The organism is Pseudarthrobacter sulfonivorans, from assembly GCF_024391045.1.
GTDB lineage: Bacteria > Actinomycetota > Actinomycetes > Actinomycetales > Micrococcaceae > Arthrobacter > Arthrobacter sulfonivorans_B.
The window spans coordinates 1-114,320 of sequence record NZ_JANFCZ010000007.1 but is presented as its reverse complement, the minus strand read 5'-3'; the positions used below and the strand labels follow the sequence as shown (position 1 = coordinate 114,320).

The following is a 114,320-nucleotide window of genomic DNA, read 5'->3' as shown; positions in this document are numbered from 1 at the left end:
GCAGACATCATCTCCCCGCGTGAACGTGGCAAGTACATGGGCCTGTTCGGTGCTGTCATGGCGCTGGGTACCGTGGGCGGACCGCTGATCGGCGGCTTCATCACCGACTCCCTCAACTGGCGCTGGAACTTCTTCGTGGCGCTCCCTTTTGCCGCGGTTGCCATCATCCTGATCCAGAAGACCCTGCACCTGCCCGTCAAGCCCAAACGCAAGGTTTCCATCGACTACGCCGGGATCGCGCTGCTCTCTGCAGGCGTCGCGCTGTTGCTGATCTGGGTTTCCCTGGCCGGGCACCAGTTCGAGTGGGCCAGCACCACCTCTGCCCTGATGGTGGGCGGCGCCGTTGTTGCCCTGATCGCGTTCGTCTTCGTGGAGTTCAAGGCGTCGGAGCCCATCATCCCGCTCTCCATGTTCAAGAACCGCACGTTCACCCTCTCGGTGATTGCCTCCATCTCCGTGGGTGTATCCATGTTCGGCACCTCGGTCTTCCTGGCCCAGTACATGCAGCTGGCCCGTGGCGCGAATGCAACCCAGTCCGGGCTCATGACCATTCCCATGATGGCGGGGCTGCTGATCATTTCCACCATTGCCGGCGCGCTGATCTCCAAGCACGGCAAGTGGAAGTCCATCATGGTCATCGGCTCGGTCCTCCAACTGGCCGGCCTGTACCTGCTGGGCACCATCCACTACGACACCGACTTCATCCTGGTCTCGCTGTATATGTTCACCCTCGGCGCAGGCCTGGGCATGGTCATGCAGAACCTGGTGCTGATCGTCCAGAATGCCGTCACCCCGGCCGAAATCGGCGTGGCCAGCTCGGGAATCGCGTTCTTCAGGTCCCTCGGCGGAACGATCGGCGTCTCAGTCCTGGGCGCCATCATGGGCACCAAGGTGGTTGACCTGATGGCCGCCAAGGCTGCAGACCTGCAGGCTGCCATCGTTGGGCTCGGCGAGCAGGGCAAGGAAATTGGCGCCGCCCTGGCCAGCGGAAACATCCCCTCGGTGCACAGCCTGCCGGACTCGGTACGCACCATTATCGAGTCCACGTACGGTGACGCCGTGGCCCACATCTTCATGGTGGCCGCCCCCTTGAGCATCCTCACCATCCTGGCGATCGTGTTCATGCCAAACCTGGAACTGAGCACCCAGACCCGGCATCAGCGGGAGAAGAGCGACGCTGCAGCAACCGCGCACCAAGGCCTGGAAGCCGCCGAGCAGAACCTGGCCGAGGTGAGTGAGGCTGCCGTTGCAGTCACTCCGCGGCTGGACGACGAAAACGAAACAGTGTTGAGGTAGGACACCCAGTGATCGACACCGCCCCGTTAGCCGCACCGGACAACGCCGACTTCGATGGCGCGATCGCTGACGTGGAGAAGCAACTTGGTACGTTGCTGATCCGGGCCCGGAACAGTATCCGGACCCACGCTGTGGCCATCCACCCGGCGCTACAGCCCCAGGGATTCATGGTGCTCACCACGCTTTCCCGGACAGGGCCCCGACAACAGGGCTGGCTGGCCCACGAACTGGGCTCGGATAAGGCGATGATGAGCCGGACCATCAAGCAGCTTGAGTCGCTGAACTTCGTCACCAGGACCATCGATCCCAGCGACGGGAGGGCCCAGCTTGTGTCAATGACCCCGGAGGCCCACTCGCGCTACGACGCGAACCTTGCCCAGGTGCGCCAGGTACTCCACGATCGGCTCTCGGAGTGGGACATCGATGAAGTCCACCGCTTCGCCGGACTCCTGGCCAAGATAGCGTCCCTGTCATAAGAGGTGCCCGGCCGCCGGTCCTCCGCGGCCGGATTCCTCCTGGCGAGGACCGCAGGTGATTGGGCAATGACTGAGACGTACGACGGCGGGACCTCCCGCCGTCGTACGTCTCTTTTTTGTGTGGCAAACCTTTGCCGTATCCCCCGGGGCGGTCAGGCCGCCAGCGGCGCGTCGAAAAGCTCCTCGGCGAGCCGGATCAGGTGGCCGGGGGCGTCTGACTCGTGTCCGCGGGCCCCGTGGCCGAGGAATACCGCCGTCCCGTTGAGGGTGTCGTCCAGGGAGATTCCGGCTTCGCGCGCGAGTACTTCGGCCCGCACGTTCTGGGGCAGGCGGCTGCCCTCATCGTTCAAGTAGACGTGCCAGTCCCGGCTCGTGATGGATTCGATGTTTCCTGCAACCAACTTCTGCAGTGCCTCCATGTCCGTGTCCACGGTCTCGATGCGCACAGGTTGCGTGAGGTGGGCAGGGACGATCAGGGCGTTAAAAGTGGTCTTCATGGTCATGTCCTTGTGACTGAAACGTGGATCTCAGTTGCGGCCTCAAGTGGCGGCGAGAAGTGGGTGGCGGGCAGCCGAGTGGGTCTAGGAGTCGCGCAGTCGGCTGCCCGCGGTAAATCAGCGCTGGTTTTTGCGCGGCTTTATAAACTGAATTTCGCTAGTTTCGCTCTTAGCTCGCTTTTCGGCTCGTTTTTCGAGAATTGACTTTCCCGGTTTTTTGGAGCTGCCGCTCTTGGGCGATTTTCCTGACAATGGAATTCCACCTTTCTATCCTGTGTGTCTACCCGATACCATACACACTTATATTTTTAATGCCAGTTCCCGGAAAAACGCGCGGAAGGGCTGCGAAGCCCTGCTACGGCGGCCGGACTGGCCGCGCCGGGCAAAATACCGGCTTTTCTGACGGCACGTGGTGGCCACCATCACGGAATTTGCTGATTCCGTGTCAGCGCCGGGCACCACACCCCTCGCTGAGCTGGCATCTGCCCCCGTTCAGGACCGGACCGAGTGTCCGGGAACGATCCATGAGAAAAAGAATCCTTCATCTGCAGCACACATTAATAGGTCATTCCGCTACGCTACGGTTGGCAGCACCCAACATTTTTCAAGGGGGACCAATGGAGTTTGCAGAAAAGCTTTCAGCGCTGGCAGCAAAGGTGCGCCAGCAGCGAGGTGTGATCCAAACCGAAGAAGCCACAAAAAATGCTTTTGTGATGCCCTTCATTTCCACAATCCTCGGGTATGACGTCTTCAATCCCATGGAAGTCGTTCCTGAGTTCATAGCGGATGTGGGGCTCAAGAAGGGCGAGAAGATCGACTATGCGATCGTCAAGGACGGCGAAGTCCAGATCCTGATTGAGTGCAAGAAGTCCACGGAGCCCGTCAGAATCGAGCATGCGTCCCAACTGTTTCGGTACTTTGCCGTCACGAGCGCCAGAATCGCGATCCTCACCAACGGCGAGGTGTACCAGTTCTTCACTGACCTCGATGCACCGAACCGCATGGATGACAAACCGTTCCTCGTGCTCGATTTGAATGACATCGATGAATCGCTCATTCCAGAACTGCAGAAACTTTCCAAAGACGTCTTCGACCTCGACTCGATCATCAGTGCCGCAGGTGAACTGAAATACATCGGGGAACTCAAAAGGAGCCTCGCCGCGCAATTCAAAGAGCCGGAGGATGAATGGGTCAAGTTCTTGACTGGACGCGTGTATCAGGGTCCCTATACCCAGAAGGTAAGGGAACAGTTCACCTCCCTTGTCAGCAAGGCGTCAAAACAGTTCCTGAATGACCAAGTGAATGAACGGCTGAAGAAGGCTCTCGGCGCCCCGGGTTTTCCGCAGAGTGACGATTCAACAGTGGCGGCCAGCGTCACCAGCGCACCGGTTGCCGAAGCCAATCTGGCCGAAGCGGACGGTCTGGAAACAACGCTGGAGGAAATCGAGGGCTACCAGATAGTCAGGGCCATCGTCTGCAGTGAGGTCAAGCCCGCGCGCGTGGCGCAGAGAGATGCCAAGTCCTATTTCGCAGTGCTTCTGGACGACAACAACCGCAAACCCATCGCACGCCTGCATTTCAACCGCACCCAGAAGTACCTGGGACTGTTCAATGACAACAAGGAAGAAACTCGAGTGCCGATCGGCTCGCTGGAAGAAATCTACGAACACACCGAAGCCCTGCGGGCGAGCGTTAAAAGCTACCTGTGAAGGTCCACACTGCAGTGCCCGACCTCACCTAATGGCCGGCCACGCCGAACACTGAAGGAGATACGACGGCGGGACCTCCCGCCGTCGTCCGCTGCGTTTGGTGCCGCTCCCCCATGTCCGGCGAAGGGCAGCATCACAACGTCGCTGCTTCCTGTTCCGCCAACCTGATCATTCGAAGTTCGTCCTCCACCGCATGGGTTGGCCAATAGTCCTTCGCCAGCTCATCTGCCCGGGTGAGATCTGCGTCCGGGAAGAGTTTGCCGAGCATTCCGGCCGCCTGAAGCAGGGCGATCAGCACAATGGTCCTGGCATTGGCCGCCCTGGAGTCGGTCTTGGCAACCGGGGTGCCGGCGTCAGGTGCACCAGCAACGGATGCATCGACCGGAGTCATCCTTTCAGGCACCTCCAGTTCCGACGGCGCACCGCTGAGTGCTTTATGGATTCTTTCCAGGAGAGCCGCCTCAGGGGCATGGTTCTTCTCGGGGTACCGCACGGCCCGGAACCGGCCCAGATGCTTTTCACCGACGTGTTCAACGATGCCTGCCGACACCATCCCGTCGTAGACATGCTGCACTTCCGCCCGGCCCTCCAACATGGAGACCCAGCTTTTGGGGCTGTGGAGCCGGGATTTGCCGCTGATGACTTCGAGCTCCCGCCTAAGGTCCGTTGTGGGGGTGATGCCGGTGGCCCTGACGCGCCGCCCCTGCAGTTCGATCGCACCGATCAGGTCCAGCTCGGCCAGTATTGCTCCGGCCACCGTGGTCCTGAGAGCGAACACGGGCACTTCAGGTTTTCCGGTGGTGTCGTTCGTGGCCAGCAGGAGGAAGGCCTGGGGAAGGTTTAGTTCCACCGCTTGAGGTGTTTCAGCGTTCATACGATCATGGTGGCCCTGTTGGAGGGCCACCACAACGAGAATTTTTGGGCTGACCACCGCGGGGGTATTACTCACAGTGCGCGCACAGCAGCGTGAAAGTGGTCCCAAAGAGTTCCGATTGAGGATGGAACCAGCTTCGAAACCGGAGTGGAACCAGCAAGGAGAAAACCATGAACAGCATCCGGAAAATTGCGGCAGGCACCACCCTTATCGGCGCACTCATCGGCGGCGGAGCCCTCACAGCCATGGCATTGCCCGCCAACGCCGCCACCACCCCGTCCGCCACGTCAACGGCAACGTCCAGCGGTCCCAATCACGAGAACGAAACCGACCTCACCGGCGACATTGCCGCCAAGGTCAAGGACGCAGTGCTGGCCGCCAACGCCGGCGCAACCGTCGAAAACATGACCACCGAGGACGACGGCAGCGCCGCATACGAAGCCCACATCACCCAAACCGACGGCACCCACGCCACGGTCAAGCTCGACGCAAACTACGCCGTCACTGCCACCGAAACCGGCGGCAAGGGCGGCCGCGGCAATCACGGGAACGAAACCGACCTCACCGGCGACATTGCCGCCAAGGTCAAGGACGCAGTGCTGGCCGCCAATACTGGCGCCACTGTCGAAAACATGACCACCGAAGACGACGGCAGCGCCGCATACGAAGCCCACATCACCCAAACCGACGGCACCCACGCCACTGTCAAGCTTGACGCCAACTTCACCATCACCGCCACCGAGACGGGCGGCCCGGGCGGCCATGGACACTGATCCTGCCGCACTCCTTCGGGCGGACGCAGCACAGCTGGGTCCGCCCGAAGTTCGCACGGCCCCACCGCTCCGACCATCCTCAACCGCCACACCCAACCGCGCGGCTCCGGTCGTGACCGGCTAGAACCGGCCCTGAGCCCCGGACTCTCTGCGGTCAGCCCGCGCCGTGGCCCTCCCGAGCCGTCTCCTCCAGGATCCTGGCCGTAGGCGCTGCCGTCATCAACTGACCTATCACCTCCGGTTTATCCCACACATCGCTGCGGAGCCGTTCCAGAAAGACTTTCGCGGCATCCTTGGTGTTGAAGTCAAGGAGCACGGCAACACTGTTCTGGTCCTCTGTATCCCGGAACAGCCGGACAGACGTGGCGCCCGATGCGGCGCGGCCTGCAGGATCACTGTCGAAGACTTTCTTAAAAGCCTCGTAGTCCCGTACCGGATAGCTGATCTGCAAGGTGAACATCATCGTTCCTTTCCCTTGGGCTGTGGCAGCTAAAGCGTAGGCCTTCCCGCGTCATCCCGGAAGGGCCGAACCACCCCCCGGCGCCGGGCTCCGCGTCAAGAGCCAACCGGGCCAGGCCATCGAAATTGACGGCCGGACAGCGTCGAGTTGACTGTCCTGACCGACGACGTTGACAGGCTCGAGGCTCAGGAGGCAGCTTCCTAGACCCGGGCCCTGAGCACTGAATTCTGAGCGGTCAACCCGCCCGCCGCTACAGTGCCGACCAGCCGCCGTCGGACGCGAGGATGGCGCCGTTGACGTTGGTGCCGTCGTCGCTGAGCAGGAAGGTGATGGACGCGGCGAGCTGCGCTGCGGTGGCGGGCACCGGTACGGTGGCCTGCATCAGCGGGCCGAGCCGTTCGGCGGCCAGCTGGGATCCCCACTCGGCCACGATGTTGGTGATGGTGGCACCCGGAGCCACTGCGTTGAACCGCAGGCCCTTGGGCCCGTACATCACGGCCGAGTTCCTCGTGAGGCCCACCACGGCGTGCTTCGACGCGGTGTACGCGGCCCCGGCGGCCGAACCCCGCAGCCCCGCCTCGGAGGCGATATTGACCACCGAACCCGTCCCGGCCTCGAGCATCAGCGGCAGTACGGCGCGGGTGAGGCGCATGAGAGCGGTGACATTGATCCGGAAGACCCGGTCCCAGGTCTCGTCATCGACGTCGTGGATCGGCGCAAACTTGTCCATGATGCCGGCAACGTTCGCGAGCGCGTCCACGCGACCGCCCGCGGCGGTGACTACGGCCGCAACTGTCTCCTCGGTGGAAATATCGCCGGCCACCGGGACGAGGTCCAGTCCGGCGTTCTCCTCCACGAGGGCGTCCAGGCGCTCCTTGCTGATGTCCGCGGCAATGACACGGCCTCCTTCCTTGGCGACCCTAAGTGCCGTGGCCTGCCCGATCCCCGACCCGGCGCCCGTGACAATAACGGTTTTGCCGGCAAACCGGCCGTTGGTGGTGACTTCCTGCCATGAAGCTTCGTTGCCCATGATGCCCTTCCAGACGTTGGTGACCGTGGTGGAATACAGCTTATGACACTCTGTGTCATTATGTAAGGGTGAGTACTGGTCGGATGCCCCCGGACGATTTGAAGACCACCGTTCCGCGCCCCACCGGGCGCCCCGCGACGATTAATCCCGACGCCGTGGCCGCCGTCGCCCTTCGGATCTTCGGCGAGCGCGGCTACGAACAGACCTCCATGGAGGACATCGCGCGCGAGGCGGGAATCGGGCGCAAGAGCCTCTACCGCTACTTCTCCAGCAAGGCCGATCTTGTCTGGGGCGGGATGGAGCCGGTGGTGGAGGCGTCCACGCAAGTTTTGCATTCAGCCCGCCCCGGTGCGGCGTCCGACGGCGGCGTCCTGGCAGGGCTGCGCGAGGCGGCTGTTGCGGGGGCTGCTGCCATTCCGGATTTGTCCGTGACGCGCGGGCGCCTCCGGCTGATCGGAGAGCACCCCGAACTGGCAAGCAGAAGCTACGAATCCCTGGCGCCGCAGCGCGAACGGGCCCGGGCATACCTTGTGTCGGCCGGCGTGCCCGAGGACGCCGCCGGATACCTCTGTGCCGCTTTCATGGGCGCCACGTTCGAAGCCTGGATGCGGTGGGCCGCGGGGACCGACCCCGATCCCGCGCCATATCTGGAGGCCGCGGTCGGGGTACTGCGGGTGCCGTAGCTGCGGGCCGGCTGCTCACGTCAGCGGGCGACGGCGCCTGGTGGCCTGTTTCTCCAGAGCACATAGCCGTCGTTAGGATTCCCCGCTGCGCCCGGTTTTGGGGCCTGCGAGAATGGCCCAATGGAGATCGCACTGGGACTTCTCGTTCTCGTCGCGGTGGTCTGTGCGGGCAGCGCCCTGGGCCGGAAGCTGAACATTTCCGTTCCGCTGCTGCTGGTGCTGGCCGGCGTCGCAGGTTCTTTCCTCCCGTTCGTCCCGCACATAGAACTGAACCCGGAAGTGGTTCTGGTGGGCCTGTTGCCGCCGCTGCTGTACGCCGCGGCGCTGCGCACTTCCCTTTTCGATTTCGGCTCCAACCGCCGCGCCATCGGGCTGCTCTCCGTGGGCTATGTCATTTTTGGGACCATCACGGTGGGTTTTGTGGTGTGGTGGCTGTTCCCGGAGATCCCGCTGGCGGCCGCGATCGCCCTGGGCGCAGTGGTGGCGCCGCCGGATGCCGTGGCTGCGACCGCCATCGCGCGGAAGGTGCGGATGCCGCGGCGGATTGTCACCATTCTTGAGGGCGAATCCCTGGTCAACGACGCCACTGCCCTGATCTGCCTTCGCGCCGCCATCGCCGCCATCTCGGGGTCAGTGTCAGTGGTGGGGATCGCCGGAGACTTCATGCTTGCGGCCGGCGGCGGAGTGGTGGTGGGCATCGCCGCCGCCTACGTCCTGACCACACTTCGCAAACGGGTCCGTAACGTCGCGATCAACACCTCGACGTCCCTCATTGCCCCCTTGGTTGCCTATTTGCCGGCCGAAGCGATCCACGCCTCAGGTGTCCTCGCCGTCGTCGTGACCGGATTGGTGATGGGCACGAAGGCGCCGTCCATGCCCAACGGCGCCGCCCGGCTCAGCCAGCGCAGCAACTGGAACACGGTGCAGTTCCTGCTGGAAAACTCCGTGTTTCTCCTGATCGGGCTGCAGGTGCGGACCATCATCGACGGCGTCCAGGATGACTCCCTCGGCGCCGGCCGGATCTGGGCCGGCTGCGCCGTCATCCTGCTGGCGGTGCTTGTGCTCAGGCCCGTTTGGGTGTTCCCGGCCACCTACCTGCCCCGGCTGATTCCGGCAGTGCGGCGGAACGATCCGGCCCCGCAGTGGCAGTTCCCGGCGATCGTCTCCTGGGCAGGGATGCGCGGGGTGGTCACCCTGGCCGCCGTCCTGGTGCTGCCCCCTGACCTGGAACACCGTTCGGTACTGATTCTCGCCGCCTTGGTGGTGGTGGCCGGCACGCTGACGCTCCAGGGCTTCACTCTTCCCGCCCTGGTCCGCGTCCTGCGGATTCCTGGCCCGGACCAGCGCGAGGACGCGCTGAACCAGGCTGCCCTGATGCAGCAGGCCACCGCGGCCGGTGTGGCCCGGCTGCAGGAAATGCGCACCGATGACGACCCGCCGGAGGTGGTGGCCATGCTCAAACGGCGCACCCAGGAACGCGGGCTGGCGGCGTGGGAACGGCTGGGGCGGCCGTCGGCGGAAACTGCGACGCCCAGCGAGCGCTATGCCCGGCTGCGGCTTGCCATGCTGGAAGCGGAACGCGCCAAGGTCCTGGAACTGCGCCGGGGCGGCGAGTACGCCCAGGAGGTCCTCAGCGAGGTTTTGGAGCGGCTTGACGTTGAGGAGTCCATGCTGGACGTGTCGCTGGACGAGGTTGATACAACCGGCGAGGGCGGCGGGGAAGGGATCGCAAGGCCGGGCGGCGTATGCAGCCACCTCGAGGACGCCCGCTCCCCCGAGGTGCCCCTCGACCCCTTCTGCGCGGACTGCCGCCGTGAAGGCACGACGTCGGTGCACCTGAGAATGTGCCTGCGGTGCGGCAAGGTGGGGTGCTGTGATTCCTCGCCCGGCACCCACGCGTCGAGGCACTTTGAAGCGTCCGGGCACCCGGTCATGCGGAGCATCGAGCCGGGCGAAGACTGGCGCTGGTGCTACGAGGACGACCTGTTGGGGTGAGTGCCTGCAGCGTTCACGACGGCGGGACGTCCCGCCGTCGTACGCTCACTTCGTCAGCGCAAGCAGTGCGCGGCTAACCGGCCACCGGCGTTTTTTCCGCATACCGGGCCAGGTAGGCAGTCTCAGCGGCGGTAAGTTTCCGGGAACGGTTCGAGTCCGGGTCCAGCGGGACAATTACCGTGGTGCCGATGAACGCGGTGGCGCCACGCTGGCTCCCCGTGTGCCGGACGGAGAAGGACCCGTTACCGATCCTGGTGATGTCGAGCAACAGGGTGAGCTCGTCTTCGTAGTTGACGGGCAATTTGTACTCCACGTTCAGGGACGCCACGACCTTCGGGCCTCGGAAGGAGTCCAGCCCGTCAGCGGCGGCGTCAATGTTCAGCCACCGCACCCGCGCTTCCTCCATCAAGGTCACAATGCGGGCGTTGTTGATGTGCCCGTTGAGGTCCTGGTCGGACCAGCGAAGCGGCACCACCATTTCGAAACGCTTATGCATTGCGGCCGCCGGTACTGCCATTGTCCGTGGCGGATGTGATGAACAACTGGGCCGTTCCTCTCGAAGGGTGAGCGTGTTCGCTCGTACAACCTTCCCAGCGCCGATCAGAAATATCCAATATCCCTTCGGACGGTGGTTTCGTCATCCCGGCGGGGACAGAATGGTGGAATGAGTATGTTCGTCCTTATCCCGGGAGCCGGCGGCGCCGCCTGGTACTGGAGCCACGTCGTGCCGCTGCTCCAGGATGCCGGTCACCAAGCCGTAGCGGTCGATCTGCCCGGCGACGACGCGAGCGCAGGGCTCGCCGAATACACGGGTCTGGTGGTGGAAGCCGTCGGTGAGCAGCCTGGCGTGGTGCTTGTGGCGCAATCGCTGGGCGGCTTCACTGCTCCCCTGGTATGCGAAAAGGCTTCCGTCGCAGAACTGGTCCTGGTGAATGCGATGATCCCCGTTCCGGGCGAGACCCCGGGCGCGTGGTGGGACAACACCGGATGGGCCGCGGCTCAACAAGGCGCGGCGAAGGCCCACGGCTACAGTCCAGAGTTCGATACAGACACGTACTTCCTGCACGACGTTCCCTCGCAAATCGCCGCAGAAGGAGCACCGCATCAGCGCCCCGAAGCAAGCGCAGCTTTCGACTCGGCATGCAACTTCACGGCGTGGCCCGGCATCCCGACGCGCGTGCTGTCCGGTGAAGGGGACCGGTTCTTTCCCCTGGAGTTCCAGCGTCAGGTGGCCCGTGAACGCCTCGGCATCGAACCCGACACCATGCCGGGTGGCCACCTACTCGCCCTCGCAAACCCGGAGGGCGTGGCCGGGTATTTGCTTCGGCGTTGAACTGAAGGGGTTCACCGGGACGCCGGCGTCGTTCACTTCCACCGTGACTTCCGGCATTCCCGCCATTCAGAAGTCCGCCTTCCTGTTGCCCGTGCTCAGCGGTGCTTTCCGGTGAGGTAGCGCTGGATGGTGGGGGCGAGTTCCGCCACCAGATCGTCGTGGGACCGGACCGTAATGGGCGGCATCTTGATGACGAAACGGCCGATGGCGACGCCCGGCAGATGCGCGGCGGCCAGTGCCGCGCGCTGCATCTCCTCCTCGTCGAACGAGGGGCGGTTTCCTTCGTTCCGGGCCCGTGCCCCGAGGATTTGCCGCAGCATGGTGGCTGCCCGCGTGGAGGTGGTTGCCGCCCGGACGCGTGCCGCCGTCGTGCGCTAAAAACCGCGGCGGTGACCATGTCCACCGCGGGCGGCCGTCAGTAAACTGGAACGCATGACCGAGCAGGAACCGGCCCACGCCGGGGTAGCCGAGTCTCCGACGCTGGCCGGTTCCGACGCCATCAGCCCGTCCGTGCGCACGGCGGCGCAGCGGTCCCGCACGTTCGCGGGAATCCTGGTCAACACGGCGCTGGCCAACGTCACCACCAGCTATCTGTGGTTCGCCCTGACGTTCTGGGTGTACCTGGAGACCCGCAACGTGATCGCCACCGGGGTGATCGGCGGCATGTACATGCTCCTGATCGCACTGTCCAGCATCAGCTTCGGCACGTTCGTGGACCGTTACCGCAAGCTGATGGTGATGCGGTTTGCTGCCGGCTTCACCCTGGTGATGTTTGCCCTGTCCGGGACCCTGTTCCTGGTGACCCCGTCCACCGGCATGCTGGACCTGACCCAACCGTGGTTCTGGATCTTCGCCGTGGTCCTGCTGGCGGGTGCCGTGGTGGAAAACCTGCGCAACGTCGCCCTCTCCACCACTGTCACCATCCTCATTGACCCGGACCGGCGGGCCAATGCCAACGGGCTGGTGGGCATGGTGCAGGGCCTGATGTTTATGGTCACGTCGGTGCTGTCGGGCCTGTCGGTGGGACTGCTGGGCATGGGCTGGACCATCCTGGTGGCCCTGGTGCTCACCGCGCTGCCCTTCGCACACCTGCTGACCCTGCGCATGCCCGAGGAGCTGCGCGCGGCCGCCTCCGACGCCCACGGCAGCTTCGACCTGCGGGGTTCCCTGGCCGCGGTGCTGGCCATCGCGGGACTGTTCGCGCTGATTGTTTTCTCCACGTTCAACAACTTCATCGGCGGCGTGTACATGGCGCTGATGGACCCCTACGGCCTGGAGATGTTCCCCGTGGAGGTATGGGGCGGGGTGTTCGCGTTTGGAGCCACCGGATTCATCCTCGGCGGCGCGCTGGTCAACCGATTCGGGCTCGGGTCCAACCCGCTGCGCACCATGCTGATCGCCGTGGTGGTGCTGGGGATCCTGGGTGCAGTGTTCACGCTGCGGGAATGGGCCTGGCTGTATGTGGCCGGCATCTGGCTCTACATGGCGCTGGTGCCCCTCATCGAGGCCGCCGAGCAAACCGTCATCCAGCAGGTAGTGCCGCTCCCCCGCCAGGGCAGGGTGTTCGGATTCGCGATGGCCTTCGAATCCGCGGCCGCGCCCATCACGGCGTTCCTGATCGCGCCCGTTGCCCAGGTGTGGATCATTCCCTGGGCCCGGTCCGCGGAAGGCGCCGCGCAGCTTGACCCGCTGCTGGGTGAAGGCACCTCCCGGGGCATTGCCCTGGTGTTTTTCGTCGCCGGAATCATCCTGATTGTGGCTGCGCTGCTGGCTTTCCTCACGCCTGTCTACCGCCGGGTTTCGGCGTCGTACGCGGAGGCGGCTGCTGCACCCGCCGGTGCTGCAACCGCCGGTGCTGCACCCGCCGCAGTGGCCGAGGAATGAGACTCAGGCACCCGCTCAGCTCAGAGGCAGGAATGGTCGTAGTCGAATCCGCCTGAGATGTACTGCGTGAGCGCGACTTTGCCGCCTCCGGTCAGCGGGGCGTCGGCGCATTTACGTTTCGCCACCGCGAGTGAGTTGGCACCGGCCAGCCAGCTGGGCAGTGGGTAGAGGCTGCTCGTCGACGGCACCGTCCCGGCGATCTGGGTCAACTGCGTCCTGGTGGAGTAGAGGCCGGTTGATGCATCGATGCTCGCGAAGTAGGCCACCATGCCCTCCAGATCGGCACGGTTGGCGAGTGTATCGCTGGACCAGCTGTTGCCGGTCTCCACATCCAGCCACCAGTCGTAAGAGCCGGGGTTGCTCACGCCGCGGATGTTTGCGTCGTCGTAGGCCTTGGCGTACCCGTACATAAACGAGCAGGCCGGACCGTACTTGTTTCCGGTGCCGGTGCAGTCGCCGTAGGGGTTGGCCACGGTGGTCCCGCCGTAGGTGTTGCTGGTGGGCCACCACGAGCCGGCCGCCCCGGGGTTGGCGGTGTTCACGTACAGGGCCACGCCGGGCTGCCCGGCCCCTCCCGGTGACTTCTGCGCCCACTTCAGCTGAGTGTCAAAGCACGGGTTGGTGTTATTGGCGAGGCCGTTGTTCACGCCGACGATGCCGAAAAGCTGGCCCGTCGGCAGGGCCTTCCCGCACTGGGGCCAGGACACGTCATTCCCGGAACCGGAGGCGGGGGCTGCCTGGCCCGGCTGGGCAACGAGCATCAGTATGGCGGCGACGGCTGCGCCAAGGGCCAGCCGGAAGCGAAAGCGGCGGGACGGTTGGTGGTGAGCGGACATCGTTGTCCTTCCGGTGGGGCGGTGCGTGGGTAACCCAGCATGACCGTTTCCCTCGCGGGAGGTCAACCGTGACTTCGCACATTACTGCCGCCGCCTACGAGGCCCGAGTGAAGGTCCCCAGCCCGGTCCTGTCGTAGAAGTCCAGCGTGACTTTTGGTACGGAGCCGCCGCCTGGGCCGGCGAACAGTGCACCGGCCAGGCCGTTGGCGTTCTCTCCGATGGATTCAAAGCTGAAGGTATTGCCGTCGAAGTGGGTGAGGCGGAACGTCGTGGGACTTGCCGGCGGCCCCATCCGCATGGCCAGTTTCCCGTCCTGTTCGAAGACCACCAGCGGGCCATAGTAAGAGTTGCCGAAGGTCCCGACGTAGGCGCTGTTCGGCCCGGCCGGAGCGGGCTTGGCGGGAACCTTGGTGTAGTCGACCTCCGGCTTGTCAGACTCATCGATTTGCCTGAACACGCCGGCGGTGAAGGCCAGCCAGTCGACAGTGGGCGAGCCGTGCTGGGCCGTATCCATGAAGCCTGCCGTGATTGCTTCGGGAATCCCCTGCGGGCGTCCGTTGGTCAAAGCCACAATGCCGAGCTGTTCGCCGGGAAGCATCGCGACGGCGGTGGCTGCGCCCAGGTTGAACGCGCCGGAATGCCCCAGCTGGACCCGGGCCTGATCGTCGTAGGACACGTTCCAGCCCAGTCCATAGAAACGGGAACGGGCTGCCGGGGCCGCCGCCGGCCCGGAGACGACGTGCGGCACATGGGTCACCTGGAGCGCGGCCGGATCGATAATTGGCTGGCCGGCGTACGTGCCGTTGCCGAGCTGCAGCCGCAGCCATTGCGCCAGGTCCCGCACCGACGAACTCGCGCCCCCGGCCGGCGCCTCGGAGTCGGCGTCGCGCTGGTATTTCGCTGCCCATTCCTTGTTTCCCAGCGGCACGTGGAGGATGGCCCGGTCCGGCGCTTTTTCGTAGTCCGAGTGCCGGTAGCTGGACGCGGACATGCCCAGCTTGCGGAACAGGACCTCATCGGCCAGGTCCTCCCAGCTCATGTTCAGCGCATCGGCTGCCGCCTGTCCGGCTTCCGTGTAGCCGAAATTGCTGTAGTTGTAGCTGGACCGGAACGTATCAAGGGGCTCCTGGTTCAGATGGGCCAGGATGTAGGCCCGATCAAATCCGAGGTCCTCCAGCAAATCACCGGACGCCGTTTTCAGGCCGCTGCGGTGGGACATCAGGTCGGCGAAGGTCGCGTTCCGGGTGACATAGTCGTCGTGGAGCGCGAAGCCCTTGTTGTGGCTGATGACGGGATCCGTCCAGCTGATTTTCTTCTGGCCCACCAGCGCGGCCACCACCGTCGACGCGAGCGGCTTGGACACGGAGGCCACCTGGAACACCGTGTCCGGTCCGATCTCCGCAGGCTTGCCGACCTCCCGGACCCCAAACCCCTTGGCATACACCACCTCGTCCCGGTACACCACGGCCACCGCCATGCCGGGAAGTCCGGTTCCTTCCATGGCATCGCGGACCTGCCCATCGAGCTTGGCCAGGGCATTGGTTACCTTTTGCTGGTCCAGCAGCGGTTCGATCTGTCCCGGCGGGGCAGGCAGCAGGGAGGCCGTCCCCGTGGTGGACACCTGCTCCGCGGTGGCGCCGGTGCAGGATGTCAGCAGGGGCATGCTGGCAACACCCGCCGCTCCAATCCCGGCCACCCGCAGCAGCGCACGCCGGCTGGGGGAATGTGAAGCGGTGCTGCGGTCCATGGATGCCACCTAGATTCGTCAGGCGGTGGGCGCTCCGGTATGCGGAGGCCACCGGTTGTCACTACATAGTGAACCGCGCGCACCGCGGCGAGGGCAACGGATTCTCCGGAAGTCCGGCAAAGTGGGGTGCAGCTGAGGGTGAGCGGACGACGGCGGGACGCGCCGCCGTCGTCCGCTTGCGTTTTCGCCGCGGCAGTCAGCGGCAAGCGGTCAGCGATGACGCAGCGGTGTAGGGGTGGTGATCCGGGCGGCGGGCGGTACGTTCAACGCGCGGACGGTGCGGTGTGCTCCAGGAACAACGATGTTTTGTGAAACTGGACTGCTATCGCGACGGTCAGACAAGCCATTACGCCGGAGAGGAGCAGCCGTATGCCCCAGCTGATGCCACCCCCGCACAGACGCATGACCTGAACCCCATAGAAGAGCAGAAAGCCTGGTGAGATATGGAGCTGCATCGCCAGGCCCTGCCGGAGCTGCACCGCGGCGGCACGGACAACTGACAAAAGCCCAGGGGAAACCGGAGACCGGCCGGAGATCTGCCGTCTGATGTCCTTATTTTCTGAATCCGTGAGGTAGAAAATCACCGACATATTCTGACGACGGACCAGTGGGCGGACTCTCTTTCCGTAATAGATGAGGCCCCCGACCATGGCCCCAAAACCGGCCAGCATGGCACCAATGGACAGCGCATCCGGCCAGTCGGCGTCGAAATCCCCCAGCAGTGGGGCCGATGCTCCAAACCCGATGCCGGTAATGAGAATAACGCCGACCGGCAGATACACAAGGAAGTAGGACCGGAGCGCCCCGCTTATCGCGCAGTCGGCAACGCCTTCGGATTTCGCGGCGGCTTTTTCCCAGCGAGTCTCTTCATTGTCCCGAAAGTCGCTCCAACCCATGTAGTCCCTCTTCGCAGGATCTATTGGTGATGCGGCCGAGTCTACCCGCGGGGGTCCGGCCGCGGACAACGACGGGACCTGCGGATTTGTGGCCCCGGGTCTAGTTGTCCAGCCGGACGCCGCGAAGCAGCAGGAGCGTCCCGCCCACCACAACGGCTGATGCCAGGAAGACTCCCCCTGCGCCAAGCCCCGCCGCCACCACGCCGATGGCACTGGGCAGGACAACCTGGCCCACCCTGTTGCCGGCGAGCCGAAGTGCCAGCGCCCGGCCCCGCTGCCCCGCGGGAGCCTGCGCCGACAGCCAGGACATGGTCAGGGGCTGGCCGATGCCGAGTCCCAAACCCAAGACCGCCATGACCGCAAACAGCAGCCACTCCGGCATCGGAACCGCGGCCGCGCACAGGGCGGCAGTGGAGAGCGCCAGGCTAAACACCATGAGCCGCATGCGTCCCAGCGTCCGCGACATCCGCCCCAGCCCGAGCCGGGACACCATGGAGAACACGGCGCGGGTGGTGAGCATCAGCCCCACCGTTGCCGCTGTGAGCCCGCGCTCGGCGCCGAGGGCCGGGAGGTAAACCATGGTCAGGTCCACTACGGCCAGGACTGTGGCGCTGGCGGCCAGGGCCCTGGCCACGCCCGGGGTCTTCAGCAGCGAAACGACGCTGCCGCCGGCGCCGTCGCCCGTGATGGCTTTCCTTTTGCCGCCGCTGACTTTGGCTGAGACGCCGAAGGTGGTCACGAACAGCACCAGGCTCATGCAGGCGGACAGGAGGAAGATGGCCTGGGTGTCGGGGCGGACGGAAGCGCCTCCCACCAAGGAAATTGCCAGCGGTCCCAGGGCCTGCCCCAGCGAAGCGGCGAATGTCAGGTACCCGAAGGCGGAGTCCATCCGGGATGAAGCAGCATTGTTGGCCACCACGGCCTGCTGCCCCACCACGCAGGCAAGTTGCCCGGCGCCGAGGAGTGCGGTTCCGATGACCAAAGTGACGATCGACGTTCCCCACAGCAGCAGGAAGGCGGAGCAGGCAAGCACGACGGCGGATCCGATCGCCATCAGCCGGCGCTCACCCAGGCGGTCCACCAGTCCGCCCGTGGGGACGGCGAGCAGCAGGGGAAAGACGGCGTAGCTGGCGGCGAGGAGACCCAGGGCGAACCCGGGAACGTCAAGCTCGAGCGCCCGGTAACTGGTAGCCGGACGGACCAGGAACGTCACAGCCTGGATCAGGGCGGAATGAGCGAGAAGGGCAGCGGCCGAGCGGCGTCCGAGTTCACCGATCATGTGATGACGAGGCTGCGGCCGGTGATGGCCCGCAGCGCCGCGTCCCGGGCACCCATGACATGGTCGAAGGCAAGCTTGGCGGCCTCCTCAGGGTTTCCGCCGGCCACCGTCTCCACCAGGATCCGGTGCTGTGCCAGCGCCTGATCCCGCCGCGCCTGGGTGCTGTTAGTGAAGTGGCGGTAGCGCTCCATCTGGCTGGAGATCTGGTCATGGAACCGCCGGGCCCACGAATTCCCCGCAATCTCGGCGATCTTTGCGTGCAGCGCCATTCCCTGCAGCATGGCTTCGTCGGCAAACTGCACCATGGCGGCATTGCGATCCAGAATGCCGTTGAGCGCTTCGATGTCCGCCGCCGTCGCCTTCACACACGCCTGCCGCGCCATGAGCGATTCCATCGCCGCGCGCACCTCGTAGAGCTCCGAAATTACTGCCTCGTCTAGGGCTGGAACGAGTACGCCCCCGGTGGGCTGCTGTTCCAGGAGGTTCTCCGAAATCAGCCGCCGGATGGCCTCCCGCAGCGGAGTGCGGCTCACTTTCAGCGTCTCAGCCATCGCCGGCTCGTAGATGCGGGTTCCGGGCTCCAGTTCCAGGCTTAGGATCTGCCGCTTCAGCTCGGCATAGACAATATGTGCCCCGGTGTTCCGGGACGGTGATTCTGCCATGTGATGACCTCCACGCCCGGCATACTTGTATACAACTATACAAGTACGTCCGGTACTTTGGCCGCGATGAACTGACGGATCCAGCGGACGGTTTCCGGCCGGTCCAGATGCAGACCGTGGCCCGCACCGGGAACCCTGACCAGGGTGGAGCGCCGGATGTGCCGGTGCAGCTCGATAGCGTGCGGCAGGGGCGTCAGCACATCGTGGGTTCCGTGGAGGATGAGCGCGGGCGACTCGATGGCACCCAGATGGCGCCATGCATCATGTTCCCGGCTGGCGCGGAAGTGGCGGGATTTGGCCCACGCTGTGGCCCTGGAATTGAAGAAGGTGTTGACGGCATCCGGGTTGACTGCCGCCCATTCGGGTTCAAAGAACAGGGGCGCCAGGCGTGAGGCGTCACCGCTCACCAGCGCTTCCATGGCCTCCGGGGTGGGTCCCTCACCTTGCAGCTTCCCGCCGCTGGTCGCGGCCAGAATCAGGCCGCGGACATTCTGCGGATGATCGATGGCGAGCCATTGGGCGATCCTGCCGCCCATGGAGTGGCCGTAGACGTGCGCGGTCTGGGCGCCGGCAGCCGTGAGGACTGCAACCGCGTCGGCGGCCAGGAGCCTGGTGGTGTAGCGGTTGGCTTCGCCGTTGCTGCTCCGGCCGATCCCCCGGTGGTCAAAGCGGATCACGCGGAAGTGTTCTGCCAGGGGCTCCGCTGCCGGCCCCCAGCCGTCGAGGGCTGTTGCCTGGCCGGCGATCAGCAGCATCGGCTCCCCGCGCCCCTGTTCGGTCCAGGCCAGCTGCGCACCGTCGGCAGCAAGGGCGATATTCACGGTGACACTTTACCGCTCCGGGTTGCGCCAAAGGCTCGCATCCGGCGGCCGCCCTGCCGGGACAATCAGCCCCACAACTCGGCGAGTGGCCCGGCCAGCGCGCGGCCTTGGTCGAAGCCGGCCTGGGCGGCAGCCGGCCGCAGCGAAAAGTCCATCGCGTTGGCGCCGAACATATGCTCTGCGCTGCTGTCCGGGAAGACCGTCTCGACTTCACTGCCGCCCGCGCGCAGCCCCTCGACCTGCGAAGCAAGGTCCAGGCCCCACTCCACCGGCGTCCGTGTCCTGCCGCCGAACGGCGCCAGCACCAGCACCCGCCCGTAGCCGGCAGCCAGGTCGGCGTTTTCGGCGTTCGTCCGGTAGCCGCCGTCGATATAGCGACCGTCCCCGATCCGGTAGGCGAAGCCGCTGGCGCAACTTGCGGCGACGGCGTCAGCCAGGTCCACTCCGCTGTGCCGGTCGAACACGGCAGATTCACCCGTGCGGGCATCCACCGCCGTGATGAGGGTCCGCCGTTCCGGCCAGAACTGGCTGGGCAGCCGCGCGGCGACCGTGGCGCGCCACCGTTCGGAAGCGTCCGACGCCGCGGCCAAGTCGAGTGCCGCCGCGCCCATCCTGCGCCGCATGTCCGCCGCATCCGCGGAGGCGGCGATGATCCTGTCGATCCGCTCCAAGTGGTCCGTCACCGGCCGTGCTGCTGCACTCCCGGCGACGGGCCCGGCAACTGGCCCGGCGGGGCCGCGCCGTTGTGGAGGCGCGGCGGAAAGGACCGCGGCAAACAGCTTTGCCGGGGATTCGCCGGCTATCTGGGCCGCGGCTGTGGATCCGGCTGAGGTGCCGATGACCAGATCGGCTTCGGTGACATCCAGGCCGGCGTCGCACAGGCCGGCCATCACGCCGATCAGCCAGGCGTTGCCTGTGGATCCGCCACCGCCGAGGACCAAAGCCCGTTCAGGGGCCGCGGCAGGGTTGATGGCAGGGCTGATGGAAGAGTTTGAAGAAGGTGTGGTGTTCAAGGGGAGTCGCCTTTCGCGAATTGCGTCCTGGCGCTCCCGGCGGCGACTACTTCAGCCGCGTGATCGTGGTCTTCAGGGGAGCACCCACTGTGGATACTGCGTTCATGGGTCTCACCTCCTGCTGACGGGTCACGATAACCGGAATCCTCGCACAGTCGTGCTGTGCTGCGCAATAACCAGCGTTGTTGAGCACCGGTAGCGCCCCGGCGCAGGGCACCCCGAACAATCAGGTGAGCCGGGCGGCCCGGGGAGTTTCCACAATGTTGATGGGGCCGGTCGTGTCACAGACGCCGGGGAACTGCACCTGCGGGGCATCAGCAGCAGCAGCAGGCAACACCTTCGCAGAGCGCATTCGAATCAGCGCGACAGCGGAAATAAGGAACCATGCGACGTTCGTGGTCACGGACGGCCACGCTTCATGGAATGCCCCGTTGACGATGAAAGCACAGGCACCCACGAGGTTCGCGGCCTGGAAGCCTTTGCCTGCCTTCAGCCAGCCCATGGATACAGCAAGGTACGCACTGAGAATCGCAACAGCCCCGGCCCAGCCGGACATTTCCCACAGCAGTTCCATGATTTCCTTTCGGGGTTGCGCCGGTCGCGGTTTGCGGCTTTAACAGCAATTATGTGGATGACACATCTTTAGATCAATTGCATTCCGCTGAAGATATGGTTTAGAAATACTGAATATGAATATCGACCCGCGGCGGCTGCGCGTTCTCCTCGCCATTGCGCGAACCGGCGGGGTACTCGCCGCCGCTGATGAACTGGGCCTTACACCGTCGGCTGTGTCCCAGCAGCTCACCAAACTGGAGGACGAGACAGGGCATGCCCTGGTACTTCGCACGCCCAAAGGCTCAGTGCTGACACCCGCGGGCCTGGCGGTGGCAGAAGCCGGCGAGGAGATAGAACGCGCCCTCAGCGTCGCCCGGGCCCGCATCGAAAGTGGCGCCCACATTGCCGGAGTGGTCCGGGTGGGGGGATTCACCAGCTTCGTCCGCACCGTGGTGATCCCGCGCCTGCCCGAGTGGCGGACACAATACCCGCAACTTCAGATCAGGATTGTGGAGGACGACTTCCCGGGCCTGATGCGGCTGCTCCGTCAGCGACAGCTCGATGCCGTGGTCGTGGAGATCGACTCGACCACGCCCGGGCAGCGTTCACTTCCCGCAGGAATGATCGAAGAGCCCCTGCTGGATGAGCCCTGGAAGCTGGTGGTTCCCGCGGGTGCCCTGCTCACCACGGAGAACATCGACCTCGCAGGATTGCCGCTTCCGTGGCTGGGCGTTGAGGCCTCCGCCGCCAACGCCGCTGTGCTGGGCCGGCTTCGCCAGTCAACAGGCGCCCAGGTGGAAACGGTGCATCAGTACCAGGACACGCTCACCGCACTTGCGCTCGTCGCCGCCGGCGAGGGCATCGCGATCGTGCCCACTCTGGCCCTCAGCGGCGTTGTGCAGGATGGAGTGGAAGTCCTAGATGTGCCCGGACTGGGCACGCGCCGTATCGCCCTGCGGCGGTTCGACCGGCGCCGATCAACCAACCTGCCTGCGGACACCGTCGCCCGCCTTTTGCGCGAATCGGCGGCGGCGTTCAACACGCGTTCGGCGCCCTGACCTGCCCCGATGCGTACGAACCAGGATGCAAACATGCCTGACGCCGGCACAGCTGACGGCGGCTGACGGCAGCTTTTAGGCGTTCCGGCCAAAGCCCCCGAGGCCTGCTTGTAGACAAGCAACAACATTCCCCTGCCGCCGGGTAACTAGCGTCTGCTGTGAGGGATATCCACAGAAACCCACAGACGTAAAGGAAGATCAATGACGACCCAGGCACCTCCCCCAACAGTCAGCTATGAAATTCTCGAAACCGCCCGCCGGCAGGTCTTTGAAGAAGGGCTCGGGCTGACGCAGGACCAGCTCGTGGAGATTCTGCGCCTCCCGGATGAGGCCCTGCCTGCAGCCCTGCAGCTGGCCCATGAAGTGCGGCTCAAGCACTGCGGCGAAGACGTCGAGGTGGAAGGCATCATCTCCATCAAGACCGGCGGCTGCCCCGAGGACTGCCACTTCTGCAGCCAGTCCGGCCTGTTCGACTCCCCCGTCCGCGGCGTCTGGCTGGACATCCCCGAACTGGTCAAAGCAGCCAAGGAAACCGCCGCCACCGGGGCCACCGAGTTCTGCATCGTCGCCGCCGTCCGCGGACCGGACATCAAACTGATGAACCAGATCAAGTTCGCGATCGACCGCATCAACGAGGCCGTGGACATCAACATCGCCTGCTCCCTCGGCATGCTCACCCAGCGCCAGGTCGATCAGCTCAAGGAATGGGGCGTGCACCGCTACAACCACAACCTCGAAACAGCCCGCAGCTACTTCCCCGAGGTCGTCACCACCCACAGCTACGAGGAACGCCTGGAAACCTGCAACATGGTCAAGGCCGCCGGCATGGAACTCTGCTGCGGCGCCCTGATCGGCATGGGCGAAACCCTAGAGCAGCGCGCCGAACTCGCCGCCCAGCTCGCAGCCCTCGAACCGCACGAAGTTCCCCTCAACTTCCTCAACCCCCGCCCCGGCACGCCCCTGGAGAACCAGGGAATCATGGACGGGAAGGACGCCCTCCGTGCCATCGCCGCGTTCCGCCTGGCCATGCCCCGCACCGTGCTCCGCTACGCCGGCGGCCGCGAACTCACCCTCGGTGACCTCGGCACCCGCGAAGGCCTGATGGGCGGCATCAACGCCGTCATCGTGGGCAATTACCTCACCACCCTGGGCCGCCCCGCCAACTCCGACCTCAACCTCCTGGTGGAACTCAACATGCCCATCAGGGAACTCCAGAAAACACTGTGAACCAGGTCCCGGCAGACACCACCGCCAAGTTTTGCGGGCACTGCGGCGAGGCGTACGACGGCGGCGCGAACCCGCCGTCGTACGCCCACCGGCAGTGCGAGGTGCTGCTGCAGCTGGAACCACCGCGCTACTGTGCGGACTGCAAACGCCGCATGAAAGTGCAGGTCACGCCCACGGGCTGGTCCGCGGAATGCTCCCGCCACGGCGTCCTTGCACCGGAAAGGTCAAGCGACACGGGTGTGTGAAAGCCGGTGAGCGGGGCGCCATTGACTCGTCCGACGTGGCTCGGGATCATCAGAGCCTGGGCCCGAACGTAGCGGTTCGGTCAGTCACGTAGAGGGAGTCACAATGGCAAAACCGGAAAATGAATTTACGCCCAGCTCGTCTGTGGCTTTCACACCCTGTACGCCACACGTCGAGGGTCTCTCGGAAGCCGTCCTGGCCCGCGACGATACAAACGGCACAGTGACGCGCATCCTCAAATTCGAACCCGGCACGGACACCTCCCCCATTGGTGTGCTGAAACACGATTTCTGGGAAGAAGTCTTCATCTGGCAAGGTTCACTCGTCGATCGCCGGCTGAACCAGACCTTCACTGCCGGCGACTGGGCAGTGAGGCCGCCGGGGATGGAACATGGCCCGTGGATCTCCGAGGACGGCGCCAAACTGTTCGAAGTCCGGTACTACCAGCCCCGGGGATAGCCCTTGCTGCGCAACGAAGCCTACGACGGCGGGGGGCGCCGCCGTCGTACGCGTTCGGGTGGGACTACTCGCTGAAGGGGACCTTTTCCCAGGTCAGGACGTCGGCGCCCTTGGCGCTGTTGCCGGCCACCGTGAAGCGGACGTAGTCCACGGCGTTGTTGGCGCCGTCCACCGTGATGCGCTGCAGGTTGTCCGCGGCGGGCGAGCCGTAGATGGCCGGCCAGGGAGAGCCCTCGGCGAGGGGCTGGTTTTCGGCAAAGACGTGGCTGTCACCGTTGACCAGGTAGACCGGGGCGTCGAAGTTGTTGGTCTCCTCGACGATGGTCCGGACGATCTCACGGAAGCCGGAGACGGTGGCCGGGTTGGTGGTGGCGTCGGCCAGGAGCGCCGGATCGAACATGTCCGCCTGCTGCATGAGCACTACGGCGCGGTCGTTGCTGCGCCGGGCGTCGGCGAACGTCTGGTGGACCTGGGCGATGACGGCGTCCGTGCGGTGTTCCACCTCGGCCAGCTGCTCGGGTGTGGCTTCTGTTTTACCCAGTCCGCTCCACGGCAGGAGGGAGTTGTTGCTGCCCTGGACGTTCAGCACGGAGAAAGCCACCCGGTTCTTCTCGAAGCGGACGTCCTCAGGAAGCCCCAGGCTCTGCTGCGACTTCACCGGCATGGTGGCGCCGAGGGTCGTGCCGGGCTGGTTGAAGAAGACTTCCCGGATCTTGTCCAGGCGTTCCAGCGGGTTGTAGGCGCCGTTGTTGGCGCGGTGGCAGTCCACCCATTCGTTGTCGCCGGGTGTGTAGACCAGCGGATGGGCGAACGTGTCGAACTGGGTGCGGATGTAGGAGAAGTACTCGTCGGAGCAGACCGTGGAGCCGTTCTTGATATCGCCCACGTGTGCTACAAACTTCAGCTCCTTGTCCGCGTTGAGGTCCTGGATGCGGGACGGGAACTTGGCGATCTCGGCGGCGCCGTAGGGGATGTCGCCGATGGCGGCGAAGGTGAAGGCCTGCTGGCCGTCCTTGGTGCCGTCCGCTGCGAAGGCGGGCTGGGACCCGAGGAGGGCGAGCGCAATGGCGGCTGCCGCCGTCGTGATTTTCATGGTCTTTGAAGGCATGGGGAGGTCCTGACTCTGCTGGCTGGGGAGTTCTGCCGGGGCACAAAGGTGCGATCAAAGACTGCTCGGCGCGGGCGAACGGCTCGGGGCCTCCCGGTTGCGGGCGGGTGAACATCGGTTGGAAAACCCAGTGGACCCGGTTACCGGCATGGGCAGTTTCAGCGCGTCCGTGCGCCGGGGACGTTCGGCCCTACGTCGGCGGGCCGGGGCTTGGCACAGTGGTGTCCAAGAGGGCAAGTCAAGGAGGCCAGCGATGGGCAAGATCTACATTCCCTACGGCACCACCGAGGGGCAGACGGCGAAGATCGCCGAGTTCATCGCGGACGTGGTCCGGGCGCACGGCCACGACGCCACAGCGGCAGATATAAAGGACGCCGGGGATGCCATCCCGGACGGCTTTGACGCGGTCCTGGTGGGCGGGTCCGTCCATGTGGGCAAACACGAGAAATACGTCGGGGACTTCGTTCGGAAGAACCGGGAAACGCTGGAACGGCTTCCGTCCGCGCTGTTTTCGGTCAGCATGGCCGCGCACGGCGACACGGAAACTGCCGAGGGTTTCGTGGAGAAATTCGAACAGGAAACGGGCTGGCGGCCCATCCAGGTGGGGCTTTTCAGCGGCGCCATCCCGTACACCCAATACGGGTTCATCAAGCGCCTCATCATGAAGCGGATCGCCAGCAGCCAGGGCTCCACGGACACCGACACATCCCGCGACTATGTGTACACCGAATGGGACGGCGTGAAGCATTTCGCGGAGGATTTCCTGGCGCGCCTCCAGCCGGGCGCCTCATGATTTGCGGTCGACGGCGGAACCTCCCGCCGTCCACCCTTTCGGTTTGACCGAAGCCATGCGCGCGAGCGTCAAGGGCTACCTGTGACTGCGCCCGTCTCCGACCTCGGCCTGATTCTCGGCGGTCAGCCCGCGCCCTGACCCTCACGGGCCGTCTCCTCCAGGAGCCTGGCCGTGGGCGCTGCCGTCATGAGATGCCCTATCACCTCGGGCTTGTCCCACACATCGCTGCGGAGCCGTGCCAGAGAGACGTTGGCCCAACTTCACGGCGTGGCCCAGGCTCCCGACGCGCGTGCTGTCCGGTGAAGGGGACCGTTTCTTTCCCCTGGACTTCCAGCGCCGGGTGGCCCGTGAACGCCTCGGCATCGAGCCCGACGGCGGGACCTCCCGCCGTCGGCCGCTTTCCGTTTGTCAGGCGTCGTCGTGGGCGAGGTGGCTGGAGAGCTCTCTGTGGGCATCAGCCTGATCCAGGAGGGCCTTGGCCCGCGCTTCGAAGGTGCCGACGGCGTCTGCGCCGGCCGCGAAGCGCAGCGGCGGCTCGTCAAGCTCCGCCAGCTGGATCAGGGCGCTGGCGAGCTTGGCCGGGTCCCCGCCCTGCTGGCCGTCCATGCTTTGCCAGGCCTTGACCGTCTGCTCGGTGCGCTCGGCGTAGTCCTCGATGGTGGATTCGGCATAGCGGGTGGACTCCGGGGTGAGCAGTTCGGTGCGGAAGAATCCCGGTTCCACAATCATGCTGCGGATGCCGAACGGGGCTACCTCGGGGGCCAGCGACTCTGCCCAGCCCTCCACGCCGAACTTCGACGCGGCGTACGCAGTGAGGAACTCCCCGCCCGCGAGACCGGCGGTCGACGAAATGGTGACCAGCAGGCCGGAGCGCTGGGCTCGCAGGGCCGGCAGGACTGCGCGGGCGACGTTCATGGGGCCAAACATGGTGGTCTCGATCTGTGCCTGGAAGTCCTTCGGGGAGATTTCCTCGAAGAACCCGGCGTAGAAGTTCCCGGCGTTGTTCACCAGGACGTCGATCCGGCCGAACCGGTCCAGGGCTGTCTGGGTGGCTGATGCGGCGTCGTCAGGATCGGTGACGTCGAGCTTCACTGCCAGCAGATCCTCACTTTCACCGACAGCCTGGGTGACTCTTTCGGGGTTGCGGCCGGTGGCGACTACGGCGTGGCCGGCGGCGAGGGCTGCCCTGGCGATGTCGGTCCCGAGGCCGCGGCCGGCGCCGGTGATGAACCAGACTTTCTTGTTGGCTGTGTTCTCGTTCTGCGATGTGTTGGTGTTCTGCTCAGTCATGTGTTGGTCCTGTCTTTCCTGGGTTGCGCCCCGGCTGTTGCGTGTGGGAGCGCGCGGGGGCGGTGGATCCGCTGGCAGGCTCGCCGGCGGTGGTTGGGTCGGGAGGCGATGCCGCCCAGCTGGCGAGGAAGGCCAGCGCGTTTTCCGAGGCGGAACCGGGCTCCGCGGTGAAGGTGAACAGCGTCTGGCCTTCGTCGCCGGGGAGGTCCAAGGTCTCGAACTGCAGGGCCAGCTCCCCCGCCACCGGGTGGTGGAATCGCTTGGTTCCAGTGGTGTGGATGCGCACGTCGTGTCCGGCCCACAGCGCGGCGAAGAGCCCGCTGCCGGTGGTCAACTCGCCGACCAGCTCGTTCAGGGCCCGGTCGTTGGGGTTCCGGCCGGACTCCAAGCGCAGCATCGCCACCGTGGTGGCCGCGACCGCGCTCCAATCGGGGTAGAGGTCGGCTGCCCGCGCGTCGAGGAAGAGGTGGCGTGCCTGATTCGGCAGCCGGCCAGGGTTGCCCGGGGCCGACAGCACGGCTGAGCTAATTACCTCGGCATACAGTGCCCGGCCCAGCAGGTTGGCAGCGAGCAGGTCGCCACGGCCGTTCTGCACGATGGCAGCCACGCCGGTCATCCCGTCCAACAGGCGCAGCACGCCGGGACGGACCCGCTGCTGTGCCGGCCGGCGGGGTCTACGGCTCGACGGCGGGCTGGCCGTCCGCGCCAGGTCCATCAGGTGAGCGCGCTCGGCCTCGTCCATCTGGAGGGCCGAGGCCACGGCCTCGAGCACAGAATCTGAAACGCCGCGGATGCTGCCGCGTTCCAGCCGCGTGTAGTAGTCGGTGCTCACCCCGGCGAGCTGCGCCACTTCCTCCCGGCGCAGCCCGGGAACTCGCCGCAGTTCCCCGTAGCTGGGGATGCCGGCCTGCGCCGGGCTGACCTTCGCACGGCGCGAGATCAGGAACTCACGGATCTCTTCTTTTCTGTCCACAACCACCACGCTACGCAGCACGCTGGACTGGCGGCAGTGTCTGTCAGACACCCCCAGCCCCGCAAACTCAGCCTTCCAAGACCTGCCTGATCCCGAACTCCCCCACGGCGAACATCCGCGGATTACCGTCGGAGTTGCTCAGCATGGCGGTGGCCAGGACGAGAGCCCAGCCCCCGGCCCCCACCCAGGTGGCGCCATCCGCTGCGCGGCCAAAGGTGCCCATGAAGCGGTGCCGGGCGCGGACCATCCCAAGCGTTGGCAGCAAGGGCCTGTGCCCAAATTACCCTCAGCTCTGCTGCCTGCGGATAGCGTTCGCGGTCCCCGAGCCGTTCCACCACGCCGAGTCGCGGGCCGTCAGCGGCACGCCGCTGTTCCGGGTACCCACCGCACGATGCTCCACGGCCACGGAAAGTTCGGCGTCGGCCGGCCCGCGTGGACCGGGACAGGCACCGCCACTGGGGACTGGTGCGCTATGTCGGGAAGGTAGCGCTGCTCATGCAGGCAACGCGCACCAAAGGACGGTCCGCAAGGTCGGGCCGCTGGTCCCGGAGGAGGCACCGGACGACGGCGTCATTGACTTCCACCGTGGCTGCCGGCATTTCCGCCATCCGGAGCCCCCGCCTTCCTTTTGCTTCTCTGCTGAGAGAAGAGTCAGGAGACGCCGGCGAGGACGCCGTCGATCCGCGTCAGCAGACCAGGCCAGCCGCTGCCCATACCCTCAAGGGCCTGCTTCCCCATGGGGGTGTCGAGGCGGAAACCGGCGTGCTCGTGGTGGAGGACCGTCCCGCCGTCCACGGCTTCGAGCCGCCACGTGATGGTGGTGTCCAGCATGCCCTCGGAGAACAGGAAGCTGATCGAGTTCCCGGGGTCAACGGGGAGCACCTCGCACTGCTGCTGGCCCCAGGAGCCCATGTCCATGGTGAAGCGGTGGCCGACAACGGGGGCGATGTCGCCCGGCGCCCACCAGCGGGCCAGCAGTTCGGGTGTGGTCAGCGCATCCCAGACGGCTGCACTCGGGTGCGGGAACCGGCGCTCAAGCCGGATGGCGTTCTCGGTCATGACGGTTTCTCCTCGTCCAGAAATTCTCCCAGCGCGTCCAGGCGCCGGTTCCAGTACTGCTCGATGTGCTTGACCCAGTATCCCCTCCCGACCCGGGCGTAGGATCCTGGGTATGTTCCAAACACCGGATCCGGCCGGCGGTTCGATGGGGATCTTTGCCACGCGCGAGGACGCCGAGCGCTTCATCTACGCGGAGGCGTGCTGGATATCCGCTGCTCCCCCTTGCCCTGTCATTGTTTCGGGTGCTGCAGCTCCATCGTCCTCGTACTGTGTGGCGCCGGCGAGGTCACGGCCGGCAATGTACCCGAAGGTCAGCGCCGGCCCCAGATTGATTCCCCCGGCGGGGTAATGCCCGCCCATGACAGAAGCCTGGTCATTGCCCGCGACGTACAGGCCGCTGATGGGCCGGCCGAGGTTATCCAGAACCCGGGCCCGGGAATCGGCAGCGAGCCCGGCGAAGGTACCGAAGGATCCCGGGACAATCCTGACGGCGTAGAACGGCCCCTTTTCCAGCGGCCGCAGCGAGGGGTTCGGGGTATTCGTGGGGTCCCCGCCGTAGCGGTTGAATTCGCTGGCCCCGCGGTCGAAGTCGGGGTCAACGCCTTTGCGGGCGTTGTCATTGAATTCTGCGACGGTCGCGGCAAGCCCTTGCGGATCGATGCCGCAGGCTGCGGCCAGTTCCTCGAGCGTGTTGCCCTTCTTGAGGTACCCGGACCGCAGGTAGGGAAACAGCGGCACCGGAAGCGGCTTGGCCATGCCTAGGGGGAACTTGCGCACGAACGCCGCATCAGCGATCTGCCAGGCCTCCACCGGTTCACCCTCAGGGGTGGCGTTGAGCAGGCCTTCGACGTAGTCGTAGTAGCCGTTGGCCTCGTTGACGAAGCGCTTGCCGTCCCGGCGGACGCCGATGCTGCCCGGCTTGGCCCGGTCCATGATGTGCGGGAACGTTCCGGTGCGTCCGTTGCGGTATGGGACCAGCGAGACCGGGCACCAGGCGGCCGGGGACTCCACATCGGTCTCGAAGCGTGCGCCCACGGCCTGGGCCATGGTGATGCCGTCACCGGTGGTTTCCTTCGGCGCCAGCGTCCAGTGCTCCCGGCCGGTGGGCGTCTTGGGGAACAGCTCCTTGCGGCGGGTGATGTCGTTGGGGAACCCGCCGGCGGCCAGGACGACGCCGCGGGAGGCGTTGATCTGCAGCTCGCCTTCCGGGGAACTCACGACGGCGCCCGTCACCTTCCCGGCCGCATCGGTCAGCAGGTGCCTGGCTGGCGTGGAGACGCGGATCTCCACCCCGAGGTCATCGGCGGACTTCAGGAGCCGGCCGGTCAGGGCGGTCCCGTTGACCAGCTGCATGTTCCGCCGGTGGGTGACGAGGTCCAGGGCATGGAATGCGACCCGCCAGCCTGCGTGGAAGATGCCCTTGATGTTGCCTTGGGAGGCGGAAAGGAATTTGGTCAGGTCCGGGCCTGCCATGATGCCCATGCCCAGGAACGAGGTCTCGTAGAGCTGGTGGCGCATCTTGGCGCGGAGTTCGGGCTTGATTTTACGTGCGTTCATCGGTTTCGGCCCCACGGAGCGGTGCCCGGTACCCGCCCCGGGAGTGCTGCCGTAGATGTCTTTGATCTTGGTTCCCGGGACAAACTGGAGGCTGGTCTTGTCCTGGAAGAAGCCCACCATATGAGGGACCGCCTCCAGGAATGCCTCCACCCTGTCTTCCTGGTAGTTCCTGCCGAGCCGGTGGCGAAGGTAAGCGCGGAACAGTTCGCGGTCCTCGTTGACGCCATCAGCTTTGGCCAGCGGGTTGCCGGGGGTCCAGGCCCACCCGCCGGACCAGGACGTCGCACCGCCGCAGACTTCGGCCTTTTCAACAACCACTACCTTCAGTCCGTGGTAAGCGGCGGTCACGGCGGCAGACAGGCCGCCCGCGCCGGAGCCGACTACCAGAACATCGCAGTCCAGGCTCGGCCGTACAACAGAGGATTTCAGAGGTGCAGACATGTTCAGTGCTTTCTCAGTGGAAGTAGGTGTCGGAGTCGAGGCGCGGCGGTGCACCGGTTTCGAGTGCATCAATCGCAGCCATTTGCTGCTGGGTCAGGGCGAAACCGAAGAGGTCCAGGTTTTCCCGCTGGCGTTGGTTGTCCGCGGACTTCGGCACCGCCACGCGGCCGTGCTGGACGTGCCAGCGCAGGACGATCTGGGCGGGGGTCTTGTCGAAGTCTTCGGCTGGTCCGGTGACGGCGGGGTGGCTGAGGAAACTCCCATTACGACCCAGCGGGCTGTAGGCGGCAGTGACTATCCCGTGCTCGCGGTGGTACGCCAGTTGGGTCGGTTGGCCATGCTCGGGATCAACCTGGACCTGGTTCAGCGGGACGGCCAGGCCGGCGTCCTTGACGAGCCGCAGGTGGGCAGGTTTGAAGTTCGAGACACCCCAGGCCCTGATGGAGCCGTTATCAACCAGGTCCTGCAGCCCTTCACAGGCTTCAACGAATCTCCCCTGGGCTGGGTTGGGCCAGTGAACCAGGAACAGGTCCAGATAGTCGGTGCCTAGCCGCTGCACCGCCTGGCCGAAGGCATCGCGAACGCCGCTCCGGCTGTGCCACCGGGTGTTGAACTTGGTGGTGAGGAACAGGTCCCCGCGGTCGATACCGCTGCGGCGGATGCCCTCCCCCACGGCGGCCTCGTTGACGTAGTTCTCGGCGGTGTCGATGTGCCGGTAGCCGTTGCCGATGGCCTGGGCCACTGCGGCAGAAGCAGCCTCACCCGTCAGCGGCCAGGTTCCCAAGCCGATTAGCGGGATGTGCACACCCGGCGTAAGTTCCGCCGTCGTGATCTCTGCAGTGGTGCCGCTCATTTTGCGGCCGCCGCGTCAAGAGTGCCGGTCAGCTGCAAGCTGTCTGCCCGGGCCAGCACGGCGTCCACCCCTGATTTAAGCAGGCGCGCCCAGCCGAGCTCGCCCAGTTCCGCCACACGCCGGTCCGAGGGCGCCTCCGCACTGACCGGAAGGCTGACCGGAAGCGCAGCAACCGCTGCCGCGAGGCCGAACTCTCCCTCGCCCGGAACATCCCGCTCAGAGCGGGATTCGGTGACCAGTTCCTCGCGGCTGCCGGGCCGTGCTTCGGGCCCGTCGCACAGCTGCAGAAGCGGCACCAGGTCCGCGTTAGCATGCAGTTCTGCCCACTGGCGGGCGGCACCCGGACCGTGGTATCGGTTGAAATGCAGTGTATCCACCACGATCCGGCAGCCGGCCCGGCCGGCAATCTCCGCAGCCTGGGCGATCGAGGCGACGGGCTGGTACGAAATGGCTTCGAGGGTGGGGGTAATCCCGAAACCGCGGCCGTCCTCGGTCATCCGGGCCAACGTGTTAACCAGCCGCGCAGAGTCCGGATCGGCACCGGCCACGGTGAGGGTGCTTGCACCGAGTGCATGGCCGGCTTCCATCATGCGCAGCCATGCGTCGCGCTGGTCGCTGCCGTCCAGCAGCAGGAACTCGATGTCCCGCACCGTGACGCCGGTGTCCCGCATCCGGGACAGGGTTTCGCGGAGCATTGGAGACCCTGGCTGGAGGTTGTAGGGCCGTTCCCCTGGCGTCACCGGGCGCACCCGGACACCGATGAAATCAAAGCCCGCCTGGGCAGCAATGCCCACCAGTTCAGGCGGGGCGGTGTTCAACAAGGACAGCTGGGCCAGGCCGACTAACCTCTGCGCGTTTCCGGTCATGACTGTGCTCCGTTCAGGCTCAGTTCGTTGTGTGCGGCGGTGCTGGCAACCTGTGCGAGGGGCCGTGTGCTTTCAGGCACCGGGGCGAAAGGGACCGGGAGACCTGTACGGGATGATTCGTAGACCGCCAGCAGTATCCGCAGGGCCTTCGTCGCGTCCTGGCCGGTGATGGCCGGTTCCCCGCTGTTCCTGAGGGAGTGGACAAAGTCGCGGACCTGGGCGGTGTGGTGCGGGATGAGCTGGCCGTTTATTGTCGTGAGGCTGACGTTCGGGTCAACTCCCGCGGGGTAAACAGGCTCGGTGCTGATCGAACCGGCCACGGCCCACAGGTCCACTCGCCCGTCGCTGCCTTCCGGGAATTCAGTCAGGGAAGCGGAGGCCCCGGTCTCCCCTGTGATCCGGATCTGCACGCCCAGGCTGGGGGACACCGCCGTCGATGCTTCCAGGGTGGCCAGGGCGCCGGAGGTGAACGTGATGACGGCGGTCGCGGAGTCTTCCACTTCGATGTGCTCGCCGTGCTTGAAGGTGTTGATTTTCCCGTAAACCTCGGCCACGTCTCCCATGAACCACTGCAGCAGGTCGATGTAGTGGATGGCCTGGGTCATCAGCACCCCGCCGCCGTCGCTGGCCCAGGTCCCGCGCCAGGCGTCGCGGGAGTAGTACTCGGGTTCGCGGTGCAGCATCACCGAGCACTGGCCCATGATGGGCCGGCCCAGGGTGCCGTCGTCGATCGCTGCGCGGATGCGCTGGGCGGCCGGCCAGAACCGCCGCTGGAAGAGGACACCCAGTTTCACGCCGGCGTCATCGCAGGCATTCACCATGCGCTCTGCGGACGCCAAGTCAGTGGCGATGGGCTTTTCGCAGAGCACGTGGACCCCTGCGGCGGCGGCCTGCAGCACCACATCCTCATGGGTGGGGTGCGGGGTGCAGACCGAGACGATGTCCAGGTCGAGGCCCAGGAGCTCCTGAACGGTATTGACGGCTGCAGGGATTTCCCATGCTTCCGCGGTGTCCTGGGCCCGCTGGAGGTCGATGTCGCAGACGCCCACAATGACGGCGTCGTCAAGGGCGCGGAACGCCTCCAGGTGGTTGCGGGAGATCGCCCCGCACCCTGCGATTCCGATGCGAAGGGGGCGGGCGGTGACAGGTGATGGGGTGATCATCAACAGGTGCCATCTTTCTGGTGCTGGTAGGAAATTGTGGTGCGGTCCGGCAGGGGCTGGTGCAGGGGCTAGTAGGTGGCCCGGCCGCCGGACAGATCGAAGACGGAGCCGGTGGTGTAGGAGGCCGCCGGTGAAACGATGAATTCGATGAGGGCGGCCGCCTCAGCGGGCGTCCCGAACCTGCCCATCGGGATCTTGGCGGCCTGGGCCGCCTGCTGTTCTTTCGGCACTTCAGCGAAAAGCGGGGTCACCACATTGCCCGGGGCGAGGGCATTGACGGTGACGCCGGACAAGGCGAACTCCTTGGCGAGTGACTTCACCAGGCCCAGAATCCCGGCCTTGCTGGCCGAGTAGGCGGGCATATTGACCACGCCTTCCTTGCCCGCCGTCGAGGAGATATGGAGCAGCCGCCCGTACCCTGCCGCGGCCATCCCCGGCAGGACGGCCTGGGAGACAATGAACGCCCCTGTCAGGTTGATCTGCATGATGCGTTCGAAGTCTTGGACCGAGGTGGCGGCTGCCGGGGCCACGGGGCCCAGGATGCCCGCGCAGTTCACCACCGCGTCGAGCCCGCCCATCTCCTGATCCGCCGCGGCGACGGCCGCCGCAACCGACGCCGGGTCGGTGACGTCCATGGCGAGTGAGGTGCCTGGTCCGCCCGGCCAGGTGGCCGAGGGCAAGTCCGCACCCGTCACCGCGGCGCCGGACGCCCTCAGGCGCGTCGCCGTCGCACGCCCGATGCCGCTGGCTGCCCCGATCACCAGGCAGCGGGACTCGGCCATGGTGCTCGGCGCCTGGGAATCCATATCTAGCTGACCGCCCGTCGAAACGCGGCCAGCATGCGCTCGGCATCGGCGGGGATGCCGGTGAAGAGCTCGAAGGCGGCCGCTGCCTGCCCCACCACCATGCGTCCGCCGTCGAGGACGGCGCAGCCCTTGCCGCGGGCTGCCTTGATCAGTTCGGTTTCGAGCGGCCGGTAGATCACGTCCGCCACCCACAGCCCGGAATGGAGCAGGCTGGGATCCACGGGCATACCGGGGTGGCCTGTCATGCCGATGGGCGTGGAGTTCACCAACCCGTCGGCCTCGCCAAGGCTTCCGGCGACGGCATCGGTCCTGGTCACCGACAGCCGGCTGTCCGGAAAATGCGGCGCCAGCCGGGCGGCGAGGGCCTCGGCCCGGGCCGGCTCGATGTCGGCGATGACCAGGTGCCGGGTTCCGGTACTGAGCAGCCCGAAGGCCACCGCCGCGCCGGCTCCCCCGGCCCCGATCTGCACCACCGAGTCGGTTGCGGCCGACGGGAGGCCGGCCCGGAGGCCGCCGATAAAGCCGGTGTGGTCCGTGTTGTGGCCCACGGCCCTGCCGTCGTGAAAGGTGATGGTGTTGACGGCACCGAGGATCCGGGCTTCGCGGGAAAGCTCGTCCAGGCCGTCCTGCACCAGCTGCTTGCTCGGGTGCGTGACGTTCAGGCCGTCGAACCCGAGATCGGCTGCATGCCGGACCAGCGCCGCGGAGCTTTCCGCGGGTTGTCCGATGGCGTCCAGGTCAATGACGCGGTACGTGTAGGAAAGGCCCAGCCTGTCTGCTTCCGCTTCATGCAGGCCCGGGGTGAGGGACCCGCCGATGCCGGAACCGAGCAAGCCCACCACGAACCGGTGGCTGATATCGGCTTCCCTCGGCCGGAACGCCCAGGTGCCCGGCAGGGTCTGCTGGCTCATGCCCGTGCCTTATCGGCAACTGCGCGGGAAGCCTCGCCGGCCGTGCCGGATTGGCGCGGTGCGGGTTCTTGGGTGGCGGACGACGCCGCGTGGCGCCGCGGGTCGGATTTCTTCAGGCCCAGCAGGGCCGTCGGAGTCTTGAACGTCTCGGGTGCCAGCAGCGCCGCGACTGCGGAGATGGCGCAGGCGACGCCGGCGAACGTTGCCACAGGAACCCAGTTGGCTTTGTCGCCACCGATCAGCAGCTCGGAAATGACCGGTGCGAATCCTGCCAGGAGCAGGCCGAACATGAGGCTGATTGCCATGCCGGAGTAACGGACCTTCACCGGGAACTGCTCCGGGAAGTAAGCGGGGTAGATGGAATTGGACCCGGTGTACGCAACGCCGATCAGAAGGATGCCGGTCACGAAGATCAGCGGAACATTCGCCGCCGTCAGTGCCGAGAAGAATACGAAGATCATTGCTATCTGCAGCACCAGACCGGTGACGAAGACGGGTTTGCGGCCGATCCGGTCCGAAAGGATGCCGGCCAGCGGGCCCATGGCTACGGCGGCGAGGTTGGCCACGGCGATCACTGTCAGCATCAGCCCTCTTTCAAGGCCAACGACGGACGTGGCGTAGGACAGCGCGAAGACGTTGATGATGGTGTTGATGATGGTAAACAGCGACATGGCGGTGACGCGGATGACAGTGACCCAGTGGTGCCGGAACAGGGTGACGAGAGGAACCTTGACCACTTCGTCCTGGGCTTTTACCTCCTCGAACACGGGCGGCTCTTCCAGGAGGCGCCGGAGGATGAAGGCGATGACGGTTACCAGTGCGCTGGCGAGGAACGGGATGCGCCAGCCCCAGGCAAGCAGCTGGTCCTCGGGCATGGACGCCACGGGAATGAACACGAGGGTGGAGAGCACAATGCCGAACATGATGCCGCTCATCGTCCAGCTGGTGTAGAAGGCGCGCTTCCTGTCAGGTGCGTGCTCGAGGGTGAGGGAGCTGGAGCCCGGCGATTCGCCGCCGGCGGAAAGTCCCTGCAGCAGCCGGAGAGCCACGATGAGGATCGGCGCTGCCATTCCAATGTCGTTGTAGGTGGGCAGGCAGCCGATGAGGAACGTCGAGGAGCCCATCAGCAGCAGGGTGAGCAGCAGGACCTTCTTGCGGCCGAATTTGTCACCGAGGTGTCCGCAGATCACGGCTCCCAGCGGACGGGCGACATACGCAACGCCAACGGTGGCGAAGGACAGCAGCATGGCCGAAGGACCGGGGGCGAAGAACAGCTTGCCGAAGATCAGCGCTGCGGCCGAGCCGAAGATAAAAAAGTCGTAGTACTCAAGTGCGCTGCCGACGAACCCCGAAACAGCTGCGATCTTCGCATTGTTCCTGGGTCGTGCTGGCGCCGATGTCGACACTGACATGGTGTTCCCTTCAGGTAACGGGACCGTCTCGGGGGCCTTGGAGGGCGGGCTGGCCGCGAAACGGTTTGCCGCGCTGTGCGGCTTCTCCATCCAGTGTGGCTGCGATCACTTAGTGTGTCCACGACTAAAATGATCTATCACTATGCTGCAATTCGTCTATATGAGGCAGCGGTCAGTGGGCGATTTCGGGAAAGATCTCCTCGACGACGGCGAGCACGGCCGCGAGCACGGCGGAGTCATTTTCCGCGGACCACGCAATGGCGTGGTTCATGAAGTGCTGAGGGGGATCCAGGGCCACGTAGGTTGCGCCGGAGGGGATGATCCCGGTGATCCCGCTGCTCATGAGGGTGACTCCCACGCCGGCAGCCACGAAGGTGAGCACCATGTAGGGGTCCGATAGCTCCTGGACAATGCGCGGGCGGAAGCCGGCGGCCATGCATGATGCGAGCATCACCTCGGTCATGGCGGACGAGCCGTCCAGTGGCGGGGAGATGAAGTCGTCGCCCGCCAGAGCCTGCAGGGGGATGGATTTTTCCTGTGCCAGCGGATGGTCCAACGGCAGCACCGCGCCGATTTCCTCGCTGGCGACCAGCCGCGTCAGAACCGAGGGGACCGGGGATTCGGGAAGGCCGACGAAGGCAAGGTCAAGGGTGCCGTTCGCGACGCTGGCCAGTCCGTCCGCCGTGCGCACACGGCTGGTCAGGACCATCTTGATGTCGGGGTGACGCCGGCGCACTGCACGGGTCAGCGGCGGGAGGGTCAGGTGGTTCACGGCTCCGGAGAATCCGATTCTGATGCTGCCCCGGACGCCCTCGATCTCGGCCTGGGCGGCCTCGCGCGCCAGGCGCATCTCCTGAAGCACACGGTACGCCCGCGGCAGGAGGGCATACCCGGCCGGCGTGAGGGCCACGCTTCGGGTGTTCCGCTCAAAGAGCCGCGTCCCCAGGTCCGCCTCAAGCTTCCGGATGGTCTGGCTCAGCGGCGACTGCGAAGTATGCAGGCGCTGCGCAGCACGGCCAAAGTGCAGTTCTTCGGCCACCGCAACGAACGCTTCCAGCCAGCGGATCTCAGTCATGCTTCAGAATGTACCCTCTGCCTAAGTATCGGACAGAACGGTGCTTGGAGCTTCCAGTGATTAGGCACAGGGACCAGTGAATGGAAGTGCAGTCGAATCCCACTTTTAGTGCCGTTCAACATTTCGGGCAAGCGCATCAAACTCTGACTATTCTTCTTTCGCACATAATCAATAACCTAATTAGTCATGGACGCTACATTGTATGGCGCCCATAATGGGGAGGACATACAGCACAAGACGCACACAGACGTGCGCGAAGGAGAAACATGAAAACGCCCCCGGCGGACAATTGGGATCAGGAAGTGGACCTTTTGGTGCTCGGCACTGGAGCGGCGGGGCTTTCAGCGACGCTGACCGCCGCCGCCCAGGGCTCGGAAGTCCTGGTCTTGGAAAAAACCGAATTCCTCGGGGGAACCACCGCGTACTCGGCCGGGACTTGCTGGGTGCCCAACAACCGATTCCAGCGTGCAGACGGAATCCTGGACGATTACGACCGCACCGCACGCTATCTGGATGCCGTGGTGGGCGGCAAGGCCCCGCGTGAAGGCTGGCTCGCCTACCTGGACGCCGCGCCGAAGATGCTGGACGCGATGCACGACCTCGGCGTCACCTTCCGTCGCTCCCCTGCCGTGGTCGACTACCACTCCGAACTGCCCGAGACCGGCAAGACCGGACGCGCATTGGAACCGGACCCCTTCGACGGACGCCTGCTGGACAAGGCCGACTTCCGCCGTGTCCGTCCGCCGGTACCCGAGTTCGCTCTTCTCGGCGGGACCCTGATGTTGCGCCGCGCGGACGTGTCCGCCTTGCTCAAGCTCTACAACGGCTCGCTGGCTGAGCGTGGCAAGGCCGTGGCTCTGGCTGCACGACTCGGCCTGCGGTGGGCACTTGACCGGCTCACTCGTCCACGCGGCACGCGTTTGGTCATGGGCAACGGACTGGTGGCCCGCATGTTCCACGAATCGCGCAAGCGCGGGGCGGAATTTCTTTTCGGTGCGCAAACCACAGAACTGCTCAAGGAAGGGGACCGCGTTATAGGTGCCGTGGTCTTGCACAACGGCACGCGCCTGCGCATCCGTTCCCGCCAGGGCGTGGTGCTCGCCGCCGGCGGCTTCGCCCAAAGCCCTGAAATGCGCGAAAAGCTGCTGCCTTCCCCCACGCCGCTCTACTCGCGGGCCGGGGAAGGGTCCACCGGAGACACACTGTCATTGGCCGCGGCGGCCGGTGCCACGCTAGGCAGGGATAACGGGGAAAACGCACTGTGGTTCCCCAGCTCCATCGGACGCCGAAGGGACGGTTCCCGCATGGTCTTCCCGCACATCTGGGACCGTGCCCGTCCCGGCGTGATCGCCGTGGACTCGAACGGCTTGCGCTTCGTGGACGAATCCTGTTCCTACCACCGTTTCGTCCGGGCCATGTTCGCCTCCCCGGGCGCCGCCGCGGTGCCGGCCTGGCTGATCGTGGACTCCCGGACCTTGGCAAAGTACGGACTGGGCATGATCACGATGCCCCACCTGCCGCGTGCGGCACTGCGGCGCTACATCAAGGACGGTTATCTCTACGAGGCAGAGACCCTCACCGGATTGGCGGCGCAGATCGGCGTGGACGCCGCGGGCTTGGAGTCTACCGTGCAGCGCTACAACGGCTTTGCCGCCACCGGCGTGGATGAGGACTTCCACAAGGGCGAGCTGCTCTTCGGTCAGGTGGCCGGGGACCCCGACCATGGGCCGAACCCGAACATCGGGCCGCTGCTGAAGGCCCCGTTTTATGCCATGGCCGTGGTGCCCACACCCCTGGCCACCGCCTACGGGGTGCTCACCGACGGAAACGGGCAGGCACTTGATACCCAGGGCAACCCGGTGCCCGGACTCTATGCCGCTGGAAACGACGCCGCCTCGGTCATGGGTTCGGAATACCCCGGCGCAGGCGTGCAGGTCGGCTCCGGCATGACCTTCGGCTGGCAGGCGGCCCGCCACGCGACCGCCACTGCCAAGGCAGCCACTAGCCTGGAGGAATTAAAGGCAATCTAGTGCTCGGGGAGCGGGAGTAACGCGAAACTGGTTGACGAAGGCCGTTGTTGCGGCGCCAGGGATGGCTTCGGCGCGAAGTAGCCTTGGGACAACGGCGCTAACCGGCGGATGAGGAGGCACATGGAACTGCGGCAAATCGAGGCCTTCTTGGCAGTTGCCGAGGAGCTTCACTTCGGCCGGGCCGCCGGCCGCCTGCATATGGCACAGTCACCCTTGAGTCAGACCATCAAGAAGCTGGAAAAGGATTTGGGTGCGGAGCTGTTTGAACGCAACACACGAGCTGTAGCACTAACCACTGCGGGATTTTCACTCCTGCCCCACGCACGGAAGATTCTCGAGGAACTGGACCTCGCCCGCCGGGCCGCCACCGCTGAAACCGGAACGGTTTACGGGCGTCTGGCCATCGGGTTCTCGGGGGCGCTCAATCACAAAACGCTGCCGCCACTGACCAGGGCCCTGCGGTACCGATATCCGGGCTTGGACTTAACCCTCCATGGCGGACTCCTGACCCAGGATGCCCTGGGCCACCTGCGAAACGGCTCCCTTGATTTGTCCTTCATCGGCCTGCCGGTGGACGCGCCATCTCTGGCCACCAGGCGTATCGCTATGGAACCGCTCGGAGCCACCGTCCCGGTGGATCACCCGCTCGCTGGCCGGCAGACCATCGCCCTGAACGAATTGTCAGAGGACGGCTTCGTCACCATGCGCGAGGCCCAGGGTTCCACGCTGCGGGAGGCCATCTTTTCCGCCTGCACCGTTGCAGGGTTCCGCACGCGCGTGGCCCAGGAAGTATCGGATCCCTACACCGCGCTCTCACTCGTCGCCGGCGGGGTGGGTGTCAGCCTGATGCCTGACTCCATGGCCTGGATCATGCCGGCCGGAACAGCGTTCATTCCACTTTCAGGCCACGCACCGCAACTGGAATCCGGCATTGCCTGGAATCCAGCGCTCACTTCTCCTGCCCTGACGCTTGCTTTACAGGTGGCCGAGGAAGTGCTCCCCACACCTGCATAAAGCTGAGCCCGGAGCCCTCCGTGATTATGTAAAATCAGCACATTGTCATTGACTCAGCAGGTATTGGACAAGTCTCAATGGACTCCCCACCATTGAAGAACACGGTGTGACTGGCCTCATAAAAAGTGAGGCCTCCACCTGACCTCCAGAGTCAATGCAAAGGAATTCCCATGCCTACGTTCGCCGTCACCTATTCATACACCGATGGAACCGCTGCAGCCCGCGACCAGCACCGCCCCCGCCACGTCGAGTTCCTGCAGTCGCAGTTCGACGGCGGCCGGCTGGTCAAGAGCGGCCCGTTCGGCCCCGACGAAGCACCGGGTGCCCTGCTGCTCATCAACGGTGAGTCCAAAGCCGATGTAGAAGCCCTCATGAACCAGGACCCGTTCTTCCAGAACAACCTGGTGGAGGAACGAAGCATCCGGCAGTGGAACATCTTTTTCGGCGCCAACGAGAACTAGGGACCGGGACGCCATGCTGACAGCACGCACCATCGCCAAAGAAACCATCAGCTATGAAGAGGTGGCCGAACCGTCCCTGGAACCCGGACACGCCCTGGTCCGCATGCACCATGTGGCTCTTTGCGGAACCGACCTGCACATCTTCGAAGACGACTACCCCACCGAGCTGCCGATCATCCAGGGCCACGAATGTTCAGGCGTGGTGGAGGCCGTTGGCGAGGATGGGGGTGCCTTTCGCGCCGGCGACAGGGTGGCCATCATCCCCATGATCTACTGCGGCCAGTGCGAGCCCTGCCTGCTGGGCCGGCCCAACGTCTGCCGCAGCATCGGCTGCATCGGCTGCTACTCCGATGGCGCCATGGTGGAACTGCTCAGCGTCCCCGTGGACAAGCTCTGCCTTGTGCCCGAGGAACTTTCCCTGGAAATCGCTGCCATGGGCGAACCCGCCTCAATCGCCATGCAGGCTGTAAACCGCGGCCGGCCGGTCGCCGGCGAAACCGCTTTAGTGCTGGGCAGCGGTCCAATCGGGCTGCTTGCCACCCTGTACCTGACCGACCTCGGAGTCACAGTGATTTGCGCGGACACCGAAGCCGACCGGCTCGAGCTCGCCACGGCCTTCGGCGCCGCTGAGACTCTCCTGGTTGATCCCCGGGCCGCCTTCCCCGACGCCGAGCAGGCCGCCCGGGTTGAGGCCTTGACGGACGGCAACGGCCCCATCCTGGTCATAGAGGCCACCGGCGTGCCCTCCTCGTTTGAAAATGCCGTCCGGCTGGTGGCCAGCGCCGGCCGCATAGTCCAGGTAGGCATCTCGCCGCGCAGCGCCACCATTTCCATGAAAGACCTACCCTTCAAGGAACTCGACATCATGGGCAGCCGCAACAGCCTGAACCTGATTCCTGACGGCCTGGCGCTGCTAGCCCGTCACCCGGACCAGGCCCGGGCGCTCATGACCCACCGCTTCGATTTCAGTGAGCTGCCGCAGGCGTACGCCCTGATGGGGAACCGCACCGAGAAAGTGGGCAAGATCGTCATCGACATGCCCGCCGCGCAGGCTGCCGGATCGGCCGCATCGTCCCGGCAGGAAGTTTCGGCATGAACGCCGTGACCATTCCGATGGATGAGCTGAGCGACTCCTATGACGTTGTGGTGGCGGGCAGCGGCGCCTCCGGGCTGGTGGCAGCGGTCCGCGCCGCCGACGCCGGACTCAGCGTCCTGGTGCTCGAGAAAGCTGCACAGCTGGGCGGCACCACCGCGGCCGGCGGCGGCGTGATGTGGGCACCGAACAACCACCTGGCCCGGGGCGCCGGATTCACAGACAGCCACGCAGATGCCGTCACCTACCTCACCGCGGCTGCCGGCAACGTACTGACGCCCGAGGAAATCGAGTGGTACATCAGCACCGCCCCGCGCGCCGTCGAATACCTGACCAACAACACCCAGGTGTCCATGACAGCCATTGCCCGTCCGGACTACCACATGGAGTGGGCCGGCGCGGCGAGCGGCGGCAGGGGCTTGGACAACGACGCCTTCGACCCGGCAGGTTATCCCGGCTTGGCGGAACTGATCCGCCCGTCGTCGTATTTTCCGCTGCTGACCATGACCGAACGCGATGAACTCAACGGCCGGGCGGCCGATCCGGCACTGCTCGCCCGCAGGGCCGCCACCGGTGTGCGGACAATGGGCGGCGCTTTGGTGGGCAGGCTGCTCGCCAGTGCATTGGACCGTGGCGTGCACATTGTCGTTGAGGCGCCTCTGCAGGATCTGGTCCCCGTTGGGGACGGGTCCACCGACGGCTGGCAGGTGACCATCGGCGCAGGCCAGGGCAGCAAGCGAATCGCGGCAGCCGCCGTCGTCCTTGCCTCCGGCGGGTTTGAGTGGAATCCGCGCCTCAGGAAGGCATTCCTGCCGTTCCCCGTGACGCCCATCAGCGCGCCGTCCAACGAGGGCGACGGCCTGGAACTGGGCCTGAAAGCAGGCGCCGGTGTGGCGGACATGACCGCGGTCTGGGGCGTCCCGGTCATCAGTACGCCGGCGCACCAGTACGACGGCGTGCAGTCCGGTCGGATGGGCAACGTGGAAATGACCCTGCCCGGATCCATCACGGTGAACGCGGCCGGAAATCGCTTCGTCAACGAGGCACTCAATTACCACGACGCCTCCCGGCTGTTCGCCTCCATCGACCCCTACACCCTGGGGCAGCAAAACAATCCCGCCTGGCCCGTCTTCGACTCCACCTACATGTCGAAGTACCCGGTGGCAGGCTCCACCCCGGGAACTCCCGCGGAGTGGATGACGCAGGCGGAGACTCTCGAGGAACTCGCCGGGAAGATCGGGATCGATCCGGCGGGACTGGAGCAGACCGTCACCCGGTTCAACGCGGACGCGGCACACGGCGTGGACACCGAATTCCACCGCGGCTCCACCCCGCAGGACCGCTTCCTGGGCGACGCCGGTGTGGCACCCAACCCGTGCCTGGCCCCGCTGGTCACCGGCCCGTTTTATGCGGTGCCGATTTCGGCCGGGACTCTGGGCACCTCCGGTGGCCTGGATACGGACTTCAACGGCCAGGTCCTGGACCGCCACCGCCAGCGAATCCCCGGGCTCTACGCCGCGGGCAATGTATCCGCCGGTGTCTTCCGCAACAACTACCCAGGCGGCGGAGCGACACTCGGCTCAGCCATCACCAGGGCCTTCGCCGTGGGCGAGCACCTCTCACAAACCCTGGCACCGCAGGCGGCGGCCACACCGTCCTTCGCCTGAGCGACTAACTAACTATTCCGGGCACCGAAGCCCTGTCTTTTCAACGAAGAAGGACACTAGAATGACCAACCTAACCACCGGTACCGTGGTCTCCACGGACGAACGCCAGCTCAAACGCGCCAAAAAGGCGGCCCTTGCCGCCTTCCTGGGCGGCGCCCTCGAGTACTACGACTTCTTTATCTATGCCACCGCCGCGTCACTGGTCTTCTCCAAGATCTTCTTTCCCGCCGGTGATCCCACGATTGCCCTGCTGGCCTCATTCGCCACGTTCGGTGTCGCCTACGTCGCCCGTCCATTCGGTGCAGTGGTGTTCGGGCACCTGGGCGACAAGATCGGCAGGAAGAACACCCTGGTCATGACCCTGGTGCTGATGGGATCGGCCACCTTCCTCATCGGTGTCCTGCCCGACTTCAACACCGCCGGCTACTGGGCGCCGGGGCTGCTGGTTCTCCTCCGCCTCATGCAGGGACTCTCCGCAGGTGCTGAAACCGCCGGCGCGTCCGCCCTGACCACGGAAGAATCCCCCGTCGGCCGCCGCGGCTTCTTCGCCAGCTTCGCCATGAGCGGCGTTTCGGCCGGCATCGTCCTGGCCTCCCTGGCGTTCCTGCCCGTAGCCGCCATGAGTGAAGCGGACCGCCTGGCCTGGGGCTGGCGCATCCCCTTCTGGCTCTCCATCCTGGTGCTCATCGTCGCGTTCCTCGTCCGCCGCTCCCTCGACGAGCCGGAAGTCTTCGAGGAAAAACAGGAGCACGGTGAACTGGTCAAGCTCCCCTTCACAAGGATGTTCAAGACCCACCCGGCCCAGTTCTTCCAGGTCGCCCTCATGTCATTCGAAACCGTCACCAACACCTTTATGCAGTCCTTCGGCCTGGCCTACGCCGTCTCGGTCGGAGTGCCAGCGTCCACCATGTTGTGGGTCAGCATTGTGGGCAACCTCCTGGCGGTGGCCACCCAACCTCTGATGGCCGGCCTTTCGGACAGGTTCGGCAGGCGCCCGGTCTTCATTACGGGCGTCCTTGGTTCAGGCGCCATGATCTTCGTGTACTTCTCCGTCATCTCCACCGGTAACGTCCCCATGATCTTCCTGGCGAGCACCCTGATCACTGCAGGAACATATGCGATGTCCAACGCCATCTACCCTGCTTGGTTCTCGGAATTGTTCAACGTCAAGGTCCGCTACTCGGGCATGGCCATCGGGCTGCAGATCGGCATCGTCTGCGCCGGCTTCACCCCGCTGCTCGGAACCGCCCTGGTCGGGGCCGAGAAAGCCAACTGGGCACCAGCCGCTTGGATCGTAGCGGCTTCTTCAATCCTGGCGCTAGTGGGCGCGCTGTGGGCAAGGGAAACATCCAAAACCCCACTACGCGAGCTAGGCAACCCGGTTCCATAAGAACAGCAAGGACGCAGGTCATGACATTCAATGCTGACGCCACAAGCACATTCTGGAAAGACAAGGCCGCGGTGATCACGGGGGCGGCCGGCGGAATGGGCGCACTAGAGACAACCCGGATCCTGAAGGGCGGCGGAACGGTCTTCGCTGTCGACGTACTGCCCGACGGCCATGAAGGCTGGCAGCGGCTCAAAGCCGCCGCCGGCGACCACGGCCCGCGTCTGGTTCCCCACACGGCCGACATCAGCCGGCCAGAGGCGTGGGACGCCCTGACAGAAGAGATCTCTGCCAGCAAAGTCCCGCTCCACGGGCTGGTCAACAACGCCGGCATCACCCTGCGAAAAACCGTTACCCAGACTGAGCCGGAAGAATGGGACCGGCTCATCGGCATCAACCTCACCGGGTCCTTCCTGGCCATACGCGCCCTGGCTCCGGTCATGAGCGACGGCGGCTCGATTGTGAACATCTCATCCTCGGCAGGGCTGGTGGGCTACTTCGGCGCCGCATACAGCGCCAGCAAGTGGGCCCTTCGTGGACTCACAAAGGCTGCGTCAATCGAACTCGCCTCACGCCGGATCCGGGTCAACGCCGTCTGTCCTGGCCTTGTGGATACCGATATGACCCGTAAGCCCAACGCTGTCTACGGGGAGGAACAGGCGGCGGCCTTCTACGAGGAATGCCGGCAGTCAACCCCGTTCGGCCGCGGTGCAGAGCCAGAAGAAGTCGCTGACCTGGTCATGTTCCTACTCGGCCCGCAATCCGGCTACATCACCGGCATCGACATTCCGGTCGACGGGGGCATGGTGGCCGGCGGAATCTACTCAAGGGTTGGCAGGAGCGTCGGCAGCCTCCCGGCACTCTGAAACGGAGTGCCCAGGCCGTCTTTGTCCAAAGGAAGAGCACGACGGCGGGCCTCCCCCGCCGTCGTGCCTTCGGGTAGGGTGCGTGGGAAACATATAATTTGGGAATTGTGAAGCTGCTTCAATCTGCGCTGGTCATGGCCATTCCTGCGGCTGGCCTCGCCGGTTGCACTTGCTCGGACGCAACACCTGATCAGGCAAGCCCCACCTCCAGTGCGACCCCTGCACACAGTCCGTCACCGTTGCGGACGCGGTGCCTGCCTCCATCCACGGCGCCCTGGCGCGAGGCTATGCGGCCCCCTAAAGTGCACTCGTCACGGGTTAGGCCATAGTCTGGCCAGATGGGGACCAAGGCCGTGAACTCCGGCGAACAGATGGACAGGCAGTCGCGTATTCTCGAGGCGGCACTGGATCTGCTGTCCCGCCACGGGATTTCGGGGGTGAGTATGCGGTCCGTGGCCCGCGAAGCCGGTGTCGCGCTCGGCCTGGTGAATTACTACTACGACGACAAGACCACCCTGATACGGGCAGCCCTGCGCCGGGTCGACGAGCACGACCTCCTGCTGGTGTCACCCGACCCGTCGGTAGCCCCGGAAGAACAGCTGCGCAAGGCCCTGCACCGAGTGGCAGCCGCTGAACTCCTGACCACCCGCTACCTATCCCTGCGCCTGCACCTTTGGGCCCTCGCCCAAGCGGACGAAGGCTATGCGCAGATCAACGCCGAGGCCTTCGACCGCTATCTCGACGGCCTCGCTGCACTGGTTAAAAACGCCCAACCCGACCTCCCCTGGCAGGCATGCCGGGAGCGGGCGGCTGACATTGTCGTCATCCAAAACGGGATGTGGCTGACGGCGCTCCTCGGCGTTGATGAGGCCTCCATCCAGCGAAGCATCGCCCGCACGGAGGAGATCGCGTTCGCTCCGGTTCAGGACCGCACCGTCAAGGACCGCGAGCTGCACGGGTCCTAACAAGCGGCAATCGGGCACGCTAGGCTCCATAGATAGCATTGAACGATCGTTCAATGCAAGTATTGAACACTCGTTCAATCTGCATTACTGTCCCTCGTATGACTTACGCCACACCCCTTCGGGACGTCACCCAAACCGCAACAACCGGGGCAGCATCCACCCTGTTCATCAACGGGGCCTGGGAACCGGCCGCTTCCGGCGCCGTCCGCGAAATCCGCAACCCCGCCGACGGCGAACCGGTGGCCACGGTGTCGGAGGGCGGCCGGGAAGACGCGGAACGCGCCATCGCGGCGGCCCGCGCCGCCTTCGATTCCGGCGCCTGGTCCAGCGTCCCAGCACCTGCGCGCGGCACCTTCCTCCTGAAGGTAGCCGCCGGCCTGCGGGAACACAGGGAAAAGTTCGCCCGCGCCGAGTCGCTGGACACCGGCAAGCGCATGGTCGAGAGCCGCATCGACATGGACGACATTGCCGCTTGCTTCGAGTACTTCGGCAGGCTCGCCGGGCAGCAGGCGGGCCGCATGGTCGACGCCGGGAACCCCTACGTCGTCAGCAAAATCGTCTACGAACCCGTGGGTGTCTGCGGCCTGATCACCCCGTGGAACTACCCCCTGCTCCAGGCGGCGTGGAAGATCGCCCCCGCGCTAGCCGCCGGCTGCACCTTTGTCCTCAAGCCGTCCGAGCTGACCCCGTCCACCGCCATCCTGGCCATGCAGCTGCTGCAGGACCTCGGCCTGCCGGACGGCGTGGCCAACCTCGTGACCGGAGCCGGCGCGGAGGCGGGCGCCCCGCTCTCGGAACACCCCGCCGTCGACCTCGTCTCCTTCACCGGCGGCCTGGAAACCGGCAAGCGGATCGCGGCGGCCGCCGCGGCCACCGTCAAGAAGGTAGCCCTGGAGCTCGGCGGGAAGAACCCCAACGTGGTTTTTGCCGACGCGGACTTCGACGCCGCTGTGGACAATGCCCTCAACGGCGCCTTCGTCCACTCCGGGCAGGTCTGCTCTGCCGGGGCACGGCTGGTGGTGGAGGAATCGATCGCCGAACGCTTCGTGGACGAGCTGGCCCGCCGCGCCCGCGACATCCGGCTGGGCGGCCCCTTTGACGACGACGCCGAAACCGGGCCGCTGATTTCCGCGGCCCACCGCGACAAAGTCGACGCCTATGTCCAGCGGGGCATCCAGGAGGGCGCGCGGCTGCGCACCGGCGGCGCGGCGCCGCAAGGAGAAAAGTACGACGGCGGGTTCTACTACCAGCCCACCATCCTGGACCAGGTGCGGCGCGGCATGTCCGTGGTCACCGACGAGGCGTTCGGCCCGGTGGTGACGGTGGAAACCTTCCGCACCGAGGACGAGGCCGTGGCCACCGCCAACGACACCATCTACGGCCTGGCCGGCGCCGTGTGGACCCAGGACGCCGGCAAGGCGCAGCGCGTGGCGTCCCGGCTGCGCCACGGCACCATCTGGATCAACGACTACCACCCCTACCTTCCCCAGGCCGAGTGGGGCGGCTTCGGCCAGTCCGGCGTCGGCCGTGAACTCGGCCCCACGGGCCTCGCCGAATACCAGGAAGCCAAACACATCTACCAGAACACCAGCCCGCAGGTCACCGGCTGGTTTGCTGACCACGGCAAGGAGAACTAGATGCATCTCGACAACATTGAGCAGCTCAGCGAGCGCTCCTTCGATTACCTCGTCATCGGCGGCGGATCCGCCGGCGCGGCAGTCGCGGCCCGGCTGAGCGAGGACCCGGACGTCACCGTGGCCCTGGTGGAGGCCGGCCCGGACGACCGGAACCTGCCCGAGATCCTGCAGCTGGACCGCTGGATGGAGCTGCTCGAATCCGGCTACGACTGGGACTACCCGGTGGAGCCGCAGGAGAACGGCAACTCCTTCATGCGGCACGCCCGCGCCAGGGTGATGGGCGGCTGCTCCAGCCACAACTCCTGCATCGCGTTCTGGGCACCCCGCGAGGACCTGGACGAGTGGGAGTCCAAATACGGCGCCATCGGCTGGAACGCCGGCGCTGCCTGGCCGCTCTACCAGCGGCTGGAAACCAATGAGGACGCCGGGCCGGACGCGCCGCACCACGGGGACTCCGGACCCGTGCACCTGATGAACGTGCCCCCGGTGGATCCCGCCGGCGTCGCGCTCCTGGACGCCTGCGAACAGACGGGCATCCCCCGCGCGACGTTCAACACCGGCACCACCGTGGTCAACGGCGCCAACTTCTTCCAGATCAACCGGCGCGCGGACGGCACCCGCGCCTCCAGCTCCGTCTCCTACATCCACCCCATCATCGAGCGCCCCAACTTCACCCTGCTCACAGGCCTCCGCGCCCGCCAGCTGGTGTTCGACGCGGACAAACGCTGCACCGGCGTGGACGTGGTGGACTCGGCCTTCGGCCGGACGCACCGCCTCTCCGCGCACCGCGAGGTCATCCTGTCCACCGGCGCCATCGACTCCCCTAAGCTGCTCATGCTCTCCGGCATCGGCCCGGCCGCGCACCTGGCCCGGCACGGCCTCGAGGTCCTGGTGGACTCCCCCGGCGTGGGCGAGCACCTGCAGGACCATCCCGAAGGCGTGGTCCAGTTCGAGGCCAAGCAGCCCATGGTGCAGACCTCCACCCAGTGGTGGGAAATCGGCATCTTCACTCCCACCGAGGACGGCCTGGACCGCCCCGACCTGATGATGCACTACGGGTCCGTCCCGTTCGACATGAACACCCTGCGGCACGGCTACCCCACCACGGAGAACGGCTTCAGCCTCACCCCGAACGTCACGCACGCCCGTTCCCGGGGCACTGTCAGGCTCCGCAGCCGCGACTTCCGCGACAAGCCGATGGTGGATCCGCGCTACTTCACGGATCCGGAAGGCCACGACATGCGGGTCATGGTGGCCGGCATCCGCAAAGCCCGCGAAATCGCCGCCCAGCCCGCCATGGCGGAATGGACCGGGCGCGAACTCTCGCCGGGCGTCGAAGCACAGACGGACGAGGAACTGCAGGACTACATCCGCGAGACCCACAACACCGTCTACCACCCGGTGGGCACCGTCCGTATGGGCCCGGCCGACGACGACATGTCGCCGCTGGATCCCGAGCTGCGGGTCAAGGGCGTCACAGGCCTCCGCGTGGCGGATGCATCGGTGATGCCGGAACACGTCACCGTCAACCCCAACATCACCGTCATGATGATCGGCGAGCGCTGTGCTGATTTGATCCGGGCCGATCTCATCCGCGCCGGCCACACCGGCGGCGCAGTGACGGAAGAGGTGGAGCTCAGCCCGACCTTCGCCTGAGCGGCACGTTCCGGAGGCTATTGATCCCGCGTCCAACGGCGGCCGCGGGTTACATCGAGCGTACTTTTCTGACCTAGGAGTTCACATTTTGGAACCCAGCAAGAGTATTGATTCAAGCGGCATGGACGAATTTGGCTACACCCAGACCCTGGACCGGAGCATCGGCAAGTTTGCCAGCTTCGCCGCAGGCGTCAGCTACATCTCCATCCTCACCGGTGTTTTTCAACTGTTCTACTTCGGTTTTTCCATGGCCGGCCCGGCGTACGCCTGGTCCTGGCCCATCGTGTTCATCGGCCAGCTGATGGTGGCGCTGTGCTTTGCAGAGCTGGCCGGCCGCTACCCCGTGGCGGGCTCGGTCTACAACTGGGCCAAGCGGCTGTCCTCCGGGACCTCGTCCTGGCTGGCCGGCTGGCTGCTGCTGCTGTCCTCCATCATGGCGCTGGGCTCGGTGGCATTGGCCCTGCAGCTCACCCTCCCCCAGCTGTGGTCCGGCTTCCAGTTCGTTGGTGACGGTACCGGCCCTTACGACTTCGCCATGAACGGCGTGGTGCTGGCCACCATCATGATCACCATCTCCACCCTTATCAACGCGTTCGGCGTGAAGCTGATGACCCGGATCAACAGCGTCGGCGTCTTCGTGGAGCTCATCGCCGCCGTCCTGCTGATCCTGGCTCTGGCCTGGCACGTGGTCCGCGGGCCCGAGGTCTTCTTCCAGACCAACGGCTTCGGCGAAGGCAAGGACCTGGGCTTCTTCGGCGTTTTCCTGATCGGCGCCATGGCCTCCGGCTACGTGATGTACGGTTTCGACACCGCCAGCTCGCTCGGAGAGGAAACCAAGGACCCCAAGAAGACCGCTCCCAAGGCCATCCTGCGGGCTGTTACGGCGTCGTTCCTGCTGGGCGGCGGAATCCTGCTGTTCGGCATCCTGGCAGCACCGGACCTCACCGACCCCCAGGTGGGTTCCCCCGACGGCGGCCTGCAGCACATCGTCCTCTCCGTCCTGGGCGGCCCGTTCGGCAAGGCTTTCCTGGCCTGCATCGTGGTGGCCGTGGTGGTCTGCACCCTGGCTGTCCACGCCGCCGCCATCCGGATGATGTTCGCCATGGCCCGGGACAACAACCTGCCCTTCAGCCGGCAGCTCAGCAAGGTGGACCCGGTCCGCCGGACGCCCACGGTGGCGGCGATCGTCATCGGCGTCATGGCCGTTATCCCGCTGCTGGTCAATGTCATGCAGCCGGCCATCTTCACCATCCTGTCCAGCATCAGCATCGTCCTGATCTACCTGTCCTACCTCCTGGTCACGGTTCCGCTGCTGCGCAACCGGCTGCTGAAGAAGTGGCCCCTGGCCGACGACGGTTCCGAGCCCGGGTTCTGCATGGGCAAGTGGGGGGTTCCCGTGAACATCCTGGCGGTCCTGTGGGGCGGTGCCATGACGGTGAACCTGGTGTGGCCCCGCCCGGAGATCTACAACTCGGTGCCGCCGTTCGAGTGGTACCTGCAGTGGGGCGGCGTGATGTTCGTGGCCGCCGTGGTCACTGGCGGGGCGCTGCTCTACCTGCTGAAGATCCGCCACCAGACCGGGGTGCTGGCCGAGCACGCCGCGGCAGTCGCAGCACATCCGTCGTCGGGCGCCGCACAGTACGCAGCCCCGGAGGATGCGCTGGTGGCTGCGTCGGAAGCGCAGTAACGCTCAGCGGAAAGCCCGACGGCGGCACTCACCTGAGCGCCGCCGTCGGGGCACCCCTGCTCCGCAGGCACTCCCGCCAGTGGCGTGGTGACATAGCGGTTAGAGGTAGTCGCCTGACCGTTCACGGGCAATCTCGAGCAGCGTGGAGTGAAAAGCCACCTCTGCCGGCGCGTAAACCTTGTCCTGGCGCTGGGCGAGCAGGACCCGGCGCAACGGGGCAGCGTCCCCAAGGCTGAGCACCCGGACATCCGGGTGCTGAAGGGCGACGGCGGTTTTGGGCACCATGGCCACTCCCATGCCGACACTGACCATGGCTTGGGCTTCCTGATAGTCGTTGGCCAGGAATCCGATGGTCGGCTCGAAGCCGGCGTCGTGCGCGGAGCGCTGCAGCACTTCCACCACCGGGTGGGCCTCCGCACGGACAATCCAGGACTCGTTGCGCAGGTCCTCCATGCTCACCTGCTCCTGGTCGGCGAGCGGGTGGCTGGCGGCCACCAGAATCACGGTGCTCTCGCGGAACACCTCGGTAATCCGAATGGAGTCGTCGTGGAACTTGTTCCACGGGTAGTCCCACAGCAGGCAGAGGCCGGTGACCCCGGACTGCAGGTCCGCCACCAGCTCATCGAAGCGGGCACTGCGCAGCGAGAGGCTGATGGCCGGGTACCGCTTCTTGAAAGCCCGGATGACGATCGGCAGGAATGATCCTGCGAGGGTGGGAAAGGTACCCACGGTCAGGGCTCCCCGCTTGAGGCCGGCGATCTGGTCCAGGTCGGACTGCGCGGCCTTCATCTGACGAACGATCTGGCGCGCATGCCCGGCCAGCACCTGGCCGGCCTCGGTGGGCACCACCCCGCGGGAACGGCGGGTCAGCAGCGGCTGACCGACTTCCTGTTCCAGCTTGCGCAGCTGCTGGGACACGGCGGACGGCGAATACATCATGAGGTCGGCCGCAGCGGTGATGGACCCCTGCTCCACCACCTCCAGCAGCACCGCCAGGCGGCGGACATCAAAAAGTTTCGCCTCGTCGTCCTGAAGCATTGCTTTACCCCTTGGCAGAAGTTGTTCAATCGGTTCAAGTGTGGCTGAATCCCAGGGGATTCGGGGGTTTGTCGGCATCCGAAATCTGGAAGCCTATCCGCATTTTGCCCCGCATGTGTTTGAAGCAATGCTACATCCCCCTTCAATTATTGGACATTGTCTTAATTTGTGATCCGGATCAATCTCATAACAGGGCCCCTCGCAATAACCGAGGCAATGAGGAGATGTGAAAGACCAATGAAGATCGAAGCAGAGTGGATGCGCGGAGGCACCAGCAAATGCTGGGTGTTTGAAGCCGGCCATCTGGGCGAGGACACCAGCCTGGATTCGCTGCTGCCGCGGGTGTTCGGCAGCCCCGACTCACGGCAGATCGACGGCGTCGGCGGAGCAACATCCACCACCAGCAAGGCCATGATCCTGCACCGCCCGGACGAGGACGATATCGACGTCGACTTCACGTTCGCCCAGGTGGGTATTGAAGAGGCGGCAGTGGACTGGGGCAGCAACTGCGGCAACTGCTCGGCTGTCGTCGGCCTCTACGCCATCGAAAAAGGCTGGGTGGTCCCCAACGGCGACGTCACCAAAATCGTCACCCGCAATACCAACACCGGCCAGGTCATTGTCCAGCGGGTCGCCACCCCTGCGGGCGCCCTGCCCATAGTCCCGGAGGCGCAGATGCCGGGCGTCCCGTTCCCCGGCTACCGCGTGGGGCTCGGCTTCCAGGACCCGGCCGGCAAAACCACCGGCGCCCTGCTGCCCACCGGCTCGGCAACGGATACCATCACTGCCGGCGGAACCCGGTGGACAGTTTCGATGGTGGACGCCGGCGCCCCCGTGGTGATCGTCCGCGCTGAGGACCTCGGCCTGGACCCCGCGCGCTACGAAAGCTGGCAGGCCGGCGTCGAACTGCAGCTTGAGACGTTGGAACAGATCCGGCGGCAGGCGGCAGTGCGCATGCGGCTGGCGGCCACCACCGCGACGGCGGCCCGCGCCATTCCCAAGCTCGCCATTGCCTCCGCCCCGGTCCCTGCGGAGACAGGCAGCGACCTCAACGTCATGATGCTCTCGATGGGCCGCCCCCACCCGGCGCTCGCCATCACCGGCAGCATCGCCCTGACCCTGGCGGCCCGCACCCCGGGGACCGTCCTGCACGGCATCACCGGGGGCACCCACGGAGCCGCGCTGAAGCTGAGGACCCCCGCTGGGGTCCTCGAAACCTGGACCGAAGAGAACGACGGCGGCCTGCTGGTCGGCGTCGACCGCACCGCCCGGACCATCGCCACCACCGTTATCCACCTCCCCGAGGCCCTCGGCAGTGCTGCCGAGGAATCCCTCGCGGGAGCCACTCGATGAGGAATACTTGCCATGACTAACACTGTGCAACAACCCAACGACACCAAAGAGACAACCCGGGACAAGCAGTCACCGGACCAGCGGTCACCGCGCCCCAACCGCCGCCGTATCCTGCTCATGGCGGTGGTCGGCATCACCCTCCTCGGGTTGCTTGCCCTTGTTCTGGCGGGAGGCGTCTTCAACCAGGCGCCCACCGCGGAATCGGAGCCGAGCATGACCGCTGTCCAGATCATCCCGCTCATCATCCTCGTGGTGATGTTCGTCGTCGCCACCAAATGGCCGCTGAACATCGGCGTCATGGGGCTGGTGGCGTCCTTCGGCGTCGGCTATTTCATGCTCGGCATGGACGATAAGGAGATCCTGGCGGATTTCCCGGCCAACATCGTCATCACCATCATCGGTGTCACCTACTTCTTCAGCATGGCGCAGCGCAACGGAACCATCGACATCATCGTCCAGACCTGCGTCCGCCTGGTCAGGGGCAAAACGCTCCTGCTGCCGTGGGTGTTCTTCCTGATGGCCGCAGCCCTCACGTCGCTGGGCACCTTCTCCCCCGCCGCTGTCGCCCTGCTGGCGCCGGCCGCCATCGGACTCGCGTACGAGTCCCGCATCCACCCCGTCCTGATGGGCGCTTTCCTCATCAACGGCGCCCACGCCGGCGGCTTCTCCCCGCTCTCCGTGGCCGGCGTCCTGGTGCACAACATCGCCGTCAAAAACGGCTTCCCCATCTCCCAGGGCGCGCTGTTCACCGCCAGCTTTGCCCTCAACCTCATCCTCTCGATCCTGACTGTGGTGCTGTTCGCCCTGCTGGGCAAGATGCGCGACGGCGACGGCCGGCACGCCGACCTTGAAACGACCAGCACCGGCCGCCCCCACGGCCAGCAGATCCTGACCCTGGCTCTAATTGCCGCCATGCTGGTCTGCGCGCTGGGCTTCCACATGCCGATCGGTCTCGTGGCCCTCTCCGCGGGACTCCTCCTGGCCTTCGTCAACATCAAGGAACACCGCACTTTCATCGGCGGGATCTCCTGGTCGACGGTCCTGCTGGTGGCCGGCATGATCACGTACGTCTCACTCCTCCAGCATGTGGGCGTCATCGACACCCTCGCCGAGCAGGCACTGGCACTGGGCGCACCGCTGCTGGTGGCGCTGGTCCTCTGCTACGTGATCGGCGTCGGTTCGGCGTTCGCGTCGTCGACGGCGCTGCTCACCGCGTTCATCCCGCTGGCCGGACCGCTGCTGGCCAGCAGCTCGCTGAGCGCCTCCGGCACGGTGGCGGCACTCGCCATCGCAGCCACCGTGGTGGACGTTTCCCCGTTCTCCACCGACGGCGCCCTGGTGGTGGCCAACGCCCGCGAGGACGACCGGCAGCGCGTCTACAAGCAGCTCATGATGTACGCCGGCGGCGTGGTCCTGGCGGGCCCGGCACTCGCCTGGGCGCTGCTGGTACCCACCGGCATCATGTAAGCCCGGATGCCGCTCCCGCACTCCCACCGCAACAGGAAGCCCGAAAGTCGGGCGCGCGGGCGTGCATCCGTCAGTCAAAAGGCAGGACCCCGGCGGGTCCTGCCTTTTGACGTTCGACGACGGGTGGGTGGACGGCGCGTGGGTGCGGACCACAAATACCGCCCGGGATGTCAGGCAGCAACGTGCGCCAGGAGTGCCTGTTCGAAGGGACTTGCGGTCTCGGGCGAAAACGTTGGCGGCCCGGATGAAAACGTTGGCGGCCCGGTGGAAAATGTTGCCAGCCCGGTTGAGAATTTCGGCGGCCCGGGCAAACATTCTTGAGGAATGACAGGCGGCACCCAGTCCGCCTGCTCGGCTGGATAGTACCGGCCGGTGGGCGACCGCCAGCCCGGGGGCTCATTCTTCGCTGCCTCCGTTGGTGTCCAGGCCGACCGATGTTTAAGGCGGTGGTGTCTCGGGCACGCCTGGCCGAGGTTGCTGATCCCTGTAGTCCCGCCTTGCTGCCAGGCGGTGAGATGGTCCACCTCATTGTCCAAGGTGTGATTACTGCAGCCCGGGAACGTACATTTGCCGTCCCGCATCCTCAGCCACCGCTTCATACTTTCCGGGAGCCGGTAGTTCTCCCGGCCGATCTCCAGCGGGGCCCCGTCCCTCGGGTCCACCAAAACGCGGTAGAACGAACCTGCCCCGTCGGCAACGAGCCGGCGCGCCATCGACGCCGGAATGGGGCCATAACCGTCGAGCTCTGCGGGTTCCTCGGTGAGCCCCAGGAGCGAGAAAACAGGAACTGTTACCAGCACGTCGGCCTTCGGAACCGGAAGCTTTTGGAGGTGCTGTCCTGTATGGCCCAGCAGGAGTCCCGCTGCCATGTCCGCACGGATCTGGCTGAGCGTGCGCGGCTCTTCAGGGCCCTGCAGCCCGCGGGCCATGGCGGTGGCTTTGTTCCAGACCGCGCAGGCCGCATCACCCGGCAGGTACAGGGAGATCCAGGCCATGCCGTCAGCATCGGGACGGTACTCCATCCGCCGGTCCGCCACGCTCACCGCGTGGCGCTTTTCGAGCGTGTCCGGATAATTGCGTTCGCGCCAGGACCGGACCTTGCGCCGAAACCGGGACGGCACCAGCTCACCCGGCGCGGCACCGCGGGCCGGATTCGGCGCGTGCGGATCGAAGAAGTGCGCTTCCAGAGCCGAGGCATCGGTGGGGCTGAGGCCTGTGATTTCTTCGGCCAGGACGCGGGCGTGCTGCCACGAGATGCTGCCGGTTTGCAGTGCATCCAGTACGGCCGGCAAAGACGTGGTCAGGGCGTGGGCTTCTCCCAGCAGGGCGGATGCGGCGCGTTCCCCGATGGTGAGCACGCACGCGACTTCCGCCACCACGGTCATCTCCCGCGCCGAGGCCTCGTGGGCGCTGACCGCAGGGCCCTCGATAATGGTTGCCGCCTCAGCATAGGTTGCCACCAGCCGGACTTTCGCCGCCGCCGTCGCGGCTTCAACCCTGGCCAGCGCTGCCAACCCCTCGAGGCACGACTCGGATAGCTGTTCCAAAGGATCGGCATCAGCAACATGGTCCGTGGGGCTTGGGGCAGCCGGAGTCCGGGAAACAACACCGGCAAGCACACCGACCAGCCGGGCCACCGACGCGACGGCATCCGCAACGGCAGTACTGCCTCCCGCCCCCGCAACCAGCCTGGTATCCATGACTAAAGCATGGCAGGGGGGTGTGACATTCTGGACGGTCAGATAGCCCACCCGTTCCGGACCCTAAACAGCACCATCTTCGGCTGCCCGCGTCACACAACGTGACGGCCTCCGCATCCGGAACAGCAACGCCCTACCCTTGACAGGTGACTTTGACTACGATTCGCACCGCCGCCGCGAGCTCCCTCGCCGCCGCCGGTCTCCTGCTTGCCCTCGCTGCCTGTTCGGCGCCGGCCACCACCCAGGCCAGCCCCGCTGCCTCCGGCTCTGCCTCCTCAGCATCAGCTTCGGCCAGCGCCTCCTCCACCGCCGCCGGCCCGTGCGCCGGCGTGAAGGTCATTGTTGATTCGGGCGCCCTGAAGCAGTCCGCCGCTGACACCTCCACCTGCGTGTCCGTGGACGGACCCACCGTGGCATCGGCCGTCCTGAGCAAAGCTGACGTGAAGATCGAGGGCACCGCCAAGTACCCCACGAGCTTCGCCTGCCGCGTCAACGGCGTCCCCGCCGCGGACTTCGACATCAAGCGCAAGGGTGGCACCGCCCGTGAAGCGTGCGATGACAAAAACACTGTCTCGTATTGGGCGCTCTGGGTGAAGCCCGCCGCAGGCACGTGGGCTTACGCGCAGGAAGGTCTGGACAGCCTGAACCTCAACCCCGGCGAGAGCCTTGAACTGCTCTACACGGTGGATAACGAACCGGCAGCACCCGCGGCATGACCTTCCGGCCCGCGCCGTTGCGCGCAGCGGCAGTCCTCGCCGCTGTGTTCGTTGCGGCGCGGGTCATCTACCGCGTCCTCTTTAACGGCGCGGGCACCGGCAGCCCCCTCCTGCTTGACCTTCCGCCGCTGCGGCTGCCTGCCCCGTACGCGCACGTGGTTTTCCTTGGTCCGGTCACGGGACAGGGCCTGTGGGCGGCGGTCCTCTCTGCCCTGCCGATTGCCGGGATGTTCCTCGCTTTCGGCCTGCTCAACGCCTGGGTGGATGTGGCCCGCGGCTTTGTGCATCTCGCCCGCCGCGGCCCTTTGCAGGGTGTGGCCCGGACTCTGGTGGTGGCGTGGGCGGCGCTTCCGGCGCTTTCCGACGCCGTGACTTCCGTACGCCTGGCGTTCCGGTTGCGGGGTGAACGCTTCGGACCCCGTGCCTTAGTGCCCGTGCTGGAGCGCACCTTGGAACACGCGGGCCGGGTTGCAGCGGCCCTGGAGTTGCGCGGCTTCGGGAGCCGGGCGGTGGAGCAGAAGGAGAACGACGGCGGCCTGCCGCTTCAGATCCGCGACGCCCGGTTCCGGATTGGTGACACCTGCATCAAGGTGGACAAGTTTGCGCCGTCCTGCGGCTCCATCACGGTCATCACCGGGCCCACGGGCTCCGGCAAGTCCACCATCCTCCGCGGCCTTGCCGGCCTCCTCTCCCACGTTGACGGCGGCGACATCTCCGGCACCGTAAGCGTCGCCGGAACTGACCGTGCCGCCACGCCGCCGCGCGATACCGCCCGCCTCGTCGGCGTCGTCCTGCAGAATCCCCGGGCCGCGTTCGCCAGCACCCGGGTCCGGGACGAGATCTCCCTGGCCCTTGAGCTGCGCGGCATGACATCACCTAGCGTCAGGGCCCGGGTGCTGGAGGTTGCCGAGAGGATCGGCGTCACGGCGCTGCTGGACCGGAATGTCAGCGCCCTCTCGGCGGGCGAGGCGACGCTCGTAGCCATTGCCGCCGCGGTGGTGGATCATCCGGACTTACTCCTGGTTGACGAGCCGCTGGCGGACCTGGACACCGCGGCCCGCGCACGCGTCATCGCCGTGCTCAGCGCCCTCGCCCGGGATGACGGCGTCTGCGTCATCGTCGCGGAACACCGGGCGGAAGCACTGGTACCGGTGGCGGATTCCTGGTGGACCATCGACGACGGCGCCCTGGTACAGGGTGCCGCGCCGTCCGTACCTACCCGCCCCGGCGTTGCCCATTCAACGCCAGTGCCGACGGCGGAGCAGGCGCCCGTGCTGACTGCCACAAATCTCGCGGTACACCTCAAGGGCAGGGCGCTCGTGCGCGAAGCGTCCCTGACCCTGCACCGCGGTGAAGTGGTGGCCCTGGTGGGGCCGAACGGGGCGGGGAAGTCTTCCCTCCTGGTAGCGCTCGCCCTGGGTGAAGGAACGCTGGGTGAAGTAACACTCGGTGAAGGAACGGTCGACGGCGGTATGGTCGAAGGCGGTCGTGTCGCCCTTGTCCCGGACGCCTCGGATGACCTCTTCACCAGGGACACGGTGGCGGCAGAGCTCCGAGCTGCCGAGCGGCGCCTGGCGCGCCGTAAGAACATCAGCCAGCCTGCGCCTGGCTACGCAGCGTCTCGCCTGGCCCGTTTGCGGGGAGACGTGACGATTCCGATCGGACACGAGCATCCCCGGGACCTCTCGGCCGGCGAGCGCCGGCTCCTCGCCATCGCGCTGCAGACCATGGACGATCCCCACGTCCTCCTGATCGATGAGCCCACCCGCGGACTCGACCCGGCGGCGCGCGCAGCAGTCGCGTCCGCGCTGCGGGCGGCCGCGGACTCAGGCGCGGCGGTCCTGATCGCCACGCATGACCACGACTTTGCCCACGGTCTCGGCGCCCGGATCCTCCCGATGCGTAACGGCGTCGCGCCCGCCTCTCCAGCGACCGAAGCGCCCGAACCGCCCCCCGCGGCTTCCCGGGCATCGGGTGCCGGGCCATCGGGTGCCCGGCCATCGGGTGCCCGGCCATCGGGTGCCGGGCCAAGGCCACGAGTCATCCGCGAAGAAGCGGACTCCAAAGCAGCAGCAAAACCCCGCCGCATCCGCATGCCCCGCGGCGTCGAACTTGCAGTCCTCTCCGCGGCAAACGTCCTCGCCCTCGCAGCTTTCTGCTGGCCGCTGCTCGCCGCGGCACTCCCGCAGGACGCCGCCGCAGCCCTCCCGTACGCGGCGCTGGCCATCGCGCCGCTGGCGGCCGTCGCCGTCGTCGTGTCCCTCGACGGTTCGGTCCGCTCGGCACACACGGTGGCCCTGCTCGGCGTCCTGGCTGCAGTAGGTTCCGCGGTGCGGGTGGCGAGCACCGGCGTCGGCGGCGTGGAGGCAGTGTTTATCCTGCTGATCCTGGCCGGCCGGGCCTTCGGTGCCCGTTTTGGCATGCTCCTCGGCGCCGCCACGATCGCCCTCTCCAGCGCGCTGTGGGGTGGCATCGGGCCGTGGACACCGTTCCAGATATTCGCGTGCGCGTGGGTGGGTGCGGGTGCCGGCCTGCTCCCCCGCCAGATGCGGGGCAAAGCGGAGCTGTGGATGCTCTGCGGCTACGGCATCGGGGCGTCTTACCTGTTCGGCCTGCTGACCAACCTGTGGTTCTGGCCCTTCGCGGTTGGCGCCGGCACCGGCATCTCCTACGTGCCGGGCGCGCCGCTGGGCACCAACGTGAGCAGCTTCCTGCTCTACTCGCTGGTGACGTCGACGGCGGGCTGGGACACCCTGCGCGCCATCACCACGATCATCGGAATCGCTCTGGTGGGGCGGGCCATTCTCGCCGCACTCCGGCGGGTGAAACCGGTCTCCGGCCACGCTTCTGGTGCCGTCGGGCACGCTCCTGGTCCCAGCGGGCAGGCCGCGCAGGCCCAACCCTCCCTGCCCCACCCCGACCAGACCCAACCTTCCCAAGCCAAGGACCGGCTTCACCTGGGAGCCTAGGACACCGCCGGGAAACCCGGCCAGAGCGGTAGCCCGCCGCATCTCCGGGTCTGCGCCCGAGCACGGCATATGATGGCCACCAGAGCGGCGGCATGGCCACGCTGGATCGCTTGCTCCCGCAGGTTTCCTATTGGATGTCCTTGCCATTTCGACAAACCGCCGCCGCCCGCGGGTAGCCTTGAGCCATGGCTTCATCCACACCCACCCTCGCGACGCGCTGGGAACCCCTGCCCCTGCGAGTCGTGGCGGAGCTGCTCGGGCCGTCATCGGCGCGTTGGTGGTTGTCCGGCGGGGTGGCGCTGGACCACTGGCTCGGCACTAACACTCGCGAGCACCACAATATCGATGTCAGCACGACGACCGCCGACCTGCCCCGACTGGTGCAGGAGCTACCGGCGCCGTTTAGCGCGTGGGCTCCATCAGGCGACGGCGTTCTCCCGTGGGCAGAGGCGGACCTGGATGCCGATCTGCAACCGATCCGTATTCACAATGACGCAACAGGCGCATGGGCCCTGCAGGTCAACGTCGAGGACGGCACGGATAGCGCCTGGGTTTATCGACGGGATCCCCGACTGCAACTGCCGTGGGATCGTGCAGTGATCGACGTCGACGGCATTCCGACCGGGGCGCCCGAGGTGCAGCTGGTCTGGAAGGCGCTGCGTCCCCGTCCGGAGGACGACGCCGACAAGGATGCGGTTCTACCGAAGCTCTCCGACGAAGCCCGCGCCTGGTGGGAGCACGCGATTCTGACGATCCACCCGCACTCGTCATGGTCCATCCACGTTCGTAGCCCGTTCGCTCCGGGTAAAGCCAGCTGGAACAGGACGAAACGCTAGCGCTCCGACTTGTACTCATCCGCCGCAACCGCATCCAGCACTAGCGAGCGGAACCATCGCTGCGCCTGCGAGAGGCTGGCCTCTCGCCGCGTGTACAACTCCACTGGTGTGCTCTGCGCGGGCCAGGGCAACTCGGCGATGCGAAGGCGGGGGAACCAACCGCAGAACACCCCCGCGACATGGCGAGGTAGCAGGACGACCAGGTCCGTCGCCTCGAGCACGGCAGGCACGGTGCCGTACTCCTCCATGGTCAGCACGACCTGGGACATCAAGTCGTGTTCGGTCAGCGCCTGCACAGGATAGACGTGCCCGCCCCGGGCGGAGACTCGCACAAAGCGCCTCCCCTCGAACATGCCAGGCCCGGTCGCAGGGAGTGGATGCGACCCGGACGACAGAGCCACGTATTCGACCGAACGCACGTGCGTCCTCCACAGCCGAGGTGTGGCGATCCGCGACACGGTAAGTGCCAGATCGATGGTTCCGCGGATCAGCGCGCTCTCGACCTCGTCCGAATCGAGCCGTTCTACCTGTATTCGCGGATCGGCGCCCACCCGCCCGAGGGCGGTCATGATCGGCGGGAGGAACGTCTGCTCGCCGATCGAGGTAAGTCCGAGGACGAGTTCGCCGCTGAATCCGGTCGGTTCGAACACGTCCGATCCCATGACGGTCGCGTCTATTTGTGCCAGGGCGTTGTGTAGGGGCCCGAACAGCTGCGTCGCCTTCGCGGTCGGCACCATGTCGTTCCCTTCGCGACGGAACAGTTCGTCGCCGAACCGCTCCCTGAGCCGCTTCAGGGAATGGCTGACCGTGGGCTGTGTAACGTGTAGGCGCCTGGCGGCGCCCGTGACGCTGCGCAGCTCATAGAGCGTAACGAATGTCCGGAGCTGGTTGAGGTCGGTGAACGTCATGCCATAGATCCTATCTATGGCTTTTTCTTTGCATATCTATTGGACCACAGTGACAAACACCCCTAAAGTCAGTTTGGGGCAGCACTGATCCAACGAGTGCAGCTACTCGCACCGCTTCCACTTAGTGACAAGGACGACACTCGCGTGATTATCGACATCCACGGCCACTACACCACAGCTCCAACACAGCTCGGAGCCTGGCGTGATCTGCAGATCGCATTCACTGAAGGACGCGCGGACGCTCCTGACCCTGCCACCCTGCGCATCAGCGATGACGACATCCGTGAGACCATCGAGGCCAACCAGCTCAAGCTCATGAACGAGCGCGGCAGCGACGTCACCGTGTTCAGCCCTCGTGCCTCGTTCATGGCGCACCACATCGGAGACCTCGCCGTGAGCGAGACCTGGGCCCGGATCTGCAACGACCTGTGCGCCCGCGTCAGCGAGCTCTACCCCGACCGCTTCCTAACGGGGGCGATGCTCCCCCAGTCCCCCGGTGCGGACCCGGCCACGAGCGTTGCCGAGCTTACTCGTGCCGTCGAGGAACTCGGCGCCGTCACCGTGAACCTCAACCCCGACCCGTCCGGCGGCAAGTGGACGTCCCCGCCGCTGACTGATCGCTCGTGGTACCCGATCTACGAGAAACTGGTCGAATACCAGATCCCGGCGATGGTGCATGTCAGCACGTCATGCAACCCGGCCTTCCACACCACCGGAGCGCACTACCTCAACGCCGACACCACCGCGTTCATGCAACTACTCCAGGGCGACCTGTTCCGCGACTTCCCCGAGTTGAAGCTCGTAATCCCGCACGGCGGCGGCGCCGTTCCCTACCACTGGGGGCGCTTCCGTGGGCTCGCAATGGCGCTGGGCAAGCCCGAAATCGAGGAGCACCTGCTGAACAACGTGTTCTTCGACACCTGCGTGTACCACCAGCCGGGCATCGACCTTCTCACCAAGGTCGTCCCGACCGAGAACATCCTTTTCGCGAGCGAGATGATCGGCGCCGTACGCGACGTCGACCCGCGCAGCGGACACTACTTCGACGACACCAAGCGCTACGTCGACGCCACTACGAACCTGAACGACGCGCAGCGCGCGCAGGTGTTCGAAGCCAACGCCCGCCGTGTCTACCCACGGCTTGACCGCGCCCTTACTGCGCGCGGACTCTGAGAGGACCATCAAATGCGACTGAACAACCTCGGCATCGTCCGCACCAACATCGAACGTCCGGATCCCGCGGACGTCAAACGGCTTTCGCAGTTCGGCGTCGCCACCATCCACGAGGCGATGGGGCGAGTCGGGCTCCTGCGCCCCTACATCAGGCCGGCCTACACCGGCGCTAAGCTCTGTGGCCCGGCCGTGACGGTGCTGCTGCAGCCTGGTGACAACTGGATGTTCCACGTGGCCGCCGAGCAGGTGCAGGAAGGCGATGTGATCGTCGCCGGCTGCACCACCGAGAGTGAAGACGGCTTCTTCGGTGAGTTGCTCGCGACCTCGCTCACCGCGCGCGGCTGCAAGGGCCTCGTCATCGACGGCGGCGTGCGCGACGTCGCCGACCTCGAGAAGCTGGGCTTCCCGGTCTTCTCTCGCGCGATCAACTCGAAGGGCACCGTCAAGGCGACCCTCGGATCGGTGAACATCCCCGTAGTGGTCGCGAACGCCGTGGTGAACCCCGGCGACGTGGTCGTGGCCGATGTCGACGGCGTCGTGGTTGTCCCGCGCGAACTTGTCGGAGCGGTGGCAGACGCCAGCCAGAAGCGAGAGGATAACGAAGAGGCCAAGCGTCAGCAGTTCCGCGAGGGCGTGCTGGGGCTCGACATCTACAACATGCGCGAGCCGCTGGCCAAGGCCGGCCTCGAGTACGTGGAGGCATGAGCACCATGACGCACGGCGACACCACGGGAGGCTTCGAAAAGTCCGCGGGCTGGCTCGACTGGTACGACGGCCCCACCAAGCCCACGTTCCGCCTGCCGGCAGGCGCGGTCGACGCGCACTGCCACGTGTTCGGGCCCGGGGAGCAGTTCCCGTACGCCCCCGAGCGGAAGTACACGCCCTGCGATGCCTCGGCGGAGCAGCTGTTCGCGTTGCGCGACGAGCTGGGATTCGACCGCAACGTGATCGTCCAGGCGACCTGCCACGGCGCCGACAACCGGGCACTGGTCGATGCGCTGCAGCGCAGCGGCGGCCGCGCCCGCGGCGTCGCCACGGTCCGCCGCGACGTGACCGAGGAGCAGCTGGCCGAGCTGCACGCGGCCGGCGTCCGCGGGGTCCGGTTCAACTTCGTCAAGCGCCTCGTCGACCGGGTGCCCACCGACTCGCTCGAGGAGATCGTCGCGAAGATCGCGCCGCTCGGCTGGCACGTGGTCATCTACTTCGAGGCCGAGGACCTGCCGGAGCTCTACGACTTCTTCTCCGCGATTCCGACCGACGTCGTCGTCGACCATATGGGGCGGCCCGACGTGACCAAGGAACCGGACGGCCCTGAGTTCGCACTGTTCCTGCGCTTCATGCGCGAGAACACCAATGTGTGGACCAAGGTGTCCTGCCCAGAGCGCCTGTCCGTCACGGGCCCGCGCGCTCTCGACGGCGAACAGCACGCCTACACCGACGTAGTGCCGTTCGCCCGACGCGTGGTCGAGGAGTTCCCCGACCGCGTACTGTGGGGAACCGATTGGCCCCACCCAAACCTCAAGGACCACATGCCCGACGACGGGCTGCTGGTCGACTACATCCCCCAGATCGCGACGACGCCCGAGCTCCAGCAGAAGCTCCTCGTGGACAACCCCCGCCGCCTCTACTGGCCCGAAGGAGCATGACATGACACTCGACAAGCCATACAAGGACGTTCCCGGCACGATCATCTTCGACGCGGAGATGGCCCGCAAGGGATACCACCTCAACCAGTTCTCGATGTCGCTGATGAAGCCAGAGAACCGCGAGCGCTACCTCGCCGACCGCGAGGCGTACCTCGATGAGTGGCCCCTTTCGCCCCAGCAGCGCCAGGCGGTGCTCGACATGGACCTGAACGCCATGATGGCCGAGGGCGGCAACATCTACTTCCTCAGCAAGATCGGCGCCACGCACGGCCTGAGCTTCCAGCAGATGGCCGGCTCCATGACCGGCATGTCCGAGGCCGCCTACCGCGACATGATGATCGGCGGCGGACGCCGCCCCGAGGGCAACCGCCTCAAGGACCTCGACGGCTGGGTCCCGCCAGCGCCGCGCGAGAAGTCCGAAACCATGCGCGAGAACGCCCCGGCGAAGTTCACGTCGGCGCTGTTCACCTCGCATGTCCCGGCGATCGGTGCCGCGATGGACCTCGGCAAGACCGAGGAGCCCTACTGGAAGAAGGTCTTCGACGGCTACCAGTGGACCCGCAAGTGGGCCAAGGAGAATACGCCCGACGTCGTCATCCTCGTCTACAACGACCACGCCACGGCCTTCGACTCGTCGATCATCCCCACCTTCGTGCTCGGCACCGGCGCGGAGTACCCGGTCGCGGACGAGGGCTATGGCCCCCGCCCCGTGCCGGATGTCAAAGGCTATCCCGAGCTGGCCGCACACATCGCACAGTCGGTCATCCAGGACGACTTCGACCTCACCCTCGTCAACGAGATGGTCGTGGACCACGGGCTCACCGTGCCGCTCTCGCTCGTCTTCGGCGACGTTGCGGAGTGGCCATGCAAGGTCATCCCGCTGGCCGTCAATGTGGTGCAGTACCCGGTGCCTTCCGGCCGCCGCTGCTATGAGCTCGGGAAGGCCCTTCGCCGCGCCCTCGACAAGTGGGACGGCCCGGAGCTCAACGTCCAGATCTGGGGCACCGGCGGCATGAGCCACCAGCTTCAGGGCCCGCGCGCCGGCCTCATCAACGAGGAGTGGGACAACGCATTCCTCGACCACCTCATCGCCGACCCGCTGGGCCTGACCGAATGGGATCACATGGAGTATGTCGATGAGGCCGGTTCCGAGGGCATCGAACTCGTCGACTGGCTCATCGCGCGCGGTGCGATGGATGATCAGTTCCGGGGCGAGAGCCCCGAGGTGAACCACCGCTTCTACCACGTTCCGGCATCGAACACTGCTGTCGGCCACCTCGTCATCTCGAACCCGGTCGCACCGCGCTTCGACTCCGCCGACGACGCGGTCGTGGCTGACCCCGCGGATCAGGTGCTGGCACCCGAGCCCGCGGAGACCGCGGCCGTTCCGAACGCCTAACACTCTGATCCGTCACCTACCTGAGGAGAAACGAATGACCGACCAGATCCGCGTCGCGGTCGTCGGCGCCAACGGCGCCTTCGGCATGAAACATCTTGACGCCCTGAAGAACATTGAGGACGCCGAGGTGACCGTGGTCTCCGCCACCTCGCAGGAAAAGGCGGACGGTGTCGCCTCGAAGTACGGCGTCGCCAACGCCGTCGTCGGGCTGGACGCCGTGCTCGAGCGCGACGACGTTGATGCCGTCATCCTCGCCACGCCCACGGGTCTGCACGCCTCGCAGACACAGGCGGTCCTCAAGGCCGGCAAGCACGTGCAGGTCGAGATCCCGCTCGCCGATTCGCTCGCCGACGCCGAGGCGACGCTCGCCGCGGCCGAGGCGTCCGACCGCGTCGCCATGGTGGGCCACACGAGGCGGTTCAACCCCTCGCACCAGCTCGTGCACAACCGGATCGCCGAGGGCTCGTTCAACGTGCAGCAAATGGACGTGCAGACGTACTTTTTCCGCCGCACCAACACGAACGCGAAGGGCGAGGCCCGGTCCTGGACCGACCACCTGCTGTGGCATCATGCCGCGCATACTGTCGACTTGTTCGCCTACCAGGCCGGCAAGATCGTACAGGCGAACGCGATCCAGGGCCCGATCAACCCCGAACTCGGCATCGCGATGGACATGTCAATCCAGCTCAAGAGCGAGTCGGGCGCGATCTGTACCCTGTCCCTCTCGTTCAACAACAACGGGCCGTTCGGCACGTTCTTCCGCTACATCGGCGACACCGAGACCTACATCGCGCGCTACGACGACCTCTTCAACGGCCGCGACGAGCAGATCGACGTCTCGAAGGTGGCCGTGAGCATGAACGGTATTGAGCTGCAGGATCGTGAATTCATCTCGGCTATCCGCGATGGACGCGAGCCGAACTCGTCGCTCCGCCAGGTCATCGACTGCTACCGCGTGCTCGGCGCGCTGGAGGAGCAGCTCGCGTGAACCTCCCCCAGATCGGCCTCGGCTGCATGTCCCTGAGCCACGCCTATGGCGTGCCCCCCAACGCCGAGGACGGTCTGGCGTTCCTGCGCGCGGCGCTCGACGACGGCGTGCAGCTGCTCGACACGGCGACCCTGTACGGCGGCGGCCGCAACGAGGAGCTGGTCGGCCGGGCGATCGCGGGGCGCCGCGACGAGGTCTTCCTGGCGAGCAAGTGCGGGATGGCGTCCGTCGACGGCGTGAAAGTCATCGACGGGCGCCCCGATACGCTGCGCGCACAGGTCGATGCTTCGCTGAGCCGCCTTGGCGTCGATTACATCGATCTGTACTACCTTCACCGGTGGGACAAGAAGGTGCCGATCGGCGATAGCGTCGGCGCACTGGCCGAGATGGTCGCCGCGGGCAAGATCGGCGCAATCGGCCTGTCCGAGGTGTCGGTCGCGCGGCTGCGCGAGGCGCAGTCAGTCACCCCTATCGCGGCCGTGCAGAACGAGTACTCGCTGTGGAGCCGCAATGCCGAGCTTGGCATGCTCGACGCCACCCGCGAGGACGGCGTGACTCTGGTTGCGTTTTCGCCGGTCGCAAGGGGTTTCCTCGCCGATGCGATCGAGGACCCAGGTAAGTTGGCCCCAAACGACATCCGCCGCAGCATGCCGCGCTTCCAGCCCGAGCACTGGGGTGCGAATGCGACGCTGCTGGCCTCGTGGCGTGAGCTGGCTGCGGAGGCCGGTTGCACCCCAGCACAGCTCGCGCTGGCCTGGCTGCTCTCCCGCGGAGATCATGTTCTGCCGATCCCTGGAACAACGAGCGTCGCGCACCTGCGTGAGAACATGGCGGCGGCCAGCATCACTGTCGACGGCGCGCTGCTGACGCGGGCCGGCGAGCTGATTGGCACGGACACCATCTCTGGCGCGCGTTATGCGCCAGCATCTGCTGCCGAGGTAGACGCCGAGACTTTCGAGGATGCCGCATGAGGGCGATCTCGTCGATGGCCACCCGCCACGTTCTCGCCGACCTCGCTGAAGCTGCCGCCGGGGCGGGGCTACCGCTTCTGCAGCTCGAATCCGTAGGCGGAGTGGACGCCGCCCAGCGGGTGACCGCCGGCGAGCCGTTCGACCTTGTGTTCCTCGCCGAGGACGCTCTGCAACGCCTTGCTGCCGAGGGGCACGTCGATCCGGCATCCATCGCCCCGATCGTACTGTCGGAGGTCGCCGTAGGGGTGCCCGCAAGCAGCGCCGATGCCGCCATCTATTCCGAAGGCACGGCCTTTGCGAATGCGGACGAGCTTCGCGGCGCCCTGCGCGCGGCATCCCGCATCGGATATTCCACCGGACCGAGCGGCACCGAGCTCTTGCGAATGATCGACCACTGGGGCATGACCGATGAGGTCGGCGACCGGCTTGTGCAAGCCCGTCCAGGCGTGCCCGTGGCCCGCCTGCTCGCCGAGGGAGAGGTCGATCTCGGCCTGCAGCAGCTCAGCGAACTGGTCGGGCAACCCGGCGTGCGCATCCTCGGCGTTCTCCCGGAAGACTGCACGATTAGCACGGTCTTCGCCGGTGCTGTTGCGACATCCTCCAGCAACGCAGCCCGCGCTGCGGAGGTGTTGGCCTTCTTCCACTCGGACCTCGCGGCATCGATCAAGTCGTCCCACAGTTTTCGCGCGCCCTGAGGCCCTACCGTGCATCTCAGAAGAGCGGCCGACGGCGGGAGGTTCCCGCCGTCGGCCGCTTTTCTTAACTCGCGTGGAAAACGAAGGCCACGGTGGACTACTCGGGGCGCAGCATCAGCTCGTCGCTGAGGACCACGCACTGCCTCACAGCACGGTGGCAAGCTGTTCAAGGGGATCCACTCATATGACTCAGCAACGGCGCTACAGCTCGATGTCCCGTGGTGAGGGCGTTTCCTCTTGCCACCAGCCTTCCCAAGCGCTGGATGTTAGGTCGCCGGTGGGAAAATGCTGGCAGGACAATGCTGGTGACGGGACCTGGACCGGCAACTGTCCGGGGTTAAGGAGGAACAGGGTTTTCCAGAGATGCATTGTGCGGCCTTCCATGCTTCGGTTGAACGTCGTTGTTCGATGAGCGAACGGCTTCAGGGAGTATCTGCGGTTGGGGCCGGCCGGGACAATGTCCGGGCCGGCCCTCCTGGTGCCGCGTGATGCAGCTTCATGCTGTCAGGCGCGTGATGCAGCTTCATGCTGTCAGGCCCTAGAAGACGAACTTCTTCTGGAGCGAAGCCGCTGTCCGGTCCGGGTTCAGGAACAGCACGCAGATGATGCCGACCACGACAAGGTAGATCCCGATGAGGCCAAAGGAGCTGTTCATCCCGTCCGCCAGCCGAGCGGCCATTTCGACGCTCTCGGGGATACCTTTGGGGGCCGGGACATAGCCGGATTTGTCCATGAGCATGCCGACCATTGCCGGGGCTATCACGCCGCCGATTGACGCCAACCCGGTAAGGGTTGCCATGACGGCGGCGCGTTGCTTTGAACTGATGCAGAAGGCTACGGCAGTTGGGGCCAGCGGGTAGATCATGGCCAGGCCCGCGCCGAGGGTCATGACGGTCACTGCCGTCTCGCCCGAGACGTTTGGGAGGATAAGGAAGCAGACGCCTGACAGCAGGAGAGCGCCTCCGAACAAGGCACCCAGTGCCCACCGGACGGTGACACCCCTGCGCATCAGAAACCGCGAGGAATAGCCAAGAACCAACAGAGCCAGGGCACCGATGATCCACGGAAACGTCGAGACCAGCCCGATCGTTGCCGGCGGCAGTGCAACGACTGCCGCAAGATATTTCGGAGACCATGTGGTCAGGAACCCCTGAGTCCAGAAACAGCCCGCGCCGGCCAGGACGGCGACGATGAACATCTTTGAGCCAAGGACGGCCCGAATGGGAACAAGCTTGAGAATGTCGGCACGCTCGGTGATGCTGGCAGTCTCCGCGGCAGGCTGGTTTGTGCTGTCCGTCCCGTCCGGCGCCGGCTCAGGCGTGGCAGCTGGATCGGCGTGTGCTTTGGTCGCGGTATGGCTGTGGGGCCCGTCCCTTCCCATAAGGAACCACAACGCGGACCACAGAAGCCCAGCAATTCCTAGGAATCCGAAAGCCCAGCGCCAACCCAGATCGGGGTGGGCGATGATGGCGGCAAGAATGGGGGCAGCGATGATGGGGCCCAGGGTGGATCCGATTGCCACGATGGAGCTGGGGAGTCCGCGTTCTTTCGCCGGGAACCAGCCGTGGACGTGTTGGAGTGTGATGGGCGTTGCTGGTCCCTCCGCGCCGCCCAGCAGGATGCGGGTGACCAGCAGGATCGCCGCGCCGCCGCCGAAGAGCATCGGGAACTGGAGCACCGCCCATGAAATGCCCATGGTGAGAAGGATCCAGCGGGTGGGTACTTTCCCGGCCAGGAAACCGACCAGAACCGCCGCGATCGCGAAGAGGAAGAAGAAGGCGCTGCCGATGAAGCCGAACTCGCCGGCCGAAAGCTGGAGGTCGCGCATGGCCGAATCGGCGACCAGGCCCAGTACGGCTTTGTCAGCGAAATTGATGATCTGGAAGAGGACAAGGAGGCCCGTGACCAGCCATGCCCGGCGGTTCATGCGGCGGTTGCTGACCGCTGCCCGCAAGGTGTAGGGAGCGAATGTTTTGTCAGCGCTCATGCCCTGACCTCGGCCTTCATTATGGCAGGGACAGCGGACCATCCGGTGGCGTCGGTTGTGCTTCCCGGAGGGGCTGGCACCGTGAAGATGTCATTGTCTTCCGCGACGGTGACCGGCCCGGAGAAGTCCTCTCGCGCGAAACTTTCCATTTTGGCAGTATCGGCGGCCCCCGGAACGTTAGGGACGATGTGGTGCAGTACGAGGCGGCCCACGCCGGCTGCTTGCGCGACCTTACCGACCTCGTCAAAGGGTGTGTGGGATTCCCGAAGGTGGACGGCGATTCCTTCGCGTGTCTCGCTGTCAGGGAAAGTGTTCAGGATGGCGTCCAAATCAATCACTTCGTGGAGCAGGATGTCTGCGCCCTTGGCCAGCCGGATGCAGTTTTCCGAGTATGCGGTGTCACCGGAGATCACCACCGAGCCATAGGCTGTGTCGAAGCGGAAGCCGAAGGCCGGGTAGCAGAGCCGGTGGTCCACCAGGATGGCAGTTACGCGAACCAGTTCGTCTTTGTAGATTTCAAACGGTTCCATGACCGGGTGCCGGGCCGATACGGGGTCGGCCTGGGCTTCGGCTGGAATTTCGATGTCGTGGCCTATGACCCATTCCGACGGATCCGAGCGCCCTTCATCCGCCATCCGGATGACGACGTCGGAGGCGAACACGGTGTTCAGCAATGAATCCACGATGTCCTTGGTGCCTGCCATCGAACGCCCGAGGGTGCGGGCGTCCACCAGCATGGCATGTTCGTCATCCACTGCCGGTGTCCGAGGGGGTTGCCCGGGACCATAAACCTGTACCGGGCGGGAGAACGCTTCGCCAGGGACCTGCCATCCGGTGAGCAGGTAGGAGCCGAGGTCGTAGATGTGGTCCGAATGGTGGTGGGTAAGGAAAATGCCGCGGAGCTCACCCCAGGACGCGTGCCTGCGGTAGTTTCTGATGCTGCCCATCCCGGCATCGATCACATAGGTGGCGTCGTCGACGCGGATAGCGGTACTGGTCCCTGCCCGGCTGCTGGACACGATCGGCCCGCCGCCCGTGCCGAGGGTATGAACGGAGAGGCCCTTCATTGCTTTCTGGGTCATCAAACTACCTCACTGTAGTTGCGAAAAGTGCTGGGGGTTTCGGGGATATACCGGCAAGAGCCGGTAGGCGACACGACGTCGGCCAAGAGCTCCCTGCTGTCTGCCATCCAAGCTGAATGTGGTACGCCTCACATAATATGCACTAAACTTGACGATCGCAATAGAGTCTATACATCTGCGAGCGAATCTGTCAGGCTGACGCTGTCAGTATTAGAGCCAAGTAAGGAGTCACTATGGAACCGCAGCAGGATCAGGAAATTGTTCTCGGCCGCTTGGAAAAAGGAATCACCCTTGCCAGCGAGGCTATGGGCAACAAGACCTGGAACGTACTCGGCCATACGTACCTGTCGAAGGTAGAGAGCGAAACGAGTTTTGCGTGGCTGTCGCTCGACCCAACCGGAACCGGCGTTCCGCCTCACGTTCACCCCACCCAGGACGAGCACATCCATGTCCTTGAGGGCGTTTACACGCTGTACCTCGATGGCGAGTGGATGAGCGCCGGTCCTGGAGACACCGTCCGGATGCCTATGGGGCTGGCGCATGCCTACTTCAACAAGGCGGACGCTGCAGCGAAGGCCCTCTTCTGGGTGAGCCCGTCTGGTCAGCTCGCACAGCTGTTCGACGAACTGCACAACCTGTCCGACCCGGACGAGGTTGTCCGCCGGTCCGCATTACGCGGTGTGGACTTCCTGCCGCAGGGTTCAGTTCCGGGCGCCTGACAACCGACCGAGCCGCGCGCTGTGACCGGGCAAGGAGGCCATCATGACATCGACGTCCTTAGAGTCGTCACAAACAGGACGCCAGCGAATTGCGTATGGAGATGCGGAACCGCAGTTTGTGGATTTCCACCTGCCCACCGGCACAGGACGGCCTCCCGCCGTGGCCGTCCTGATCCACGGCGGCTACTGGCGTGACCGTTTCGACCTCACGTTGATGGATACGCTGGTGGCCGATACGCTGCGTCGTGGAATGGCCGTGGCCAACGTCGAGTACCGCAGAATGGGCAATGGCGGGGGGTGGCCTGACACAGGACAGGATGTGGCGCAGGCCATGGCTCTGGTCCGGAAACACTGGAGGAACTGGAACGGCGCGGTTCCCTTTGTCGCCGTCGGACACTCCGTCGGCGGCCAGTTGGCCCTATTGAACGCTGCGGCAGCCGACGCCGTCGTCGCTCTGGCCCCGGTGACCGACGTGTCCAGGGTCGATGACGAAAGGCTCGGCGAGGACGCCGCTGTCGCTTTCATGGGTGCCCGCGCTGCTGATCTGTCATCCGAGTACGCCGCAGCATCACCACTGCGGCAGCTGCCTTTCGGCCGTCCAGTTCTGGTGCTCCACGGCGATGTCGACGCACGGGTGCCCGTCGGTCACAGCCGTGATTTCGTCAGGGCAGCCCGCGCCGCCGGCGACCAGGTCGATTACCGGGAAGTCGAAGGCATGGACCACCTGGCGGCGATCGATCCGTCCGCATCGCACTGGGCGGCCGCAGCCGCATGGATGGTGGCGCAGGGAACGCGCTAGCGAAAATCGGGTCCCCGCAGCAAGGGTGCGGGGACCCGCTACCGCCGGGCTCACCGCCGAGCCCGGCGGCGCCCGCCCTATGATGAAGATGAAAGCCGCCTCACCCCGGGCGCAGAAACGAGGCTTAACCCATGTTGGCTGTCCCCGCACCACCGGTGCGCCACCAGCAACTCATTGTCACCATCTACGGCCTCTACGGCCGCGGCTCCGGAGACGCCCTGCCGGTGTCGGTATTGATCTCCATGCTGGGAACGCTCGGCTATGACGCTCCCGGCGTCCGGTCCTCCGTCTCCCGGTTGAAAGCCAAAGGCGTCCTCAAGAGCGTCCGCAGGGACGGTGTGGCAAAATACGAACTCTCCGATTCCGTCATGGACGTCTTCCGCGAAGGGGACCGAAGGATTTTCGCGCCGGAACGGGCCACCCCGCTGGACGCCTGGGTGATGGCAGTCTTCTCCGTCCCGGAATCCCTGCGGAACCGGCGCCACCAACTGCGCACGGAATTGTCCGCCCTCGGTTTTGGATGCGTAGCCTCGGGCGTATGGATCGCCCCACACCAGATCCTGGACCAGGCCCGGGAGCGGCTCGCCTCGCGCGGACTCATGCAGTACGTGGATTTGTTCAAGAGCGATTACCTCTTTGATGGACCCATGCGGCCTAAGATCGCAGAATGGTGGGACCTGCAAGCCATTGATGAGCAGTTCGGCGAATTCCTGGCACTTTACGAGGGCGCAGGAGAACTCTGGTCGGGTCTGGTGGGCGACAATCCGGAAGCCGCGCTGGCCGAATCCTCGGCCGAACTCCGACGGTACGCGTTCCAGTTCTACGTACCGATGCTGACCGTATGGCGCCGCTTTCCTTATCGGGACCCCAACCTGCCGCTGGAGTACCTGCCGGAAAACTGGCGCGGCCCCTTAGTCCGACAGACGTTCCAAGCCATCCACCGGCTTGCCGCTCCCCTGGCGGCCGCCTACGCCGAGGAACTCATCCACGGCCGCGACCGGCTCGTAACTCATTAGTACCGCCTACGACCGGCCGATGACGGAGTGCGCATAGCGTTCGGCCTGTTGTCCGAGCAACTCGCGCAGTTTGGTGAAGAGTGCCTCAGCTGCGAGACCTGACCAATCCTTCGGAAGATATTCCTCAGCCAGCCCTGGATCCATGTATGGCAGTCGACGCCACTGTGTCACCAGGGGAACATAGTCGACGAACGCCTGCCTGCGGTTTTCTTGGCAGCCATCAGAGGTGTTAGGGCATTGCTCCCAACGATCCAGCACTGGCCTGTTGAGTTCAATGAAGTCCGCGTACAGGGCGTCAAGGGCAGGGAGATCCCACCACTGGCCAACTTTGTGGCGGATCCCGCCGGCCATCAGGTGCGCACCTTGAAAGAGATCCACGTAGCCGGCCAGGCCAGCGCGTTCCAATTGCGGGCTGATTTCGGATGCCAGATTTCCGGGCGCGATCCATAGTCCGGGCGCCACCTGGCCGCAGCCGATCCTCGTCAGGATCGTACGCAGCCTGTGGCGAAGATGTCGCTGCGACTCCGGAACCGAGAATGATGTCAGGATCCATTCGTCATCCACTGTCGCTCTACGTCGGGCGAAGATACGCTCGTCACCTGCACGGAAAACGTCCTCCAGGCCGGCCGCCAGCCTGTATGACGCGGAGCGGTCTTGCCTCAGACTTTCCAGAACACCGCGTTTCTTGAGCCGGGAGACGGAGGAACGTACCCCTCCTGATTCAACTCCGAGGTCGCTCAAGAGCGTGATCAGATCCGAAACGGCGAACGCTCCCCGGTCGTCGCGGGCGTACAGGCCGAACACCGTCACGATTATGTCCTGGTGTCTGGGCATGGGGAGTGCTTCGGTACCGGCATTTTCTGGAGCCATGAACACCTCTAACCTGGATTCCTGCAGGCCCCCGGGATTACGAGGGCCTGCAGTTGATTGGCGATCAAACTAAACCAGTGCCGGGCCCTCTGCCGCTACCGCCGCGGACGGCCCGGACAAAGTCCGCCGGCCACGGTTCTGCGGCGGCAGCGCCCTGGGGGACGTACACCGTGGTTACTGTCCCGGTTGCGGCCACAGTGCCGCCATCGTCAGTGCCGGCGTCGCTGGTGCCTGCGCCGGGACTGCCAGCCGTGAACCCGCGGACCTCGAAAGCCATCGTCAGCGAGGTCCGGCCGAGCGCGCGGATTTTTACCGTGGCAGTGACGCGCTGGCCGAACCAGAGCTTGGCCTTGTAGTTGATTAATTGCTGGACCCGGGGTGCGCTGGGGAAATACCCGGGCTGTGCAAGATTTCTGAAGAGCTCGGCCTCGGCGGCCTCGACCCATCGGAGGATGGCCGAATTGTGCTGGTGACCGGAGGCGTCGGTATCCACCCACTCGACGGTGCGCTCGACCGTCGCTTCCGGAAACTCGGCACTTCCCGGGGAGAGTGTCTCCATGGAGGGGTTCTCCAGCATGCCAGGGTGATCCATGGTTCTCCTTAGCGCGCCTCGAGAGCGCTGTTCTCTTCGTTCGGGTCCCCTCTGAGAGCTGGTATGGAGGGTGCGGACTTGGGCTTGGGAATCATCACAACGGCACCTGCCGCCAGCATCGCGATGCCCGCGAAGATCACGAAGTTCGCCTCAAACGGCAGGTTGGATCCAGCAATCCAGCCGCCTATCAAAGGACCGGAGATGGCACCAAGCCTCGCGAAGCTTAAGGCCCAGCCGGTGGCGGTGCCGCGGACGTTGGCCGGGTAGTAGTCGGCGATGTATCCCGTGAGCACCAGCGATGTGGAGATGGAACCGATGCCGGCGAAGGCCACGAACAGCAGGTTGACCACCATGGTGTTCGGAAAAATAAGCAGCATGATGCCAAGGCCGCCCAGGATGTAGAACACCACCAGGATGAGCTTCTTGCCGTACCTATCCGCTGCACGTCCCAGGATAAGGCCACCGATGGCGGATGCAAGGCTGAAGACCAACAGGAACGTGAGAGATGAGCCGAGGTCATAGCCGGCCTTCTTCATGATGCTCGGCAGCCAAGTGTTCAGACCGTAGACGAGCAGCAGGCCACAAAACAGCGAGATCCAGAAAAACACGGTGGAACGCAGATAGGTGGGTGAGAACATCGTCGTTATGGTCTTCCACCACGGATCCGGGGACGAGCCCGGCTCCAGGCTAGCCACTGGGACAACCGGAATGTAGTCGGTGATCTGCAGCTTGGCAGCGAGAGCCTTGGCCTCCGCTTTCCGGCCCTTGGACTCAAGGAATTCGAGGGATTCCGGGAGGAATTTCCAAAGCACCGGCACCAGAAGCACCGGCACAGCACCAATGAAGATCACGGCACGCCATCCCCCGGTGGGCAGCACGAACAGTGCGGCCAGAGCGGCTGCCACGATGCCCAGTGAATATCCGGAGTACATGAGGCCATAGTTGAAAGAGCGTTTGTTCGGGGCCGAATATTCGATGGTCAGCGCTGCTGCCACAGGGATCACGCCGCCCATGCCCAGACCTCCCACCAGCCGGAACAGTCCAAACAGCTCAGGTGTCGGCGCCCAAGCTGCACCTGCCTGGGTGAGGGAGAAGATCAGCATGGAGGCGATGAGCATTTTTTTGCGGCCGACGAGGTCGCTCAGCGTGCCGATGAACAGTGCACCGATAAGCATGCCGATCAGAGCATAGGATCCCAGTCCGCCCAATTGCAGCGGGCTGAGGCTCCATTCCTTGTATTCGGCGAGCGCAGGCAGTACTGCTCCGAGGACGCCGACGTCGTAGCCTTCAGCGAGGATCGCGAGCCAGCAGCAGAACAGCACCAGGCCGGTCGTGCGCGTCGGAACTTTCCAATCGTTGACGGTAGGGGTGGCCATGGCTACTTCACCAACAGCGAGGCGGCGGCGGAAGCGGGTGTCCAGCGCATGTGGGTGTTGGCCGCGTCGGAATCCTGTTCCTTCAAAAGGGACAGCCGTGGACGGACAGCGTCGGTGCGGGTGCTCGGCGGCTTGCGGCGGCCGGCGCGGAACTGCGGAATCCAGGCAGCGCCGGGGCCCTGGTATTCCTGTTCAGCGGCAGCGTGCAGGGTCCATTGGGGATCGTAGAGGTGGGTCCGGCCCAGGGCGATGAGGTCTGCGCGGCCTGCCAGGAGGATTGAATTCACGTCGTCGTAACTGGAGATCGCGCCGACGGCGATCACGGCGGCTCCTGCCGGCTCGGCTACTTCCTGACGGATGCGGTCAGCGAAGGGGGTTTGGTAGCTGCGGCCGAAGGCGGGCTTCTCTTCCTTGGCTATCTGGCCGGTGGAAATGTCCAGACCGGCAGCGCCGTGGGTGACGAAGGCCCGGGCGATCTCGACGGAATCGTCGGATGTGTTGCCACCTTCGATCCAGTCTGTGGCGGAGATGCGAACCGTCACAGGCTTGGCTGCCGGCCAAGCCGCGCGGACGGCGTCGAACACTTCCAGCGGGAACCGCAGCCGGTTCTCCAGGCTGCCACCGTATTCGTCCGTCCGCTTGTTGGATACCGGGGAGAGGAAGGATGACAGCAGGTAGCCGTGGGCGGCGTGGATTTCCAGGAGGTCGAAGCCTGCCTGCTCGGCGCGGAGGGTGGAGGCGACGAACTCTTCCTTGATGGCTTCCATGCCTGCGCGGTCCAGCACGGCGGGCGTCTGGTTTTCCGGGCCGTAGGGCAGCGCGGACGGTCCGACAGTCACCCAGTTGCCGGATTCTAGGGGCTGATCGATGCCGTCCCACATGAGCTTGGTGGAACCCTTGCGGCCGGAGTGGCCCAACTGGGCACCGATCTTGGCTGTCGAGTGGGCGTGGACGAAATCCACGATTTCCTTCCAGCTGTCCCGCTGGCTGTCGGTGTACAGGCCGCTGCAGCCGGGTGTGATGCGGCCGGCTGCGGAGACGCAGACCATTTCGGTCATCACCAGGCCGGCGCCACCGAGCGCCTTGGAACCAATGTGGACTTTGTGGAAGTCGCCCGGAACGCCGTCAACCGCGGAGTACATGTCCATCGGTGAGACCACGATGCGGTTCTTTAGCTCCAACCCGCCAACACGGAATGGCTGGAACATGGCTGGTGCGACCTCGGTGAGGCCCTGGGACTCGGCGAAGTTTTGGTCCACGGCTTGGGCGAACTCCGGGTCGCGCAGGCGCAGGTTCTCCTGCGTGATGCGGCGGCTGCGGGTGAGCAGGTTGAACGCGAACTGTGTGGGGTCCTGGTCCTTGTACTGCCCGATCCGCTCGAACCACTCCAGCGACGCCTGCGCGGCACGCTGGGTGGAGGCGACCACGGGCCGGCGCTCGGCCTCGTAGGCCACCAGTGCAGACTCAACATCGGAGTGCTCGTGGAGGCAGGCAGCCAGGGCCAGAGAATCTTCCATGGCGAGTTTGGTGCCTGAGCCGATGGAGAAGTGCGCGGTGTGGGCGGCGTCGCCGAGCAGCACCACGTTGCCTTTGCGCCAACTCTGGTTGCGGACGGTGGTGAAGTTGATCCACTTGGAGTTGTTGGAAAGGACCTCGTAGCCGTCCAGTTCCTCGGCGAAGATCTCCCGGATCTTGGCGATTGCCTTCTCATCCGAAACACCGGGGGGAAAGATCTCGCTGGCAGTCTCGTCGAAGCCCGCAGCGTGCCACACGTCATCGTGCATTTCCACGATGAACGTGGAGCCCTCATCCGAGTACGGGTAGCCGTGGATTTGCATGACGCCCCACTCGGTTTCCTTCACGAAGAATTTGAAGGCCTCGAACACCTGGTCCGTTCCGAGCCACATGAACTTGTTGGTGCGGGGGTCCAGGTCCGGCTGGAAGGAGTCGGCGTATTTGGCGCGGATCTGGGAGTTGATGCCGTCTGCAGCGAGGACAAGATCGTAGTTCGCTTCGAGTTCCTCGATGACCGGGGCCAGAGTGCTGAACCGCACGTCGACGTTCAGTTCGATGCAGCGGCGCTGCAGCAGCTCCAGCAGTTCCTTGCGGCTCATGGCAGCAAAGCCCTGACCGCCGACGGTGATCATCTCGCCGCGGAAGTGAATGTCGATGTCGGACCAGCGGGCGAAGCGACGGCTCATGTACTCGGCCACCACAGGGTCTGCGTTGCCGATGCCGCCGAGTGTCTCGTCGGAAAAGACGACGCCGAAGCCAAAGGTGTCGCTGGCAGCGTTGCGTTCCCAGAGGGTGATGTCGTGTGACGGGTCCAGCTGCTTCATCAATGCTGCGAAGTAGAGACCGCCGGGGCCGCCTCCAACGATTGCGATCTTCATGGTGATGCTCCTTCTTAGGCCTGGCTCTGGCCGGCGGTGGTAAGTTGTTGTGTTTTGTTCGTCGGGTCCTCGTTGAGGAGGCCGTCGCGGAGCTTAAAGTGCTGGAGTTTGCCGCTGGGATTGCGTGGCAGTCCGGTGACGAAGCGGACGTCCCGCGGATACTTGTACGGGGCGATGGTCTGCTTCACGAAGTCCTGGATTTCCTTGCGTTTTACGGCGTCTCCGATGACGCCTTCGCGCAGGACGACGAACGCGCACACGATGCTGCCGCGATCAGGATCTGGTCGGCCGATTACCGCGTTCTCCACCACATCCGGGTGCTGGTCGATTGCGGCCTCAACCTCGGGAGCACCGATGTTGTAGCCGGAGGAGACGATCATGTTGTCCGAGCGGGCCTGGTATGTGAAGTACCCGTCCTCGTCCATGGAGAACGTATCGCCGGTGACGTTCCAGCCGCCGACCACGTAGTTTGCCTGCCGTGGGTCATCGAGGTAGCGGCAACCGGTGGGACCGATGACGGCCAAGCGGCCGATGTTGCCCGGGCCGAGCTCGTTGCCTTCCTCGTCGAGGATTGTGGCCCTGAAACCTGGGACAGCTCGACCTGTTGTGCCGGGGCGGATCTCGTCTCCGGCGGCTGAAATGAAGACGTGCAGCATTTCAGTGGCACCGATGCCGTTGACCAGGCGCAAACCTGTGGCCTCATGCACCGCTTCCCACGTTTCCTTTGACAGGTGCTCCCCGGCGGAAACTCCGACGCGCAGGCTGCGAAGCAGGTCGCCGCGATTTTCCTTGAGGATGGCACGGTACGCCGTGGGCGCTGTGAAGAGGATGGTGGCGCCGGCGGCCGCCGCGTTCTCGGCGAGTTCCACCGGGCCGGCCTTTTCGGTCAGGAGCGACGACGCACCAAACCGCAGCGGAAAGACGACCAATCCCCCGAGCCCGAATGTGAAGGCAAGGGGAGGCGAACCGGCGAAAACGTCGTCCGCAGTGGGCTCCAGGATGTAGCGGGCGAAGGTGTCCGCGTTCGCCAGGATGTCCCGGTGGAAGTGCATGGTCACCTTCGGCACACCGGTGGTGCCCGACGTCGGCCCCAACAGGGCGACGTCGTCCGCGGCAGTGTCAACAGCCGTGAATTCCCCGCTTTTGGCCTGGCAGCGCGCGGCTAGATCGTCGCCGTCGTGCCCTCCATAGGTCAGGACGGTGAGGTCATCCCCTGCAGCTACCGCCAGCTCGTCCAAGAAGCGGTGATCGGAGATCGCGACTACCGGCTGTGTCAGCTGGATCAGAGTAGATACCTCGCTGGAGCGCAGCATTGGCATGGTGGTAACAACCACAGCCCCTGCTTTCAGCACGCCAAGCCAGGCAGCGACGGTCCAAGGGTTGTTGGGGCCGCGCAGCAGCACGCGGTTCCCGGGCACGACGCCCAGGTCCTCCGCGAGGACCTGGGCCACTTGGTTGGAGCGCTTCTGCAGCTGTCCGTAGGTCCAGACAGCGCCGTCTGGAGTCCTGAGGGCCGGCCGGTCTGCGCCGAACGTCTCGACGGCGTCGTCGATCAGCACGGTGGCAGCGTTAAGCCGTTCCGGGTAATGGAGTTCCGGGAGGGTGAACTCGAGCGCCGGCCACGTCTCGGCGGGCGGCAAGTGGTCACGGGTGAACGTGTCGACGTGTGCCGAGGGCATCATGGTCATGGCCGTTCCTTTCTGTAGTGCGTCGTTGAAGCTGATGGGCGGTGTTTTAGGCGCCGGCCCGAATCATGCCCTCTTGGGCGACCGTGGCGAGGAGCCTGCCCTGCCGGTCGAAGAAGCGGCCCATGGCCAGGCCCCTGTTGCTTTGGCCGGAAATTGCCTCTTGAGCGTAGAGAACCCAATCATCGGCCCGGCCGTCGCGGTGGAACCACATGGAGTGGTCAAGGCTCGCCGTGGCAAGCCCCGGGCTGGACCAGTTAAGACCGTTGATCCTGAGCAGCGGCTCCAGGATCGTGTAATCGCAAACGTAGGCAAGGGCGGTGCGGTGGAGGTCCGCGTCGTCGGGCAGCGTATCGAAGGCCTTAACCCAGATGGCTTGCTGCGGCACAGAACCGCCCTCAAGCTCGACGTAGACCGGCCCGGGAATATGGCGCATGTCGAAGCTGCGCCCCGTGGACCAATACTCTGTTGCTGGACTTGCGGTCGTGTCCCGCAGCACCTCCGCGGCGGAACGCAGCGACGCGGGTTCGACGGCGGCGGGAGCCTCGGTCTGGAAGTCGGTTCCGTCTTCGGGGACCTGGAAGGAACCCATCGCGGCGTAGACCGGCTTGCCGTTCTGGAAGCCTCGGACGGTGCGGGTGGAGTACCCGCGCCCGTCGCGCAGACGCTCCACTTCGTAGCGGACGGTCGATCCGATATCGACCGGTCGCATGAAGTAGCTGTGCATGGAGTGGAGCTGCCTGTCAGTGTCCACCGAGCGCATCATCGCGGCTGCGGCTTGGGCGACCATGTCCCCGCCGTACGCCTTGGGCCACGGCACATACTGGGTGGTTGCTTCGTAGGCTTCGTCGAAGACTTCGGCTTCAACGGGCGTAAGTTCGACGGCCTTGAGGAAGGTCTCGGAGGTCAGGGTTCCAGTGACCATGGCGTTCTAGGCCCTCCGGTAACCGGCGAGGGTTTCGTCGGCGACGTCCTCAAGGTTGACCACGAGGTTCTCCGGCGTACGGGCGGTGAGCCAGACCAGCTCTTCGGTCAAGGACATGTTGGCTTCTACGTGGGGCATGAACGGCGGCACGAATACCCAGTCGCCGGCTTTCATGTCGAGGAACTCCTGGTAGTTCTCGCCGAAGTAGATGCGACCGTGGCCGCGGAGCACGTAGCCGCCGGTCTCGGCCTCGCCGTGATGGTGCGGCAGCGAGCGGTAGCCGGGAATGTTAGAGACCTGCCCGAACCAGATCTTGGTTGCCGGAGTGTGCTGGATGCTTACTCCGGAGACGCGGATGCAGTCGCCGGACTGCGCTGTGTTGGTGTCTTCCTCGCCGGCGCGGGTGACGACGGGGATGACCTTGCCGTCAGCCTGCGCGTAGATGGAATTGTCGCCTTCGAGGCGGTATTCGATGGTGGTCTGGCTCATGGGTCGCTCCTAATCAGTTGGTGTGGAACTACGTGTTGACGGATACGGGGGCGTGGATACGAAACTGGTTTTCCAGCCTGCCTATGCCATCGATTTCCGTGACGAGGACGTCGCCGTCCTTCAGGAAACGGGGCGGGGTCATTCCCATCCCCACTCCCCCGGGCGTTCCGGTGAGTACCAGGTCGCCTGGTCGCAGGATGGTGAACTGCGAGATGTAGGACAGGAGCTGTGCCGGGCCGAACACCAACGTGCTGGTGTTCCCCTGTTGTACGAGCTCGCCATTGACGTAGCCACGGACATCGAAGTCGCCGTCGACCTCATCCGCGGTCAGCATGACGGGTCCCACCGGAGTGGTGTGGTCGAAGGCCTTTCCCTGGAACCACTGCAGGGTCCGGTTTTGCCAGTCCCGCATGGAGACGTCGTTGGCAACCGTGTATCCGGCGATGGCTGCCTGCGCCTGGTCCTGGTCTGCACGGAACAGGTTAGAACCGACAACGACAGCCAGCTCGGCTTCCCAGTCCACCCGGCCGCTGCCATGGACTTCCACGTCGTCGGATGCGCCCAGCAGGGTGTCTGCATACTTGGCAAAAAGCGTGGGGTGTTCGGGCATATCCCGCCCCATTTCCTCGATATGGTCCCCGTAGTTCAGACCGCAGCAGATTACTTTCCCGGCACGGGGCAGTAGCGGGGCAAAGTCAGCGTCAGCGGCCGCAGTGGCGGTTTGCTCCGCCGATGCAGCGGCCACCTCCACGATGCTCCGCCATTCCGGTTGAGCCATGAGGGCCCCGACATCGCTGGCCGGCAACTGAAGATACGAACCAGCGTCCGTGGCGAGCGCTGCCGTCGTACCTCCGGTGGCGGTGCGCAAGGTGGCAAGTTTCATTACTGGTGTCCCTTCAGGAAAACTATATGTCGACTTTTTTGCGATCGTCACATATCCTCAATGTAGCACGGCGGAAATGATCTGCACAGAGGCATTTCAGAAGTTTTTGCACTTGCAACAACGAGGAGGAACAGCATGAGCCACAAGACGATCAACCCCGCATCATTGCCTAAACCATCGGGCTACGCGCACGGCGTGCTTGCCGACAACACCGTGTTCCTGGGCGGTCAAACTGCCTTGGACAAGAACATGAAAATCGTTCCCGGAGGCATCGTGGAACAGTTCACGCAGGCATTTTCCAATGTGCTCACCACCCTGCGTGAGGCTGGCGGACAGCCAGAGGACCTCGTCACCGTGACCATCTATCTCACGGACGTTGACGACTACATGGCCAACGGCCGTGAAATTGGGCGGATCTGGCGCGAAATGGCGGGCACGGAGTACCCCGCCATGGCCGGCATCGGCGTCACGCGGCTGTGGCAAAAAGAGGCCATGATCGAAATCCAAGGCATCGCGGTAATCCCGCAGCGCTAGTACCTGAACACGGGCCGTGAGGTGACAGCCTGATGGCATGCTTCAGGAACAGGGCATCAATCATCCGCGGCCCGCGGTAATAAGGAGAAAATATATGTCTGTACTATCAGGGCTCGCGGGAGCTCTCGCCGACGGTTCGATACAACTCGTTGACCTGACCACGCCGTTATCCAGCGAGACACCGGTTCTGAGCCTTCCCGATCCGTTTGCCAACACAGTCGGGCTCAGCCTCTCGCCCGTGAGCCATTACGATCAGGTGGGCCCCGCGTGGGCGTGGAACGACGTCTCAGTGGGTGAACACGCGGGCACTCATTTGGACGCCCCCGTGCATTGGATCTCCGGAAAAGACGGCAAATCAGTAGATGAGATAGAACCTTCACGCCTTGTCGGTCCGCTGGTCGTCATTGACAAGACCACGGAAGCGGAGCAGAACCCTGATTTTCTGCTTGAGCCTGAGGATTTAGAGGCATGGGAACGCGAACACGGTGCGTTTCCGGCGAACTGCTGGGTAATCTACAGGACAGGGTGGTCCTGCCGCGGCGGCAGCACCGCTGACTTCATCAACGCTGATGGAGCCGGACCCCACACCCCGGGCGTGTCCGCGCGTGGAGCTAAATGGCTCGCAGAGCACGACAGTATCAGCGGATTTGGCGTCGAAACCGTTGGAATTGATGCTGGACAGGCAGGCACTTTTGACCCAGTGTTCCCGGCTCATGAATACCTCTTGGGGGCCGATAAATACGGGCTAACGTCTCTGCGGAACGTGGAAAAGCTCCCCGTTGTCGGAGCCATGATCACAGTCGCGCCGCTTCCCATTGTCGGTGGAACCGGGAGCCCGGCACGTGTGTACGCCTTGGTGGAACGGTCATGAGCGGGGACGTGCGTGTTTCGACCCTCGTCGGCCAGACACTGGCCAAACTTGGCGTGGGCCATGTCTTTGGCGTGGTGGGTAGCGGCAACTTCGATGTCACGAACACGCTGGTTCAAGAAGGTGTTCCGTACACAGCAGCAAGGCACGAGGGCGGTGCGGCCACGATGGCGGACGCCTACGGGCGGATGTCGGGCAAGGTAGGCGTGGTCACTACGCATCAGGGCTGCGGCCTGACCAACGCTATTACCGGCGTCGGTGAAGCCGCGAAGAGCCGGACTCCGATGATCGTACTAACGGCCGATACACAGGGCGCTGCGGTCCGGTCCAACTTCAAGATCGATCAGGACGGGCTCGCCCGCAGTGTCGGCGCGGTGGCCGAACGAATCCATTCTCCCGAATCTGCGGTGGCCGATACGGTCCGTGCGTACCGCACAGCGGTAAATGAGCGCAGGACAGTGGTGCTGAGTCTGCCTTTGGACGTGCAGTCAGCGTCTGCTCCAGACAATGTGGGCGCCGCGGAACTTCAGGAACCCGCACGGCTCCGTCCCGATCCAGCAATGGTCAAGCAACTGGTTCAGCTCATTAAGAAGGCCGAGCGTCCTGTCTTTGTGGCCGGTCGCGGCGGCCGCGGTGCCAGGGACGCCATACTCGAGTTGGCTGAGCATGCCGGGGCATTGGTAGCCACTTCGGCCGTCGCCAACGGACTGTTTAATGGAGCCGCTTTCAACCTCGGCATCTCGGGTGGCTTCTCTTCACCACTCACTGCCGAACTGATCAGCCGGGCGGACCTCATCGTCGGATGGGGCTGCACGTTGAACATGTGGACCATGCGGCACGGGCGCCTGATCTCTCCGGACGCCAATGTTGTGCAGGTCGATGTTGAGGATGCGTCCTTGGGCGCCAACCGGAAGATTTCGCTGGGAATCTTGGGAGATTCGGCTTTGACTGCCGACGATGTTCTCTCCGAGCTCATATCTGTCCAACCGGTTCCTGAGGAGAAGTTCCGCACCGAAGACAATGCCCTTGCCATCAAACAGGCATCCCGCTGGCGCGATGTGGAGACACCGGATCTTTCCACGACCAGCTCGATTGATCCTCGTGTGCTCAGCCGTGAACTGGATTCCATCCTTCCTGCCGAAAGGATCGTTTCCGTAGATTCCGGAAACTTCATGGGATATCCGAGCCAGTACCTGTCGGTTCCCGACGAGTTTGGCTTCTGCTTTACCCAGGCATTCCAGGCCGTCGGTCTCGGCCTCTACACTGCCATCGGAGCAGCGATTGCCCAGCCCACCCGGCTACCGGTCCTCGGCGCCGGCGACGGCGGGTTTCTCATGGGAATCAGCGAACTGGAAACGGCCGTCCGCCTCAGGCTGCTCTTGGTGTGCATTATTTACAATGACAACGCCTATGGGGCGGAAGTCCACCATTTCGCCGAGATGGATAACTCCCCTGACCTGGGCAGCGTCACGTTCCCCGAGACTGACATTGCCGCCATTGCCCGCGGGTTCGGCGCCGAAGGCGTGACGGTCCGCACATTAGCGGATCTCGAACCGGTAAGAGACTGGGTAGCGGACTTTCAGGCAGGAACCCAAACCCGCCCTCTCGTGATCGATGCCAAAATCGCCTCGGACGGGGGCTCGTGGTGGCTTGCTGAGGCTTTTCAAGGCCACTGACGGGCGCGGCCTGAGCTATCCAACTGAAAGGGCCGGATCCACGTTGGCGGATCCGGCCCTCCTTTCGTCGTTTGTATCGGCGTTCCTTCCCCTGCGTGGCACCTTACCCAGGGCTTAGCCGGCCCCAGCCAGAGCAATCACACTTTGAAGTACTTCGCCTCCGGGTGGTGGAACACAAACGCGTCGGTGGACTGTTCCGGGTGCAGCATCAGCTCGTCGCTGAGGACCACGCCCATCCGCTCGGGCTTGAGCAGCTCCACCACCTTGCGGCGGTCCTCCATGTCCGGGCACGCAGGGTAGCCGAGCGAGAACCGTGCGCCGCGGTAGTCGAGCTTGAACAGGCCGGCCTTGTCCTTGGGCTCCTCGGCGGCGAACCCCAGCTCCGTGCGGATCCGCGAGTGCCAGAACTCCGCGAGCGACTCGGTGAGCTGCATGACCAGGCCGTTGAGCTCGTAGTAGTCGCGGTAGTGGTTGCCGGCGAACAGCTTCGAGGTGAACTCATCGATCTTCGAGCCGGCGGTAACCAGCTGCACCGGCAGCACATCCACCTGCCTGGACTCGCGCGAGCGCACGAAGTCGGCGAGGCATAGGTGCCGGTCGCGGCGCTGGCGCGGGAATTGGAACCGCAGCCGCTCGGTGCCGATCGGACCGCCGGAACCACCGTCGGGGGCGAGGAGACCGGGGGTGCCCAGGACGCCGTCGTGATCTTCACCGTGGTGCAGCACCACCACGTCCTCCCCCTCGGCCACCACCGGGAAGTAGCCGTAGGCGACGGACGCGTCGAGCATGCCTTCGGCGAGGATGCGGTCCAGCCAGTACCGCAGGCGCGGCCGGCCCTCGCGTTCCACCAGTTCCTCGTAGGAGGCGCCGTCCTCGCCGCGGCCGGGCTTGAGCCCCCACTGCCCCATGAAGGTGGCGCGCTCGTCGAGCATGGCCGCGTAGTCGGCCAGCGCCACGCCGCGCACAATGCGCGTGCCCCAGAACGGGGGCGACGGCACCAGGTTGTCGGCGGCGACGTCGGAGCGTCCGGGCATCGCCTCCGGCTCGGTCACCGTGAACTTCGCGCCGCCCTTGTGGATGCGCTTCTTCAGCGGCGGAAGGCCGACGGCGTCAGGGGACTCGCCGCGGGCAACGCGCACCAGCGGCTCCATCAGGGCCAGGCCCTCGAAGGCGTCCTTGGCGTACCGGACGGTTCCCTCGAACTGTTCCGCCAGGTCCTGTTCCACGTAGGCACGGGTCAGGGCTGCGCCGCCGAGGATGATGGGCCATTTCTTGGCCAAGCCGCGGGACTGGAGTTCGGCGAGGTTTTCCTTCATCACCACGGTGGACTTCACCAGCAGCCCGGACATGCCGATCACGTCCGCGTTGTGTTCCTCGGCGGCGGCCATGATCTCGGCGATGCCCTGCTTGATGCCGATGTTGACCACTTTGTAGCCGTTGTTGGTGAGGATGATGTCCACCAGGTTCTTGCCGATGTCGTGCACGTCGCCGCGGACGGTGGCGATCACCATGGTGCCCTTGCCCGAGGAATCCGCCTTCTCCATGTGCGGCTCGAGCAGGGCGACGGCGTTCTTCATAACCTCGGCGGACTGCAGCACGAACGGCAGCTGCATTTCGCCGGCGCCGAAGCGTTCGCCCACCACCTTCATGCCGTCCAGGAGGTGGTCATTGATGATGCCGAGCGGGGTCATGCCTTCGCTGCGTGCGAGGTCCAGGTCCTCTTCGAGGCCCTTGCCTTCGCCGTCGATGATGCGGCGCTCCAGGCGCTTGCCGGTGGGCAGGGCGGCGAGTTCCGCGGCGCGCTGGTCCTTGAGCGCAGCGGTGTCGACGCCGGCGAACATGTCCAGCATGATGTTCAGCGGATCGTAGGTAGTGTTGCCTTCGGCGTCGTATTCGCGGCGGTCCCAGACGAGGTCCAGGGCCACCTTGCGCTGTTCCTCCGGCAGGGAGGCGAGCGGCACGATCTTCGCCGCGTCGATGATGCCGCTGGTCAGACCGGCCTGCACGGCCTCGTGCAGGAACACCGAGTTCAGGGCCATGCGTGCTGCCGGGTTGAGGCCGAAGGACACGTTGGAGACGCCGAGGGTGGTCTGGATGCCGGGGTACTTGGTGGTGATCTGGCGGATGGCCTCGATGGTCTCGATGCCGTCCCGGCGGGTTTCTTCCTGGCCGGTGGCGATGGGGAAGGTCAGGGCGTCCACGATGATGTCCTCGACGCGCATCCCCCATTCGCCCACCAGTGCGTCGACAAGGCGCGAGGCGATGGCCACCTTGCCCTCGGTGGTGCGTGCCTGGCCCTGTTCGTCGATGGTCAGGGCGATGACGGCGGTGCCGTGTTCCTTCACGAGCGGCATGATCCGCGCGAAACGGCTGGTGGGGCCATCGCCGTCCTCGTAGTTGACGGAGTTGACCACCGGGCGGCCGCCGATGAGTTCGAGCCCGGCCTGCAGTACCGGCGGTTCGGTGGAGTCGATGACGAGCGGGAGGGTGGAGGCCGACGCGAAACGCGAGACGATCTCCTTGATGTCCGCGACGCCGTCGCGCCCCACATAGTCGATGCAGACGTCCAGCAGGTGCGCGCCGACGCGGACCTGCTCGCGGGCGATGTCCACGCAGTCGTCCCAGCGCTCTTCGAGCATCGCCTGGCGGAACGCCTTCGAACCGTTCGCGTTGGTGCGCTCACCGATGGCGAGGTACGCGGACTCCTGGTCGAAATTCACGTGGTGGTAGAGGGAGGCGACGCCGGCTTCGCGCTCGGTGGGGGTGCGGGCGGGCGCTGTCTTGCCGTCCGCGCTGGCGGGCGCGGCTGCGGCGCGGAAGGGCGCAAGACGTTCGACGACGGCGGCCATGTGCTCCGGCGTCGTACCGCAGCAGCCGCCCACCAGGCCGAGGCCGAATTCGCGCACGAACTGCTCGTGCGCGGTGGCGAGTTCCGTGGGCGAGAGCGGATAGTGCGCGCCGTTGGGGCCTAGGACGGGCAGGCCGGCGTTGGGCATGCAGGCGATGGCGACGGAGGACTGCTTGGAGAGGTGGCGGAGGTGCTCGCTCATCTCGTCCGGCCCGGTGGCGCAGTTCAGGCCGATGGCGTCGACGCCGAGCGGCTCGAGCGCGGTGAGCGCGGCGCCAATTTCGGAGCCCATCAGCATGGTTCCGGTAGTCTCGACGGTCACCTCGACGAAAATGGGGAGCCGGATGCCGCGGGTGACGATGGCCTGCTTGCAGCCGTTGACTGCGGCTTTGGTCTGCAGGAGGTCCTGGCTGGTTTCTATGAGGAACGCGTCCGCGCCGCCGTCGATGAGACCCTCGGCCTGCAGGGCGAAGGTCTGCTTGAGGTAGTCGTAGGTGGTGTGGCCGAGGCTGGGGAGCTTGGTGCCCGGGCCCATGGAGCCCAGGACCCAGCGCATGCGTCCGTCGGTTTCCTCTGCTGCTTCGGCGCGTTCGCGGGCGATCGCTGCGCCCTTGCGGGCGAGTTCTTCGATGCGGTCATCAATGCCGTAGTCGGAGAGGTTGGACCAGTTGGCGCCGAAGGTGTTGGTCTCCACGGCGTCGATGCCGGTGGCGAAGTACGCGTCATGGATGTCCGCGAGAACATCCGGCCGGGTGTCGTTGAGGATCTCGTTGCAGCCTTCGAGCCCCAGGAAGTCGTCCTCAAGCGACAGGTCCTTCCCCTGCAGCATGGTGCCCATCGCCCCGTCGGCAATGACGACCCGGTGGTTCACTGCATCCAGGAGTTCCTGGGCGCGGACGGGACGGGGCACGGACTCAATATCAAGCGCAAAACGAGGCATCTAAACAGGTTACGTGTGGGGGCCGGAAGGTTGCGCTGTGTGTCCGTGTGCTACGAGAGAGTGGGTGGCTACGCCTAGACCGTCTGCGGTAGCTGTCGAGGCGTAACCGCTGAATGTACGACGGCGGACCTCCCGCCGTCGTCCACTCCAGTTCAGCACCCAAAGGCGAGACTAAACGGCGGCCGAGACTAACGCTGCCTCGCGCAAGTCTTTGGATGCGGCGAACTCCTCGGCCGGTGCCTTCTCCTGGTACTCCACCAGTTCTACGTGATGCTCAACAAGAGCATCTTTCACGTCCGAAGGGGACGCGTAGAAGTACTCCCGCCGCAGGTTCACGAGATTCACGCGTTGGAGGGCAAAGTGCTGATGCAACATCGTCTCGATTCCAACGGCATCCTTAGAAAAGAACAGCGCGTGGACGTCAAAGAGGAACGGGACCGAAGCATCGCCTAGTTCGCGCACGCGTTCCATCGGGTTGAGCCGACGTGTCATACCGATCTTGACAACCCCGTCACCGAATGCGCCGAGGTTGGAGATAACGTACACGTAGCCGGCACGGATGTTCAGCGCGTTGTCTTCGGCATCGGCGAGCTTCGCTTCTGCCTCCTCGAGTTGCTCCTGGATACGCTGCACACCTTCAAGATCTCCAGCAGCCTGCAGTTGGACGAGCACAGTGGCGTAGTGGTCCACTTCCTTCTGCTGCTTGGCCTTCAGCGCTTCCCACTCGCGCTGCGCTTTGGCCGCTTCGCGGGCTTCGGCTCGGGCTTCCGCTTCCATTTGCTTCTGGATGGCGACGGCTTCCAGGTGACGGGCAGCGAGTTCGAGTTCCTTCTCGCGCAAAGAGTGGAAGGCATTGGTGATTTGGAGACCAATCATGGTCCCCCGCTTGGCGATCTGCTCTCGTGCCTTCTCAAGTCGGGCGGCCGCGGTGTGAAGATTTCCGGCTTTCACCGTTTTCACGCAGTTCTCGGCCTCGGCGTTGTAGGCGCGGAGCAGCAGCGCGGAGAGGTCACGGACGAACTTTGCGCCCTCCTTCGTTGAGCCGTTGAAGGTGAAACCGGAGACGGTAGTCACGGCAGTCTTCTCCCGCAGCTTGTCTTTGATGCGTGCTCGCACGGCGCCGAGTTCATCGGCCAGCTTTACTGACGTCTCGGCCGGATGCTCGTAATCGTAGAATCCAACATTGTGGCGATCCGCGACCTGCCGGACGTCCAGCACCTCCCCACGGACGGTGGCCAGTTCGGCGTTGATCGCCGCCAACGCCCGCTGCGCCGAAGCGATGCTGGCCATCAGATCGGCGTTGTGGCGTTCCTTGGCCAGGGGGTCCAGGGCGCCAAGCCTCTGCAGGTCGGCAAGCATATGTGCGTTCGCCTTGTACACCTCATCTGCATACTGCTTCAACCCCGCGGCCGGGAGTGGCGGAGCGCCGAGGCTGGACCGGTAGGTGTTCTCAGCACTGATCCCGAAGCCTTCGGCGGGTGCACCAAAAGCCTTCTTGTACTGTTTCAGGACGTCTAGCAGGATCCAGAGCACACCGCCCGCCGGTATAAGACTCAGCGGAAAGATTGCGGTCGCAAGCAATGCGGTAAGTAGAAGGGCTACGCAGGCCCATGCGATGTGCTTAGCAAATGGAACAGGCGTCCTCTTTGGTTTCTCCGGCTCCGGCGCAGGCCCGGATGACACGTCTGACATGATCCCCCCAATGGTCGAGTAATGATGCTCGAACCGTAGCAGCAGGGAGCGACAGGAACGGCGCTGCGCCGGCATCGGCATAACAGTCAGGGTGCACACGTCCGGTCCGGAAGCTAGGAGGCGCAAATAACATTTGTTCCGCGCCGCCCGGGAGGGACATCGAAGAGGGCCGTCAGGACGGCGGAATTGGTCAGCCGCCCGTCCAAGCGAACACATACTCAAACGTCATCTTCAGTTGACTTTGATTGCCTCCTGTACGCACAATGTACATACATCAAGGGAGCGAACCCATGGAAACCAAAAAAAATCAACGTATCGCAGTTCGAGCCACCGAACGCCAAGAAAAGCTAATTCGACGTGCCGCCGAAGCCACCGACCGGTCGATGACGGACTTCATTCTTGAAAGCGCGAGCATGGAGGCCGAACGAGTGCTCTCCGATCGGCGCTGGTTCATTCTGAACGAGGCGCAGTGGGCGGACTTCAACCGCTTACTCGACGAGCCTCTGCCTTCCACAAAGAAGTTGGATGTTCTGGCCAGCCTTCCGAGTCCTTTTTCGGGGCCTGATAAGTGAGCAGGAGCCCGGGCGACCCACGGAAGCTGGAAAAAGAAGACGATTGTAGCGATTTCTCATCCGGAGCGGCGGAACTAGACGATTGGTTCCGCCGCTTCGCTTTCGAAAATTTGCGTGCCAACAATGCCATAACGTATGTGACTTGCGTTGATCAGAATGTCGTAGGGTTCTATTCCATAGCAGTTGCGGGAGTTGCTAAGGGAGACGCCCCCGTGCAGGTTGCACAGAGGGGAGTGCCGTCTGATATTCCCTGCATTCTTCTTGCTCGGTTAGCGGTAGACAAGAGGTACCAAGGGCAGGGTCTGGGGTTGGGGCTCCTCCAGGATGCCCTGATGAGAGCGGCTACTATCAGCGAGTCCGTTGGCGCGCGAGCTGTCCTCATTCACGCGCGGGACGAGAAGGCGAGGGCATTCTACGAAAGCAGCATTGACTGCTTTCGATCGCCGGCAGCAGAGCTTCAACTCATGATTCCGATGAAGGCTGTTAGGCACGCTTTCCTAGTTAGATAGTTTCCCAGCTTCCAGAACATCCCGTGCAGCCATCACCCACGCGTCAACCTGGTAACTCCGGACTTCAGCGTGTCCTTTTTGGAGTGAACTTGGCACCCAGAGCCACGCAGATTCATGTAGGAATTCACTTAGGTCCAACTCTGAAAGGTAGGTGCCTGCGCTCACGTAATCTCTGACCACAATGGCACATGAGGCCAAATTCAGCGTTCTAAGCCACGGCTCGGAGGTATTCTGGTCGCCTAGCAGCAACATCCGCGCTGAACTCGGATCCGTCGGAACCAGCGTGAAGGCCCTTAGACGCTTCAAGGCAAAACTCCCGGGATTTCTACTACAGACTTCCGTGGCAAGCTCTTGGGCGCCGCGGATCTCCTTCGCATAGATCAAGTGAAGAATGTCTTCCATCAACTGCGACTCAGAGGTGCCACTGAGGATGAGATCAGGCTCATCGGCCCACAAAGTGTGTTGACGGACCAGAGTGTTCGCCGACAGAGCAACAGACGGGGGCCGCTCCATCAACCACCGCATATCGATTCCACTTCGCCGGGCCGTCTGCTCGCTCGCAAGTGCGAAGCTGAGTTCCCAAGCAACAGATTCATTTTGCCACTCGTGTATGTAGGTCTTCGTGAAGCGATCAAACACCCACTGTGATGCCTCCGGGCCGCCTTTGACTGCGAGCGCCTCCACCGGCACGCTAACGATCAAGGGATCATCGATACGCCAGGCAGCAATGTGGGCTATGGCGGCCGACTTGATCCAATCTTCGACGGCCGTCCGGAACTCTCCCGTGGACGCCGCAATCAGAGCATCCAGAAATGAGCGGGAGGAATCTGAGCTACTAAAGCCAACTGTTCTTTCGAATAAAGCCAGCCACGAAGCGGCCTGATGAGGAATACCGTCCATTGTGCCTTCACGCTGAAAATGCGACCACGCCACAGCAACGTGCAGTGCAATCTTTCGACGGATTCGGTCGGCCAGATGCGTGCGTACGAACGCATCGGCGGGCACGCCCCGTTCGGCCAACCGGGCCAAAGAAGACGTAGCCCAGATCATACGTTTGAGGCCGCTGTGCGTCCACGGAACACTGAGAATGTTCACCGCGGCACATGCCATGAGGTCAGCTGTCGGCGTTAGCGCATTTGGCCCGTCAGCCGGAAGCGCAACTGCATCTATTGGAGCTTCGAATTGAATAGCCGATTGGTATGCGTCTACCTCCGACGCGGCCCAGCGATTTAGGGCCGAGCAAGTGGCCTCGTCGGCGCATTCTTGGTGCCCGTGAGCTTCGCAATTGTCACCAAGGCGATGCATGGCCCGCAAGTTGTCGACGCTGCCGATCATTATTTTCCCCTCACGCTCGGACCATCCGACTCTATAGCAGATTCCTCAGTCAGAAGCTAAGCGCCATGGTGTATATGCCGGCAATGCTAAACCCTTAAACCTCCGCCACCGGAGCCGCGAACTGGGCCTCGTACAGCCGGGCATAGGCCCCGCCCGCAGCCAGCAATGAAGCGTGCGTCCCCTGCTCCACGATCTGCCCGGCCTCCATCACCAGGATGAGGTCGGCGTCGCGGATCGTGGACAGGCGGTGCGCAATCACAAAGGAAGTCCGGTCGGAGCGCAAGGCATTCATCGCCTTCTGCACCAACACCTCGGTCCGCGTATCCACGGAGGAGGTCGCCTCGTCAAGGATCAGTACCGACGGCCGGGCCAGGAACGCCCGGGCGATCGTCAGCAACTGCTTCTCACCAGCCGAAACATTAGAACCCTCGTCCTCCAGAACCGTGTCGTACCCCTCCGGCAAGGACCGCACGAACCGGTCCACATACGTCGCCCGCGCCGCCTCCAAAATCTCGTCTTCCGAAGCAGATGGCCGGCCGTACGCGATGTTGTCCCGGATGGTCCCGCCGAACAGCCACGTATCCTGCAGCACCATCCCCAGGCGCGAGCGCAGCTCACGCCGCGGCACCGAGGTGATGTCCACGCCGTCGAGCGTTATCCGCCCCGCATCCAGCTCGTAGAACCGCATCATCAGGTTCACCAGCGTGGTCTTGCCCGCACCGGTGGGCCCGACGATTGCCACCGTCTGCCCCGGCTCCGCCACCAACGAAAGGTCAGCGATCAGCGGCTTGTCCGGCGAATACGAGAAGGACACGTCCTCAAACACCAGCCGCCCCCGCCCAAACACCGGCTCCGAAGAAGCAGGAGCCTCTTCGGATTCTTCAGATTCATCCAGCAGCGAGAACACCCGCTCGGCGGACGCCACCCCGGACTGCAGCAGGTTGGCCATGGACCCCAGCTGCGCCAGCGGCATGGTGAACTGCCGCGAGTACTGGATGAACGCCTGCACATCGCCCAGCTGCATGGCCCCGGACGCCACCTGCAGGCCGCCCACCACCGCGATCCCCACGTACACCAGGTTCCCGATGAACGTCATGGCCGGCATGATCAGCCCGGAAATGAACTGCGCGCCGAAGCTCGCGCTATACAGCTCCACGTTCTTCTGCCGGAACCGCTCCTCCACCTCGCGCTGCCGGCCGAACACCTTCACCAGCGCATGCCCGGTGTAGGTCTCCTCGATCTGCCCGTTCAGCTCCCCGGTGTGCTTCCACTGCGCCACAAACAGCTTCTGCGAGCGCTTGGCGATCAGCGCCGTGATCCCCAGTGTCAGCGGAATGGTCACCAGCGCGATCAGCGCCAGCGTGGGCGAGAGGATCACCATCATCACCAGCACACCCACCACCGTCAGCACCGACGTGACCGCCTGGCTGATGGACTGCTGCAGGCTCTGGGAGATGTTGTCCACGTCGTTCGTCACCCGGCTGAGCAGCTCGCCGCGCTGGATCGAATCGAAGTACCGCAGCGGCAGCCGGTTGATCTTCGCCTCGATCCTCTCGCGCAGCCCGAACACCGTCCGCTGCACCACCCCGTTCAGCACATACGCCTGCACCCACATCAGCGCCGACGCCAGCACATACAGCACCAGCGCCCACGTCAGCACGTTCCCCAGCGCCGCGAAGTCGATCCCCTGCCCCGGCGTCAGCGCCATCGGCGTGAGCATGTCCGCCTTCTGGTTCTCCCCCACGGCCCGCAGCTGCGCGATCAGCTGCTCCTTGGTCACCCCGGCGGGCAGCTGCCTGGACACCACCCCGGCGAAGATCAGGTTGGTGCCCTCCCCCAGCAGCCGCGGCCCGATCACCGAGAGCGCCACACTCACCGCCGCCGCCACCAGCACCAGCAGCAGCCACAGCCGTTCGGGCCGCAGCGTCCCGGCCAGCCGCCTGGCTGACGGCCAGAAGTTCATCGCCTTCTCCGCCGGGATGTTCATCCCGCCGAACGGTCCGCCGCGTCCCGGCCCGCCCGCCGGGCGCGGAATGCGTACGACGGCGGCGCCTCCGGTTTTGGCGGCGGGTGCGGCTTTGGTGCCGGCTTCGGGAGTGGGTTCCGGGCTCATACCGTCTCCTCCGCCGCCAGCTGGGAGGACACAATTTCGCGGTACGTCTCAGAGGTCTCCAGCAGCTCTCGGTGCGTGCCGCGTCCCACGATCCTGCCGTCGTCGAGCACCAGGATCTGGTCCGCGGTCACGATGCTGGAGACCCGCTGGGCGATGATCACCAGCGTGGCGCCGGCGGTGCTGCGCTTGAGTGCCTGGCGCAGCCGGGCGTCGGTGCCGGTGTCCAGCGAGGAGAACGAGTCGTCAAAGATGTACAGTTCGGGCCGTTTCACCAGGGCCCGGGCAATCGCCAGCCGCTGCCGCTGCCCGCCGGAAACGTTGGTGCCGCCCTGGCTGATTGGCGCGTCGAGTCCGCCCTCCATCTCCTCCACGAAGTCGCGCGCCTGGGCGATGTCCAGCGCGGCCCAGAGCTCATCCTCGGTGGCATCCGGCTTGCCGTACTGCAGGTTGCTGCGGACGGTCCCGCTGAACAGATACGGACGCTGCGGAACCAGCCCGATGTGCCCCCAGAGCAGGTCCGGGTGCAGCTCGCGAACGTCCACGCCGTCGATCATCACAGAGCCGGTGGTGGCGTCGAACAGCCGCGGCATGAGGTTTACCAGCGTGGTCTTGCCCGAGCCGGTGCTGCCGATGATGGCCGTGGTCTGCCCGGCCCTGGCGGTGAAGCTGATCCCGGACAGGACGGGCTGATCGGCACCCGGGTAGGCGAATCCGGCGTCGCGCAGTTCCAGTTCCCCACGCCGGACGGCGCTGCTGCGGGGATTCTTCGGCGGCCGAACGCTCGATTCCGTCCCCAGCACCTCACCGATCCGGTCCGCGGACACCGAGGCGCGCGGGATCATCACGGCCATGAACGTGGCCATCATGACGGACATCAGGATCTGCATCAGGTAGCTCAGGAACGCGATGAGGGTGCCCACCTGCATGGAGCCGTCCTCGATCCGGAACGAGCCGAACCAGATCACGGCCACGCTGGAGACGTTCAGCACCAGCATCACGGTGGGGAACGCGAGCGCCATCAGCCGGCCGGCACGCAGCGCGGTGTCCGTGACGTCCTCGTTGGCCTGCGCGAACCGGGCGGTTTCGATGTCCTCCCGGACGAACGCCCGCACCACCCTGATGCCGGTGAGCTGCTCTCGGAGGACGCGGTTCACCGTGTCGATCCGCTTCTGCATCTTCCGGAACAGCGGCACCATCCGCGTGATGATGAGGCCGACGGCGATCAGCAGCACCGGGACGGAGACGGCGATCAGCCAGGACAGCTGCGCGTCCTGCCGGACCGCCATGATCACGCCGCCAATGCTCAGCATGGGCGCGGTGACCAGCATGGTGGCGGACATCAGCACCAGCTGCTGGACCTGCTGGACATCGTTCGTGGAGCGCGTGATCAGGCTGGGCGCGCCGAACTTGGTGACCTCCTGCTCGGAGAACTCACCCACCCGTCCAAAGATGGCGCCGCGCAGGTCCCGGCCCAGGCCCATCGCGGCCTTCGCCGCGAAATACACGGCGACAATGGAGCACACGATCTGCAGCAGCGTGATGCCCAGCATCAGCCCGCCGAGGTTAAGGATGACGCCGGTATTCCCCTTGGCCACGCCTTCGTCGATGATGTCCGCGTTCAGCGTGGGCAGGTAGAGGGACGCGATGGACTGCGCCAGCTGGAAAACCACGACGGCGATCAGCAGCTGCCGGTGCGGCCGCAGGTATTCAACAAGCAGTTTCCAGAGCATCAGGCTCCTGTTCCAAGGCTCACATAACGTGATGCGAAGGTCAGTTTACGTCCGGAGGCTGGGAACTGGGCTTGTTCCGGCAGGAGAAAGACGGTCAGTTCTCTGAGGGCGCAGAACCCTCCCCCGCGCTGACCGTACATGGTCAAATGGAAAGGTTGAACCGGCCGCCCGAGTCCGCTCCACGGCCTCGGCCACATGGAAGGAATCTCATGACCGATCGCCCGGAACACCCGTTACATTTATTGGGTCCCCGAGCGCCGGGGGCATGGTCGCTGGACCCGGTATGACTTTCTCGCCCTGTCACTGAAGTGGACCGCCACGCCCGTGGACCTGGTGTTCGGCTCCAACTCCCAGCTCAGGGCCCTGGCCGAGGTCTACGCGAGCGATGACGGCAGGGAAAAGTTCGTCAACGACTTCGTCGCCGCGTGGGTGAAGGTCATGGAACTGGACCGCTTCGACCTCAACTGACGGGTGTCTCCAGGCCGGCCGCACACGCGGCCGGCCCGGAGCACGGTTCCTGAATCAGCCCCTCAGGACCAGAACTCGGAGGCCTTCGCCGTGTCCTCCTGGAACTCGTTGACCTCGGTGACTTTGCCGTCCTTAAGCGTGAAGACGATGACGCCATGCTGCTCCATGGACTGGCCGTTCCGTTGGGCTTGGGAGGTTTGCAGGGCCACAGTGTGGCTCTCACCGGCGATCACATCCTGAAGTTCAGCCTTTGCCGTGCCGCCCGAGCGCGAAAACAGCTCGCCGAAATAAGCCAAAATCTCGTCCGCCCCTTGTTTGACCCCGGCGAGGCCGCCGTTGCCGCCAACGCGCCAGACCGCATCAGGGGCGAAGAGGCCCTTCAGTGTTTCGATATCGCCCGAATTGAAGGCTGCGTACCCGCGCCGCACCAGTGCGGCGTCTTCCTCGTTTCCCATCTCGAACCCTTTCCAACTTGTCGGGTCCCGGCGGAGCAATTTTAAGCCTGGCGGTTGGGCTTGTCGAGGTCCGTCGGTTCCCGTCAGGGTCCCGTCAGTTGGACGGGAAGTTATACGACGCCCCGGACGCATGGCTGGCCTCGGGCCAGCGGGACGTGACCACCTTGCCGCGGGTGTAGAAGGACACGCCCTCGGGGCCGTAGATGTGCTTGTCGCCGAAGAGCGAGGCCTTCCAGCCGCCGAAGGAGTAGTAGGCAACCGGCACCGGCAGGGGCACGTTGATGCCGATCATGCCCACATCCACGGACCGCTGGAACTTCCGGGCAGCAGCGCCGGACGAGGTGAAGATCGCGGTGCCATTGCCGTACGGGTTGGCGTTGATCAGGGCGATTCCGGCGTCGAGATCCTCCACCCGGACCACCACAAGGACCGGTCCGAAGATCTCCTCGGTGTACGCGCTCATCTCGGTCTTCACATGGTCGATGACCGTGGGGCCAACCCAAAAGCCCTCTTCGTGGCCGGGAACCACGAGGTCGCGGCCGTCCACCACCATGGCGGCTCCGGCGGCTTCCGCCTCGCCAATGGTCTTGACGATGAAGTTCCTGGAGTCCGCACTGATGACCGGGCCCATGTCGGCGTCGGGTTCCGTGCCGTTCTTGACCCGGACGGCCACGGCGCGCTCCTCCACCTTCTTGACCAGCAGGTCGGCGGCGTCCCCCACAGCCACCGCGACGGAAATGGCCATGCAGCGCTGCCCGGCGGAGCCAAATGCGGCCGCGGCCAGGTGGTCGGCGGCGTTGTCGAGGTCGGCGTCGGGCAGCACGATCGCGTGGTTCTTCGCCCCGCCCAGGGCCTGGACCCGCTTGCCATGCGCCGTTGCCACTTCATTGATGTGCTTGGCCACCGGGGTGGAGCCCACGAAGGAGATGCCGTCTACGTCCGGGTGCGTCAGCAGGCCGGAGACCACCTCACGGTCACCGTGCAGGACCTGGAACACGCCGTCGGGCAGCCCCGCCTGCTTGAACAGGTCAGCCAGCAGCATGGCCGCTGACGGGACACGGTGGGAGGGCTTGAGGATGAAGGCGTTGCCGGTGGCGATCGCCATCGGGGCCATCCAGAGCGGCACCATCACGGGGAAGTTGAACGGGGTGATGCCGGCAACCACGCCGATCGGCTCGCGGAACGAGAACACATCAATCCCGGTGGAAACCTGGTCCGAGTACTCCCCCTTGAGGAGTTGCGGGATGCCGCAGGCAAACTCGATGACCTCCAGGCCGCGGCCGATCTCGCCCTTCGCGTCGGACAGGACCTTGCCGTGCTCGGCGGTGATCAACGCGGCGAGGTCGTCCACGTGGGACGCGACGAGTTCGCGGAACTTGAACAGCACGGCCGTGCGCTTGGCCAGGGAAATGTCGCCCCAGGTGACGGCGGCGGCCTTGGCCGCAGCCACGGTGGTCTCAAGGTCCGCCTGGTTGGCCAGCCGCAGCTCTGCGGTGATGGCGCCCGTGGCGGGGTTGTAGACGGGCTTGGTGTCGGTTCCGGAACCTGCAGCCTCGGATCCGCTGATGAAGTGGTTGATGAAAGTCATGGGTTACTGCTCCTGTAGTAAGTGGTGTTCCACGGCGTGCACCGGTTCGACGTCCCGCGGGAGTCCTGCGGCCAGGGATTCATGGATGGCGAGGCGGACGGCCAGGTTCTGCTCCGTCAGTTCCTGATGGACAACCTCCTGCCCGGCGCTGCGGGCCCAGATGCTGAACCGTTCAATTTCGACCTTGAACGGGTCCTCGATGACATCGAAGACCTCGGTGCTGCCGTCCCGGAGCGAGACGGTCACGCGGGCCGCGTCCCCGGGGTCGGGGTCAAACGCCTTGTCGAGGGTGATCTGTCCCTTGGTGCCGATGATCTGGAAGGTGTTGGTGCGGGGTCCTTCGAAGCCGCAGTCCAAGGTGCCGATCACGCCGTCGTAATCCAGGATCGCGGCGACGGTGGTCTCCACGGGGTCCGACGGGCTGGTGCCCTTGGCATACACGCTGACGGGGGTCCGCCCCATCACCATGTTCATGATGTCGATGGCGTAGCACCCAACGTCATTGACGGCGCCGCCCTCCAGTCCCGTCTGCAGCCGGACTTCCCCCGGGCTGCGGTCCATCACAAAGTGGAAGCGCGCATGCATCGACACAATCTGGCCGATCCGGCCGGCGTCGATGAACTCACGGACCTTCTGGTGCTGCGGGTGGAACCTGTACATGAACGCTTCCATCAGGCTCACACCGTTGCGCTCGCAGGCCTCGACGACGCGGGCATAGTCCTCGAGGCTGCCCACCAGTGGCTTCTCGCAGAGGATGTCCTTGCCGGCCTCCGCTGCCGCGATGATCCATTCGGTGTGCAGTCCGTTGGGAAACGGCAGGTAGACGGCCTCAATGGCCGGATCAGCCAGCAGTTCCTCATGGGAGGAGTAGGCAGTCGGGATGCCGAAGCGCACGGCGACCTCGGCGGCACGGCCGTTGGGGCTGCTGATGGCCGAGGCGGTGGCGTTGCGGGCCTTCTGCATGGCCGGCAGGAACCTGTCCTGGGCGATGCGTGCGGTGGTGAGGACGCCCCAGCGCACCGCACTCATGTGGCGAGCCCGGCTTCCAGGTCCCGGAGGAACGCCACGGACTGCCGGACATCCTGGACGGGACCTTCGCCTTCCGGTGCTGCTTCGAGGATGGTGTCCTGCTCCATCGTGAACCAGCCGCCATAGCCAGCTTCAAGGAGGTTCAGGACGATGTCGGCGATGCCCACGTCTCCCTGGCCGAGCGGGACGTACATCCCGGACTTGACGCCGTCGGTGTAGGAGATTTCACCCTTCTGGACGCGCTCGGCGACGGCCCTTCGCACGTCCTTGAGGTGCGTGTGGCCGATGCGCGCGGCGTACTCCCGGGCGAGCTGTCCGGGCTCCGTGCCGCCGATGAGGAGGTGGCCGGTGTCCAGGCAGAGGTTCGCGGCGGTGTCGTTGAGGACGCGGTTGACGTCCGACGTCGTCTCGATCATGGTGCCCACGTGCGGGTGCACCACTGCCTGGATGCCCTGATCTGCAGCTGCCTTGACGATGGTGTCCAGGTTCCGGCCGAACAGGTGCCAGCCATCGGCGTCGAGCTCGTGGCGCTGATCGTATCCGGCGACGCCGGTTTCCGCGGCCAGCACCATGATGCTGGCACCCGCTGCCTGGTAGGCGTCCAGTTCCGCCGAAACCGCTTTGAGCGGATCCTTCGCGGCATCATGCAGGATGATCGGGAAGAACCCGCCGATGGCCTGCAGGTTGTGCCGCTGCAAGACCTCGGCGCGCGCGTTGGCTTCCTCCGGGAGGAAGCCCGCCGGGCCGAATTCCGTGGCGGTGATGCCCAGTGCCGTCATTTCGGACAGCACCCGGTCTGCTTCAAGTTGGTGCCCCCACCCGGGGACTTCACATACGCCCCAGGAAATGGGGGCGGCGGCAAGGCGGCTGGTGATGATGCTCAATCTGATCCTCCAAGTACGTTCTGATCCCAGTCAATGACCGAGCCGGTGACCACTCCGCTCCTGCTGGAGAGGAGAAAAACTGCAAATTCGGCGATCTCGTCCACTTGGCCGAGCCTGCCCATCGGCACGGAGGCGTTGGCTTTTTCCAGCCAGTCGTCTCCTGCGCCGTGAAATTTCCGCTGGGTCTCTTCTTCGCCGTCGGTGGCCGTCCAGCCGATGTCCAGGCCGTTGATCCTGATCTTGTCCCAGCGGTGCGCGTGGGCGGCATTCCGGGTGGCGCCGGCCAGCCCGGCCTTCGCCGCCACGTACGGCGCCAGATAGGGCTGGCCGCCGAGTTCGGCGATGGAGATGACGTTCAGGATGCTGCCGGGAACTCCGCGCTCCCGCAGGTGCTTGATTGTCTCCGCCATGATGAAAAACGGTGATTTCAGGTTGACGGCGATGTGCGCATCGAAGAGTTCCGGTGTGGTGTCCAGCATGGTGCCGCGGGTGGTGAGCCCGGCGGCGTTGACGGCGCAGTCGAGCTGCCCGAACACGGAGATGGTTTCCAGCACGGAGTTCCTGGCCTGCTCGACGTCGGCCAGATCGGTTTTGATGAAGCGTGCCTTGACGCCGGACTGCTCCAGCTCGGCGGCGAGCCGTTCGCCGGAGTCGGCGTTGCGGCCAGTCACGGCCACACCTGCCGCGCCTTCGGCTGCCGCCCGGCGGGCAATGCCGGCGCCGAGGCCCTGGGTGCCACCGCTGACAAGGACCACCTTGTCCGCGAGGAGCGGGCTGTTCATTCCCTACTCCTTTCCGATGGTGACGACGCGGCCGGACCTGGCGGATTCGTCTGCGGCGTTGGCCAGCACGAGGGCCATCACGCCGTCGTCGAAGCCGGGGCTGCAGCTGGTTCCGCCGCGGATGGCCTGAACGAAGCTGTCCAGCTCATTGCGGTAGGCCTGTGCGTAGCGTTCCAGGAAGAACGGCAGGTAGGCGTCGGATTCCTCGGTGCCCGCGGCGCTGTACTTGCGCACGGTGGTGGGGGCCATGTTGCCGGCGGTCAGGAGGCCCTCGCTGCCGAAGGCTTCCAGCCGCTGGTCGTGGCCGTAGGCGCTGTGGCGGGAATTGATGATGGTGATCTGTTCACCGCCGCGTCCGCGCAGGTTGATGACCACCGAGTCGAAGTCGCCGGCCTCTTCTATGTAGTCGCAGAACAGGTTCGAACCGGTGGCCGATACCTCGACGATGTCCGGGACGAAGAACCTGGCCATGTCCAGGTCGTGGATGCTCTGGTCCCGGAAGATTCCGCCGGAGGTCTCGATATACGCCTTGGGTGCGGGGGCCGGGTCCCGGCTGATGATGGTCAGCTGCTCCAGGCGGCCGATTTCCCCGGCCTCAACCCGTGCGCGGAGCGAGGAGAAGTTCGGGTCGAAGCGGCGGTTGAAGCCAAGCATCAGGGGGCTGCTGGTGCCGCGGATCCGGTCCCGGCACTCGCGGACCCGGTCGATGTCCAGGTCGATGGGCTTTTCGCAGAGGGCGGCGACGCCGGCGGCCGTCGCCCGGGAGATCAGGTCAACGTGCGTGCTGGTCGGTGAGCCGATGATGATGGCGTCCAGGTCAGCGTTGGCGAACACCTCATCGGCGGTTTCGACGGCCTTCGCCCCGGTGATGGCGGCAAGGTCCTGCGCACCCTTGATGAACGGATCAGCGATCCAGGCCAGTTCCAGGTCAGGGTGGTCGGCGATGTTCCGGGCATGGACCTGGCCGATGCGGCCGGATCCGAAGAGGGCAACCTTGAGGGGTCGGTCACTGGACATGGGTGGAGGTCCTTTCCTGTTGGCCGCGGGCAGCTGATCCGCCTGCGGTTGAGCGAAGTTGATTGAGTGTTGCGGGGCTTCCTGTCACGGTGTTGCCACGGCGGCCGGGGAGCGGCCGGCCAGGACATCGACGGCGCCTTTGGCGGCGTCGCGGACCGTGTGGGCCATTCCCTGGCGGGTGAACCCCATCAAGTGGGGCGTGAGGACCACGTTCCCGTGGTCAAAGACGGCGTGGTGGGCCGGCGGTTCGGGATCGTAGACATCCAAACCCAGGCCGCCCAGCTGCCCGGAGAGAAGGGCCTCGTGGGCTGCGTCCAGGTCCACGAGTCCGCCCCGGCTGCAGTTGATGAGGATGGCCCCGGCGGGGAGCAGTGCGAGACGTTCAGCGTTGATGAGGTTGTGGTTTTCGGGCGTCAGGGGCACGTGCAGGGTAACGAAGTCGCTGCGGCCCAGCAGTTCCTCGACAGTTTCGCAGCGGATGCCGGCCGGGACGTCTGCGAACGGATCAAAGGCCACGACCTTGAGGTCGAAGGCCTCGGCGATCCGGGCCACGCGGCGACCGATGCGGCCATATCCGATGATGCCCAGGGTGAAACCCTCCAGGTCTCCCACAGCCGCCCCGGACCGTTCGTCCCAGCGGCCGTCCCGGACCAGCGCCGTCAGCGTCGACAGCTTCTTCACCAGTGCCAGGAGGTGGGAGAACACGCCTTCGGCCACTGACGCCGTGTTGCTCCCGGGCGTGATGACCACGGGGATGCCGCGCCGGTTCGCCTCCGCCACGTCCACGAGGTCGGTGCCAACGCCGGTCCTCGCGATGACCTTCAGCGCGGGCATCCGGTCCAGGAGCTCACGGTCCACCCGGTAGGCGGCGCGAACAATGGCGGCATCGGCCCGGGCCAGGTCCGCGTCGGTGGGGTTGTGGATGATTTGCTGGTGCGGCGCCAGTTCCGGTTCCACCAGTCCGGCCTCGACGCTGCCAAGGGCCACAAGTATTTGGGGTGTGCTGAGTGTTGCCATCGTCATCCTTGAAGATGTGGGGGTGCACTCCGGGAAGGCTTTGAAAGCCGCGGGGTGACGGTACGGGTGGGAGGTTAGAGGCCGAGCAGGCTGGACGTGCGGATGACCAGTTGAGGGACGATCGGCTGGTGGACGAACCCGCCGTTCGAGTTACGGTCCTGGATACGCTGCAGGAGCGTTTTCGCCCCGGCCACACCGATGCCGGAACTGTCCGGGTCAACGGTGGTCAGGCCCAGGCGGGGCATGGCACCCAATGCGATGTTGTCGTAGCCGGTGATGGCTACTTCAACGCCGCGTTCATCGGCAGCAGTCATCGCCCCGAAGGCCGCAAGGTCGTTGATACATGCCAGCGCCGTGGGGCGCTGGTGCTTGGACCGCGAGGAGCCCAGCGCCCGTTGGGCGGCAATGTAGCCGGACTCCTGGAAGAAGTCGGCTTCGACAATGTGGATGTGGCGGGCCAGGCCGTGTTCTTCCATGGCGGCGGAATATCCGTCCACGCGTGCCCGGCCCACCGAGCCGCCCAGCCCGCCCAGGTGCGCGATGTTCTCGTGTCCCTGGGCGATCAGGTGCTCAACTACCATGCTCATGCCGAGGGTATCGTCGCTGCGGACTACGTCCGCGGTGTCGATGTAGTCCGGTCCGCCGCCGGCGAAGACCACGGCCCCGCCGGACACGGCCCGGTTGAACGGAGCCTTGTCCGGCACCGTTCCCACCACGAGCAGGCCTGCCACGCGCAGGTCCCTGAAGGCCTGGAGGATGGACTGGTCCACTCCCCTGCCGGCGGCCGTGACCGCACTGAAGAGGACGGTGTGCCCGGCCTCCTCAAGAACGGTCCTGGCGGCGTCGGCCACGTCGAACGCCCACGGATTGTGCATGTCGCTGACCAGGACGCCGATGGTTCCGTTGTCCCGTGTTGCCAGGGAGCGGGCTGCGAGGTTCAGCTCATAGCCCATTTCCTCAACGACTTCGAGCACCCGCCGCCGGCGTTCGTCACTGACGCGTGGTGAATCGCGCAGGACGAGGGAGACCAAGGACTTGGACACGCCGGCGCGTTCGGCTACGTCCTTGATCGTGGGCCGGCGGGCGGACGCGGTGGTCATGGCTAGCCCCGCGCTGCCGTGGTGCCGTGGATTTCCTCGATCTTCTGCCACTGGCCGGAGAGCGAGGATGTTTCGGCGGCGCTGACGATCGCGGCCGCGGAGGCGGCGTCGTGAATGTTGGAGTTTTCCTGGGCGCCGCCGGCGACGGCGACGAGGAACTTCTTCGCCTCGATCACTTTGAGGTCATCAAAGCCCATGCTGTTGCCGGGTCCGGGCTGGAAGTAGGCGTAGTCGCCGTGGCGCGGGCTGGCGTTCACCGTGGTGTACCCCTGCTCCTCGTTGTTGCGCCCCAGGCATACCTTGAGTTCGTTCATGCGCTCAAAGTCCCACTTGAGGGAGCCTTCGGTGCCGTAGACCTCAATCTGGTACCCGCACTCGGGACCCACCGCGACGCGGGAGGATTCGATGGTGCCCACGGCTCCTGCGCCGACCGCGGACGGGCCGAAGCGGACCAGCGCTGCTGCGTAGTCTTCATTCTCGACCTCCCCCATCTCACCGTTTTCAATCACCGCGAAGTGCGTGCCGGATCCCATGGCCAGTTTGGGCCGCTGTGTGTAGACGGTGCTGGTCAGCGCGGTCACCTCGGCGATGGGTCCGACTACATACTGGCACAGGTCCGTGGCGTGGCTGAACAGGTCGGCCAGCACGCCGGTGCCGGCGAGTTTCCGGTCGAAGCGCCAGGACAGGGCGCCGTTGGGCTCGGAGGCGTAGCCGGAGAAGAAGACGGCGCGGACGTTGGTGATCCGGCCCAGGCGGCCCTCGGCAATCAGCTTCCGTGCGTGCTCCACTGCCGGAGCGTGGCGGTAGTTGTAGCCGATGGTGGTGACGACGCCGGCCTCCACGGCGGCTTCCTGTACGGCTGCGGTTTCCTGGTAGCCGCGTCCCACAGGCTTTTCGATCCAGAAATGCTTTCCTGCCTTGGCGGCCGCGATGCCGATTTCAGCGTGCAGGAAGTTGGGGGCGCAGATGGAGACGACGTCCACGTCCGGGTGGTTCAGGACATCGTGGTAATCGGTGGTGCCTTCAGCGAAGCCCAGGACATCGCGGGCATAGTCCACGCGATCGGGCGCCGTGTCGGCCGCAATGACGAGTTTGGTCTTCAGGCCAAGATCCGGGTAGGCGTACGGGACGGTCTGGTAGGCCCGGGAGTGGAGCTTTCCCATCCAGCCCACGCTGATGAGGCCGACGCCGATGGTGCGGGATTCTGCGTTCACGTTCTTGCTTTCCTTTGCTGGTAATGAGTCAGTTGCGTGCGGTATCGAAGGCGTCGCGGAACGCTGCCGCCATGATGGTCGAGTCTGAGCCGATGGCCACGAACCGGAAGCCCTGGCGGATGTATTTGGCGGCTCCCATGCCGTCCACGGCGAGTATTCCTGCGGCCTTGTTGTGCAGCTGTGCCGCGGCCACGACGCGCTGCAGGGCCTCCTGGAAGACGTTGCTGTCCAGCTGCAGCGGGACCCCGAGGGCGTAGGACAGATCCAGGGGTCCGACGAAGAGAACGTCCACGCCGTCCTGGGCGGCAATGTCTTCAACGGAATCCAGCGCCGCCAGGGTTTCGATCTGGATGACTCCCAGGGATTCCTGCTGCGGTTCGGTGAGCGTCCGACGGTCCATGCCCCAGCGGCAGGAGCGGTTGTAGGTGGCCACGCCGCGGTCACCTTCTGGCGGATACAGCATGTGCTTCACCGATTCCACGGCCTGCTCCACGGTGTTCAACCGCGGCACCATGATCCCCGCGGCGCCCTGGTCCAGTACCCGGCCGATGCGGATGCGGTCTCCGGATTCCACCCTGACGATGGTGGGGACGCCGTAACTGCCGGCGGCAATAACGCCGTCCCGGACCGCGTCCTCCCCACCGGAGCCGTGTTCAAGGTCGATCAGGATCCAGTCGGCTCCGGCTGCCGCGCAAACCTCTGCCGCGGTCGCCGATGACATTCCGACGAAGGTGCCGATCGTGACCTCGCCCCCGGCAAGTCGCTGCCGGAGCTGACCTGCGTTCAGCGGTCCTGCATTCAGAGGTTCGCTGCTCATCCGAACCACCGCTGGCTGCCGCGTGCCTTCTCGTAGTCGGTGCGGAGCGTGCGGACCCATTCCTGACCGGAGACTTCTGCCGGGGCAACGTCCCACCAGACGTCGCCGCCGGGCAGGTCAACATGGGGCACCGTGGGCACCACGATGACCACCGGGCCCTGGGTGGCCCTGGTCGAGGACAGTGCCTCCCGGACCTCGGCTGCGGTCGTGGCTCGGATGGCCAGCGCACCAAGGCCTTCGGCGATCTGCCGCAGGTCCACCTTGAGGTAGTCGCCGTCGAGCCGGGCTTTGGGGGCGTCAGCGGCCGCAACGCTGCCGCCGGTGGTGCGGTAGCGGAACTCGTTGCCGAATTCCTTTCCGGTGCGGTTCATCTGCAGCCGGTGGATGACCTGGTAGCCGTGGTTTTCGGACACGATGATGGTGACGTTCAGCCCCTCCTGCGCCGCGGTGAGGATCTCCGTGGGTGCCATCAGGAAGGTGCCGTCGCCGATGAAGGTGACCACGCGGTTGTCGTTGTTGCCTTCGGCCAGCCGGACGCCCATGCCTGCAGCGATTTCGTAGCCCATGCAGGAGAAGCCGAATTCCAGGTGGCAGTGCCGGTTCCCGGTGGCGTCCCACACCTTCTGCAGGTCACCGGGAGGCCCGCCTGCAGCGGCGATGACGGTATCGCCGGAGCGTGCGTGCTCCTGCATGATTCCGATCAGCTGCGGCTGGGTGAGGACGGCACCGGTGACGGGCGCGTCCGGGTGGTCCTCGGGGTTGTAGGCGGTGTCGGCGTCGAGCCACTTGGCCCGGATGGGTGCCCATGCGGCCTTCCCGGCCTGGACCGTGTCCTGCCAGGCTTCGCTGGTGCTGTGGCCTTCCAGTGCCTGGGCCAGGGCTTCGAGTCCGAGCCGGGCGTCCGCGAGGATGCCGGTGGCGCCCTGTTTGCGGGTGTCGGCGTCAACAATGTTCAGGGACGCGAACCGGACCTCCGGGTTTTCAAAGATGGACTGCGAACCGGTGGCAAAGTCGGTGAGCCTGGTGCCGACGTTCAGGACCAGGTCGGCCTGCTTGACGAGGGTATTGGAGGCGAAGTTGCCTTCCAGGCCCACGCCGCCCACCTGCCACCATTCGTCCTTGGTGACGGCGCCCTTGCCGCCGAAGGTCTCCACCACGGGAATTCCCACCTGGCCGGCCAGCGCCTCGAGTGCGGCGTGGGCGTCCGAGTAGTGGATCCCGCCGCCGGCGATGATCACCGGACGCTCAGCCGAGCGGATGAGCCGGGCGACGTCGTCGACCTCTTCCGGGTCCGGCAGCGGCCGCCGGACTTTCCAGTCACGCGGTTCGAAGAATTCGGCCGGGAAGTCGTAGGCGTGGGACTGCACGTCCTGGGGCAGGGAAATGACCACGGCACCGGTATCGGTGGGGCTGGTCAGCACGCGCATGGCTTGCGGCAGGGCCGTCAGGAGCTGCTCCGGGCGGGTGATCCTGTCAAAGAAGCGGGAGACGGGGCGGAACGCGTCGTTGACGGTGGCATCAGCCTCGATGGGGTGCTCCAGCTGCTGCAGGACCGGTCCCTGGTGCCGCGTTGCATACGTGTCTCCGGGCAGGAGGAGCAGCGGAAGCCTGTTCACCGTTGCCAGCCCGGCAGCGGTGACAAGGTTGAGGGCACCCGGGCCGATGGAGGCGGTCACGGCGAGGACGGCTTGGCGCCTGCTCGCCTTGGCAAAGGCCGTCGAAATGTGAGCCATGTACTGTTCGTGGCGGCCCTGGATGAAGGGCATGTCATCGGCCAGTTCGTCGAAGGCCTGGCCCAGGCCGGCAACGTTTCCGTGCCCGAAGATCCCCAGGGCGGCCGGCACCAGGCGGCGCCTGACGCCGTCCGCAACGGAGTGCTGGACGGACAGGTATTTGATGACGGCTTGGGCTGTGGTGAGCCGGATGGTCTGTGAGTTAGTGGTCATTGCCTTATTCCAGTCGGGTGGTGGGTTACCAGGGGCGTCCGTGCAGGATGACCGTTTTTTCTTCGGTCATTTCATTCACTGCGGAGCGGACGCCTTCCTTGCCGATGCCGCTGCCCTTGAGTCCTCCGTAGGGCATGAGGTCGGCCCGCCACAGGGGCGTCCAGTTGATGTGGATGTTTCCGGCGTCGATCTGGCGCATGGCCCGGATGCTGCCGGAGACATCGCTGGTGAAGATCCCGGCGCCGAGCCCGTAATCGTTGTCGTTGGCCATGGCAATGGCTGATTCGATGTCCGTAGCGGAGGAAACCGCGACGGCGGGACCAAACAGTTCGTTGCGGCTCAGCGGGGAGCGGGGGTCGACGCCGGCAACAACAGCCGGGGTGATAACGGCACCGTCGCGGTCCCCGCCGGTCAGCACTTTGGCACCGGAGTTCCGGGCCTCGCCGATGGAGGTGTGGACACGCACCGCTTCCTCCTCGGAGATCAGTGACCCGAGCCGGGTGTCGGCTTCCTTCGGGTTTCCGACGGCGATGGCCTCCACCTTGGGGACCAGCGCGTCCAGGAAATCCGCTTCGATGCGGCGGTCAACGATGACCCGCTGCACCGAGATGCACACCTGGCCGGCGTTGATGAAGCCGCCCGCTGCCACCGCACTGGAAGCCAGTTCCAGGTCTGCGTCGGGAAGGATGATCACGGGGCACGAGGCGCCGAGTTCCAGGGACAGTTTCTTGATCCCGGCGATCGAGCTGATCCGCGTGCCGGTGGCGGTGGATCCGGTGAAGGAAACCTTCCGCACCCGGGGGTCTGTGACCAGCACATCGCCCAGGGTGCTGCCCGGCCCGGTCAGGACGGACAGCGCCTCTGGCGGCAGTCCGGCGTCCACAAAACACTCCGCCAGTTTCAGCGCCGTCAGCGGCGTGGCCCGGGCGGGTTTGAGCACCACGGCGTTCCCGGCTGCCAGCGCCGGCGCGATTTTGTGCAACACCAGCAGGGCAGGGTAGTTGAACGGCGTGATGGCCACCACGATGCCCACGGGCTGGCGCAGGGTGAAGCCGATCTTGTCCAGCCCTGTGCCCGCGTTGGCGTCCAAGGGAAGGGTGGAGCCGTACAGCTGGCTTCCCTCATAGGCGGCCAGGCGGATGATGTTTCCCGACCTGCTGGCTTCTCCCCGGGCCTCCGTGATCGGCTTGCCGGTTTCAGCGCTGATGGCCTGGGCAATGTCCTCGGCACGCTCGTCGGCCAGGGCTGCAGCGCGCAGGAGGATGTCCACCCGCTCGTGCGCCGGCGTGGACCGCTGCAGGTGGGCGCCGATTTCGGCGCGATCCAGGGCAGCCTGCGCGTCCTCGACCGTGGCCACGGGAACGGTGTCAATGATCCGGCCGTCGAAAGGTGACCGGACGTCCTCGGTCCTGCCGTCAGCGGCACCGCGCCAGGTTCCGGCGATTAGCATGTGCATGGTTGCTCCATCTGGTTGTAGACCTTCGCGCTCAGTGGCGCTTGGTGGTGCTTTCGTGTGCTGCGTCTGCGACGTCGGCGACTTCGGCCTGGACTTCTTTGAGGGCCTCGGTGTGGCCGCCGAGTTGTTCGAGTTCGTGGGCGAGTTCGGCGAGTTCGGCACCGCCGGCCATTTGGGCGGTGAGTTCGTCGAGGGTGATGTCTTTTTTGTCGTAGTAGCCGATTGATTTGCCGCGTTTGAGCAGCAGGAACCGGTCCCCCACGGGGAAGGCGTGGTGCGGGTTGTGGGTGATGAAGATGACCCCGAGGCCGCGGTCGCGGGCCTGCAGGATGTACCGCAGCACCACGCCGGACTGCTTCACGCCCAACGCGGCCGTCGGTTCGTCCAGGATCAGCACCTTCGCACCGAAATACACGGCCCGGGCGATCGCCACACACTGTCGCTCACCGCCGGAAAGCTGGCCAATGGGCTGTTCCACA

103 protein-coding genes and 1 pseudogene (1 of these 104 running past the window's edge) are annotated in these 114,320 nt (G+C 65.2%); 45 read left to right on the top strand and 59 right to left on the bottom strand.

All coding sequences use genetic code 11. The features are described from left to right. Window positions 1–1,296, top strand: the 3' portion of a protein-coding gene (locus NQJ30_RS06900) for an MDR family MFS transporter (RefSeq protein ID WP_255769154.1). It extends 363 nt beyond the left edge of the window; only the last 1,296 of its 1,659 coding nucleotides appear in the window; its start codon lies beyond the left edge, outside the window; the stop codon is at window positions 1,294–1,296. A gap of 8 nt (window positions 1,297–1,304) precedes the next feature. Further along, window positions 1,305–1,772, top strand: a complete 468-nt coding sequence (locus tag NQJ30_RS06895; protein ID WP_255769101.1) for a MarR family winged helix-turn-helix transcriptional regulator — start codon at window positions 1,305–1,307, stop codon at window positions 1,770–1,772. Between the two features lie 152 nt (window positions 1,773–1,924). On the opposite strand, the gene NQJ30_RS06890 is transcribed toward NQJ30_RS06895, so the two are convergent. Further along, the gene (locus NQJ30_RS06890) at window positions 1,925–2,269 is read right to left on the bottom strand and encodes a DUF3846 domain-containing protein (protein ID WP_255769100.1); all 345 of its coding nucleotides are present in this window, start codon (window positions 2,267–2,269) and stop codon (window positions 1,925–1,927) included. A 617-nt stretch (window positions 2,270–2,886) separates the two neighbouring features. On the opposite strand from NQJ30_RS06890, the gene NQJ30_RS06885 reads away from it, so the two are divergent. Then, window positions 2,887–3,978 (top strand): type I restriction endonuclease, encoded by a 1,092-nt coding sequence (locus NQJ30_RS06885; RefSeq protein WP_255769099.1) that lies wholly within the window; start codon window positions 2,887–2,889, stop codon window positions 3,976–3,978. 133 nt (window positions 3,979–4,111) lie between these two features. On the opposite strand, the gene NQJ30_RS06880 is transcribed toward NQJ30_RS06885, so the two are convergent. Then, window positions 4,112–4,852: a GOLPH3/VPS74 family protein gene (locus NQJ30_RS06880; RefSeq protein ID WP_255769098.1), complete on the bottom strand. Its 741-nt coding sequence runs from the start codon at window positions 4,850–4,852 to the stop codon at window positions 4,112–4,114. A gap of 170 nt (window positions 4,853–5,022) precedes the next feature. Here NQJ30_RS06880 and NQJ30_RS06875 point away from each other — a divergent pair, with 170 nt between their 5' ends. Then, window positions 5,023–5,625: a hypothetical protein gene (locus tag NQJ30_RS06875; protein ID WP_255769097.1), complete on the top strand. Its 603-nt coding sequence runs from the start codon at window positions 5,023–5,025 to the stop codon at window positions 5,623–5,625. A gap of 154 nt (window positions 5,626–5,779) precedes the next feature. On the opposite strand, the gene NQJ30_RS06870 is transcribed toward NQJ30_RS06875, so the two are convergent. Then, window positions 5,780–6,088, bottom strand: a complete 309-nt coding sequence (locus tag NQJ30_RS06870) for a hypothetical protein (RefSeq protein ID WP_255769096.1) — start codon at window positions 6,086–6,088, stop codon at window positions 5,780–5,782. A gap of 247 nt (window positions 6,089–6,335) precedes the next feature. Then, window positions 6,336–7,115, bottom strand: coding sequence for an SDR family NAD(P)-dependent oxidoreductase (locus tag NQJ30_RS06865; protein ID WP_255769095.1), 780 nt, complete (start codon window positions 7,113–7,115; stop codon window positions 6,336–6,338). A 68-nt stretch (window positions 7,116–7,183) separates the two neighbouring features. Here NQJ30_RS06865 and NQJ30_RS06860 point away from each other — a divergent pair, with 68 nt between their 5' ends. Together NQJ30_RS06860 and NQJ30_RS06855 are read left to right on the top strand one after the other, a co-directional pair. Next, window positions 7,184–7,798 (top strand): TetR family transcriptional regulator, encoded by a 615-nt coding sequence (locus NQJ30_RS06860; RefSeq protein WP_255769094.1) that lies wholly within the window; start codon window positions 7,184–7,186, stop codon window positions 7,796–7,798. Between the two features lie 120 nt (window positions 7,799–7,918). Further along, window positions 7,919–9,793 (top strand): Na+/H+ antiporter, encoded by a 1,875-nt coding sequence (locus NQJ30_RS06855; protein WP_255769093.1) that lies wholly within the window; start codon window positions 7,919–7,921, stop codon window positions 9,791–9,793. A 73-nt stretch (window positions 9,794–9,866) separates the two neighbouring features. On the opposite strand, the gene NQJ30_RS06850 is transcribed toward NQJ30_RS06855, so the two are convergent. Then, the gene (locus NQJ30_RS06850; RefSeq protein WP_255769092.1) at window positions 9,867–10,289 is read right to left on the bottom strand and encodes an acyl-CoA thioesterase; all 423 of its coding nucleotides are present in this window, start codon (window positions 10,287–10,289) and stop codon (window positions 9,867–9,869) included. Between the two features lie 168 nt (window positions 10,290–10,457). Between NQJ30_RS06850 and NQJ30_RS06845 the strand changes: the two genes are divergently transcribed. After that, window positions 10,458–11,126 carry an alpha/beta fold hydrolase gene (locus NQJ30_RS06845; protein ID WP_255769091.1) on the top strand — a complete coding sequence of 223 codons (669 nt, stop codon included), beginning with the start codon at window positions 10,458–10,460 and terminating at the stop codon, window positions 11,124–11,126. A gap of 95 nt (window positions 11,127–11,221) precedes the next feature. Here NQJ30_RS06845 and NQJ30_RS06840 read toward each other — a convergent pair. Next, a pseudogene (locus tag NQJ30_RS06840) lies at window positions 11,222–11,482 on the bottom strand (TetR/AcrR family transcriptional regulator); the annotation flags it as partial. A gap of 76 nt (window positions 11,483–11,558) precedes the next feature. On the opposite strand from NQJ30_RS06840, the gene NQJ30_RS06835 reads away from it, so the two are divergent. Next, entirely contained in the window at window positions 11,559–13,010 is a 1,452-nt protein-coding gene (locus tag NQJ30_RS06835) for an MFS transporter (protein ID WP_255769090.1), read from the top strand. 20 nt (window positions 13,011–13,030) lie between these two features. Here the strand turns inward: NQJ30_RS06835 and NQJ30_RS06830 are convergent, their stop codons facing one another. The 8 genes from NQJ30_RS06830 to NQJ30_RS06795 form a co-directional block, all read right to left on the bottom strand. Continuing rightward, window positions 13,031–13,846 (bottom strand): hypothetical protein, encoded by an 816-nt coding sequence (locus NQJ30_RS06830; protein ID WP_255769089.1) that lies wholly within the window; start codon window positions 13,844–13,846, stop codon window positions 13,031–13,033. 94 nt (window positions 13,847–13,940) lie between these two features. Beyond that, the gene (locus NQJ30_RS06825) at window positions 13,941–15,593 is read right to left on the bottom strand and encodes a serine hydrolase (protein ID WP_255769087.1); all 1,653 of its coding nucleotides are present in this window, start codon (window positions 15,591–15,593) and stop codon (window positions 13,941–13,943) included. Between the two features lie 263 nt (window positions 15,594–15,856). Beyond that, window positions 15,857–16,489 (bottom strand): hypothetical protein, encoded by a 633-nt coding sequence (locus NQJ30_RS06820; RefSeq protein ID WP_255769086.1) that lies wholly within the window; start codon window positions 16,487–16,489, stop codon window positions 15,857–15,859. Window positions 16,490–16,589: 100 nt separating this feature from the next. After that, window positions 16,590–17,768, bottom strand: a complete 1,179-nt coding sequence (locus tag NQJ30_RS06815; RefSeq protein WP_255769085.1) for an MFS transporter — start codon at window positions 17,766–17,768, stop codon at window positions 16,590–16,592. After that, window positions 17,765–18,430 (bottom strand): GntR family transcriptional regulator, encoded by a 666-nt coding sequence (locus NQJ30_RS06810; RefSeq protein WP_255769084.1) that lies wholly within the window; start codon window positions 18,428–18,430, stop codon window positions 17,765–17,767. The genes NQJ30_RS06815 and NQJ30_RS06810 overlap by 4 nt, the downstream gene beginning before the upstream one ends. Window positions 18,431–18,465: 35 nt before the next feature. Continuing rightward, the gene (locus NQJ30_RS06805; RefSeq protein ID WP_255769083.1) at window positions 18,466–19,251 is read right to left on the bottom strand and encodes an alpha/beta fold hydrolase; all 786 of its coding nucleotides are present in this window, start codon (window positions 19,249–19,251) and stop codon (window positions 18,466–18,468) included. A 65-nt stretch (window positions 19,252–19,316) separates the two neighbouring features. Next, complete coding sequence (locus NQJ30_RS06800; protein WP_255769153.1) at window positions 19,317–20,234, bottom strand: patatin-like phospholipase family protein; 918 nt, start codon at window positions 20,232–20,234, stop codon at window positions 19,317–19,319. A 256-nt stretch (window positions 20,235–20,490) separates the two neighbouring features. Next, on the bottom strand, window positions 20,491–20,838 hold the full coding sequence (locus NQJ30_RS06795; RefSeq protein WP_255769082.1) for a CBU_0592 family membrane protein: 348 nt from the start codon (window positions 20,836–20,838) through the stop codon (window positions 20,491–20,493). Window positions 20,839–20,953: 115 nt separating this feature from the next. Between NQJ30_RS06795 and NQJ30_RS06790 the strand changes: the two genes are divergently transcribed. The 4 genes from NQJ30_RS06790 to NQJ30_RS06775 all read left to right on the top strand — a co-directional run bounded on the left by NQJ30_RS06790 (window position 20,954) and on the right by NQJ30_RS06775 (window position 23,806). After that, the gene (locus NQJ30_RS06790; RefSeq protein ID WP_255769081.1) at window positions 20,954–21,877 is read left to right on the top strand and encodes a LysR family transcriptional regulator; all 924 of its coding nucleotides are present in this window, start codon (window positions 20,954–20,956) and stop codon (window positions 21,875–21,877) included. Between the two features lie 201 nt (window positions 21,878–22,078). After that, window positions 22,079–23,104, top strand: coding sequence for a biotin synthase BioB (bioB, locus tag NQJ30_RS06785; protein WP_255769079.1), 1,026 nt, complete (start codon window positions 22,079–22,081; stop codon window positions 23,102–23,104). Next, window positions 23,101–23,349: a biotin synthase auxiliary protein BsaP gene (gene bsaP, locus NQJ30_RS06780; RefSeq protein ID WP_255769078.1), complete on the top strand. Its 249-nt coding sequence runs from the start codon at window positions 23,101–23,103 to the stop codon at window positions 23,347–23,349. The genes bioB and bsaP overlap by 4 nt, the downstream gene beginning before the upstream one ends. 103 nt (window positions 23,350–23,452) lie before the next feature. After that, window positions 23,453–23,806, top strand: a complete 354-nt coding sequence (locus NQJ30_RS06775) for a cupin domain-containing protein (RefSeq protein WP_255769077.1) — start codon at window positions 23,453–23,455, stop codon at window positions 23,804–23,806. 64 nt (window positions 23,807–23,870) lie between these two features. On the opposite strand, the gene NQJ30_RS06770 is transcribed toward NQJ30_RS06775, so the two are convergent. Next, complete coding sequence (locus NQJ30_RS06770) at window positions 23,871–24,914, bottom strand: hypothetical protein (protein WP_255769076.1); 1,044 nt, start codon at window positions 24,912–24,914, stop codon at window positions 23,871–23,873. Between the two features lie 253 nt (window positions 24,915–25,167). Between NQJ30_RS06770 and NQJ30_RS06765 the strand changes: the two genes are divergently transcribed. After that, window positions 25,168–25,707, top strand: coding sequence for a flavodoxin domain-containing protein (locus NQJ30_RS06765; protein WP_255769075.1), 540 nt, complete (start codon window positions 25,168–25,170; stop codon window positions 25,705–25,707). Window positions 25,708–26,115: 408 nt separating this feature from the next. Here NQJ30_RS06765 and NQJ30_RS06755 read toward each other — a convergent pair whose 3' ends face one another. The 13 genes from NQJ30_RS06755 to NQJ30_RS06695 form a co-directional block, all read right to left on the bottom strand. Beyond that, entirely contained in the window at window positions 26,116–26,997 is an 882-nt protein-coding gene (locus tag NQJ30_RS06755; RefSeq protein ID WP_255769074.1) for an SDR family oxidoreductase, read from the bottom strand. Further along, a complete protein-coding gene (locus tag NQJ30_RS06750; protein ID WP_308215153.1) occupies window positions 26,990–27,970 on the bottom strand; it encodes a helix-turn-helix transcriptional regulator in 981 nt (326 codons plus the stop codon). Before NQJ30_RS06750 ends, NQJ30_RS06755 begins: the two co-directional genes overlap by 8 nt. Window positions 27,971–28,037: 67 nt before the next feature. After that, window positions 28,038–28,235 (bottom strand): hypothetical protein, encoded by a 198-nt coding sequence (locus tag NQJ30_RS06745; RefSeq protein WP_255769073.1) that lies wholly within the window; start codon window positions 28,233–28,235, stop codon window positions 28,038–28,040. Between the two features lie 205 nt (window positions 28,236–28,440). Further along, on the bottom strand, window positions 28,441–28,578 hold the full coding sequence (locus tag NQJ30_RS06740; RefSeq protein WP_255769072.1) for a hypothetical protein: 138 nt from the start codon (window positions 28,576–28,578) through the stop codon (window positions 28,441–28,443). A gap of 43 nt (window positions 28,579–28,621) precedes the next feature. Then, window positions 28,622–29,029: an SRPBCC family protein gene (locus tag NQJ30_RS06735; protein ID WP_255769071.1), complete on the bottom strand. Its 408-nt coding sequence runs from the start codon at window positions 29,027–29,029 to the stop codon at window positions 28,622–28,624. A 186-nt stretch (window positions 29,030–29,215) separates the two neighbouring features. After that, window positions 29,216–31,027, bottom strand: a complete 1,812-nt coding sequence (locus tag NQJ30_RS06730; protein ID WP_255769070.1) for an FAD-dependent oxidoreductase — start codon at window positions 31,025–31,027, stop codon at window positions 29,216–29,218. A 13-nt stretch (window positions 31,028–31,040) separates the two neighbouring features. Beyond that, window positions 31,041–31,880: an aldo/keto reductase gene (locus NQJ30_RS06725; protein WP_255769069.1), complete on the bottom strand. Its 840-nt coding sequence runs from the start codon at window positions 31,878–31,880 to the stop codon at window positions 31,041–31,043. Further along, entirely contained in the window at window positions 31,877–32,746 is an 870-nt protein-coding gene (locus NQJ30_RS06720) for a sugar phosphate isomerase/epimerase family protein (RefSeq protein ID WP_255769068.1), read from the bottom strand. Before NQJ30_RS06720 ends, NQJ30_RS06725 begins: the two co-directional genes overlap by 4 nt. After that, complete coding sequence (locus NQJ30_RS06715; protein ID WP_255769067.1) at window positions 32,743–33,909, bottom strand: Gfo/Idh/MocA family protein; 1,167 nt, start codon at window positions 33,907–33,909, stop codon at window positions 32,743–32,745. Before NQJ30_RS06715 ends, NQJ30_RS06720 begins: the two co-directional genes overlap by 4 nt. A gap of 68 nt (window positions 33,910–33,977) precedes the next feature. Further along, window positions 33,978–34,691, bottom strand: coding sequence for an SDR family NAD(P)-dependent oxidoreductase (locus tag NQJ30_RS06710; protein ID WP_255769066.1), 714 nt, complete (start codon window positions 34,689–34,691; stop codon window positions 33,978–33,980). Between the two features lie 26 nt (window positions 34,692–34,717). After that, entirely contained in the window at window positions 34,718–35,626 is a 909-nt protein-coding gene (locus NQJ30_RS06705) for a shikimate dehydrogenase (RefSeq protein WP_255769065.1), read from the bottom strand. After that, window positions 35,623–37,038, bottom strand: coding sequence for an MFS transporter (locus NQJ30_RS06700; RefSeq protein WP_255769064.1), 1,416 nt, complete (start codon window positions 37,036–37,038; stop codon window positions 35,623–35,625). Before NQJ30_RS06700 ends, NQJ30_RS06705 begins: the two co-directional genes overlap by 4 nt. Window positions 37,039–37,210: 172 nt before the next feature. Next, window positions 37,211–38,113, bottom strand: coding sequence for a LysR substrate-binding domain-containing protein (locus NQJ30_RS06695; RefSeq protein WP_255769063.1), 903 nt, complete (start codon window positions 38,111–38,113; stop codon window positions 37,211–37,213). Window positions 38,114–38,379: 266 nt separating this feature from the next. Here NQJ30_RS06695 and NQJ30_RS06690 point away from each other — a divergent pair, with 266 nt between their 5' ends. From NQJ30_RS06690 to NQJ30_RS06640, 11 genes are all read left to right on the top strand, one after another. Continuing rightward, window positions 38,380–40,143 carry an FAD-dependent oxidoreductase gene (locus tag NQJ30_RS06690; protein ID WP_255769062.1) on the top strand — a complete coding sequence of 588 codons (1,764 nt, stop codon included), beginning with the start codon at window positions 38,380–38,382 and terminating at the stop codon, window positions 40,141–40,143. A 120-nt stretch (window positions 40,144–40,263) separates the two neighbouring features. Then, window positions 40,264–41,157 (top strand): LysR family transcriptional regulator, encoded by an 894-nt coding sequence (locus NQJ30_RS06685; protein ID WP_255769061.1) that lies wholly within the window; start codon window positions 40,264–40,266, stop codon window positions 41,155–41,157. Between the two features lie 170 nt (window positions 41,158–41,327). Further along, a complete protein-coding gene (locus tag NQJ30_RS06680) occupies window positions 41,328–41,618 on the top strand; it encodes a YciI family protein (protein ID WP_255769060.1) in 291 nt (96 codons plus the stop codon). Window positions 41,619–41,631: 13 nt separating this feature from the next. Then, window positions 41,632–42,714 carry an alcohol dehydrogenase catalytic domain-containing protein gene (locus NQJ30_RS06675; RefSeq protein WP_255769059.1) on the top strand — a complete coding sequence of 361 codons (1,083 nt, stop codon included), beginning with the start codon at window positions 41,632–41,634 and terminating at the stop codon, window positions 42,712–42,714. Next, window positions 42,711–44,378 (top strand): FAD-dependent oxidoreductase, encoded by a 1,668-nt coding sequence (locus NQJ30_RS06670; RefSeq protein WP_255769058.1) that lies wholly within the window; start codon window positions 42,711–42,713, stop codon window positions 44,376–44,378. Before NQJ30_RS06675 ends, NQJ30_RS06670 begins: the two co-directional genes overlap by 4 nt. Window positions 44,379–44,439: 61 nt before the next feature. After that, a complete protein-coding gene (locus tag NQJ30_RS06665) occupies window positions 44,440–45,768 on the top strand; it encodes an MFS transporter (protein WP_255769056.1) in 1,329 nt (442 codons plus the stop codon). A gap of 20 nt (window positions 45,769–45,788) precedes the next feature. Further along, a complete protein-coding gene (locus tag NQJ30_RS06660) occupies window positions 45,789–46,631 on the top strand; it encodes an SDR family NAD(P)-dependent oxidoreductase (protein WP_255769055.1) in 843 nt (280 codons plus the stop codon). A gap of 338 nt (window positions 46,632–46,969) precedes the next feature. After that, window positions 46,970–47,596: a TetR/AcrR family transcriptional regulator gene (locus tag NQJ30_RS06655; protein WP_255769054.1), complete on the top strand. Its 627-nt coding sequence runs from the start codon at window positions 46,970–46,972 to the stop codon at window positions 47,594–47,596. A 98-nt stretch (window positions 47,597–47,694) separates the two neighbouring features. Beyond that, window positions 47,695–49,233 (top strand): aldehyde dehydrogenase family protein, encoded by a 1,539-nt coding sequence (locus tag NQJ30_RS06650; protein ID WP_255769053.1) that lies wholly within the window; start codon window positions 47,695–47,697, stop codon window positions 49,231–49,233. After that, window positions 49,234–50,889 (top strand): GMC family oxidoreductase, encoded by a 1,656-nt coding sequence (locus NQJ30_RS06645; RefSeq protein WP_255769052.1) that lies wholly within the window; start codon window positions 49,234–49,236, stop codon window positions 50,887–50,889. It abuts the gene before it with no gap. 121 nt (window positions 50,890–51,010) lie between these two features. Then, entirely contained in the window at window positions 51,011–52,576 is a 1,566-nt protein-coding gene (locus tag NQJ30_RS06640; RefSeq protein WP_255769151.1) for an APC family permease, read from the top strand. A gap of 99 nt (window positions 52,577–52,675) precedes the next feature. On the opposite strand, the gene NQJ30_RS06635 is transcribed toward NQJ30_RS06640, so the two are convergent. Further along, window positions 52,676–53,614, bottom strand: coding sequence for a LysR family transcriptional regulator (locus tag NQJ30_RS06635; protein ID WP_255769051.1), 939 nt, complete (start codon window positions 53,612–53,614; stop codon window positions 52,676–52,678). 237 nt (window positions 53,615–53,851) lie between these two features. Between NQJ30_RS06635 and NQJ30_RS06630 the strand changes: the two genes are divergently transcribed. Then, window positions 53,852–54,967: a PrpF domain-containing protein gene (locus NQJ30_RS06630; RefSeq protein ID WP_255769050.1), complete on the top strand. Its 1,116-nt coding sequence runs from the start codon at window positions 53,852–53,854 to the stop codon at window positions 54,965–54,967. 12 nt (window positions 54,968–54,979) lie between these two features. After that, a complete protein-coding gene (locus NQJ30_RS06625) occupies window positions 54,980–56,434 on the top strand; it encodes an SLC13 family permease (RefSeq protein ID WP_374113225.1) in 1,455 nt (484 codons plus the stop codon). A 170-nt stretch (window positions 56,435–56,604) separates the two neighbouring features. Here NQJ30_RS06625 and NQJ30_RS06620 read toward each other — a convergent pair whose 3' ends face one another. After that, window positions 56,605–58,134 carry an HNH endonuclease signature motif containing protein gene (locus NQJ30_RS06620; RefSeq protein ID WP_255769049.1) on the bottom strand — a complete coding sequence of 510 codons (1,530 nt, stop codon included), beginning with the start codon at window positions 58,132–58,134 and terminating at the stop codon, window positions 56,605–56,607. 146 nt (window positions 58,135–58,280) lie between these two features. On the opposite strand from NQJ30_RS06620, the gene NQJ30_RS06615 reads away from it, so the two are divergent. The 3 genes from NQJ30_RS06615 to NQJ30_RS06605 all read left to right on the top strand — a co-directional run bounded on the left by NQJ30_RS06615 (window position 58,281) and on the right by NQJ30_RS06605 (window position 62,655). Then, on the top strand, window positions 58,281–58,850 hold the full coding sequence (locus NQJ30_RS06615) for a hypothetical protein (RefSeq protein ID WP_255769048.1): 570 nt from the start codon (window positions 58,281–58,283) through the stop codon (window positions 58,848–58,850). After that, window positions 58,847–61,819: an ATP-binding cassette domain-containing protein gene (locus NQJ30_RS06610; protein ID WP_255769047.1), complete on the top strand. Its 2,973-nt coding sequence runs from the start codon at window positions 58,847–58,849 to the stop codon at window positions 61,817–61,819. The genes NQJ30_RS06615 and NQJ30_RS06610 overlap by 4 nt, the downstream gene beginning before the upstream one ends. A gap of 185 nt (window positions 61,820–62,004) precedes the next feature. Continuing rightward, the gene (locus NQJ30_RS06605) at window positions 62,005–62,655 is read left to right on the top strand and encodes a nucleotidyltransferase domain-containing protein (RefSeq protein ID WP_255769046.1); all 651 of its coding nucleotides are present in this window, start codon (window positions 62,005–62,007) and stop codon (window positions 62,653–62,655) included. On the opposite strand, the gene NQJ30_RS06600 is transcribed toward NQJ30_RS06605, so the two are convergent. Continuing rightward, window positions 62,652–63,563 (bottom strand): LysR family transcriptional regulator, encoded by a 912-nt coding sequence (locus NQJ30_RS06600; RefSeq protein WP_255769045.1) that lies wholly within the window; start codon window positions 63,561–63,563, stop codon window positions 62,652–62,654. The genes NQJ30_RS06605 and NQJ30_RS06600 overlap by 4 nt on opposite strands. Before the next feature lie 144 nt (window positions 63,564–63,707). Between NQJ30_RS06600 and NQJ30_RS06595 the strand changes: the two genes are divergently transcribed. The 7 genes from NQJ30_RS06595 to NQJ30_RS06565 are packed head-to-tail and all read left to right on the top strand — an operon-like array spanning window position 63,708 to window position 70,435. After that, window positions 63,708–64,736, top strand: a complete 1,029-nt coding sequence (locus NQJ30_RS06595; protein WP_255769044.1) for an amidohydrolase family protein — start codon at window positions 63,708–63,710, stop codon at window positions 64,734–64,736. A 12-nt stretch (window positions 64,737–64,748) separates the two neighbouring features. Beyond that, the gene (gene ligK, locus NQJ30_RS06590; protein WP_191080421.1) at window positions 64,749–65,441 is read left to right on the top strand and encodes a 4-carboxy-4-hydroxy-2-oxoadipate aldolase/oxaloacetate decarboxylase; all 693 of its coding nucleotides are present in this window, start codon (window positions 64,749–64,751) and stop codon (window positions 65,439–65,441) included. After that, entirely contained in the window at window positions 65,438–66,382 is a 945-nt protein-coding gene (locus NQJ30_RS06585; protein WP_304663897.1) for an amidohydrolase family protein, read from the top strand. Before ligK ends, NQJ30_RS06585 begins: the two co-directional genes overlap by 4 nt. A gap of 1 nt (window position 66,383) precedes the next feature. Next, window positions 66,384–67,781, top strand: coding sequence for a protocatechuate 4,5-dioxygenase subunit alpha/beta (locus NQJ30_RS06580; protein WP_255769043.1), 1,398 nt, complete (start codon window positions 66,384–66,386; stop codon window positions 67,779–67,781). A gap of 34 nt (window positions 67,782–67,815) precedes the next feature. Next, complete coding sequence (locus NQJ30_RS06575) at window positions 67,816–68,769, top strand: Gfo/Idh/MocA family oxidoreductase (protein WP_255769042.1); 954 nt, start codon at window positions 67,816–67,818, stop codon at window positions 68,767–68,769. Then, entirely contained in the window at window positions 68,766–69,740 is a 975-nt protein-coding gene (locus tag NQJ30_RS06570; RefSeq protein WP_255769041.1) for an aldo/keto reductase, read from the top strand. The genes NQJ30_RS06575 and NQJ30_RS06570 overlap by 4 nt, the downstream gene beginning before the upstream one ends. Next, window positions 69,737–70,435 (top strand): substrate-binding domain-containing protein, encoded by a 699-nt coding sequence (locus NQJ30_RS06565; RefSeq protein WP_255769040.1) that lies wholly within the window; start codon window positions 69,737–69,739, stop codon window positions 70,433–70,435. Before NQJ30_RS06570 ends, NQJ30_RS06565 begins: the two co-directional genes overlap by 4 nt. Before the next feature lie 538 nt (window positions 70,436–70,973). On the opposite strand, the gene NQJ30_RS06560 is transcribed toward NQJ30_RS06565, so the two are convergent. Together NQJ30_RS06560 and NQJ30_RS06555 are read right to left on the bottom strand one after the other, a co-directional pair. Further along, window positions 70,974–72,422, bottom strand: a complete 1,449-nt coding sequence (locus NQJ30_RS06560; RefSeq protein ID WP_255769039.1) for an MFS transporter — start codon at window positions 72,420–72,422, stop codon at window positions 70,974–70,976. Beyond that, window positions 72,419–73,504 carry an MBL fold metallo-hydrolase gene (locus NQJ30_RS06555; protein ID WP_255769038.1) on the bottom strand — a complete coding sequence of 362 codons (1,086 nt, stop codon included), beginning with the start codon at window positions 73,502–73,504 and terminating at the stop codon, window positions 72,419–72,421. Before NQJ30_RS06555 ends, NQJ30_RS06560 begins: the two co-directional genes overlap by 4 nt. A gap of 233 nt (window positions 73,505–73,737) precedes the next feature. Between NQJ30_RS06555 and NQJ30_RS06550 the strand changes: the two genes are divergently transcribed. The 3 genes from NQJ30_RS06550 to NQJ30_RS06540 all read left to right on the top strand — a co-directional run bounded on the left by NQJ30_RS06550 (window position 73,738) and on the right by NQJ30_RS06540 (window position 76,038). Continuing rightward, the gene (locus tag NQJ30_RS06550; protein ID WP_255769037.1) at window positions 73,738–74,223 is read left to right on the top strand and encodes a cupin domain-containing protein; all 486 of its coding nucleotides are present in this window, start codon (window positions 73,738–73,740) and stop codon (window positions 74,221–74,223) included. 43 nt (window positions 74,224–74,266) lie between these two features. Further along, window positions 74,267–75,022: an alpha/beta hydrolase gene (locus NQJ30_RS06545; protein WP_255769036.1), complete on the top strand. Its 756-nt coding sequence runs from the start codon at window positions 74,267–74,269 to the stop codon at window positions 75,020–75,022. Between the two features lie 131 nt (window positions 75,023–75,153). After that, entirely contained in the window at window positions 75,154–76,038 is an 885-nt protein-coding gene (locus NQJ30_RS06540) for a PaaX family transcriptional regulator (RefSeq protein ID WP_255769035.1), read from the top strand. 6 nt (window positions 76,039–76,044) lie between these two features. On the opposite strand, the gene NQJ30_RS06535 is transcribed toward NQJ30_RS06540, so the two are convergent. The 8 genes from NQJ30_RS06535 to NQJ30_RS06500 all read right to left on the bottom strand — a co-directional run bounded on the left by NQJ30_RS06535 (window position 76,045) and on the right by NQJ30_RS06500 (window position 85,251). Continuing rightward, a complete protein-coding gene (locus NQJ30_RS06535) occupies window positions 76,045–76,908 on the bottom strand; it encodes a PaaX family transcriptional regulator (RefSeq protein ID WP_255769034.1) in 864 nt (287 codons plus the stop codon). Between the two features lie 64 nt (window positions 76,909–76,972). Beyond that, window positions 76,973–77,500, bottom strand: coding sequence for an acyl-CoA thioesterase (locus tag NQJ30_RS06530; RefSeq protein WP_255769033.1), 528 nt, complete (start codon window positions 77,498–77,500; stop codon window positions 76,973–76,975). 8 nt (window positions 77,501–77,508) lie between these two features. Further along, window positions 77,509–78,876 (bottom strand): MFS transporter, encoded by a 1,368-nt coding sequence (locus NQJ30_RS06525; protein WP_255769032.1) that lies wholly within the window; start codon window positions 78,874–78,876, stop codon window positions 77,509–77,511. A gap of 2 nt (window positions 78,877–78,878) precedes the next feature. Next, window positions 78,879–81,269: a bifunctional salicylyl-CoA 5-hydroxylase/oxidoreductase gene (locus NQJ30_RS06520; RefSeq protein WP_255769031.1), complete on the bottom strand. Its 2,391-nt coding sequence runs from the start codon at window positions 81,267–81,269 to the stop codon at window positions 78,879–78,881. Between the two features lie 14 nt (window positions 81,270–81,283). Beyond that, window positions 81,284–82,957, bottom strand: coding sequence for an AMP-binding protein (locus NQJ30_RS06515; protein ID WP_255769030.1), 1,674 nt, complete (start codon window positions 82,955–82,957; stop codon window positions 81,284–81,286). Window positions 82,958–83,003: 46 nt separating this feature from the next. Then, window positions 83,004–83,879 (bottom strand): acyl-CoA thioesterase, encoded by an 876-nt coding sequence (locus NQJ30_RS06510; RefSeq protein WP_255769029.1) that lies wholly within the window; start codon window positions 83,877–83,879, stop codon window positions 83,004–83,006. A 6-nt stretch (window positions 83,880–83,885) separates the two neighbouring features. Further along, on the bottom strand, window positions 83,886–84,368 hold the full coding sequence (locus NQJ30_RS06505; protein ID WP_255769028.1) for a cupin domain-containing protein: 483 nt from the start codon (window positions 84,366–84,368) through the stop codon (window positions 83,886–83,888). Between the two features lie 28 nt (window positions 84,369–84,396). Next, entirely contained in the window at window positions 84,397–85,251 is an 855-nt protein-coding gene (locus NQJ30_RS06500) for a fumarylacetoacetate hydrolase family protein (protein ID WP_255769027.1), read from the bottom strand. A gap of 135 nt (window positions 85,252–85,386) precedes the next feature. Here NQJ30_RS06500 and NQJ30_RS06495 point away from each other — a divergent pair, with 135 nt between their 5' ends. The 3 genes from NQJ30_RS06495 (at window position 85,387) to NQJ30_RS06485 (ending at window position 88,329) form a co-directional block, all read left to right on the top strand. Further along, window positions 85,387–85,785 (top strand): RidA family protein, encoded by a 399-nt coding sequence (locus NQJ30_RS06495; protein ID WP_255769026.1) that lies wholly within the window; start codon window positions 85,387–85,389, stop codon window positions 85,783–85,785. 94 nt (window positions 85,786–85,879) lie between these two features. After that, window positions 85,880–86,656, top strand: a complete 777-nt coding sequence (locus NQJ30_RS06490) for a cyclase family protein (protein WP_255769148.1) — start codon at window positions 85,880–85,882, stop codon at window positions 86,654–86,656. Continuing rightward, on the top strand, window positions 86,653–88,329 hold the full coding sequence (locus tag NQJ30_RS06485; protein ID WP_255769025.1) for a thiamine pyrophosphate-binding protein: 1,677 nt from the start codon (window positions 86,653–86,655) through the stop codon (window positions 88,327–88,329). Before NQJ30_RS06490 ends, NQJ30_RS06485 begins: the two co-directional genes overlap by 4 nt. Window positions 88,330–88,466: 137 nt before the next feature. Here the strand turns inward: NQJ30_RS06485 and metH are convergent, their stop codons facing one another. Both metH and NQJ30_RS06475 read right to left on the bottom strand, forming a co-directional pair. After that, on the bottom strand, window positions 88,467–92,117 hold the full coding sequence (gene metH, locus NQJ30_RS06480; RefSeq protein ID WP_255769023.1) for a methionine synthase: 3,651 nt from the start codon (window positions 92,115–92,117) through the stop codon (window positions 88,467–88,469). Between the two features lie 171 nt (window positions 92,118–92,288). After that, window positions 92,289–93,650 (bottom strand): DUF4041 domain-containing protein, encoded by a 1,362-nt coding sequence (locus NQJ30_RS06475; protein WP_255769022.1) that lies wholly within the window; start codon window positions 93,648–93,650, stop codon window positions 92,289–92,291. Between the two features lie 449 nt (window positions 93,651–94,099). Here NQJ30_RS06475 and NQJ30_RS06470 point away from each other — a divergent pair, with 449 nt between their 5' ends. Together NQJ30_RS06470 and NQJ30_RS06465 are read left to right on the top strand one after the other, a co-directional pair. Then, window positions 94,100–94,381, top strand: a complete 282-nt coding sequence (locus NQJ30_RS06470) for a type II toxin-antitoxin system TacA family antitoxin (RefSeq protein ID WP_255769021.1) — start codon at window positions 94,100–94,102, stop codon at window positions 94,379–94,381. Beyond that, on the top strand, window positions 94,378–94,890 hold the full coding sequence (locus NQJ30_RS06465) for a GNAT family N-acetyltransferase (protein WP_255769020.1): 513 nt from the start codon (window positions 94,378–94,380) through the stop codon (window positions 94,888–94,890). Before NQJ30_RS06470 ends, NQJ30_RS06465 begins: the two co-directional genes overlap by 4 nt. Here NQJ30_RS06465 and NQJ30_RS06460 read toward each other — a convergent pair. The 3 genes from NQJ30_RS06460 to NQJ30_RS06450 all read right to left on the bottom strand — a co-directional run bounded on the left by NQJ30_RS06460 (window position 94,879) and on the right by NQJ30_RS06450 (window position 100,068). Further along, window positions 94,879–95,985 (bottom strand): hypothetical protein, encoded by a 1,107-nt coding sequence (locus NQJ30_RS06460; protein ID WP_255769019.1) that lies wholly within the window; start codon window positions 95,983–95,985, stop codon window positions 94,879–94,881. The two genes, NQJ30_RS06465 and NQJ30_RS06460, sit on opposite strands and share 12 nt — an antisense overlap. A 334-nt stretch (window positions 95,986–96,319) precedes the next feature. Continuing rightward, window positions 96,320–98,338 (bottom strand): ABC transporter ATP-binding protein, encoded by a 2,019-nt coding sequence (locus tag NQJ30_RS06455; RefSeq protein WP_304663896.1) that lies wholly within the window; start codon window positions 98,336–98,338, stop codon window positions 96,320–96,322. Beyond that, window positions 98,335–100,068 (bottom strand): ABC transporter ATP-binding protein, encoded by a 1,734-nt coding sequence (locus NQJ30_RS06450; protein WP_255769018.1) that lies wholly within the window; start codon window positions 100,066–100,068, stop codon window positions 98,335–98,337. Before NQJ30_RS06450 ends, NQJ30_RS06455 begins: the two co-directional genes overlap by 4 nt. A 324-nt stretch (window positions 100,069–100,392) precedes the next feature. Between NQJ30_RS06450 and NQJ30_RS06445 the strand changes: the two genes are divergently transcribed. Further along, window positions 100,393–100,536, top strand: a complete 144-nt coding sequence (locus tag NQJ30_RS06445; RefSeq protein WP_255769017.1) for a hypothetical protein — start codon at window positions 100,393–100,395, stop codon at window positions 100,534–100,536. 62 nt (window positions 100,537–100,598) lie between these two features. On the opposite strand, the gene NQJ30_RS06440 is transcribed toward NQJ30_RS06445, so the two are convergent. From NQJ30_RS06440 to NQJ30_RS06380, 13 genes are all read right to left on the bottom strand, one after another. Next, window positions 100,599–100,991: a nuclear transport factor 2 family protein gene (locus NQJ30_RS06440; RefSeq protein WP_255769016.1), complete on the bottom strand. Its 393-nt coding sequence runs from the start codon at window positions 100,989–100,991 to the stop codon at window positions 100,599–100,601. Window positions 100,992–101,085: 94 nt separating this feature from the next. Continuing rightward, the gene (locus tag NQJ30_RS06435) at window positions 101,086–102,579 is read right to left on the bottom strand and encodes a CoA-acylating methylmalonate-semialdehyde dehydrogenase (protein ID WP_255769015.1); all 1,494 of its coding nucleotides are present in this window, start codon (window positions 102,577–102,579) and stop codon (window positions 101,086–101,088) included. A gap of 3 nt (window positions 102,580–102,582) precedes the next feature. Next, window positions 102,583–103,608, bottom strand: coding sequence for a Gfo/Idh/MocA family protein (locus tag NQJ30_RS06430; RefSeq protein WP_255769014.1), 1,026 nt, complete (start codon window positions 103,606–103,608; stop codon window positions 102,583–102,585). Next, on the bottom strand, window positions 103,605–104,492 hold the full coding sequence (locus NQJ30_RS06425; RefSeq protein WP_255769013.1) for a sugar phosphate isomerase/epimerase family protein: 888 nt from the start codon (window positions 104,490–104,492) through the stop codon (window positions 103,605–103,607). Before NQJ30_RS06425 ends, NQJ30_RS06430 begins: the two co-directional genes overlap by 4 nt. Beyond that, window positions 104,489–105,274: an SDR family oxidoreductase gene (locus NQJ30_RS06420; protein ID WP_255769012.1), complete on the bottom strand. Its 786-nt coding sequence runs from the start codon at window positions 105,272–105,274 to the stop codon at window positions 104,489–104,491. Before NQJ30_RS06420 ends, NQJ30_RS06425 begins: the two co-directional genes overlap by 4 nt. Before the next feature lie 3 nt (window positions 105,275–105,277). Next, a complete protein-coding gene (gene iolG, locus NQJ30_RS06415) occupies window positions 105,278–106,291 on the bottom strand; it encodes an inositol 2-dehydrogenase (RefSeq protein WP_255769011.1) in 1,014 nt (337 codons plus the stop codon). An 84-nt stretch (window positions 106,292–106,375) separates the two neighbouring features. After that, a complete protein-coding gene (locus NQJ30_RS06410) occupies window positions 106,376–107,308 on the bottom strand; it encodes an NAD(P)-dependent oxidoreductase (RefSeq protein ID WP_255769010.1) in 933 nt (310 codons plus the stop codon). Between the two features lie 74 nt (window positions 107,309–107,382). Continuing rightward, window positions 107,383–108,408: a LacI family DNA-binding transcriptional regulator gene (locus NQJ30_RS06405; RefSeq protein ID WP_255769009.1), complete on the bottom strand. Its 1,026-nt coding sequence runs from the start codon at window positions 108,406–108,408 to the stop codon at window positions 107,383–107,385. A gap of 2 nt (window positions 108,409–108,410) precedes the next feature. After that, the gene (locus NQJ30_RS06400; protein ID WP_255769008.1) at window positions 108,411–109,622 is read right to left on the bottom strand and encodes a Gfo/Idh/MocA family protein; all 1,212 of its coding nucleotides are present in this window, start codon (window positions 109,620–109,622) and stop codon (window positions 108,411–108,413) included. Between the two features lie 28 nt (window positions 109,623–109,650). Further along, window positions 109,651–110,439, bottom strand: coding sequence for an HpcH/HpaI aldolase family protein (locus NQJ30_RS06395; RefSeq protein ID WP_255769007.1), 789 nt, complete (start codon window positions 110,437–110,439; stop codon window positions 109,651–109,653). Beyond that, a complete protein-coding gene (iolD, locus tag NQJ30_RS06390; protein WP_255769006.1) occupies window positions 110,436–112,385 on the bottom strand; it encodes a 3D-(3,5/4)-trihydroxycyclohexane-1,2-dione acylhydrolase (decyclizing) in 1,950 nt (649 codons plus the stop codon). Before iolD ends, NQJ30_RS06395 begins: the two co-directional genes overlap by 4 nt. Before the next feature lie 25 nt (window positions 112,386–112,410). Then, complete coding sequence (locus NQJ30_RS06385) at window positions 112,411–113,841, bottom strand: aldehyde dehydrogenase family protein (protein ID WP_255769005.1); 1,431 nt, start codon at window positions 113,839–113,841, stop codon at window positions 112,411–112,413. A 31-nt stretch (window positions 113,842–113,872) separates the two neighbouring features. Further along, window positions 113,873–114,320 (bottom strand): ATP-binding cassette domain-containing protein (locus NQJ30_RS06380; RefSeq protein ID WP_255769004.1); only part of this gene is annotated, 448 nt, incomplete at its 5' end.

Coding starts and splice junctions, on each gene's coding strand:
- NQJ30_RS06640 (WP_255769151.1), top strand. CDS start 51,011: ATGGACGAATTTGGCTACACCCAGACCCTGGACCGGAGCATCGGCAAG.
- NQJ30_RS06655 (WP_255769054.1), top strand. CDS start 46,970: ATGGGGACCAAGGCCGTGAACTCCGGCGAACAGATGGACAGGCAGTCG.
- NQJ30_RS06630 (WP_255769050.1), top strand. CDS start 53,852: ATGAAGATCGAAGCAGAGTGGATGCGCGGAGGCACCAGCAAATGCTGG.
- NQJ30_RS06810 (WP_255769084.1), bottom strand. CDS start 18,430: ATGGCAGAATCACCGTCCCGGAACACCGGGGCACATATTGTCTATGCC.
- NQJ30_RS06605 (WP_255769046.1), top strand. CDS start 62,005: ATGGCTTCATCCACACCCACCCTCGCGACGCGCTGGGAACCCCTGCCC.
- NQJ30_RS06520 (WP_255769031.1), bottom strand. CDS start 81,269: ATGAAGATCGCAATCGTTGGAGGCGGCCCCGGCGGTCTCTACTTCGCA.
- NQJ30_RS06625 (WP_374113225.1), top strand. CDS start 54,980: ATGACTAACACTGTGCAACAACCCAACGACACCAAAGAGACAACCCGG.
- NQJ30_RS06420 (WP_255769012.1), bottom strand. CDS start 105,274: ATGAACAGCCCGCTCCTCGCGGACAAGGTGGTCCTTGTCAGCGGTGGC.
- NQJ30_RS06430 (WP_255769014.1), bottom strand. CDS start 103,608: ATGAGTGCGGTGCGCTGGGGCGTCCTCACCACCGCACGCATCGCCCAG.
- NQJ30_RS06660 (WP_255769055.1), top strand. CDS start 45,789: ATGACATTCAATGCTGACGCCACAAGCACATTCTGGAAAGACAAGGCC.
- NQJ30_RS06700 (WP_255769064.1), bottom strand. CDS start 37,038: ATGTCAGTGTCGACATCGGCGCCAGCACGACCCAGGAACAATGCGAAG.
- NQJ30_RS06855 (WP_255769093.1), top strand. CDS start 7,919: ATGGAGATCGCACTGGGACTTCTCGTTCTCGTCGCGGTGGTCTGTGCG.
- NQJ30_RS06790 (WP_255769081.1), top strand. CDS start 20,954: ATGAATATCGACCCGCGGCGGCTGCGCGTTCTCCTCGCCATTGCGCGA.
- iolD (WP_255769006.1), bottom strand. CDS start 112,385: ATGACCACTAACTCACAGACCATCCGGCTCACCACAGCCCAAGCCGTC.
- NQJ30_RS06695 (WP_255769063.1), bottom strand. CDS start 38,113: ATGACTGAGATCCGCTGGCTGGAAGCGTTCGTTGCGGTGGCCGAAGAA.
- NQJ30_RS06555 (WP_255769038.1), bottom strand. CDS start 73,504: ATGACCCAGAAAGCAATGAAGGGCCTCTCCGTTCATACCCTCGGCACG.
- NQJ30_RS06510 (WP_255769029.1), bottom strand. CDS start 83,879: ATGGTCACTGGAACCCTGACCTCCGAGACCTTCCTCAAGGCCGTCGAA.
- NQJ30_RS06485 (WP_255769025.1), top strand. CDS start 86,653: ATGAGCGGGGACGTGCGTGTTTCGACCCTCGTCGGCCAGACACTGGCC.
- NQJ30_RS06505 (WP_255769028.1), bottom strand. CDS start 84,368: ATGAGCCAGACCACCATCGAATACCGCCTCGAAGGCGACAATTCCATC.
- NQJ30_RS06545 (WP_255769036.1), top strand. CDS start 74,267: ATGACATCGACGTCCTTAGAGTCGTCACAAACAGGACGCCAGCGAATT.
- NQJ30_RS06470 (WP_255769021.1), top strand. CDS start 94,100: ATGGAAACCAAAAAAAATCAACGTATCGCAGTTCGAGCCACCGAACGC.
- NQJ30_RS06885 (WP_255769099.1), top strand. CDS start 2,887: ATGGAGTTTGCAGAAAAGCTTTCAGCGCTGGCAGCAAAGGTGCGCCAG.
- NQJ30_RS06710 (WP_255769066.1), bottom strand. CDS start 34,691: ATGGCCGAGTCCCGCTGCCTGGTGATCGGGGCAGCCAGCGGCATCGGG.
- NQJ30_RS06540 (WP_255769035.1), top strand. CDS start 75,154: ATGTTGGCTGTCCCCGCACCACCGGTGCGCCACCAGCAACTCATTGTC.
- NQJ30_RS06455 (WP_304663896.1), bottom strand. CDS start 98,338: ATGAGCCCGGAACCCACTCCCGAAGCCGGCACCAAAGCCGCACCCGCC.
- NQJ30_RS06500 (WP_255769027.1), bottom strand. CDS start 85,251: ATGAAACTTGCCACCTTGCGCACCGCCACCGGAGGTACGACGGCAGCG.
- NQJ30_RS06440 (WP_255769016.1), bottom strand. CDS start 100,991: ATGGGAAACGAGGAAGACGCCGCACTGGTGCGGCGCGGGTACGCAGCC.
- NQJ30_RS06820 (WP_255769086.1), bottom strand. CDS start 16,489: ATGGGTTGGAGCGACTTTCGGGACAATGAAGAGACTCGCTGGGAAAAA.
- NQJ30_RS06715 (WP_255769067.1), bottom strand. CDS start 33,909: ATGATCACCCCATCACCTGTCACCGCCCGCCCCCTTCGCATCGGAATC.
- iolG (WP_255769011.1), bottom strand. CDS start 106,291: ATGTCCAGTGACCGACCCCTCAAGGTTGCCCTCTTCGGATCCGGCCGC.
- NQJ30_RS06565 (WP_255769040.1), top strand. CDS start 69,737: ATGAGGGCGATCTCGTCGATGGCCACCCGCCACGTTCTCGCCGACCTC.
- bioB (WP_255769079.1), top strand. CDS start 22,079: ATGACGACCCAGGCACCTCCCCCAACAGTCAGCTATGAAATTCTCGAA.
- NQJ30_RS06680 (WP_255769060.1), top strand. CDS start 41,328: ATGCCTACGTTCGCCGTCACCTATTCATACACCGATGGAACCGCTGCA.
- NQJ30_RS06880 (WP_255769098.1), bottom strand. CDS start 4,852: ATGAACGCTGAAACACCTCAAGCGGTGGAACTAAACCTTCCCCAGGCC.
- NQJ30_RS06525 (WP_255769032.1), bottom strand. CDS start 78,876: ATGGCCACCCCTACCGTCAACGATTGGAAAGTTCCGACGCGCACGACC.
- NQJ30_RS06725 (WP_255769069.1), bottom strand. CDS start 31,880: ATGAGCGGCACCACTGCAGAGATCACGACGGCGGAACTTACGCCGGGT.
- NQJ30_RS06535 (WP_255769034.1), bottom strand. CDS start 76,908: ATGGCTCCAGAAAATGCCGGTACCGAAGCACTCCCCATGCCCAGACAC.
- NQJ30_RS06740 (WP_255769072.1), bottom strand. CDS start 28,578: ATGGCGGAAATGCCGGCAGCCACGGTGGAAGTCAATGACGCCGTCGTC.
- NQJ30_RS06795 (WP_255769082.1), bottom strand. CDS start 20,838: ATGGAACTGCTGTGGGAAATGTCCGGCTGGGCCGGGGCTGTTGCGATT.
- NQJ30_RS06600 (WP_255769045.1), bottom strand. CDS start 63,563: ATGACGTTCACCGACCTCAACCAGCTCCGGACATTCGTTACGCTCTAT.
- NQJ30_RS06610 (WP_255769047.1), top strand. CDS start 58,847: ATGACCTTCCGGCCCGCGCCGTTGCGCGCAGCGGCAGTCCTCGCCGCT.
- NQJ30_RS06835 (WP_255769090.1), top strand. CDS start 11,559: ATGACCGAGCAGGAACCGGCCCACGCCGGGGTAGCCGAGTCTCCGACG.
- NQJ30_RS06770 (WP_255769076.1), bottom strand. CDS start 24,914: ATGCCTTCAAAGACCATGAAAATCACGACGGCGGCAGCCGCCATTGCG.
- NQJ30_RS06865 (WP_255769095.1), bottom strand. CDS start 7,115: ATGGGCAACGAAGCTTCATGGCAGGAAGTCACCACCAACGGCCGGTTT.
- NQJ30_RS06410 (WP_255769010.1), bottom strand. CDS start 107,308: ATGGCAACACTCAGCACACCCCAAATACTTGTGGCCCTTGGCAGCGTC.
- NQJ30_RS06765 (WP_255769075.1), top strand. CDS start 25,168: ATGGGCAAGATCTACATTCCCTACGGCACCACCGAGGGGCAGACGGCG.
- NQJ30_RS06665 (WP_255769056.1), top strand. CDS start 44,440: ATGACCAACCTAACCACCGGTACCGTGGTCTCCACGGACGAACGCCAG.
- NQJ30_RS06875 (WP_255769097.1), top strand. CDS start 5,023: ATGAACAGCATCCGGAAAATTGCGGCAGGCACCACCCTTATCGGCGCA.
- NQJ30_RS06685 (WP_255769061.1), top strand. CDS start 40,264: ATGGAACTGCGGCAAATCGAGGCCTTCTTGGCAGTTGCCGAGGAGCTT.
- metH (WP_255769023.1), bottom strand. CDS start 92,117: ATGCCTCGTTTTGCGCTTGATATTGAGTCCGTGCCCCGTCCCGTCCGC.
- NQJ30_RS06635 (WP_255769051.1), bottom strand. CDS start 53,614: ATGCTTCAGGACGACGAGGCGAAACTTTTTGATGTCCGCCGCCTGGCG.
- NQJ30_RS06405 (WP_255769009.1), bottom strand. CDS start 108,408: ATGACCACCGCGTCCGCCCGCCGGCCCACGATCAAGGACGTAGCCGAA.
- NQJ30_RS06550 (WP_255769037.1), top strand. CDS start 73,738: ATGGAACCGCAGCAGGATCAGGAAATTGTTCTCGGCCGCTTGGAAAAA.
- NQJ30_RS06575 (WP_255769042.1), top strand. CDS start 67,816: ATGACCGACCAGATCCGCGTCGCGGTCGTCGGCGCCAACGGCGCCTTC.
- NQJ30_RS06730 (WP_255769070.1), bottom strand. CDS start 31,027: ATGTCTGCACCTCTGAAATCCTCTGTTGTACGGCCGAGCCTGGACTGC.
- NQJ30_RS06580 (WP_255769043.1), top strand. CDS start 66,384: ATGACACTCGACAAGCCATACAAGGACGTTCCCGGCACGATCATCTTC.
- NQJ30_RS06515 (WP_255769030.1), bottom strand. CDS start 82,957: ATGACCATGATGCCCTCGGCACACGTCGACACGTTCACCCGTGACCAC.
- NQJ30_RS06620 (WP_255769049.1), bottom strand. CDS start 58,134: ATGGATACCAGGCTGGTTGCGGGGGCGGGAGGCAGTACTGCCGTTGCG.
- NQJ30_RS06870 (WP_255769096.1), bottom strand. CDS start 6,088: ATGATGTTCACCTTGCAGATCAGCTATCCGGTACGGGACTACGAGGCT.
- NQJ30_RS06825 (WP_255769087.1), bottom strand. CDS start 15,593: ATGGACCGCAGCACCGCTTCACATTCCCCCAGCCGGCGTGCGCTGCTG.
- NQJ30_RS06490 (WP_255769148.1), top strand. CDS start 85,880: ATGTCTGTACTATCAGGGCTCGCGGGAGCTCTCGCCGACGGTTCGATA.
- NQJ30_RS06690 (WP_255769062.1), top strand. CDS start 38,380: ATGAAAACGCCCCCGGCGGACAATTGGGATCAGGAAGTGGACCTTTTG.
- NQJ30_RS06775 (WP_255769077.1), top strand. CDS start 23,453: ATGGCAAAACCGGAAAATGAATTTACGCCCAGCTCGTCTGTGGCTTTC.
- NQJ30_RS06645 (WP_255769052.1), top strand. CDS start 49,234: ATGCATCTCGACAACATTGAGCAGCTCAGCGAGCGCTCCTTCGATTAC.
- NQJ30_RS06755 (WP_255769074.1), bottom strand. CDS start 26,997: ATGACTGAGCAGAACACCAACACATCGCAGAACGAGAACACAGCCAAC.
- NQJ30_RS06850 (WP_255769092.1), bottom strand. CDS start 10,289: ATGCATAAGCGTTTCGAAATGGTGGTGCCGCTTCGCTGGTCCGACCAG.
- NQJ30_RS06385 (WP_255769005.1), bottom strand. CDS start 113,841: ATGCACATGCTAATCGCCGGAACCTGGCGCGGTGCCGCTGACGGCAGG.
- NQJ30_RS06495 (WP_255769026.1), top strand. CDS start 85,387: ATGAGCCACAAGACGATCAACCCCGCATCATTGCCTAAACCATCGGGC.
- ligK (WP_191080421.1), top strand. CDS start 64,749: ATGCGACTGAACAACCTCGGCATCGTCCGCACCAACATCGAACGTCCG.
- NQJ30_RS06890 (WP_255769100.1), bottom strand. CDS start 2,269: ATGAAGACCACTTTTAACGCCCTGATCGTCCCTGCCCACCTCACGCAA.
- NQJ30_RS06735 (WP_255769071.1), bottom strand. CDS start 29,029: ATGACCGAGAACGCCATCCGGCTTGAGCGCCGGTTCCCGCACCCGAGT.
- NQJ30_RS06705 (WP_255769065.1), bottom strand. CDS start 35,626: ATGAGCCAGCAGACCCTGCCGGGCACCTGGGCGTTCCGGCCGAGGGAA.
- NQJ30_RS06720 (WP_255769068.1), bottom strand. CDS start 32,746: ATGACCGGAAACGCGCAGAGGTTAGTCGGCCTGGCCCAGCTGTCCTTG.
- NQJ30_RS06450 (WP_255769018.1), bottom strand. CDS start 100,068: ATGCTCTGGAAACTGCTTGTTGAATACCTGCGGCCGCACCGGCAGCTG.
- NQJ30_RS06845 (WP_255769091.1), top strand. CDS start 10,458: ATGAGTATGTTCGTCCTTATCCCGGGAGCCGGCGGCGCCGCCTGGTAC.
- NQJ30_RS06560 (WP_255769039.1), bottom strand. CDS start 72,422: ATGAGCGCTGACAAAACATTCGCTCCCTACACCTTGCGGGCAGCGGTC.
- NQJ30_RS06830 (WP_255769089.1), bottom strand. CDS start 13,846: ATGTCCGCTCACCACCAACCGTCCCGCCGCTTTCGCTTCCGGCTGGCC.
- NQJ30_RS06395 (WP_255769007.1), bottom strand. CDS start 110,439: ATGAGCAGCGAACCTCTGAATGCAGGACCGCTGAACGCAGGTCAGCTC.
- NQJ30_RS06530 (WP_255769033.1), bottom strand. CDS start 77,500: ATGGATCACCCTGGCATGCTGGAGAACCCCTCCATGGAGACACTCTCC.
- NQJ30_RS06435 (WP_255769015.1), bottom strand. CDS start 102,579: ATGACTTTCATCAACCACTTCATCAGCGGATCCGAGGCTGCAGGTTCC.
- NQJ30_RS06675 (WP_255769059.1), top strand. CDS start 41,632: ATGCTGACAGCACGCACCATCGCCAAAGAAACCATCAGCTATGAAGAG.
- NQJ30_RS06815 (WP_255769085.1), bottom strand. CDS start 17,768: ATGATCGGTGAACTCGGACGCCGCTCGGCCGCTGCCCTTCTCGCTCAT.
- NQJ30_RS06650 (WP_255769053.1), top strand. CDS start 47,695: ATGACTTACGCCACACCCCTTCGGGACGTCACCCAAACCGCAACAACC.
- NQJ30_RS06585 (WP_304663897.1), top strand. CDS start 65,438: ATGAGCACCATGACGCACGGCGACACCACGGGAGGCTTCGAAAAGTCC.
- NQJ30_RS06670 (WP_255769058.1), top strand. CDS start 42,711: ATGAACGCCGTGACCATTCCGATGGATGAGCTGAGCGACTCCTATGAC.